Source organism: Stenotrophomonas mexicanensis, from assembly GCF_032911605.1.
Lineage (GTDB): Bacteria > Pseudomonadota > Gammaproteobacteria > Xanthomonadales > Xanthomonadaceae > Stenotrophomonas > Stenotrophomonas maltophilia_A.
Map to the genome: position 1 here is coordinate 1 of NZ_JAWJTG010000014.1, position 83,234 is coordinate 83,234.

Annotated in this window: 71 protein-coding genes and 2 tRNA genes; 50 read left to right on the forward strand and 23 right to left on the reverse strand. The window is 65.6% G+C overall.

The genetic code is table 11. The features are described from left to right. Positions 1 to 186 precede the first annotated feature (186 nt). Both R1L06_RS08065 and R1L06_RS08070 read right to left on the reverse strand, forming a co-directional pair. A complete protein-coding gene (locus tag R1L06_RS08065) occupies positions 187 to 732 on the reverse strand; it encodes a WG repeat-containing protein (protein WP_164080556.1) in 546 nt (181 codons plus the stop codon). After that, positions 729 to 2,435, reverse strand: coding sequence for an alkaline phosphatase (locus R1L06_RS08070; RefSeq protein ID WP_317217395.1), 1,707 nt, complete (start codon positions 2,433 to 2,435; stop codon positions 729 to 731). The genes R1L06_RS08065 and R1L06_RS08070 overlap by 4 nt, the downstream gene beginning before the upstream one ends. 154 nt (positions 2,436 to 2,589) lie before the next feature. Between R1L06_RS08070 and R1L06_RS08075 the strand changes: the two genes are divergently transcribed. Then, entirely contained in the window at positions 2,590 to 3,924 is a 1,335-nt protein-coding gene (locus tag R1L06_RS08075) for a dicarboxylate/amino acid:cation symporter (RefSeq protein ID WP_006381938.1), read from the forward strand. Positions 3,925 to 4,185: 261 nt separating this feature from the next. Here the strand turns inward: R1L06_RS08075 and R1L06_RS08080 are convergent, their stop codons facing one another. Both R1L06_RS08080 and R1L06_RS08085 read right to left on the reverse strand, forming a co-directional pair. Next, a complete protein-coding gene (locus R1L06_RS08080; protein ID WP_005414115.1) occupies positions 4,186 to 4,959 on the reverse strand; it encodes a C40 family peptidase in 774 nt (257 codons plus the stop codon). Between the two features lie 131 nt (positions 4,960 to 5,090). Next, complete coding sequence (locus R1L06_RS08085) at positions 5,091 to 5,669, reverse strand: C40 family peptidase (protein ID WP_065428014.1); 579 nt, start codon at positions 5,667 to 5,669, stop codon at positions 5,091 to 5,093. Between the two features lie 73 nt (positions 5,670 to 5,742). Between R1L06_RS08085 and R1L06_RS08090 the strand changes: the two genes are divergently transcribed. The 7 genes from R1L06_RS08090 to R1L06_RS08120 all read left to right on the forward strand — a co-directional run bounded on the left by R1L06_RS08090 (position 5,743) and on the right by R1L06_RS08120 (position 12,390). After that, a complete protein-coding gene (locus R1L06_RS08090; protein WP_049398704.1) occupies positions 5,743 to 6,225 on the forward strand; it encodes an FKBP-type peptidyl-prolyl cis-trans isomerase in 483 nt (160 codons plus the stop codon). A gap of 99 nt (positions 6,226 to 6,324) precedes the next feature. Beyond that, positions 6,325 to 7,569 (forward strand): DUF418 domain-containing protein, encoded by a 1,245-nt coding sequence (locus tag R1L06_RS08095; protein WP_317217397.1) that lies wholly within the window; start codon positions 6,325 to 6,327, stop codon positions 7,567 to 7,569. Positions 7,570 to 7,572: 3 nt separating this feature from the next. Further along, positions 7,573 to 8,823 carry an NAD(P)/FAD-dependent oxidoreductase gene (locus tag R1L06_RS08100; protein WP_317217398.1) on the forward strand — a complete coding sequence of 417 codons (1,251 nt, stop codon included), beginning with the start codon at positions 7,573 to 7,575 and terminating at the stop codon, positions 8,821 to 8,823. Next, entirely contained in the window at positions 8,820 to 10,178 is a 1,359-nt protein-coding gene (gorA, locus tag R1L06_RS08105) for a glutathione-disulfide reductase (RefSeq protein WP_317217399.1), read from the forward strand. The genes R1L06_RS08100 and gorA overlap by 4 nt, the downstream gene beginning before the upstream one ends. 188 nt (positions 10,179 to 10,366) lie before the next feature. Next, positions 10,367 to 11,287, forward strand: a complete 921-nt coding sequence (locus tag R1L06_RS08110) for a DMT family transporter (RefSeq protein WP_164080550.1) — start codon at positions 10,367 to 10,369, stop codon at positions 11,285 to 11,287. Beyond that, positions 11,194 to 11,622, forward strand: a complete 429-nt coding sequence (locus tag R1L06_RS08115; RefSeq protein WP_373695414.1) for an MGMT family protein — start codon at positions 11,194 to 11,196, stop codon at positions 11,620 to 11,622. Before R1L06_RS08110 ends, R1L06_RS08115 begins: the two co-directional genes overlap by 94 nt. Positions 11,623 to 11,715: 93 nt before the next feature. Then, positions 11,716 to 12,390 carry a rhomboid family intramembrane serine protease gene (locus tag R1L06_RS08120; RefSeq protein ID WP_005410509.1) on the forward strand — a complete coding sequence of 225 codons (675 nt, stop codon included), beginning with the start codon at positions 11,716 to 11,718 and terminating at the stop codon, positions 12,388 to 12,390. A gap of 99 nt (positions 12,391 to 12,489) precedes the next feature. Here R1L06_RS08120 and R1L06_RS08125 read toward each other — a convergent pair whose 3' ends face one another. The 8 genes from R1L06_RS08125 to R1L06_RS08160 form a co-directional block, all read right to left on the reverse strand. Beyond that, positions 12,490 to 14,073 (reverse strand): phytoene desaturase family protein, encoded by a 1,584-nt coding sequence (locus R1L06_RS08125; protein ID WP_317217400.1) that lies wholly within the window; start codon positions 14,071 to 14,073, stop codon positions 12,490 to 12,492. A 77-nt stretch (positions 14,074 to 14,150) separates the two neighbouring features. Beyond that, positions 14,151 to 14,645 carry a VOC family protein gene (locus R1L06_RS08130; RefSeq protein ID WP_317217401.1) on the reverse strand — a complete coding sequence of 165 codons (495 nt, stop codon included), beginning with the start codon at positions 14,643 to 14,645 and terminating at the stop codon, positions 14,151 to 14,153. Between the two features lie 126 nt (positions 14,646 to 14,771). Continuing rightward, positions 14,772 to 16,778 (reverse strand): M13 family metallopeptidase, encoded by a 2,007-nt coding sequence (locus R1L06_RS08135; RefSeq protein WP_317217403.1) that lies wholly within the window; start codon positions 16,776 to 16,778, stop codon positions 14,772 to 14,774. Positions 16,779 to 17,086: 308 nt separating this feature from the next. Beyond that, on the reverse strand, positions 17,087 to 19,189 hold the full coding sequence (locus R1L06_RS08140) for a M13 family metallopeptidase (RefSeq protein WP_317217404.1): 2,103 nt from the start codon (positions 19,187 to 19,189) through the stop codon (positions 17,087 to 17,089). A gap of 190 nt (positions 19,190 to 19,379) precedes the next feature. After that, positions 19,380 to 22,247 carry a TonB-dependent receptor plug domain-containing protein gene (locus R1L06_RS08145; protein ID WP_019338609.1) on the reverse strand — a complete coding sequence of 956 codons (2,868 nt, stop codon included), beginning with the start codon at positions 22,245 to 22,247 and terminating at the stop codon, positions 19,380 to 19,382. Between the two features lie 187 nt (positions 22,248 to 22,434). After that, the gene (locus tag R1L06_RS08150; RefSeq protein ID WP_317217406.1) at positions 22,435 to 24,462 is read right to left on the reverse strand and encodes an alpha/beta hydrolase family protein; all 2,028 of its coding nucleotides are present in this window, start codon (positions 24,460 to 24,462) and stop codon (positions 22,435 to 22,437) included. 150 nt (positions 24,463 to 24,612) lie between these two features. Continuing rightward, the gene (locus R1L06_RS08155) at positions 24,613 to 27,420 is read right to left on the reverse strand and encodes a TonB-dependent receptor domain-containing protein (protein ID WP_317217407.1); all 2,808 of its coding nucleotides are present in this window, start codon (positions 27,418 to 27,420) and stop codon (positions 24,613 to 24,615) included. Between the two features lie 342 nt (positions 27,421 to 27,762). Then, positions 27,763 to 30,552: a TonB-dependent receptor plug domain-containing protein gene (locus R1L06_RS08160; RefSeq protein ID WP_317217408.1), complete on the reverse strand. Its 2,790-nt coding sequence runs from the start codon at positions 30,550 to 30,552 to the stop codon at positions 27,763 to 27,765. Positions 30,553 to 30,766: 214 nt separating this feature from the next. On the opposite strand from R1L06_RS08160, the gene apbC reads away from it, so the two are divergent. Both apbC and dcd read left to right on the forward strand, forming a co-directional pair. Continuing rightward, positions 30,767 to 31,621: an iron-sulfur cluster carrier protein ApbC gene (apbC, locus tag R1L06_RS08165; protein WP_026347084.1), complete on the forward strand. Its 855-nt coding sequence runs from the start codon at positions 30,767 to 30,769 to the stop codon at positions 31,619 to 31,621. Between the two features lie 77 nt (positions 31,622 to 31,698). Further along, entirely contained in the window at positions 31,699 to 32,271 is a 573-nt protein-coding gene (gene dcd, locus R1L06_RS08170) for a dCTP deaminase (RefSeq protein WP_010483020.1), read from the forward strand. Between the two features lie 96 nt (positions 32,272 to 32,367). Here dcd and R1L06_RS08175 read toward each other — a convergent pair whose 3' ends face one another. The 3 genes from R1L06_RS08175 to R1L06_RS08185 are packed head-to-tail and all read right to left on the reverse strand — an operon-like array spanning position 32,368 to position 33,641. Beyond that, a complete protein-coding gene (locus R1L06_RS08175; RefSeq protein WP_005418011.1) occupies positions 32,368 to 32,535 on the reverse strand; it encodes a LiaI-LiaF-like domain-containing protein in 168 nt (55 codons plus the stop codon). 15 nt (positions 32,536 to 32,550) lie between these two features. Next, positions 32,551 to 32,973 carry an HIT domain-containing protein gene (locus tag R1L06_RS08180; protein ID WP_049423811.1) on the reverse strand — a complete coding sequence of 141 codons (423 nt, stop codon included), beginning with the start codon at positions 32,971 to 32,973 and terminating at the stop codon, positions 32,551 to 32,553. After that, positions 32,970 to 33,641, reverse strand: a complete 672-nt coding sequence (locus tag R1L06_RS08185) for a dienelactone hydrolase family protein (protein ID WP_154264097.1) — start codon at positions 33,639 to 33,641, stop codon at positions 32,970 to 32,972. The genes R1L06_RS08180 and R1L06_RS08185 overlap by 4 nt, the downstream gene beginning before the upstream one ends. A 203-nt stretch (positions 33,642 to 33,844) precedes the next feature. Between R1L06_RS08185 and rimO the strand changes: the two genes are divergently transcribed. Both rimO and R1L06_RS08195 read left to right on the forward strand, forming a co-directional pair. Continuing rightward, on the forward strand, positions 33,845 to 35,206 hold the full coding sequence (gene rimO / locus R1L06_RS08190; RefSeq protein ID WP_317217409.1) for a 30S ribosomal protein S12 methylthiotransferase RimO: 1,362 nt from the start codon (positions 33,845 to 33,847) through the stop codon (positions 35,204 to 35,206). Then, complete coding sequence (locus R1L06_RS08195) at positions 35,203 to 36,039, forward strand: DUF3025 domain-containing protein (RefSeq protein WP_317217410.1); 837 nt, start codon at positions 35,203 to 35,205, stop codon at positions 36,037 to 36,039. The genes rimO and R1L06_RS08195 overlap by 4 nt, the downstream gene beginning before the upstream one ends. Positions 36,040 to 36,197: 158 nt before the next feature. Here R1L06_RS08195 and greB read toward each other — a convergent pair whose 3' ends face one another. Together greB and R1L06_RS08205 are read right to left on the reverse strand one after the other, a co-directional pair. After that, positions 36,198 to 36,704 (reverse strand): transcription elongation factor GreB, encoded by a 507-nt coding sequence (greB, locus tag R1L06_RS08200; protein WP_317217411.1) that lies wholly within the window; start codon positions 36,702 to 36,704, stop codon positions 36,198 to 36,200. A gap of 78 nt (positions 36,705 to 36,782) precedes the next feature. Continuing rightward, positions 36,783 to 38,288: a helicase HerA-like domain-containing protein gene (locus tag R1L06_RS08205; protein ID WP_345784962.1), complete on the reverse strand. Its 1,506-nt coding sequence runs from the start codon at positions 38,286 to 38,288 to the stop codon at positions 36,783 to 36,785. Between the two features lie 122 nt (positions 38,289 to 38,410). Here R1L06_RS08205 and R1L06_RS08210 point away from each other — a divergent pair, with 122 nt between their 5' ends. Then, the gene (locus tag R1L06_RS08210; RefSeq protein WP_317217412.1) at positions 38,411 to 40,015 is read left to right on the forward strand and encodes a transglycosylase SLT domain-containing protein; all 1,605 of its coding nucleotides are present in this window, start codon (positions 38,411 to 38,413) and stop codon (positions 40,013 to 40,015) included. A gap of 24 nt (positions 40,016 to 40,039) precedes the next feature. Further along, positions 40,040 to 40,387 carry a ribonuclease E inhibitor RraB gene (locus tag R1L06_RS08215; RefSeq protein ID WP_032128242.1) on the forward strand — a complete coding sequence of 116 codons (348 nt, stop codon included), beginning with the start codon at positions 40,040 to 40,042 and terminating at the stop codon, positions 40,385 to 40,387. A gap of 112 nt (positions 40,388 to 40,499) precedes the next feature. Here R1L06_RS08215 and asd read toward each other — a convergent pair whose 3' ends face one another. Both asd and R1L06_RS08225 read right to left on the reverse strand, forming a co-directional pair. After that, positions 40,500 to 41,342, reverse strand: coding sequence for an archaetidylserine decarboxylase (gene asd, locus R1L06_RS08220; RefSeq protein ID WP_317217414.1), 843 nt, complete (start codon positions 41,340 to 41,342; stop codon positions 40,500 to 40,502). Then, positions 41,339 to 41,989, reverse strand: a complete 651-nt coding sequence (locus tag R1L06_RS08225) for an SCO family protein (protein WP_006381470.1) — start codon at positions 41,987 to 41,989, stop codon at positions 41,339 to 41,341. Before R1L06_RS08225 ends, asd begins: the two co-directional genes overlap by 4 nt. A gap of 122 nt (positions 41,990 to 42,111) precedes the next feature. Here R1L06_RS08225 and prmB point away from each other — a divergent pair, with 122 nt between their 5' ends. The 10 genes from prmB (at position 42,112) to R1L06_RS08275 (ending at position 53,165) form a co-directional block, all read left to right on the forward strand. Further along, positions 42,112 to 43,041 carry a 50S ribosomal protein L3 N(5)-glutamine methyltransferase gene (prmB, locus tag R1L06_RS08230; protein WP_032128243.1) on the forward strand — a complete coding sequence of 310 codons (930 nt, stop codon included), beginning with the start codon at positions 42,112 to 42,114 and terminating at the stop codon, positions 43,039 to 43,041. Beyond that, positions 43,038 to 44,141: a chorismate synthase gene (gene aroC, locus R1L06_RS08235; protein WP_317217417.1), complete on the forward strand. Its 1,104-nt coding sequence runs from the start codon at positions 43,038 to 43,040 to the stop codon at positions 44,139 to 44,141. The genes prmB and aroC overlap by 4 nt, the downstream gene beginning before the upstream one ends. Then, on the forward strand, positions 44,134 to 45,171 hold the full coding sequence (locus tag R1L06_RS08240; protein WP_317217418.1) for a 2-hydroxyacid dehydrogenase: 1,038 nt from the start codon (positions 44,134 to 44,136) through the stop codon (positions 45,169 to 45,171). The genes aroC and R1L06_RS08240 overlap by 8 nt, the downstream gene beginning before the upstream one ends. A gap of 93 nt (positions 45,172 to 45,264) precedes the next feature. Then, on the forward strand, positions 45,265 to 46,293 hold the full coding sequence (locus R1L06_RS08245; protein ID WP_317217419.1) for an aspartate-semialdehyde dehydrogenase: 1,029 nt from the start codon (positions 45,265 to 45,267) through the stop codon (positions 46,291 to 46,293). Between the two features lie 148 nt (positions 46,294 to 46,441). Then, entirely contained in the window at positions 46,442 to 48,496 is a 2,055-nt protein-coding gene (locus R1L06_RS08250) for a FimV/HubP family polar landmark protein (protein WP_317217421.1), read from the forward strand. Positions 48,497 to 48,522: 26 nt separating this feature from the next. Continuing rightward, positions 48,523 to 48,885: a VOC family protein gene (locus R1L06_RS08255; protein WP_032128247.1), complete on the forward strand. Its 363-nt coding sequence runs from the start codon at positions 48,523 to 48,525 to the stop codon at positions 48,883 to 48,885. A 32-nt stretch (positions 48,886 to 48,917) separates the two neighbouring features. Then, positions 48,918 to 49,688: a tRNA pseudouridine(38-40) synthase TruA gene (gene truA, locus R1L06_RS08260; protein WP_317217426.1), complete on the forward strand. Its 771-nt coding sequence runs from the start codon at positions 48,918 to 48,920 to the stop codon at positions 49,686 to 49,688. Beyond that, a complete protein-coding gene (locus R1L06_RS08265) occupies positions 49,685 to 50,341 on the forward strand; it encodes a phosphoribosylanthranilate isomerase (protein ID WP_019660598.1) in 657 nt (218 codons plus the stop codon). Before truA ends, R1L06_RS08265 begins: the two co-directional genes overlap by 4 nt. Positions 50,342 to 50,594: 253 nt before the next feature. Then, positions 50,595 to 51,260, forward strand: coding sequence for a hypothetical protein (locus R1L06_RS08270; RefSeq protein ID WP_317217428.1), 666 nt, complete (start codon positions 50,595 to 50,597; stop codon positions 51,258 to 51,260). A gap of 48 nt (positions 51,261 to 51,308) precedes the next feature. Then, on the forward strand, positions 51,309 to 53,165 hold the full coding sequence (locus tag R1L06_RS08275) for a C40 family peptidase (RefSeq protein WP_317217429.1): 1,857 nt from the start codon (positions 51,309 to 51,311) through the stop codon (positions 53,163 to 53,165). Between the two features lie 48 nt (positions 53,166 to 53,213). On the opposite strand, the gene R1L06_RS08280 is transcribed toward R1L06_RS08275, so the two are convergent. Then, positions 53,214 to 54,101 (reverse strand): LysR family transcriptional regulator, encoded by an 888-nt coding sequence (locus R1L06_RS08280; RefSeq protein ID WP_317217430.1) that lies wholly within the window; start codon positions 54,099 to 54,101, stop codon positions 53,214 to 53,216. Between the two features lie 97 nt (positions 54,102 to 54,198). On the opposite strand from R1L06_RS08280, the gene trpB reads away from it, so the two are divergent. From trpB to glmM, 5 genes are all read left to right on the forward strand, one after another. Continuing rightward, entirely contained in the window at positions 54,199 to 55,416 is a 1,218-nt protein-coding gene (trpB, locus tag R1L06_RS08285) for a tryptophan synthase subunit beta (RefSeq protein ID WP_014647880.1), read from the forward strand. Next, on the forward strand, positions 55,413 to 56,090 hold the full coding sequence (locus tag R1L06_RS08290) for a hypothetical protein (RefSeq protein ID WP_317217431.1): 678 nt from the start codon (positions 55,413 to 55,415) through the stop codon (positions 56,088 to 56,090). The genes trpB and R1L06_RS08290 overlap by 4 nt, the downstream gene beginning before the upstream one ends. Before the next feature lies 1 nt (position 56,091). Further along, a complete protein-coding gene (gene trpA / locus R1L06_RS08295; RefSeq protein ID WP_285303114.1) occupies positions 56,092 to 56,901 on the forward strand; it encodes a tryptophan synthase subunit alpha in 810 nt (269 codons plus the stop codon). Positions 56,902 to 57,120: 219 nt separating this feature from the next. After that, the gene (gene accD, locus R1L06_RS08300; RefSeq protein WP_005410473.1) at positions 57,121 to 57,996 is read left to right on the forward strand and encodes an acetyl-CoA carboxylase, carboxyltransferase subunit beta; all 876 of its coding nucleotides are present in this window, start codon (positions 57,121 to 57,123) and stop codon (positions 57,994 to 57,996) included. Then, entirely contained in the window at positions 57,996 to 59,357 is a 1,362-nt protein-coding gene (glmM, locus tag R1L06_RS08305; protein WP_317217432.1) for a phosphoglucosamine mutase, read from the forward strand. The genes accD and glmM overlap by 1 nt, the downstream gene beginning before the upstream one ends. Positions 59,358 to 59,438: 81 nt before the next feature. Here the strand turns inward: glmM and R1L06_RS08310 are convergent, their stop codons facing one another. The 3 genes from R1L06_RS08310 to R1L06_RS08320 are packed head-to-tail and all read right to left on the reverse strand — an operon-like array spanning position 59,439 to position 63,341. Beyond that, positions 59,439 to 60,296, reverse strand: coding sequence for a polysaccharide deacetylase family protein (locus R1L06_RS08310; RefSeq protein WP_317217433.1), 858 nt, complete (start codon positions 60,294 to 60,296; stop codon positions 59,439 to 59,441). Next, on the reverse strand, positions 60,289 to 61,434 hold the full coding sequence (locus tag R1L06_RS08315) for a glycosyltransferase family 4 protein (protein WP_317217434.1): 1,146 nt from the start codon (positions 61,432 to 61,434) through the stop codon (positions 60,289 to 60,291). Before R1L06_RS08315 ends, R1L06_RS08310 begins: the two co-directional genes overlap by 8 nt. A 20-nt stretch (positions 61,435 to 61,454) precedes the next feature. Continuing rightward, positions 61,455 to 63,341, reverse strand: coding sequence for a DUF3413 domain-containing protein (locus R1L06_RS08320; RefSeq protein ID WP_317217435.1), 1,887 nt, complete (start codon positions 63,339 to 63,341; stop codon positions 61,455 to 61,457). A 195-nt stretch (positions 63,342 to 63,536) separates the two neighbouring features. Here R1L06_RS08320 and R1L06_RS08325 point away from each other — a divergent pair, with 195 nt between their 5' ends. The 21 genes from R1L06_RS08325 (at position 63,537) to R1L06_RS08425 (ending at position 83,095) form a co-directional block, all read left to right on the forward strand. Beyond that, positions 63,537 to 64,472, forward strand: coding sequence for an isopenicillin N synthase family dioxygenase (locus R1L06_RS08325; protein ID WP_032128257.1), 936 nt, complete (start codon positions 63,537 to 63,539; stop codon positions 64,470 to 64,472). A 94-nt stretch (positions 64,473 to 64,566) separates the two neighbouring features. Beyond that, positions 64,567 to 64,968: a hypothetical protein gene (locus R1L06_RS08330; RefSeq protein ID WP_317217436.1), complete on the forward strand. Its 402-nt coding sequence runs from the start codon at positions 64,567 to 64,569 to the stop codon at positions 64,966 to 64,968. Between the two features lie 48 nt (positions 64,969 to 65,016). Further along, positions 65,017 to 65,802, forward strand: a complete 786-nt coding sequence (locus tag R1L06_RS08335; protein WP_317217440.1) for an IS3 family transposase — start codon at positions 65,017 to 65,019, stop codon at positions 65,800 to 65,802. Positions 65,803 to 66,485: 683 nt separating this feature from the next. After that, positions 66,486 to 67,241, forward strand: a complete 756-nt coding sequence (gene tpiA / locus R1L06_RS08340; protein ID WP_285302334.1) for a triose-phosphate isomerase — start codon at positions 66,486 to 66,488, stop codon at positions 67,239 to 67,241. A gap of 31 nt (positions 67,242 to 67,272) precedes the next feature. Further along, positions 67,273 to 67,710: a preprotein translocase subunit SecG gene (gene secG / locus R1L06_RS08345; protein ID WP_010486424.1), complete on the forward strand. Its 438-nt coding sequence runs from the start codon at positions 67,273 to 67,275 to the stop codon at positions 67,708 to 67,710. Positions 67,711 to 67,761: 51 nt separating this feature from the next. Next, positions 67,762 to 67,846 (forward strand) — tRNA-Leu (locus R1L06_RS08350). A 111-nt stretch (positions 67,847 to 67,957) separates the two neighbouring features. Next, on the forward strand, positions 67,958 to 68,314 hold the full coding sequence (locus R1L06_RS08355) for an NADH-quinone oxidoreductase subunit A (protein WP_008265012.1): 357 nt from the start codon (positions 67,958 to 67,960) through the stop codon (positions 68,312 to 68,314). Further along, on the forward strand, positions 68,305 to 68,859 hold the full coding sequence (locus R1L06_RS08360) for a NuoB/complex I 20 kDa subunit family protein (protein WP_005410463.1): 555 nt from the start codon (positions 68,305 to 68,307) through the stop codon (positions 68,857 to 68,859). Before R1L06_RS08355 ends, R1L06_RS08360 begins: the two co-directional genes overlap by 10 nt. A gap of 33 nt (positions 68,860 to 68,892) precedes the next feature. Next, entirely contained in the window at positions 68,893 to 69,642 is a 750-nt protein-coding gene (locus R1L06_RS08365; protein WP_125894344.1) for an NADH-quinone oxidoreductase subunit C, read from the forward strand. Next, positions 69,639 to 70,946, forward strand: coding sequence for an NADH-quinone oxidoreductase subunit D (locus tag R1L06_RS08370; protein WP_006381133.1), 1,308 nt, complete (start codon positions 69,639 to 69,641; stop codon positions 70,944 to 70,946). Before R1L06_RS08365 ends, R1L06_RS08370 begins: the two co-directional genes overlap by 4 nt. Positions 70,947 to 71,043: 97 nt before the next feature. Beyond that, positions 71,044 to 71,571, forward strand: a complete 528-nt coding sequence (gene nuoE / locus R1L06_RS08375; protein ID WP_006381132.1) for an NADH-quinone oxidoreductase subunit NuoE — start codon at positions 71,044 to 71,046, stop codon at positions 71,569 to 71,571. Positions 71,572 to 71,575: 4 nt separating this feature from the next. Then, positions 71,576 to 72,916, forward strand: coding sequence for an NADH-quinone oxidoreductase subunit NuoF (gene nuoF, locus R1L06_RS08380; protein WP_317217437.1), 1,341 nt, complete (start codon positions 71,576 to 71,578; stop codon positions 72,914 to 72,916). Further along, on the forward strand, positions 72,913 to 75,147 hold the full coding sequence (gene nuoG, locus R1L06_RS08385) for an NADH-quinone oxidoreductase subunit NuoG (protein WP_006381130.1): 2,235 nt from the start codon (positions 72,913 to 72,915) through the stop codon (positions 75,145 to 75,147). The genes nuoF and nuoG overlap by 4 nt, the downstream gene beginning before the upstream one ends. Beyond that, positions 75,144 to 76,238 carry an NADH-quinone oxidoreductase subunit NuoH gene (gene nuoH / locus R1L06_RS08390; protein WP_006381129.1) on the forward strand — a complete coding sequence of 365 codons (1,095 nt, stop codon included), beginning with the start codon at positions 75,144 to 75,146 and terminating at the stop codon, positions 76,236 to 76,238. Before nuoG ends, nuoH begins: the two co-directional genes overlap by 4 nt. A 3-nt stretch (positions 76,239 to 76,241) precedes the next feature. Beyond that, positions 76,242 to 76,730, forward strand: a complete 489-nt coding sequence (gene nuoI, locus R1L06_RS08395; protein ID WP_006381128.1) for an NADH-quinone oxidoreductase subunit NuoI — start codon at positions 76,242 to 76,244, stop codon at positions 76,728 to 76,730. Positions 76,731 to 76,739: 9 nt separating this feature from the next. Beyond that, positions 76,740 to 77,396: an NADH-quinone oxidoreductase subunit J gene (locus R1L06_RS08400; protein ID WP_032128645.1), complete on the forward strand. Its 657-nt coding sequence runs from the start codon at positions 76,740 to 76,742 to the stop codon at positions 77,394 to 77,396. Continuing rightward, a complete protein-coding gene (nuoK, locus tag R1L06_RS08405) occupies positions 77,393 to 77,698 on the forward strand; it encodes an NADH-quinone oxidoreductase subunit NuoK (protein ID WP_005417921.1) in 306 nt (101 codons plus the stop codon). Before R1L06_RS08400 ends, nuoK begins: the two co-directional genes overlap by 4 nt. Before the next feature lie 7 nt (positions 77,699 to 77,705). Beyond that, positions 77,706 to 79,883 carry an NADH-quinone oxidoreductase subunit L gene (gene nuoL, locus R1L06_RS08410; RefSeq protein ID WP_182266468.1) on the forward strand — a complete coding sequence of 726 codons (2,178 nt, stop codon included), beginning with the start codon at positions 77,706 to 77,708 and terminating at the stop codon, positions 79,881 to 79,883. A 23-nt stretch (positions 79,884 to 79,906) separates the two neighbouring features. After that, on the forward strand, positions 79,907 to 81,415 hold the full coding sequence (locus R1L06_RS08415; RefSeq protein WP_032128647.1) for an NADH-quinone oxidoreductase subunit M: 1,509 nt from the start codon (positions 79,907 to 79,909) through the stop codon (positions 81,413 to 81,415). A gap of 15 nt (positions 81,416 to 81,430) precedes the next feature. Next, the gene (gene nuoN, locus R1L06_RS08420) at positions 81,431 to 82,891 is read left to right on the forward strand and encodes an NADH-quinone oxidoreductase subunit NuoN (RefSeq protein WP_032128648.1); all 1,461 of its coding nucleotides are present in this window, start codon (positions 81,431 to 81,433) and stop codon (positions 82,889 to 82,891) included. Between the two features lie 127 nt (positions 82,892 to 83,018). Further along, positions 83,019 to 83,095, forward strand: a tRNA-Met gene (locus R1L06_RS08425). Positions 83,096 to 83,234: the final 139 nt, after the last annotated feature.

Here is an 83,234-nt window from a genome sequence, read left to right on the forward strand (position 1 = left end):
TGTCGAAGGCGGGGCACTGTGGGTTTGCGGGGTGTGAGCCGCATGGATGCGGCGATCAAGGCTACATGGACGTACTTGCGCCGTCCCCGCAAACCCACAGTGCCCCGCCATCCCACGGAATGCACGCTGTTGCTTCGGCCGTTGCCGTTGCGTCTGCAGGTGCAGGGCGCAGCCCTGCCGAAAACCCTACTTTACCCGACGACCCGAACGGTCGATGCGGAACCGCTCTCCGCCTTCCATCGGCGTGTGGCCATCGGCATCCGGCGTGCCGCGCCGGCAGCCATTGCAGACTTCGGCCACGCCATCCTGGAACGGCCAACCGAAATCGAAGGTGCCGGGCACCACCTGGCGGAACTTCAGATCGAAGTAGGCCACGCGGTTGCCGACGCGGGCGCGCAGCAGGCCTTCCTGCGGTGTTTCCGGACCGTTGTCCCAGGTCAGTACCGGCAGGCTGCGGCCCTTGCGGTTGACGTAGTGGAAGCCCTGGTCGGCGTACACCACGGCCAGGCCATGGTCGTCGTAATTCAGGTCCTTCAAGGTGTCGGCACTGATCTTCGGCCGGTGATCGACCACTTCGCAGTTGGGCAGCGGCCACAACCCGTGTTCGTCGGTCAGCAGCTTGCACGCCGGTGCCTGTGCCGCTGCATTGGCACTGACCAGCACGCCAAGCAGGACCAGCGACCGCGCGAAGCGGCCGCTGGCAGGAGCAGGGTAGGCCTGCCTCACGATCACTTGGCCTCGGCCTTGCGCTCGAATGCGGTCGGCGCCGGCAGCTGCACCGGCACGCCCCTGTCATCGCAGGTGCCGGCCTGGCACAGGCGTTCGCGCAGGGCCGGGGTGGCCTGCACGATCATGTGGTAGATCGCGTTCTGTTCCAGCGTGCCGCGGATCGCATTGCTGCCCGGGCCGCGTGCCCAGATACCGACGTCTTCGCCGCCGTGCGACTCGGACTTCATCGGCACCAGTGCTTCCTGCATGTAGTCCGGATGCTCGGTGTCGACCTCGCGCAGGTTCGGGCGGCCGTTGGCCGGTTCGAAGCTGCTCGGGTTGTGCGGGTAACGCTTCGGACCGGCCGGCTGCTGGTTGCTGCTGCCGGTATGGCCCGGGCCATTGGCGTAGCTCAGGGTGGTGTACGGCTGGCCGGTGCCGTCCAGCGCGTAGTCGAGCTTGCCGGCGCCATCTTCGCCGCCCTTGTCCTTCACCTTGCCCAGGATCGGGTTGCCGCGCGCCGGGTAGCCGACGAAGTTCAGGGTGTGCGAGTGGTCGGCGGTGACGATGATCAGGGTGTCGTCGGCCGAGGTCAGTTCGTTGGCCACGCGCACCGCGTCGGACAGCGCCACGGTCTCGGTCAGCGCCCGGTAGGCGTTGCCGCTGTGGTTGGCGTGGTCGATGCGCGCGCCTTCGATCATCAGCACGTAGCCTTCCTGGTGCTTGGCCAGATTCTTGATCGCGGCGGCAGTCAGTTCGGCCAGGCTCGGCTCACCGCCCGGATCCTGCGGACGCTCGTATTCGTAGCGCATGTGGTCCGGCTCGAACAGGCCAAGGATGGCCGGCGCATTCGCGGCGGCGGCCAGCTGCTTGCTGTTCCACACGTAGGCACCCTGCGGATGCGCCTGCTGCCATTCCTGCACCAGGCTGCGGCCGTCCAGGCGCTGGCCGACCTTGTCGTCGTACTCGGGATCGCGCTCTTCCACGGTGGTGAACTCACCACGACCACCGCCGAGGGCGACCAGCGGGCCACGGCCATAGCGCGAGGTCGACAGCAGCTGCTGGGCGATGTCCTTGCAGCCGGCGGCCTTCGCGGCTTCGGTCAGGTCGGTGTCGTTTTCCCAGTTGCGCTCGGGCGAGTGCGCGTAGGTGGCGGCCGGAGTGGCATGGGTCAGGCGTGCGGTGGACACCACACCGGTGGCCAGGCCGGCGCTGTCGGCCAGCTGCAGCCAGGTCAGCAGGCCCTTGGACAGGCTGTCGGCGCAGTCGGTGCGGCTGCCGGCGCTGACGCCGATCGCGCCCATGTGGGTCTTCACGCCGGTGGTGATGGCGGTCATGGTGCCGGCCGAATCCGGGGTCTGCGAATCGGTGTTGTAGGTCTTGCTGAAGGCCGTGGCCGGGAAGCGCTCCCAGGACAGCAGGTTCTCTTCACCTGAGCCGCCCTTCTGCTGGCCTTCGTAGATGCGCGAGGCGGCCACCGTGGTCAGGCTCATGCCGTCGCCGAGGAACAGGATGACGTTCTTGGCCTTGCCGGACATCGCGCCGTTGGCGGCGGCCTGGGCGGCGCCGCTGCGGTACCACCACTGCGGGGTCTCGCCGGCCGGATGGGCAACGGGGTCGACGGCGACCTTCAGGCCGGCCGGGGCGGACGCGGGGGCGGTGCTGGCGCAGGCGCCCAGCAGCAGGGTGGTGGCGCAGGCGGCCAACAGGGAGACGGAACGGCGCATGGACGCTGGGATCTCACAAACTGTAACGGGACGTTCATTATGCCCGCCCTCGCAAGGCACGCCGATGACACACTGATTTGCCGGCCGGGCGGTCGTTCTGCGGGCCGCCTTGGGCTATCGTGCCAGCATCCCTTCCTTCCCCTCTGGATTGCCTATGAAGCTGGTCTCTGCCTGGCTGCGGATTCCATTCTGGCAGCGCGTGGTCGGTGGCTTCGTGCTCGGCGCGCTGGCCGGCTGGGCGCTCGGCCCGGCCGCGGAAACGTGGTTCGGCCCGCTCGGCGAGCTGTACGTCACCCTGATCAAGATGATCGCCGTGCCGCTGGTGTTCTTCGCGGTCATCAACGCAATCTCGTCGCTGCACGGCCAGAAGTCGGTCGCCGCGCTCAGTGGCCGCACCTTCCTGTGGTTCGTGATCACCGCCGCGTTGGCGGTGTGCGTCGGCCTGGGCGTGGGTACCGTGCTGCAGCCCGGCGCCGGTGGCCTGCAGCTGTCGATGGCCAGCAACTACGTGCCGCGCGAAGTGCCCAGCGTGGTGCAGGTGCTGCTGGACGTGGTGCCGGCCAATGTCTTCTACGCGCTGTCCGGCATCGGCACCAAGGTCAATGCGGCCGGTGAGACCGTGCTGGCTGCCGGTCGCGGCTCGATCCTGCCGGTGATCTTCTTCGCCGGCCTGGTGGGCTTTGCCATCGTCAAGCTGGGCGAGAAGGTGACCGAGGCGCGCAAGCTGGTCGGGCAGATGAGCGACATCATGATCCAGGTGACCCGCTTCGTGCTGGAAGTCACCCCGATCGGTACCTTCGGCCTGATCGCCGGCCTGGTCGGCAGCTACGGCTTCGAGAAGCTGCTGCCGCTGGGGCATTTCGTGCTGGCGCTGTACGTGGCCTGCGCCCTGCACATCGTGGTGGTCTACAGCGCACTGCTGCTGGCGCACGGCCTGAACCCGTTGAAGTTCTTCCGTGGCGCGGCGCCGGGCATGCAGGTCGCCTTCGTCAGCTCGTCCAGCTTCGCAGCGATGCCGGTGGCGCTGCGCTCGATCACCCACAACCTGGGCGTGAACAAGGACTACGGTTCGTTCGCGGTGCCGCTGGGTGCCAGCATCAAGATGGATGGCTGCGGCGCGATCTACCCGGCGCTGTGCGCGGTGTTCATCGCGCAGTACAGCGGTGTGCCGCTGACCCCGGAGCAGTACGTGGTGGTGCTGATTGCCTCGGTGCTGGGCAGCTTCGGTACCGCCGGCGTGCCGGGTACCGCGGTGATCATGGCCACGGTGGTGCTGAGCGCAGCCAACCTGCCGCTGGAGACCATCGGCTACCTGTATGCCATCGACCGCATCCTGGACATGATGCGTACGATGACGAATGTGACGGGCCAGATGCTGGTGCCGGTGATCGTGGCCAAGGAAACCGGCCTGCTTGACCAGGCGGTGTATGACAACCCGTCCAGCAATGTGGGTGTGGATGATCCCGACCCGACACCGCCACGCGCCTGAGGTTGCGTGGAGATGAAAGGCCCGCCCTGAACGGCGGGCTTTTTGTTTTGGAGCTGACTGGCGCGGTGCCGATCAGGGTAGGTCCCCGGTAGATCCACGCCATGCGTGGATGGCCGCAGTGCCGACCAACGGTCGGCACCCACTGGGGCAGGTGGCGCAGTGCCGGCCAAGGTCGGCACCCAGTGGGGGCGCAAACAAAAAAGCCGCTGCAGGGCAGCGGCTTTCTCGTGTGAGGCGGCGCGGTAGCGCCAACCGGTCAGATCAGAGATCGACCCGGCGGGCCTGCATGAACTTGTTGCCCCAGTAGCCGCTGAGCAGGGTGTCCACGCGGACGTCCTTGCCGGAGCTCGGTGCGTGCAGGAAGCGGCCATCGCCAACATAGATGCCGACGTGGTCGACGCGGCCCTTGCGGCCGAAGAACACCAAGTCACCGGCAGCCAGTGCGGTGCGGTCGTTGATCAGTTCGGCGTTGTCGTCGTGTGCCATCTCGCGCGACACGCGCGGCAGCTCGATGCCCAGGGCCGAGCGGAACACGTAACCGACCAGGCCGCTGCAGTCGAAACCGCTGTCCGGGTTGCTGCCACCCCAACGGTACGGGGTGCCCAGCAGGGTCATCGCGCGGCGCAGCAGCGATTGCACCTTGCCGTTGTCGGCGGCGGTGCCGACAACGCTGCCATTGGCGGCGCTGCTGGTGTCGTAGTTGGCGAGCAGGCGGCTGAGATCACCGGCTACCACGGCCGAGCGGTCCATCAGCGGAATGGTGTCGTTGGCAGCCAGATGCGGCAGCAGGGCGGCCAGCGTGGCGCTGGCGGCGGCATCGACGCGGCTGCGCTGCGGAGCGGCAGCCTCGGCCTTGGCGGCCGGTCGGGCGGTGCTCTCGGCCACCGGGGCCGGGGTCACATCGGAACGGTTCGGAGCAGTCTGCGACCAGGCCGGAAGGCTGGTCAGACACAGTGCCAGGCCAAGCAACAGCGGGCGGGCACTACGTGAAGATACGGAAGTCTGGCCTTCGCTTTTCAGGTCGTCAGTCGTCACGCGTCGGTCACAGGAAAAAAACGATGGGGCATCATGCCCTGTAAAAGCGGCAATAAGTTAAAAATTCCGTTAGTAAATCGTTAGTTGCATGGTGATGTGCGTCACAATTTTGAACATATCGCCTGTTCATCTTAGCGAAGGACGCGTTTCGCCCCGGTGTAGTGGTCCTTCCAGTACGGACCGCTGAGCGAGTCCAGCCGGACCGTGCCACCGGTGCTCGGCGCGTGCACGAAGCGCCCTTCACCCACATAAATGCCGACATGGGTGACGCTGCCGCGGCTGCCGAAGAACACCAGGTCGCCGGTGGCCAGGCGCTGCGGGTCGATCTTCGGGCCCTGTACCGCCGCCAGGTCGCGCGAGGTGCGCGGCAGTTTCAGGTCCAGCATCTCGCGGTAGACGTAGGCCACCAGGCCGCTGCAGTCGAAGCCGGAGTCGGGGGTATTGCCGCCATAGCGATAGGGGGTGCCGACCAGGCTGATGGCGCGCATCAGCACCGAGTTTGCCGCCTCGGGATTGTCCGGCACGGTCTTCGGCCAGTTCGCGGTCGGCGGGGGCGGCGCGGGTCGGGTGGCCTTGCCGCCGCCGCAGGCGGTCATCAGCACGGGCAGGGCCAGCAGCAGGGCCGGGGCGAGGAGCCGGCGCAGGCCGGACGAAACTGGCGTGATGTGCATGATCTCCGGATAATGCGCCACCTTAGGATTGGCCGTCATGATGGCGGCGTCCCCGCCGGGCGACAACCCGCCCCAACCCGCCTGCCTCCGGCAGATCCAGACAGAGTTGCGCATGAAGATCGAAAAAGACCGCGTTGTCCGCTTCCACTACACCGTTTCCGAAGTCGGCCAGGAGCCGATCGAATCGTCCAAGGACCGCGGCGAGCCGCTGGCGATCCTGATCGGCCACGGCAACATCATCCCGGGCCTGGAAAACGCCATGATGGACAAGGAAGCCGGCGCGACCTTCAGCGTCGACGTCAACGCTGCCGATGCCTACGGCGAGCGCCGTGAGGGCCTGTCCCAGCGCGTGCCGAAGAAGCACTTCGGCAACACCAAGCTGGCTCCGGGCCAGCAGGTCGTGCTGCAGACCAACTTCGGCCCGCGTGCGGTGACCGTGCAGAAGGTCGGCATGAGCGTCGTCGACGTCGACCTGAACCATCCGATGGCCGGCAAGGACCTGCACTTCGACGTGGAGATCGTCGATGTACGCGAAGCCGGCAAGGAAGAAATCGACCACGGCCACGTCCACGGCGACGGCGGTCACCAGCACTGATCGCAGCGCGATCGTGATGGCAGCAACGGCCCGCTTCGGCGGGCCGTTGCGTTTGTGGAACACGGCGCGGCCATCCATGGCGCGCAGGCCGGCGGCATAATGGCGGACCTGCCCGACGGACGCCCTGTGAACGCCGCTTCTCCTTCCCTGCAGCCGGTGGCTTCCGGCGAACGCATCGCCGTGCTTGACGTGCTGCGCGGTGCTGCGCTGCTGGGCATCCTGCTGATGAACATCGAGGCCTTCAGCGGGCCGCTGGATCTGGCGTTCACCGGCATCGACGTGCATTGGCAGGGCATCGACTACTGGGCCGATGCCTTTGTCTACGTGTTCGTGCAGGGCAAGTTCTTCACCCTGTTCTCGTTGCTGTTCGGTGCCGGCTTCGCGGTGATGGCGCAGCGCGCTGAGGCCGCCGGGCGCGACTTCACCCCGTTCTACCTGCGCCGCAGCGCTGGCTTGCTGCTGATCGGTCTGTGCCATGCACTGCTGGTCTGGTCCGGCGACATTCTGGTGATGTATGCACTGATCTCGTTGCCGCTGCTGGCGTGCCGCGAGGCGCCACGCAGCTGGCTGCCGTGGATGGGGCTGATGGTCTACCTCGGCGGTGTGGCGATGATGCTGCTGGTCGGCGCGATGGTGTCGATGGCTTCGGCCGAAGATGTGCAGGGCATGCTTGCTGAGGCGCAGCGGAGCATTGAGCTGCAGCGGCAGGTGTACGGGCAGGGCAGCTGGGCGCAGGCCAATGTGCAGCGCCTGAATGAGTTCGGTACGTCGATGGGGGCGCTGCTGATCACCGGCCCGGAAGTGCTGGGCATGTTCCTGATCGGCAGCTGGTTCGCCGGCAGTGGCGCGCTGGCGGCGCCGGAGCGCTTCCCGCGGCTGTACGCGTCGCTGCGCTGGATCGCGTTGCCGCTGGGCCTGCTGGTCACGTTGATCGGCGTCGCCTGGAAACCCTACCTGGCACCGGGCGCCTACAACCTTCCAGTGACGGCGGCGATGGGCCTGGTGACCATAGGCGGCCTGCCGATGTGCCTGGGCTATCTGGCGTGGATCGTGCACTGGCGCACGCGGCTGGCCTGGCTGGCGCCGGTGGGGCGCATGGCGCTGACACATTACCTGGCGCAGTCGCTGGTCTGCACGCTGCTTTTCTATCACTACGGACTGGGATGGTTCGAGGTGATGCCGCGCAGCGTGCAGCTGCTGTTCGCACTACTGCTGTTCGCTGTGCAGGTGGGCATTTCGCACGCGTGGTTGCGCCGCTTCCGTTTCGGGCCGATGGAATGGCTGTGGCGTGCGATGACCTACCGGCAGTGGCCGCCGATGCGGCGCGGGGCCGGGCAGGGCTGATCGATGCAGGGCGCGCGCGAGGATGTGATCGTGGTCGGCGCCGGTGCCATTGGACTGGCCGTCGCGCTCGCGCTGCGCGCACAGGGCCGGCAGGTACGCGTGATCGACCGTGGGCGTGTCGGCGGCGCGACCTCGCATGGCAACTGCGGCACCATCACCCCCAGCCACGCGCCGCCGCTGCCAGCGCCTGGCGTACCGTTGCGCGCGCTGCGCTGGATGCTCGATCCGCGTGCGCCGTTGTACGTGCGTACGCGACTGGACCCTGCATTGTGGCGCTGGCTGCTGCAGTTCAGCGCACGCTGCAATGCCCGCGACTGGCTGCAGGCCACGCGCGCCCGCGCTGCGCTGCTGAATGATTCCCGGCTGCGCCTGGCACAGTGGGTGCAGGTGCATGCGCTGGACTGCGAATTCGATATCCGCGGTCTGGACTACGTGTTTGGCGATGCCCGCAATTTCGATCACCACGCCGCTGAGTGTGAGGCACTGAACGCGCAGGGCATCGCCACGGCGCGCATCGATGGCGCCGACTATGCGCGCGACAATCCAGCTTTCCATGATCGCATTGCCGGCGCGATCCACTTCCCCGGCGATGCGCAGCTGCGTCCGGACCGCTACACCGCCGAACTGGCGCGCGTGCTGCGCGCACAGGGCGTGGTGATTGAAGAGCACTCGGACGTGCAGGATTTCAGCGCCGACGCGCAGGGTGTGTGCGTGCACGTCGGCGAACGCACGCTGCACGCACGCGAGCTGGTGCTGGCCACCGGGCCGTGGTCGCCGCACTGGGCACAGCAACTGGATCTGCGCGTGCCGATCCAGCCCGGCAAGGGCTATTCGCTGACCTGGTCGCGACCGGTGCAGGTGCCGCAGCGCCCGGTGGTGCTGAAGGACCATTCCGTGTTCGTGATTGCTTGGCGCGAAGCGTTGCGACTGGGCGGCACCATGGAATTCGCCGGTGCCGAACCGCAGCTGCGCACGGCCCGCCTGCAGGCCCTGCAGCAGGCCGCCGACCACTACCTGCGCGCGCCACGCGGTGCGCAGCTGCAGGAGCAGTGGTGCGGGTGGCGCCCCATGAGCGTGGACGACGTGCCGTTGATCGGCCGCGCGCCTGCGCATCCTCACGTCTGGCTTGCAGCGGGGCATGGCATGCTCGGCATCAGCATGAGCGCCGGCACCGGCCAGCTGATCGCCGATCTCGTCTGCGGCCGCACGCCAGCGATCGATCCTGCCCCTTACCGACCCGAGCGATTCCGATGAGCACTGCATCCTTTGATTACGACCTGATCGTCCTTGGCGGCGGCTCCGCCGGCCTGGCCGGTGCGATCCGCGCCGCGCAGCACGGCAAGCGCGTGGCCATGCTGGAGCCCGGTGAGCTGGGCGGGACCTGCGTCAATGTTGGCTGCGTGCCGAAGAAGGCGATGTGGCTGGCGGCCGACCTGCACGAGCGCATCGGTCTGGCCAGCGCGATGGGCTTCGATGTCGAGGCGCGCCCGGCGCTGTCGTGGAAGGAACTGGTGATCCACCGCCAGGCCTATATCAGCAACATCCACACCAGCTACCACAAACGCCTGGATGAGACCGGCGTGGTGCGCATTCCGGCGCGCGGCCATCTGCTCGATGCGCATACCGTGGCCTGCAGTGATGGCGTGCGTTACAGCGCGGAGCACATCCTGATCGCCACCGGCGCGCACCCGCTGCGTCCAGATATCCCCGGCGCGGAACTGGGCCTGGTCTCCGATGATTTCTTCGACCTGCGTGCGGCGCCGGCCGAGGTGGCGATCATCGGCGGTGGCTACATCGCGGTGGAGCTGGCCGGCCTGCTGCAGGCACTGGGCAGCAAGGTGAGCCTGCTGGTGCGTGGCCAACGGCTGCTGGATCGCTTCGACTACGAGCTGACTGATCAGCTGGCCGAGAACCTGAAGCAGCAGGGCGTGCGCATCCATTTCGGCTATCGCCTGCGCGAACTGCAGCGCGATGGTGAACGCGTACGTGCGTTCGGCCATGACGGCCCGCTCGACAGCGTGTTCGACGCGGTGTTCTTCGCCACCGGCCGCCGCGGCAACAGTCGTGATCTGGGCCTGGAAGCGCTCGGCATCGGCATTGGCGAACATCAGCAGGTGCAGGTGGACGAATGGCAGACCACCAGCGTGCCGAGCGTGCACGCGGTGGGTGACATCGCCGGCAAAGTCGGCCTGACTCCGGTGGCGGTGGCGGCGTCGCGGCGCCTGATGGATCGCCTGTTCGGTGGCCGCCCGCAGTCGAAGATGGATTACGAGAATGTGGCCAGCGTGGTGTTCTCGCACCCGCCGCTGGGTGCGGTGGGCATGAGCGAGGAAGAAGCGCGCGCGCGTTTCGACCAGGTGAGCGTTTACCACAGCCGTTTCCGACCGATGCTGCAGGCGCTGGCCAACGGTACACAGCGCAGCCTGTTCAAGATGGTCTGCGCCGGCCCGGAAGAACGCGTGGTGGGTATCCACCTGCTGGGCGAAGCGGCCGACGAGATCCTGCAGGGTTTCGCGGTGGCGGTGAAGATGGGCGCGACCAAGGCCCAGTTCGATGACACCGTGGCGATCCACCCGACCTCGGCTGAGGAAGTGGTGCTGATGCGCTGACCTGCGGTTGCTGCAGAGCCGAGCCCATGCTCGGCCGTCGCTCTTTGTAGAGTCGAGCCATGCTCGACTGCGGTGGAAAGACAGTCGAGCATGGCTCGACTCTACAAGGCGGGCACCGGACGCCCCCGTGCGACAATGGGCGCCCCCACGCTTTCCCGGGCCGCTCCGAGCGGCCCGCCGTCGTCCTGATGTCCAATCCCGCTTCCCGTATCGCCACCGCCTCCCCACGCATTGCGCTGGGGGGTATCGGCCTGGCCGCGATCGGCGCCATCGCTGCTTCCGGCAAGGCGATCATTGTCAAGCTCGGCCTGCGTCACGGCGTGGATGCCACCACGCTGCTTGCCCTGCGCATGCTGATGGCGCTGCCGCTGTTCGTACTGATGGCGCTGTGGGCCGCGCGTCGGGCCGAACCACTGTCCTGGGCCGACCGTGCCCGCGTGCTGTGGCTGGGTTTCACCGGCTACTACCTGTCCAGCCTGCTCGACTTCCAGGGCCTGCAGTACATCAGCGTGACGCTGGAACGGCTGATCCTGTACTTGAACCCGACCCTGGTGCTGCTGATCAACGTGCTGCTGGCGCGCCAGCGGCCGGGCCGATGGCAGATCGGCGCGCTGGTGCTGAGTTATCTGGGCGTGCTGCTGGCGTTCGGCCATGACCTGCAGCGCGAGGGTGGGCAGATCATCGTTGGCAGCCTGCTGGTGCTGGGCAGTGCGCTCAGCTATGCGCTGTACCTGTTCGGCAGCGGGCAGGTGGTCGCGCGTATCGGAGCGGTGCGGCTGACCGCTTACGCCAGCTGCGTGGCCAGCGTGCTGGTGCTGCTGCATTTCGCGGTGACCCATCCGCTGCCGCTGTTGTGGCAGGCGCCTGCGGCGGTGCAGTGGTTGTCGCTGGTCAATGCCACCGTGTGCACGGTGCTGCCAGTGCTGGCGATCATGCTGGCGGTGCAGCGCGTGGGTTCGTCGCTGGCCGCGCAGGTCGGTATGCTGGGCCCTGTTTCCACCATCGTGATGAGCCTATGGCTGCTCGACGAACCGATGGGGCCGGCGCAGATCGCCGGCACCGTGCTGGTGCTGATCGGCGTTCTGCTGGTAACCCGCCTGCGGCGCTGACGCCTGAGCAGGCGCGCGCGCGCATCCTGGCGGTGATCCGCGCGATCCCGGCGGGGCAGGTGATGGGCTATGGGCAGGTGGCGCTGCGCGCGGGCCTGCCCGGGCGTGCGCGCCTGACCGCGCGCATCCTCGGCCAGAACGATGACCCGGACCTGCCCTGGCACCGCGTGCTGCGCTCGGATGGGCGCATCGCCATGGAAGAAGGGTCGGCCGGCTGGCGCGAGCAGTCGCAGCGGCTGCGTGCCGAGGGCGTGGTGGTCGAGAATGGCCGGGTGCGGATGCCAGCGACCGATCCGGCGGCAGCGCTGGATGCGGCCGTGTGGGGCCCGGGCTGAGCACCGCTGGCGACTGAACAGGCTACTCCTGCCGGTCGCCAACAAGACACGGTGCTGCGGCTATGATGGAGGCCGTTCCATGCCGGTGCTCCCATGTTCCCGCGACTGCCAACCGTCACCAAGGCCCTGCTGATCGCCAACGCGATCCTGTTCCTGCTGCAGCAGCCGTTCCTGCTCGGCATGCAGACCTTCGAGCCGTTCATGCTGCAGCCGTTGCAGCAGGGCTTCGATGCGTTCTCGCCGGGCGGCAATTTCCAGCCGTGGCAGCTGCTGACCTATGGCTTCCTGCATGGCAGCTTCGGCCATCTGTTCTTCAACATGCTGGCGGTCTTCATGTTCGGCGCGCCGCTGGAGCAGACCTGGGGCGAGAAGCGCTTCCTGCTCTATTACCTGGTGTGCGTGGCCGGTGCAGGTGTCTGCCAGCTGCTGGTGGGTACGCTGCTGGAAAACCCGGCCACGGTGCTGGGTGCTTCCGGTGGCGTGTTCGGCCTGCTGCTGGCCTACGGCATGCTGTTCCCCAACCAGCGGGTGATGCTGCTGTTCCCGCCGATCCCGATGAAGGCACGGACCTTCGTGATCCTGTTCGGTGTGGGCGAGCTGGTGCTGGGCATGACCGGCTGGCAGCCCGGCGTGGCCCACTTCGCGCACCTCGGTGGCATGCTGTTCGGCTGGTTGCTGATCCGCTACTGGCGCGGGCAGCCGCCGTTCAACAAGCGCCGCCCGCCTGGCCCGCCGAAGCGCCCCAACCATCTGCGCAGCGTCAAATGATCCGAAGGATCATTTGACGCTGTAGGTGCCAACCTAGGTTGGCACGCTTTGAATGGGATCATTTGACGCGGTAGGTGCCGACCGTTGGTCGGCACACCTCTACCCATCCTGCAGCACCACCTGCGCGGCATTGTGCCCGGGCGCACCGGTGACGCCACCACCGGGATGGGTGCCCGCACCGCACAGGTACAGGCCGGGCAGGGCACCGCGATAGCCGGCTTGGCCGACCATCGGCCGTGCCGAGAACAACTGGTTGGCACTGAGCGCACCGTGGAAAATGTCGCCACCGACCAGGCCGAAGGTGCGTTCCAGATCCAGCGGCGACAGCACCTGCCGACCGAGCACGCTGCCGGCAAAGCCGGGCGCATACCGTTCGACGGTGGCAATCATCAGGTCCGCCACAGTCTCGCGGTGATCATCCCAGTTGCGCCCGTCGGGCAGTACCGGCGCCACGTGCTGGCAGAACAGGCTGGCCACATGCTGCCCGCGCGGCGCCAGTGAATCATCCAGCGTGCTCGGAATCAGCATCTCTACGATCGGTTCGCGCGACCAGCCTTCGCGGCGCGCATCCAGCCAGGCGCGGTCCATGTAGTCCAGGCTGGGGGCCATGATGATGCCGGCGCTGAGGTGATCGCCGGGGCCGGGCAGGGCACGGAAGTCCGGTAACCGCGACAGCGCCACGTTCATCCGGAAGGTGCCGGAACCGCAGCGCCAGTTCGTCATGCGTTCGCGTGTGGCAGCGGGTACCTGCGTCGGCTCCAGCAGCTGTTCGTACAGCAGCTTCGGATTGACGTTGGCCACCACCGCGCGTGCACGCAGGGTTTCGCCGTTGACCAGTTCCACCCCCACGGCGCGGCCTTGTTCGGTCAGTACCTGTTGCACACCGGCATCCACGCGCAGTTCGGCCCCGGCCTCGCGCGCCGCACTGGCGATGGCCTGGCTGATCGCGCCCATGCCGCCGATCGCGTGGCCCCACGCACCTTTTACGCCATTGCACTGGCCGAATACGTGGTGCAGCAGTACGTAGGCACTGCCCGCTGTATACGGGCTTGCGTAGTTGCCGACGATGCCATCGAAGCCGAACAGCGCCTTGATCGGCGCGCTCTCGAACCAGCGGTCCAGGTATTCCGTCGCCGACAGCGTGAACAGGTCCAGAAGCTCCTGCCGCAGCGGCGCATCCAGTGCCGCCAGTTCGCGGCCGAGCTTCCCCATCTGCCACAGTGCGGGCAGCGCACGCCAACCGCCTGCTACGCCCAGGTCGGGCGGCGCGCGCAGGGCCCATGCGCGCAGTACGTCGGCGAAGATTTCCAGGCGTGCCTCGTACGCGGGCAAGCGCTGCGCATCCCGCTCGGAGAACTTGGCCACCTCGGCCTGAGTGCGGCCAGGTGCCGACAACAGATAGCGGTCGTCGGGCAATGGCAGGAAGTTGTTGGCCGGACGCGCGACGATGCGCAGCCCATGCGCATGCAGCTGCAGGTCGTCGATCACCTTCGGCTGCAGCAGCGAGACCGTGTACGAGGCGACTGAATTGCGGAAGCCGGGATGGAATTCCTCGGTGACTGCAGCGCCGCCAAGAACGCCGCGACGTTCCAGCACCAGCACCTTCTTTCCGGCACGTGCCAGATAGGCCGCGCAGACCAGGCCGTTGTGGCCACCGCCAACGATGATCGCATCCCAGGTCATCTGCACCTCGGGAAAAGGGGACGGAGGGGATTAAGTCGCAATTCGCATGGGGTCACCGGCAATGGGGAAAAAACGACTTAAACCCCTCCGTCCCCTTTTTTGATCGCTGCTTCGATGGTGGCGATGTCGATCTTCTTCATCGGCATCATCGCGTTGAAGGCGCGCTTGGCCAATGCCTTGTCCTTGCTGGTCACCGCTTCGATCAGCATGCGTGGGCTGATCTGCCAGGAGATGCCCCAGCGGTCCTTGCACCAGCCGCATTGGCTCTCCTGGCCACCGTTGCCGACGATCGCATTCCACAGGCGGTCGGTCTCGGCCTGGTCCTCGGTCTGGATCTGGAAGGAAAACGCTTCGCTGTGCTTGAACGCGGTGCCACCGTTGAGGCCGACGCAGGGGATGCCGCAGACCGTGAATTCAACGGTCAGTACGTTGCCTTCCTTGCCGTCCGGATAGTCACCGGGGGCGTGATGCACGGCGGTCACCGCGCTGTCGGGCAGGATGCTGGCGTAGAAGGTGGCGGCCTCGAGTGCGCCGTTGTCATACCAGACACAGATCGTGTTCTTGTGTGCCATGTCGGGGCTCCACGTTGGACGAAGCCGCAGCGATAGCATGCGCGGTGTTAATCCGGGATCGTGCTGCACCTGCAAAAAAGGAGGGCGCCCGAAGGCGCCCTCTGCGTTACCCGTGTGGCAGCTGGATCAGCGCCAGACCTTGATCTGCTCGGCTTCACTGCGCTGCATCGGCTGGCCGGCCTTGCAGCTGAAGGTGGCGCCGAAGGCCGGCAGGTTGGCCAGCGTGCCGTTGCTGCGCCACAGGCCCGGTGCACGGATGTCGGCGGTCAGGCGACGTACGGCCTCGTTCGGCGCCAGCTGCTGCGCCCACAGCGCAGACCAAGCGCGGAAGAAGCCCTGCTGCTGGGCCTGCTTGGCCTTCGGCTCCTGCGCGACATACGCCGCCCAGGCCAGTTCCAGACCGGCGATGTCGGCCAGGTTCTCTTCCTGGGTGAGCGTGCCGTTGACCTTGGCACCCTTCACGCCCGGGAAGTCGTAGGCGCTGTACTGCGCGGCTACGCGGTTACCGAGCAGGGCCCAGGCGGTCTTGTCGGCCGGGGTCCACCAGCTGCGCAGCTCGCCCTTGGCGTCGACCAGCGCGCCCTTGGCATCGATCGCGCGGGTCAGCTCATGGCCGACCAGGCCACCGAAGCTGCCGAACTTGTCGGCAGCGTCGGCCTTGGCGTTGAACACCGGGCCCTGCAGGATCGCGGCGGTGACGATCAGGCGGTTCTGGGCCAGATCGTAGGCCAGCGAAGGCTGCTGCGGCAGCACGTCCCAGCGACGGTCGGCGTTGCCCTTGCCGATGCGCTTCATTTCCTCGCGATGGCGCCAGGTCGAAGCAATCAGCATGTTGCCACCGAACGAACCGCGGCCCATCGGCTGCACGCTGTAGTCGAGGTCGCGCAGCGGGGTGCCGATCTCGATCTTCAGCGCAGCCAGCTTGGCCTGCGCTTCGGCCTTGGCTTCGGTGCTCATCCAGCTGCTGTTCTTGACCGCTTCGATCTGCACTTCGCGCACCTTGTCGACGATCCACGCCGCCTGGCGACGATCTTCGGCGGACAGGTAACGGGCGGCGTATTCGCGACCGACCATCGGGCCAGCGGCTACGTTGATCGCCTCCAGCACGTCTTCCCAGCGCTGCGGCGGCAGGGTTTCGCCACGCAGCACGCGGCCGCGGAATTCGAACTCGGCATCGCGGTAGGCCTTGGACAGGTACGGTGCCATCGAGTCGCCCACGCGCCAGCGCAGGTAGGCCTTCCACTGGTCCGGCTTGAGCTTGGTGACCATGCCGTCGAGCTGCTTGAACAGGCTCGGGTCGGCCAGCGAGACCAAGTCGTCATCCACGCCCTGTGCTTTCAGGAAGGCATCCAGCTGCAGGTTGCGGTAGCGGCTGTTGAGCTCCTTGGTGGAGATCGGCGCGTAGTTGTTGAACGGGTTGTTGATGCCGGCCAGCGACTGCGCATTGCGTGCCAGCTCGGTTTCCAGCGCGATCACCGCCTGCGACTCGGCATCCAGCTTGGCCGCCGGGGTGCCGGTCAGTGCCAGGATCTGCTTGACGTAGTTGCGGTAGCGGCCCATCAGCGCCACGGTGTCGGCGTCGGTACGGGTATAGAACGCCGGATCCGGCAGGCCCATGCCGCCCTGCATGAAGTAGCCGATGTGACGGTCCAGTGCTTTCAGATCGACGTCGGGGCCGAAGTTGAATGCCACCGGGATGCCGACCTGGTGCAGTGCGGCGATCGAGGCCGGCACATCCTTGGCCTTCTTGATGGCGTTGATGCGGGTCAGCAGCGGGGCGATCGGGTTGGAGCCGTCTGCTTCCACGGCCGCTTCGTCCAGGCCACTGGCCCAGAAGTCACCCAGCAGCTTCTGCACGTTGCCCTGCGGCGCCTTCATCGCTGCGTCGAGCAGTTCACGCTGCTGCTGGCGGCTGCGGTCGACCAGCTGGCCCAGCGCGGTGGTGGCGCCGGTCTGCGGCACCGGGTTGGCCTTCAGCCAGCCTGCATTGGTGGCGTCGTAGAAGTCGCTGCACTGGGCACTGACAGCCGGGGCACGCGCGGCCTTTTTCTTGGCGGCGAACGCATCGTGGGTCGGGACCAGAGTCGCCAGGCTGATGCCCAGGGCGATGGCAAGCGGACGGAAATTGGGCATGTGGAACGAATCCGTGATGGATTGAGGGCGCGCGCACTATAGCAAGCCGCGCATGGGCGCGGCATGCACGCATCACGGCGCATCCGCCGGGCATGGCCCGGCGCTACCGGGTGTGTGGCATCGACACCGCATGCACGCATCACGGTGGCTCCGCCGTGCCGTGCGTCGACCAAGGTCGGCATCTACCAACGGCGTGGGCCTGCACAGGCGCAGCAGATCCACGCCATGCGTGGATGACGGGCGCCGCAAAAAACAAAGGCCCGGGAATTCCCGGGCCTCTGCAGGTCTACCTTGGCATCAGCCAGGGCTTACCAGATCACCACCTGTTGCTCGCCGGCGCGGGCCATCGGCGAACCGGCCTTGCACTGGAAGGCCGCGGCAAAGGTCGGCAGGTTCGACGGCGCACCCATGGCGCGGAACTGCGCCGGCGCGTGCGGGTCGGTGGCCAGGCGGACCTTGGCGTTTTCCGGGGTGTACTTGGTGCGCCACACGGTGGCCCAGTTGAAGAAGAAGCGCTGGTCGCGGGTGAAGCCATCGACCTTTGCATCTTCCTTGCCGGCGGAGGCCTTCTGCAGGGCGTCGTAGGCGGTAGCCAGGCCGCCTAGGTCGGCGATGTTCTCGCCCAGGGTCAGGTGACCGTTCACGGACTGGCCGTCGACCTTGTACTGGTCGAACTGCTTGACCAGCTTGCCGGTCAGGCCTTCGAAGTTCTTCTTGTCAGCGGCGGTCCACCAGTCTTCCATGTTGCCGGTCGGCCCGAAGCGTGCACCCTGGTCGTCGTAACCGTGGGTCATTTCGTGGCCGATCACCGCACCGATGCCGCCATAGTTCAGTGCGTCGTCGGCCTTCGGATCGAAGAACGGCGGCTGCAGGATGGCGGCCGGGAACACGATCTCGTTCTGCAGCGGGTTGTAGTAGGCGTTGACCGTCTGCGGGGTCATGCCCCACTCGGTCTTGTCCACCGGCTTGCCGATCTTGGACAGGTTGAACTTGTAATTGAACTCACTGGCCGCGCGCACATTGCCCAGGTAGCTGTCGCGCTGGGTCTGCAGGCCCGCCCAGTCACGCCACTTGTCCGGGTAACCGATCTTCGGAGTGAAGGTTTCCCACTTGGCGATGGCCTTGGCCTTGGTTTCATCGCTCATCCAGCTCAGGCCCTGGATGCGTTCCTTCAGCGAGGCGGCCAGGTTCTTCACCAGCTCTTCCATCTTCGCCTTGGCTTCCGGCGAGAAGGCAACCTTCACGTACAGCTGGCCGAAGGCTTCACCGGCGTCGTTCTCGATGGTGCCCAGCACGCGCTTCCAGCGCGGCTTCTGTTCCTTCTGGCCGTTGAGGGTCTTGCCGTAGAACTCGTAGTTCTCCTGCACGAAGGCATCGGCCAGGTAGGGCGAGGCGCTGTCCACGGTGTGGAAGCGCAGGTAGGCGCGCCACACCGACGGATCGGTATCGCCCAGCGCCTTGCTCACTTCCTCATGGAAGGCCGGCATGGCCAGCGAGAACTTCTCCGGCGCGGCTACGCCCTGCGACTTGAAGAACTCGGTCCAGCTGAAGTTCGGGGTCAGCTTGTCAGCGTCGGCCAGGGTGACCGGGTTGTAGTACAGCTCGACGTTGCGCGACAGCTCCACGCGCGACTTGGAGGCCTTGGCCAGGCGGGTCTCGAACTTGACCACGTCCTCGGCCTGCTTGACAGCGTCGGCAGCGGCGACGCCGGACAGCTCCAGCACCTTGGCGACGTGCGCCTGGTAGGCCTTCAGCTTGTCGGCGTTCTTGGCATCGGTGTAGTAGGTGCTGTCCGGCAGGCCCAGGCCGCCCTGGCTGGCGTAGGCCAGGTTGACGGCCGAGTTCTTGAAGTCGGCTTCGGCGCCGAAGCCGAACAGGACATTGTCACCCTTGGCCGCGCTGCTGCGCAGGTAGTCGGCGATGGCCGCCTTGTCCTGCAGGCCGTCGATCGCGGTGAGGTCGGCCTTCAGCGGCTCGATGCCCTGGGCATTGATCTTGGCTTCGTCCATGCCGGTGGCCCACAGGTCGCCGACGATCTTCTCGATATGGTTTGGGTTCTTGACCTGCGCGACCTGTTCAGCCAGCTGGTGCTGCACGGCCACCGAACGCTCGTCGAGGATGGTGAACGCGCCCCAGCTGGTGCGGTCGCCCGGAATTTCATTGGCGGCCAGCCACTTGCTGTTGACGTAGTCGCCGAAGGCGCCACAGGCGTCCTTGCTGGCATCCAGATCGCTGGGCTGGAAGGCGTTGTAGGCCGGCAGCTTGCTCTCGTCCAGCGTGTAGTTGGTGGCTTCGGCCGCGGCCGGCGTGGAGGCGGTGGCATCCTTGGCCGGGGTTTCGTTCTTGCCGCAGCCGACCAGCGCGGCCGAAACGGCCAGGGTCAGCAGCACGATCTTGGGAGTACGGGTCACTTTGATGGCCTCCAGGCCGAGTGAGTCAGGGAAGGGCCGCGGGGACGGCCGTGGGCCGAACAATACGCCGCCGGCCTGCCCTGCAAGGGTGTCGAAGGTCATGGCCGGGCGCAAGGGGGCCGCTTCGTGGCCCGGAAAAGACAGACCCGGCAAAAGCCGGGTCTGTCGGGGAACTGCGATCAGCCGTGGATCAGAACTTGTACTTCAGACGCACGAACGGGGTGCGGCCGTACAGGTCGTACTGGGTCGCGAATGCCGCAATGTTGCCGTAGCGGGCATCGCTGACGCCGGTGGAGATCAGCGGCGGAGTCTTGTTGAAGATGTTGCTGACACCCACCAGGATTTCCCAGTCGGCCTGCGAGTAGCTGACCGATGCGGTGTGGTAAGTACGCGAATCGACCACGATGTCACGGTAGGAGTTCGGACGGCCCTGGTAGATGAAGACCGGATCCAGGTCGATGTCCTTGGTCTTGTGGATGTAGGTGGTCAGCCAGTTGAAGGTCCAGTCTCCACGGGTCAGGCTGAGTGCCAAGTTGCCCACAACCTTCGGACGCCCGATGTCACCGAGAAGCTCATTGGACGAAAGGCCACTTTCTTCAGCGCTGGAGAAGACCTGCTGGGTATCCTCGATGGTGTAAGTGACCTGGGTTTCGGCAGAGAACTTGCCGAACGAGAAGTCGTGGTCGAAGTTCGCAGTCAGATCGTAGCCGCGGGTGCGCTGCTTGTTGATGTTGACGTACTGGTTGTACACATCAGTGATGTTCCAAGCCTCATCGCCGGTGCCGGGGTTGCGGACCAGCAGGCCGCAGAAGGCGTTCGGATACACCGCAGCACCATAGCAACCCTTGACGATGTCCGCCGTGGTGATCTGGCCGATCTCGTTCTTCACCTGATAATCGAAGTAATCGATTGCCACACTCAGATTGGCAAAAGTGGGGGTGAACACGATACCTGCGGTCTTGGCACGGGAGGTCTCCGGAATCAGCTGGCCTGCACCGCCGCCCGAATATACAGTTGCACTGCTGCCGGCACCTGCGTAGTCGGCAGGAATGCCTGCCGCGGCACAGTTGCGCTGGTAGTTGGTGTTGGAGCTCTCACCCCAGCGGATGCAGGGGTCGATGCCGGTCTGTCCCAGGAAACCGGTCTGGTTGCCCAGATACAGCTCATACAGGCCCGGAGCACGGTAGGAGGTGCCGATCGAGCCGCGCAGGCGCAGCGACGGAATGACCTGCCAGTTGAGGCCCACCTTCCAGACCTCGTCGGTGCCATCCACCGAGTCGTACTGGAATGCGCGGCCGGACGCGTTCAGGCTCAGCGACTCAATCGCGGGCAGGCCCTTCAGCAGCGGAACATCGAATTCAACAAATGCTTCCTTGACCCTGTCGTCGCCCTTCGTGACATTGGCCGAGCTCGAGCCCCAAAGGTCCTGTGCCTTTGACAGTTCACCCGGCTGGTCATCGATCGAGTAGTAGCGGTACTCCAAGCCCGCAGCTACGCCCACAGCACCTGCCGGCAGCTCGAACAGGTCGCCGCTGACGACGGCATTGATCGTGGCCTGCTTGTAGATCGTCTTACCCCAATCCCACTGTCCCAGCAGATTGCTGAGTTCATCGACTTTGGCCCCGCTCAGATAGCCCGGATCGAGGTAGTTCAGTGTCGGCGCGTTGTCAGTGTAGTCAACGTCGCCGGTCTTGGAGGCCTGGATGCCGAAGTTGCCGTACTTGCCCTTGGAGTGGCTGAAGTTGGCATTGACTTCCCATGCCCAAGTGTCAGTGCCCTTGAACAGACCATCGAGCTTGGTCGCGCCGTAGAAGTAGTCGACCGTGACGTCCTGCTGCGACTTGAACGGCATGATCGGACGGATGACGCCGGTGAAGCCCGAACCTGCCGGTGCCTGGATCCGCGGGAAGAACTGGCGCCAGCGGAAGGATTCGGTCTCGCGTCGGTTGAACAGCCACTGGGTCTTCCAGTTGACGGAGTCGAAGGCGAAATCGGTGGCTACGAAGACGCTTTTGCGCTCCTGCTGGTTGATGATCTGCTCTTCACCAAAGCGTGCGAAGTTCAGCGGCTCATCATAGTAGGCCTGGCCGCCGCCTGCGTAGGTACGGGTGGTACGCGGGCGATAGCCGGGGAGTGGGCCGATGGTGTTGCCTTCCGGTGAAGGGACATAGCGGATGGCACCTACGTCGACAACGTTATGCAGCAGGTTGTTGCAGTTTGCCAGGTTGGTGCCGGCAGTGATTGAGCGGTCCTGACGGTCGATGCGGTTGCCATCGGCATCCTTGACCAGATCATTGCTGCAGTTCAGGTAGTCACGGTCGTTGCGGTTCAGTTCGTAGTGCTTGTACCACTCTGCCGCAGCCACGATGCTGCCTTTCTCGAAGTTCCAGCCGTTGGCCAGTGAGGCAGCGAACACTTCACCGCCGCCTTCGGTCGGCACGCGGCCGGTAACGGTCAGCTCCGGGCGCTCGATGTTCTTCTTGGTGATCAGGTTGACCACACCGGCCACGGCGTCGGAACCATAGATCGAGGACGAACCGTCCTTCACGATCTCGGCACGCTGCAGGATGGCGGTGGGAATGACGTTCAGGTCGAAGGCGCCGACGGCGCCACGGGTACCGGCTGGGCCGGGGCGCTGGCCATCGAGCAGCACCAGGGTGCGGTTGGCGCCCAGGCCACGCAGCGAAACCGTCTGCACGCCAGTACCGCCGTCCACGACGAAGCCGCCGAACTGGTGGGTGATCTGGGTTTCGGCCGAACCGATGGCCGACTTCTGCAGGAACTCGGCCACGTTGACCTGGCCCTGCTTCGCGTTGGTTTCGGCATTGATCGTGAACACCGGCGAGGTGGTCTCATAGTCCGCACGACGGATCAGAGAGCCGGTGACAGTAATCTTGTCAAGATCCGTCGCGCGCTGGGAAGACGAGGAAGTGCTTGACGCCTTTGCTTCCTGCTGGGTGGATTCCTGGGCCAGAGCCGGTGCGACCTGCAGGCAGGCCAGCACAGCAAGAGTCAACGGGACGCGGCTTGGCTTGGTTTGGCGGTTGGCGGTGCGCATTTCGTTTTGATCCCCACTTGTTATGCTTCGGTTAATGGAGTGTATGTGTCGCGTAAAGTAAATGCAACATGAATGATAAAGATCCTTAACTTGTTGTTAGTAAGGGAAAATTCAGGGATTTGCGCATGAAAAAGCCCCTGCCGCGCGGGCAGGGGCTTGGAGGGAGGCGCTTGATGCTGGGGAGAGATCAGAGGCCGCCGGGGCCGCAATCCTTGCTCAGGTAGTCGGCCATGAGCGTCAATGTCGTCCGGAAGTGCACGGGGTACCACGGCATGCTGTGCGGCATGTCGGGGATCAGCTCGAACCGGGCTGGGACCTTGCCCTGTACGCCGTTGTAGAAGTTCCTCGCATGGAAGGACGGCGTGCGTACGTCACGGTCGCCGACGAAGGTCAGCAGAGGAATCGTGGCCTTCGCGGTGTTCTGCATCGGGTCCATGCCCTTCACCGTGCGCCCCTGCAGAATGCGCTGCAGGCGGTTCTGGCTCCAGGAGGTGCCCAGCCGGCCAAGATCGGTGACCGGGGCACCCGCGATGGCGCACTGGTAGGGCGATGGGCTCCGGACCGTTGCGGCGGCAGCCGCGAAGCCGCCGTAGGAATAGCCGAAGATCGCGATACGGTCCTTGGCGGCGATGCCCTGTGAGACGAGCCAAGCGGCGCCGTCATCCTTGTCGTCCTGCATCTTCTGCCCCCACTCGGCGTCACCTGCCAGCCAGAGCTTGCGGCCAAGGCCGGCGCTGCCGCGGTACTGGGGGCGCAACACGGCGTAGCCGCGCGAAGTGAAGAACGGTACCCAGCCGGATGCATCCCAGCCGGTGTAGTCGCGCGCCCACGGCCCGCCGTGCGGATGAACGAGTGCCGGCAGCGGGCCGTCGCCCTGCTTCCAGCCCGGCGGGAGATCCAGAATCGCTGGAATCTGCAGCCCATCGCGTGCGGTGTAGGTCACCCAGCGTTGTTCGCCAATCTGTTTGCTGTCCACCCAGGGGCGCTCATTGCCGAGTGGCACGACATCCTTGCGATCGGCCAGGATGAAGTAGCTCTTCGGGTTGCGGTTGCTTTCCGTGGTGAACAGGACGCGCGAAAGGTCGTCGTTGTAGCCGGTGATGTAGATGCTCAGGCCGGGATAGGCTTTCTGCAGGCCCTCCTGCAGGGCCTTCATCTGCGGATCCACGTACACGGCCTGTCGCTGCGGACCGTCGATATAAAAGCCGAGGACCTGGTTGAAGTTGCTCTTGCGCGTACCCAGGATCAGTGAACTGATCGAGAAGGACGGATGGGCGGCCAGAGGCTCCTTGTCGAACTCCTTTTTGGCAGGATCGTACAGTCGCGCCTGCACCAGATCGGAGAACTGGTCGGTCAGCACGTACAGCTTGCCGCTGTCATCGTCTATGCCGACGACTTCCACCGTATAGCGTTCGCTCAGTCGGGTGGTCAGGGGGGCGTGCACTTCGAACTGGCCGGCGCTGTTCTTGATCAGAATGCGTTGTTCGAAATCGTCGGAGCCGGCGGATTCGACCTGGGTCTGGGTAAGGACTTCACCTGTGCGGGGATGGAACAGGCCGGGTGACGTGCGGGAGCTGCCCTTGAACAGCAGTTCGGTCTGGCCCGTGCGCAGGTTGAAGCGGTAGTAGTTGGCCTGCAGCGTGGCCTCATTGAGCTGGCTGATGATGACCCTGTCTGCATCCAGCGGCAGCCCATGGACGAGCGAGGCGGTACCCGCAAGTTCGAGGCAGCGAAGGGTCTCGGGGCTGACCCCGAGCGTGCGGGTGTTGTTGGCGAAAGCCTCGTCGAACTTGGTCTGGGTTGCGTCGGTGAGGTAGGCCTTGGTCAGGAAGGTCTTGGTGGCTCCCGTACTGTTGCCTTCACCGCAGCCGCCGAGTTTGCCTGTCCATTCCTGGCGCCCGATGACGAGGTTGCGTCCCGCCTTCAGTGCGCTTGCCGCGATGAACTTCATCCGGTCACCGGATGGCGTGATGGCGACCGGGCCGGCGCCGAGGTTATCCAGGTTCCAGTTGGCCAGGGCGGTATCGCTGTTGTCGCTGCCGGGCGCGGCGACGATCGCGACCAGCTGCTTGCCGTCGGTGCTCATGGTGACCGACTGGATGGTGGGGATCTTGGCGAAATCCTCGGCTGGCAGAGGGCTTGCGAGGGCAGGGGCAATGCACAGCGCCGCCAGTGCGGCGGCGCCAAGGCGGGCGGGGGACAAGCGCAGTTCCATGGTCGGCAGGGTCCTTGTGGCGGGCACATCAATATGACCTGAAGATGAACGAAGACGTGAATCCAGTCAACTTGGCGTGAATGCCCGGGCGCGCGTCACGCAAAAAAAGACCCCGCCGGGGCGGGGTCTTTGGTGCGGCAAGGGCCTGGATCAGTGATCGCCAAACTCGTACTTGGCCTGCACATAGATGGCACGCCCGTAGGCGTTGTACAGGTAATTGTTGTACGGCTGGCCGCTGGTGCCGGCGAAGCTGAAGCGCTGGTTGTCCGGCATCTTGTTGAACACGTTGTTGACCATCAGCGACAGGGTCAGGTTGTCCAACGCACGGTAGTTCACGCTCAGGTTGTAAGTGGTGTAGGAGCCCCACTTGCCTGCCTTGTAGCCGGAGCTGTGGACGTAGTCGTAGCCATTGCCCACGTACGCCATGTAGTTCGGCGTCCTGCCAATGTAGTTGGCGTACAGGGTGGTGGTCCACTTGTCCTTGGCCCAGCCGACCGAACCATCGGCGCGCACCTTGGCGTACGAGTCGTACACCCACATCGCGTACGGGTCACGCAGCAGGTCCAGGAACTCATCGCCCGGCTGCGGCTGCAGTTCGCGCTTGAGCATGTCGGTGTAGTTGCCCGAGAACTGAAGCGAACCGAAGCGGCCCATGTCGTGCACGTACTTGAAGCTGGCGGTCAGCGCTTCCAGGTTCTGGCGGGCGACGTTCATCTTCGGGGTATAGATCTCGTCCAGCACGCCGGACGCATCGCGGGTGATCCAGTCGTTGACGTTCTGGCAGCTGGCCGAGGTGTTGTTGGCCTGGCCGCCACGGCAGTAGTACTCAGCCAGCAGCAGCTGGTCGGAGCTGAGCGTATCGACCTCGTTCTTGATCTTCCAGTTGTAGTAGTCCACCGACAGCGACAGGTTGTTGATCGGTGCCCACACAACACCTGCATTCCAGACGTCGGCGGTGATCGGTTCCAGGTCCGGATTGCCGGCGCGGGTGCCGAACACCGAGACGCTGTCATACGGGCAACCGGTGGTGTTGGCCGGGTCGTAGCCCAACTGGCCGCAGCGGTAGTAGTCGGTGGAGCCGTTGGCGTAGTAGCCGCTACGGCCCTGGAATGCGTCGGACAGGGTCGGAGCGCGGAACGCCGTACCGTACTTGCCGCGGAACAGCAGGCTTTCGATCGGACGGAACTCGATGCCGATGCTGTAGGTGGACTTGTCGACGGTGTTGCTGCCGATCTTGAAGGCGTCGTAGCGACCGGAACCGGTCACCGTCAGCATGTCATGCAGGGGCAGGCGCAGTTCGCCGGTCACCGCATAGTTGCTGCGGTGGCCAGCACCGGAGACCGCCGTGGTGCCCCAGACGCTGCCATCCATCAGGCCCGGATCGGGGCTGTAGTCCCAGCCTTCGCTTCCACCTTCAACGACCACGGCCAGGCCGGCGTCGCCGCCGGGCAGCTTGAACAGTGATCCATTGGTGACCTGTGCACGGGCCAGGTTCTGCCAGGTGCGGCTCTGGCTGTAGCTGTAGCCGGTGAAGGTCTGGAAGTCACCGGCCGGCAGCGGCGCGTAGAACGCTTCCCAGTTCGGGCTGTAGATGTCGTAGCCGGTGCTGGTGGTTCCCAGCACCGGGCCGAGCACGCGCTGTTCGAAGTAATCGTTGATCGGGTCATTCCAGCGCACGAAGTTGCGCTCGGTCAGCTTGTACTCGCCGCGGGTGAAGCTGAGGCTGTAGTCCCAGTTGCCGGCCGTGCCGCGGCCGCCCAGCGTCACCTGATAGGCCTTGTTGCGGTCGGTGTTCATGATGTCGCGGTAGCCGGCGCCGCCGATGTCTTCCGGGGCGAACACGCGCTGCAGGTTCATGTACTGGCCGCTGGCCTGGTCGTAGAAGCGGCCCCAACCGGAAGAGGTGCCCCACCAGGTGTAGCCGGAACCCGTCGCGTACTTGACCTCTTCCAGGCTGTACAGCGCATCGCCGAACAGCTGGAAATTGTCATTCACGTCGAAGGTGGCAGAGCTGTAGATCTGCGCGCTTTCCTTGCCGTTCTTGATGGTCTTGTAGCCGGTGCCATAGGTCGAGCCACATGCCTGGCCGGTGGGCCGGGTGCCGAGCACCGTGGTGCCATCGAACTGCCCGGCCACATTGGCGCACAGGTTCGGATCCATCATGGCGTAGGCGTTGTTGGCCGCCGGCAGTAGCACCAGGAAATCGTTGGAGACGTACTGCGGGCTGTAGCCGTCGGGGTTGTTGACCTTGGTCAGATCGCGTTGGTAGCCCCAGATCGGGCTGGTCTTTTCGTACTGCACATTGACCAGCGCGTGGAAGCGGTCATCGACACCATTGAAGCCGCGGGCGCCGCTGAAGCGGAAGCTGTTGCCGCCGCCTTCGCTGTAGGCGCCGCCACGGACGTTGAGGACGCCACCATCCATGCGTTCCTTGAGGATGATGTTGACCACGCCAGCGATCGCATCGGAGCCATACAGTGAGGACTGGCCGCCCGGCAGGATCTCGATGCGCTCGACGATGTCGATCGGAATGCCGCTGATGTTGTTGAACGTATCGCCGCCGTTGTACAGCGCCGGATACGAAAGCATCGGGCGGCCGTTGATGAGGTACTTGGTGTAGCCCGGGCTGAGGCCGAACATGCCGGCGGCTTCGGCGCCCTGGGTGAACGAGGCCGAGGTCTGGCCACCCTGCAGGCCGCCAGTGGACAGCGAGGACTGCTGCAGGACATCGGCAACGCTGGTGAAGCCGCGGGTCTGGATGTCCTCGGCGGTCACGGTCAGGACCGGCGTGTGGTTCTCGATCTCGGTCTGCGGAATCAGCGAACCGGTGACCGTCACGCGGTCAAGCTGGGTCGGTGCATTGCCGCTTTGCGCCAGGGCCGTGCCGGAGGCGAGCAGTGTGCCGAGCAGGGCGAGCGTCAGTGGGTGACGCGAGAGTGTGGAACGATGGCGAGACATGGAAAATCCCCGTAGTGAGCGATGTCTTGGCTACCGGCTTCCGTGTCGGCTTAACGATCTGTTCAGTTGCATTCCATTCAGCCGGACCGTAACACGCACTTAACGCAGGGAACACACGATCGTCATTTCGTCAATCGGGCTTTTGCCTGAAAAATGGCGGTATATCAATGACTAACGCCAATTGTTTTGGAGTGTTTCAAAAGATGGCGATATGGAGGGCATTCTTTCGTAGTGCATTTGCTGCTTCTGCATCAATGCTTTACCGAAGGCTTCCTGGAACCAAAAAAAAGGCCCCGCCGAAGCGGGGCCTGGTCCAGACACGAAGTCCGGAAAACGACGGGATCAGAAGTTGTACTTGACCTGGGCCGAGATCTGGCGGCCGTAGACGCTGTAGAAGCCGTCATTGAACGGGGTCGATTCGTTGCCCGGGTAGTTGTAGCGCTGGCCTTCCGGCAGCTTGTTGAACACGTTGTTGACCATCAGCGACAGGACCAGATCTTCCTGTGCCTGGTAGTTCATGCTCAGGTTGTACGTGGTGTACGAACCCCACTTGCCGGCCTTGGCGCCGGAGGAGTGGACGTAGCCGTAGCTGCGGCCGGTGTAGGCCAGGTAGTTCGGGGTGCTGCCGACGTAATTGGCGTACACGGTGGTGGTGAACTTGGCGATGTTCCAGGCCACCGACAGATCGCCGCGGACCTTGGCGAAGTTGTCGTAGTACCACATGTTGTACGGATCGCTCAGCAGATCCAGCTTGGCGGCACCCGGCATCGGCTGCACTTCACGCTTCAGCATGTTGGTGTAGTTGCCGGAGAACATCAGCGAGCCGAAGCGGCCGATATCCTGCTGGTACTTGGCCGCCACGGTCACCGCTTCCAGGTTCTGGCTGGCAACGTTGAGCTTCGGCGTGTACACGCGGGTCAGGTTGCCACCGGCATCGCGGGACACCCAGTTGGTCACGTCACCGCAGCTGGCCGAGGTGTTGTTCGGCAGGCCGTTGTGGCACTGGTACTCGGCCAGCAGCAGCTGGTCGCTGCTGAGGGTCTTGACCTCGTTCTTGATCTTCCAGTTGTAGTAGTCGGCCGACAGCGAGAAGTTGCTGACCGGAGCCCACACCACGCCTGCGCTCCAGACGTCGGCGGTGATCGGCTTCAGGTCCGGGTTGCCGGACTTTTCGCTGTACACCGAAGTGTTCTTGTAGAACGAGCAGGCCTCGTCACGCAGGCCGTAACCCATCTGGCTGCAGCGGTAGTAGTCGTTCTGGCCGGACGAGTACGAACCGCTCATGCCCTGGAAGGCATCGGACAGGGTCGGTGCGCGGAAAGCGGTACCGTACTTGCCGCGCAGCAGCAGGCTCTCGATCGGACGGAATTCCAGACCGATGCTGTAGGTGGCCTTGTCGACGGTCTTGTCGGCGATCTTGAAGGCGTCATAGCGGCCCGACGCGCTGACGGTCAGCTTGTCGTGCAGCGGCATGCGCAGCTCGCTGGTGACCGCATAGTTGCTGCGGTGGCCGGCACCGGCGACAGCGGTGGTGCCCCACACATTGCCATCAACGAACGCCTGGTCCGGCGAGTAGTCCCAACCTTCGCTGCCACCTTCCAGCACGACGGCCAGGCCGGCGTCACCGCCCGGCAGGCTGAACAGCGAGCCGTTGGTCACCTGCACGCGGCCCAGGTTCTGCCAGGTCTTGCTGCGATGGGTACCGTAGCCGGTGAAGCTGGCGAACTGGTCCGGAGTGATCGGCGAGTAGAAGGCCGCGTAGTCCGGGTTGTAGATGCCGAAGCCGCCAGCCGAGGTGCCCAGGCGCGGGCCCAGCACGGTCTGGCCGAAGAAATCTTCGATCTTGTCCTTCCAGCGCACGAAGCGGTTCTGGTCCAGGCGGTACTCACCACGGGTGAAGCTGGCGCTGTAGTCCCAGTCGCCGACCATGCCCTTGCCGCCCAGGGTGACCTGGTAGGCACGGCTTTCGTCGGAGTTCATGATGTTGTTGTAGTGGCCCGGGCCGATTTCTTCCGGCGCGAAGGCGCGCTGCAGGTTCACGACCTTGCCCAGGCCCTGGTCGTAGAAGCCGCCCATGACCGACTTGGTGCCCCACCACAGGGCGCTGGAGCCGGAGGTGAACTCGGTCTTTTCCTTGCTGTACAGCACATCGGCGAACAGCTGGAAGTTGTCGTTCACGTCGAAGGTCATCGACGAGTAGAACTGGCCGCTGTTCTTGCCGTTCTTCAGGGTCTTGTAGCCGGCGCTGTACACCGAACCGCAGGACTCGCCCGACGGGCGCTGGCCGACCACGGTGGTGCCGTCATACAGCCCAGCAACGTTCGCGCAACGGCTCGGGTCCATCATCAGCAGCTTGTTGTCAGCGTTGGTGATGACGGCGAAGTCGTTCGACGGAACCTGGGCGGTGTAGCCGACCGGGTTGTTCTGGCGGGTGATGTCGCGCTGGTAGCCCCAGATCGGGCTGCCGTTCTCGATCTGCACGTTGAACAGTGCATGGAAGCGGTCATCGAAGGCATTGATGCCCTTGGCAGCGCTGAAGCGGATGTTGCTGCCACCGCCTTCAGTGTAGGTGCCGCCACGGAGGGTCATGGTGCCGCCGTCCATGCGCTCCTTCAGGATGATGTTGACCACACCGGCGATCGCGTCCGAGCCGTACAGCGAGGACTGGCCGCCCGGCAGCACTTCGATGCGCTCGACGATGTCGATCGGAATGCCGCTGATGTTGTTGAAGGTCTCGCTGCCGTTGTACAGCGCCGGATACGAGAGCATCGGGCGGCCGTTGATCAGGTACTTGGTGTAGCCCGGGTTCAGGCCGAACATGCCGGCAGCTTCGGCGCCCTGGGTGAACGAACCCGAGGTCTGGCCACCCTGCAGGCCGCCGGTGGTCAGCGACGACTGCTGCAGCACTTCAGCAACACTGCTGAAGCCGCGGGTCTGGATGTCTTGGGCGGTGATGGACATCACCGGGGTCTGGGTTTCAACCTGGGTCTGCGGGATCAGCGAACCGGTGACGGTGATCTTGTCCAGGTTGGTCGCCTTGTCCTGGGCCATTGCCGGGGCGGCGGCCATCAGAGCGGAAATCAGGGCGACGGCGAGCGTGTTGCGACGTGCGGTGTTGCTTACGTAGTTCATGTAGTTCCATTGGAGAGCAAAAACAAAAACGGCACTGCGCATGCGCCATCGCGCGGGCTGGAAATGCCAGCTCCGCAGCCCAAAACAGTGCGGGTCGAACGTAACATGAACTTAACAATCTGTGTACGAATCTGTAGCAATCCTGAATTTCAGTCAGGTTACGTCCAGCTTGTATGATGCTCGGTTATTCCCCCTGACCCCGTTGGTGCTCGTTGTGAACAGTTCTCCCCGCCGTCCCCATGCAAGCCAGGTCCAGAAGGGACTTACGCCGCATGCCCGCATCCGCAACGTGATCGCGGTTGGTTCGGGCAAGGGCGGCGTCGGCAAGTCGACCACTGCGGTCAATCTGGCCGTGGCCCTGCAGCAGCTCGGCGCACGCGTGGGCGTGCTTGATGCGGACATCTACGGGCCGAGCGTGCCGGCCATGCTGGGCCTGTCCGGTCGCCCGGAAAGCCCCGACAACAAGAGCATCGAGCCGCTGCGTGCGTTCGGCGTGGACACCATGTCGATCGGCTACCTGATCGAAGAAGACACGCCGATGATCTGGCGTGGACCGATGGCCACCTCGGCGATGACCCAGCTGTTCAATGACACCCTGTGGGATGACCTGGACTACCTGCTGATCGACCTGCCACCGGGCACCGGTGACATCCAGCTGACCCTGACCCAGAAGATCCCGCTGGCCGGCGCGGTGATCGTCACCACCCCGCAGGACATCGCCACGCTGGATGCGAAGAAGGCGCTGAAGATGTTCGAGAAGGTCGAGGTGCCGGTGCTCGGCATCGTCGAGAACATGGCGGTGCATACCTGCAGCAGCTGCGGGCATGTCGAGCACCTGTTCGGCGAGGGCGGCGGCGAGCGCATGGCCGCGCAGTACGGCGTGCCGTTGCTGGGTTCGTTGCCGCTGCAGATCGGCATCCGCGAGCAGGGCGATTCCGGTACCCCGATCACCGTGGCCCAGCCGGATTCGGTCCCGGCCCAGGCCTACCGCCATGCCGCCCAGCGCCTGATCGAGGAGGTTGGCAAGCGTCCGCGTGCCTCGATCCCGATCCTGTCGTCGCTGCTGTAAGTGCCAGGGCAGGGGCCGCCGGCGACGCCCGGCCCCCTGCTAGAATCCTCGCGCCCCCTCGTACCCCAGGACAAAGCATGAGCATCAAGAGTGACCGTTGGATCCGCCGCATGTCCGAGCAGCACGGCATGATCGAGCCGTTCGAGGCCGGGCAGGTCAAGCAGGCCAACGGCGAGCGCATCGTCAGCTATGGCACCTCCAGCTACGGCTACGACGTGCGCTGCTCGCGCGAGTTCAAGGTGTTCACCAACATCAACTCGACCATCGTCGATCCCAAGCACTTCGATCCGGGCAGCTTCGTGGATATCGTCGGCGATGAATGCATCATCCCGCCCAACAGCTTCGCGTTGGCGCGCACCGTGGAGTACTTCCGCATCCCGCGCGACACCCTGGTGGTGTGCCTGGGCAAGAGCACCTACGCGCGCTGCGGCATCATCGTCAACGTGACCCCGCTGGAGCCGGAGTGGGAAGGCCACGTCACCCTGGAATTCAGCAACACCACGCCGCTGCCGGCACGCATCTACGCCAATGAAGGCGTGGCGCAGATGCTGTTCTTCCAGGCGGCCGCCGATGACATCTGCGAGACGTCGTACCGCGATCGTGGTGGCAAGTACCAGGGCCAGACCGGCGTGACCCTGCCGCGGACCTGAGCGGCGCGCCATCGCATGACGAAAACGCCGGGCATGCCCGGCGTTTTCATGGGTGCGGCCACACGCTGCGCTCGCCGGGCATGGCCCGGCGCCAGCTTATTTCCCGCGACCGAACAGCATCGCGATGCCCACGCCCACCAGTGCCACCGGCCACCAGGTCAACAGCAGCTTGGACAGGTTCAGGTGCGTCCAGCCGAGGTTGCTGGCGAGCATGAACAGGCCGATCAGGATCAGCAGGACGGCGGCAACGAGGTTGAATCGCATCGGGTCGGCAAACGCTCAGGACTGGGCTGGATATCCTAGCCGTTCCTTCCAGTAGGCGACATGCTGGTCCAGCGCACCCGGCTCGTAGCGGTGCGCGGGGCCACTGCCCCAGACCGGGCCCGGCCACGCGGGGTCGCCGTCATGGCGGCCGATCACATGGAAGTGCAGCTGGCGCACGATGTTGCCCAGCGCCCCGATGTTGATCTTTTCCACCCCGTCGGAGCCCTTCAGGGCCTTGCAGGCGCGGTTGAGCTCGGTGCGCAGCTTGTCCTGCTGCTCGCCGTCCAGCTCGATCCACTCGGTCACCCCGGCCAGGCGCGGTACCAGCACCAGCCAGGGGAATCGTTCGTCGTTCATCAGCCGCACTTGCGACAACGGTCCTTCCGCCACCAGCACGCTATCGGTGGCCAGGCGTGAATCGAGTTCGAATTCGCTCATCCAAGATGCTCCGAGAAGAAGTCCAGGGTGCGTTGCAGCGCCAGGGTGGCGCTGTCTGGATCATACGCATGTCCGACCTCCCGGTTGAAGGCGTGGTCGGCCGGATAGACGAAGGTGGCCATCTGCGGCAGCTTCTCGCGATGGGCCTGCACGGCCTCCGGCGGGATGCTCTTGTCCTGGGCACCGAAGTGGAAGATCACCGGGGCCTTGGGTGTCTCATCCAGGAACTGGACGTTGCGCGCACCGTAGTAGCTGACCGATGGCAGGCCCAGACGCAGGGCCGACAGCATCGCCACCGTGCCGCCCCAGCAGTAGCCCACCGTGCCGACCTTGCCGTAGGGGGCCAGCCGGGTCGCTGCGGCACGGACCACCTCCAGCGCCTTCTCCATGCCCAGTGCGGTCACCCGTTCTAGGCCCTGCTTCACGCCGTCGGCGTCATAGGGCAGGGCGTCCGGATCGGCTTCTGTGCCGTCAATCAGGTCGAAAAAGGACGGCGCCAGCACCGCATAGCCTTCGGCCGCGAAGCGCTCGGCCACGCCGCGGATGTGCGGGTTGGCGCCGAAGATTTCCTGCACCACCACCAGCCCGCCACGCGGGGTGCCCTCCGGCAGGGCGTGCCAGGCCCGTACCGGGCCGTGATGCGTATCCAGGGTGATCCACTCGGCCATCGTTTCCATCTCGTTGCGGGGAACAGAACCGCATTGTCGGCGCTGCGTGGGTTAGCGCGGTGTCAGCGGCTGTGCGTGATCGGGCGGCTGGCCATTCAGAGCGCGGCCGCCAACCCCGGTATACTGGCGCCCTTTCAGGCCCCGGCCCCCAGGAACCCCTGCCACGACGGCAGGGGCCCAGGCCCCCAGAGTCCCGCGATTCCATGTCCCAGCTGAACCCCAAAGTCGGCTTCGTCAGCCTTGGCTGCCCGAAGGCCCTTGTCGATTCCGAACGCATCCTTACCCAGCTCCGCTCGGAAGGCTACGACATCGTGCCGTCCTACGATTCGGCCGACGTGGTGGTGGTCAACACCTGCGGCTTCATCGATTCGGCGGTGACCGAGTCGCTGGACGCGATCGGCGAGGCGATGAACCAGAACGGCAAGGTCATCGTCACCGGCTGCCTGGGCAAGCGACCGGAGCAGATCCGCGAGGCGTACCCCAACGTGCTGGCGGTGTCCGGCCCGCAGGACTACCAGAGCGTGATGGAAGCGGTGCACGAAGCGCTGCCGCCCAAGCACGATCCGTTCGTGGACCTGGTGCCCGACTACGGCATCAAGCTGACCCCGCGTCACTATGCCTACCTGAAGATTTCCGAGGGCTGCAACCACAAGTGCAGCTTCTGCATCATTCCGTCGATGCGCGGCAAGCTGGTCTCTCGCCCGGTGGATGAAGTGCTGCGTGAAGCCGAGCGCCTGGTGCGTGGTGGCGTGCGCGAGCTGCTGGTGGTTTCGCAGGACACCTCGGCCTACGGCGTGGACGTGAAGTACGCCGAGAAGATGTGGCGCGACAAGGCCTACCAGACCCGTCTGAAGGCGCTGTGCGAAGGCCTGTCCGAGCTGGATGCGTGGGTGCGCATGCACTACGTCTACCCGTACCCGCACGTGGACGAGGTGGTGCCGCTGATGGCCGAAAACCGCATCCTGCCGTACCTGGACATCCCGTTCCAGCATGCCAGCCCGCGCATCCTGCGCCTGATGAAGCGCCCCGGCGCGGTCGAGAAGACCCTGGAGCGCGTGCAGAACTGGCGCCGTATCGCGCCGGACATCACCGTGCGTTCCACCTTCATCGTCGGCTTCCCCGGCGAGACCGAGGCCGAGTTCGAAGAGCTGCTGTCGTTCCTCGACGAAGCGCAGCTGGACCGCGTCGGCGCGTTCGCCTATTCGCCGGTCGAGGGTGCCACCGCCAACGACCTGCCCGATGCGGTTCCGGAGGAAGTGAAGCAGGAGCGCCTGGCCCGCTTCATGGAAAAGCAGGCGCAGATTTCCGCTGCGCGCCTGGAGGCCAAGATCGGCACCGTGCAGCAGTGCCTGGTCGACGCCATCGAAGGCGATATCGCGGTGGCCCGTTCCAAGGCCGATGCCCCGGAGATCGATGGCCTGGTGCACATCCAGAATGCCGACCAGGTGCCGTTGCGCGTGGGTGAGTTCGTCGACGTGGACATCACCGAGAGCGACGAGCACGACCTGTACGGTGACGCGCTGCCGGCCGCCGCCCGCCCGGCATTCGATCTCAAGATGCTGTGACCGCGGCGACGGCCGCCGCCGGTGACGGCAGCGGCGCCCGCCGCTTCGTACCGCCGCCGCGTGCGGCGGTCGATCCACAGGTATTCGGGCACCCGGTGTTTGCCGGATTGCGCGACGTTCGTGATCTGTTGGAAGGCCCGGAGTGGCCGTCCATTGCAGCGCTCGAGGCACGCCTCGCGCTACCGGGCAAGCAGCTGGTCGAGCAGGATGCCAGGCTGCTGGCCGACGGCCTGCACTACGAAGCCCGCATCGCACAGGGCCGCATCGCCACCCGCGCCGACAACTGGCATGACCTGTTCAACGCACTGGTGTGGGCCCACTACCCGCAGCTCAAGCAGGCGCTCAATGCGCAGCAGTGCCGGCATATCGAGGCGATGCCGCCGGGTCAGCGCAACCGCGCGCAGGCGGCACTGACCCAGTTCGACGAAACCGGCGTGATCGTGCGTGTGCGCGATCACACGCTGCTGGCTGCCTGGGATGTGCACGACTGGTGTGCGCTGTTCGAATCGAGACACTGGCTGAGCGGCGACATCGTCATCGCTGCGGTATTCGGGCACGCGCTGATGGAGCAGGCGCTGCTGCCGGGCCGCCGGCTGGTGGGCAAGTGCGTGGTGGTGCACGGCAAAGCCGATGACACCTGCGTTGACGCAGTGACCGCGGCCATCGCCGAAGGCAGGGCAGTGACCGATCCCCTGCAGTTGCGTCCGCTGCCGTTGGCCGGTATTCCTGGCTGGCACGAAGGGCAGGATGACGCCTTTTACGAAAATACCGATTACTTCCGCCCGTTGCGTGCCGGCCGCCAATACCCGCTGCCGTTGCACGGGGCTATGTAGAGTCGACTGTCAATCGACTGCTCTTCGTTCCGAGGCCGTGAACGCCTGACAGATGGCTTTGGCGAGTCATCAACCGCGATTGAGGATCGCGGTGCGTTTGCCGTCCGGCTGCGGAGGTTTGTGCCGCGCTTCGCGCGGTAGTCGACTGACAGTCGACTCTACAACGGCTCGTATTCCACCCCGATTACCGCAAAGGTGAACTGGCCGCCGGGCAGCTCCACCGAGAATTCATCATCCAGCCGCTTCTTCAGCAGTGCACGCGCCAGCGGCGAATCGATGCTGATCCAGCCCAGGCCTGCGTCGGTCTCATCCGGGCCGACGATGCGATAGCGGCTGGTGTCGCCACTGTCCACGTTCTCCAGTTCCACCCACGCACCGAAGAACACCGCCTGCGGATCGGTCGGCGTGGTGTCGACCACGCGCAGCGATTCCAGCCGCTTGGTCAGGTAGCGCACGCGGTGGTCGATTTCACCCAGCTGCTTCTTGCGGTAGGTGTACTCGGCGTTCTCGGAGCGGTCGCCTTCCGCGGCAGCGGCGGCCAGCGCTTTCACCACCTCCGGGCGGCGCACACGCCACAGCTCATCCAGTTCGGCCTTCAACCGGGCGTGGCCGGAGGCGGTGATCAGGGCGGTACTCTTTTCTGCAGGGGGACGCCAACGCGACATGTGGTGCGACTTCTTTTCAGGGGAGCGATGGGGCCGGATCCTTTCCGCAGGAAAGGCGTCCGACCCCGGGAGGACAGATCAGCGCTTGCCGCCGAAGATGCCGCCCAGCAGGCCGCGCACGATCTGGTTGCCCAGCTTGGTGCCGACGGTGCGCGTGGTCTGCTTGGCCATGGTCTCGATCATGCCCTGGCGGCGCTTGGTGCCGAAGATCGCATCCTTGATCGCCTGGCCGAAACCGCCTTCCTGCGCCTCGTCCTGCTCGCGGCTGCGGGCCGCCGGCGCCTGCGCCTGCTCGACGGTCTTCTGCGTACGCTGGGCCAGCAGCTCGGCAGCCGATTCGCGGTTGATCGCGGTGTCGTAGCGGCTGCCGACCGGGCTGCCGGCACGCACCTGGGCGCGCTCGGCCTCGGTGATCGGCCCCATTCGGCAGCGCGGCGGTGCGATCATCGTCTGCTGCACCGGCATCGGCACGCCCTTGTCCTGCAGCGTGGAGACCAGTGCTTCGCCGGTGCCGAGCTGACTGAGCACCTTGGCCACGTCCAGCTTCGGATTCGGCACGAAGGTCTCGGCAGTGGTCTTCACCGCCTTCTGGTCGCGCGGGGTGAACGCACGCAGTGCGTGCTGCACGCGGTTGCCGAGCTGGCCGAGGATGTTGCCCGGTACGTCGTCGGGGAACTGCGAGCAGAAATACACGCCCACGCCCTTGGAGCGGATCAGGCGCACCACCTGCTCGATGCGCTGCACCAGCGAGGCCGGTGCGTCGTCGAACAGCAGGTGGGCCTCGTCGAAGATGAAGACCAGCTTCGGCTTGTCCAGGTCGCCCACCTCCGGCAGCTGCTCGAACAGCTCCGACAGCAGCCACAGCAGGAAGGTGGAATACAACTTGGGCTTGAGCACCAGCTGGTCGGCGGCGAGGATGCCGATCACGCCGCGGCCGTCGTGATTGACCCGCATGATGTCGGCCAGTTCCAAGGCCGGTTCGCCGAAGAAGTTCTCGCCGCCATCCTGTGCCAGGCGCAACACCGAGCGCTGGATCGCAGCGATGGACTGCGCGCTGACCAGACCGTACTCGGTGGAGATGTCCTTGCGTTCCTCGGCAACCAGGCCGAGCAGGGCGCGCAGGTCATCCATGTCCAGCAGCAGCAGGCCGCGATCGTCGGCCAGCTTGAATACGATATCGAGCACCCCGGCCTGGGTGTCGTTCAACTCGAGGATGCGTGCCAGCAGGGTCGGGCCCATTTCGCTGACCGTAGTGCGCACCGGGTGCCCGAGCTTGCCGTACAGGTCCCAGAAAATGGTCGGGCTGGCGGCCGGCGCGTAGTCGGCCACGCCGATCTCGGCGGCGCGCTTGAGCAGGTTCTCGGCACCGGTGCCGGGCACGGCCAGGCCGGACACATCGCCCTTCACATCGGCCAGGAACACCGGCACGCCCAGCCGCGAGAAGCCCTCGGCCAGGGTCATCAAGGTCACGGTCTTGCCGGTACCGGTGGCGCCGGCCACCAGGCCGTGGCGGTTGCCGAGTTTCGGCAGCAGGGTGACGGCAACATCGTCGGTGATGCCTTTGCCGAGCAGAATCGGATCCATGGTCCAGCCCTTGTGGTGAATAGCCCAATGTTAACCGCCGGCGGTGACGGGCCGAAGGTCGGCTTGCCCGGACCTTGGCGGCGCCGCTACTCTGCCTGCCTGTTTCGCACACAGTGCCATCAATGCCCGTTTCTGTCCTGATTTCCCGCGGTTGGCCGCTGCTGGCCCTGGCCGGCCTGGTTTCCCTGGCGCCCGACGCCCATGCGCAGCGGGTTTCGGCCCGGGACAAGGTGAAGGTGGATGCGCTGCAGCAGCGCATGACCGCCGCCGAGAAGCGCTACAGCGATGCGCTGCTGCTGGTCGCCAATGCCGACCCCAAGGGCAGCAACGAGGCGGACGCCGCGCTGGAGGACATGGAAGATGTCCTCAACGACTGCGTGAAGCAGAAGGGCTGCCAGATGGGCACCCTGCTGGCCAGCTACAAGCGTCTGCTCAAGCATGATGCTGATGCCGCTGCCAGCGATGACGTGGCCGATGAGGGGGGTGACCGCCTGGAAGCCGACCCCGACCATATCGGCCCGCTTACCGCCGACGTGCCGGAGGCCGCGCGCGCTGCAGCGCTGCTCAACGACAAGCGACATGCCTTCGACACCATGGTCGAGTACAACCCCGCCGTGCAGGCCGGCATCCGCCGCTGGTTGACCGACATGCGCCCGGCGCTGCTGACCAGCTACGAGAACTACCAGAACCTGCGCGCGGTGATGTGGCCGGAGTGGGAAAAGCGTGGTCTGCCGGAGGCGCTGCTGTTCGGCATCATGGCCAAGGAGTCCAACGGCCGTGTGCATGCCTCCTCGCGTGCCGGCGCCGCCGGGCTGATGCAGTTCATGCCGGCCACCGGCCGCCGCTTCGGCCTGGGCCCGGATGGCACCGGTTTCGACACCCGCTTCGATGCACGCAGTGCTGCAGAAGCCAGTGCCACCTACCTCAACGAGCGCATGCGCGAGCTCAACAACAACGTTGAACTTTCGCTGGCCGGCTACAACGGCGGCGAAGGCCGCGCAGCGCGCGTCTACAAGCAGTACCCGGGGCAGAGCTTCTGGGTGGACAGCGTCTACAACCAGTTCCCCGGCGAGACCAAGGACTATGTGCCGATGGTGATCGCCGCGGCGTGGATTTTCCTGCACCCGCAGCAGTACGGCGTGGAGTTCCCGAAGATCAGCGCGCAACCGGCCACCATTCGCCTGGCGCGATCCACCACGATCTATGAACTGACCATCTGCCTGGGCAGCCATGGCACCCGCGATGGTTACATGCGCGCGCTGCGCAATCTCAACCCACGCTATGAGGCTGATGGCTGGATTCCGGCCGGCACGCTGATCAACGCCACTACCCGCATTGCCGGCCTGTACCAGCGCAACTGCGTCAGCGGTCCGCGTGCCGATCTCGCCCGCACCCTGATCACCGCCGATCTGAACGCGGCGATCAAGCGCCCGACCGCCGCCAGCTACACCGGCAGCGTGGCCGTGGGCGGCGTGGTGCCGGTGGCCGACGCCGCGGCCTCCACCAGCGTGCCGACCACACCGGTCGCTCCGGTAGCCACGCCGCGCCCGGCGGCACGGCCGAAGCCGGTGCGCAACCACAAGGTGGGCCGGGGTGAGACCCTGGGCGCCATTGCCGCGAAGTTCCAGTGCGACGTGCCGACCCTGGCCCGCGCCAACGGCCTGAAGGCCCCGGCCTACAGCCTGCGCCACGGCCAGACGCTGAAGCTGCAGGGCTGCGACAAGTAATCCCCCACGACCTCTGGAACCCACATGGATCTCGAAGACACCCGCAACCTGTTCGCCAACCTCCGCGAAAACACCGACTGGGACATCAACGGCCCGTTGCTGTGGGGGTACTTCTTCGTGCACTCCACTGCTGAGCCGTTGCAGGCACTGGCAGAGCACCTGCAGGCGCAGGGCTATACCTTCGTGGAACTGTTCGAGCAGGAGCCGGAAGAGGGCGACGCGCCGTTCCACGTGCTGCACGTGGAGCGTGTGGAGATCCACGACGAAGCCTCGCTGGACCGCCGCAACCAGGAATTCGCTGCCCTGGCCGCGGAAAAGGGCGTGGAAGACTACGACGGCATGGACGTCGGCCCGGCCCCGGCCCTGCAGTAACGCGCGTACCGGCAGTGCCGGCCGCTGGCCGGCATTCCGTTGTGGAAAAAGGGGACGGAGGGGATTAAGTCGTTTATGCATAAACGACTTAATCCCCTCCGTCCCCTTTTTGTCAGCGTAGCTTCGCCAGCGCCTGGCCCAGCTGCACCGGGCTTTCGGCGCCCAGCTGCGGGGCGAACTCGGCCACGCCCGGCGGCAGCAGCACGATCACGGTCGAGCCGTAGTTGAAGCGCGCCATCTCGGCGAAGCGCTCCAGCTGGATGCCCTGGCCGCGGTAGTCCTTGCGGGTGATGCGGTCACCGTAGGCCGGAATTTCTTCGCCGCTCCACACGGTTTCCACGCCGGACACCAGCAGCGCACCGACCATCACGCTGACCATCGGGCCGAAGCTGGTGTCGAAATGGCAGGCCAGGCGTTCGTTGCGCGCGAACAGGCGCGGCACGCCGTTGACGGCGGCCGGGCCGACGCTGAACAGACGGCCAGGCACGTGCACGGTTTCGCGCAGGGTGCCGGTCCACGGCATGTGCACGCGGTGGTAGTCGCGCGGCGACAGGTACACGGTGGCGTACAGGCCGTCGTTGTACGGCTTGGCGTCCTCGTCACTGCCCAGCAGTTCGGCGGCGGTGAACGACTGGCCCTTGGCCTGGAAGATGCGGCCGGCCTCGATCCTGCCGAGCTGGCTGATGCGGCCATCGGCCGGCATCACCAGGGTGCGCGGATCGGCATCGGCCGCGCGCGCGCCCGGCTTCAGCGCACGGGTGAAGAACTGGTTGAAGGTGGCATAGCTGCGCGGGTCCGGGTTGGCCGCTTCGTCCAGATTGACGTTGAACTTGCGGGTGACCGTGTCGATCAGCCAGCGCGAGACGCGCGGATCGTCCGAGTACGCCAGCGAACGCGCCATCGAGGACAGCAGGCGGTGGGGCAGGGCGTACGTCAGGGCGGTGGTGAGGCTCATGGGGCGGTTTTCTCGGTCAGCTTCTGCAGGTCGCGGGCAATGGCCGGCGCGTTGAACGGGGGGCGCACCAGGCCGGCAAGGCGGCCCTGCGGGTCGAGCACGGCCAAGCTGGCCGAATGCTCGACGGTGTAATCCTCGGGGTTCTCGTCGAAGTGCTTGCCCGGCACCTTCTGGAACACGAAGCCCAGCGAGGTGGCGAAGCGCTCCAGCGAGGGCACATCTGCGGTGGCGGCCAGGGTGTCCTTGTGGAAGCCGTGCACGTACTCGCCGAGGCGGGTGGCGCTGTCACGGTCCGGGTCGACCGAGATGAACAGCACGCGCGGGCGCAGGCTGTCGGGCAGGGCCTCCCACTGGTTCTGCGCGCCGGCCAGCTCGGCCAGGGTGGTCGGGCAGACGTCCGGGCAGAAGGTGAAGCCCAGGAACACCAGGGTCCAGTGACCCTTCAGTTCGCCCGGGATCAGGCGGGTGCCGTCGGACTGGGCCAGATTGAAGTCGGGCAGTTCGCGCGGCTGCGGGTACAGCGTGATCGCTTCGGTGGCCGGGGCATTGGCCGGCGGCTTCGGCGCGAACACCTGCTGGGCGGCCAGCAGGCCGAGACCCGCCGCCAGGGCGATCAGCAGAATGATGCCGGCGTTGCGATTGAACATGGGAGCCCCCGCGCGAAGTGGGCTCCATCATACCGGCTGCGGCCCGATCGTTTCTGCCGCAACGGATGCCGCCGCGGGCGCCAGCCCCTATAATCGAGGGCCACTTTGCCCGCAGTACCGCCATGACCGCTGAAACGGCCGCCGAACTCCACACGATCATCGATCTGATCCGCTACGGCACCAGCCGTTTCAACGAAGCCGGGCTGACCTTCGGTCACAGCTACGACAATGCGCTGGACGAGGCCACCCAGCTGGTGCTGCACAGCCTGCACCTGCCGCACGACCTCGGCCCGGCGTACGGCCAGGCGCGTCTGCTGCAGGAAGAGAAGGTGCGTGTGCTGGAACTGTTCCAGCGTCGCATCGACGAACGCATCCCGGCCGCCTACCTGACCGGTGAGGCCTGGTTCGCCGGTCTGAGCTTCAAGAGCGACAAGCGCGCCCTGGTGCCGCGCTCGCCGATCGCTGAACTGATCGAGTGCGGCTTCGAGCCGTGGTTGGCCGGCCGCGATGTCAGCCGTGCGCTGGACTTGTGCACCGGTTCGGGCTGCATCGCCATCGCCATGGGCCACTATTACCCGAACTGGGAAGTGGACGGTGTTGACCTGAGCGACGACGCGCTGTCGCTGGCCGAGGAAAACAAGGAACGCCTGCAGGCGCACAACGTGACCCTGCTCAAGTCGGACCTGTTCAACGGCCTGACCGGTCGCCACTACGACCTGATCGTCACCAACCCCCCGTACGTCACCAACGACGAGACCGATGCCCTGCCGCAGGAATACTCCTACGAGCCGGAGATGGGCCTGCGTGCCGGCGACGACGGCCTGGACCTGGTGCTGAAGATCCTGCGCGATGCCCCGCTGCACCTGAGCGAGGACGGTCTGCTGATCTGTGAAGTGGGCGAGTCCGAGCAGCACCTGATCAAGCTGCTGCCGGAAGTCGACTTCGCCTGGATCGAATTCAAGGTCGGCCAGATGGGCATCTTCGCGGTCGAATGCCGCGAGCTGATCGCCCACAGCGCGCGCATCACCGAGCTGGCGGCGCAGCGCCCGTGAGCTCCAATTCGTTCGGCAAGCTGTTCACCGTCACCACGTTCGGCGAGTCGCACGGGCCGGCCATCGGCTGCGTGATCGATGGCTGCCCTCCGGGGCTGGCGCTGGACGCGGCCGAATTCGCTCACGACCTGCAGCGTCGCGCTACCGGCAAGAGCCGGCACACCTCAGCGCGCCGCGAGGCGGACGAGGTCGAGATCCTGTCCGGCGTGTACGAGGGCCTGACCACCGGCACGCCGATCGCCCTGCTGATCCGCAACACCGACCAGCGCAGCAAGGACTACGCCAACATCGGCCAGCAGTTCCGGCCGGGCCATGCCGACTACAGCTACTGGCACAAGTACGGCATCCGCGACCCGCGCGGTGGCGGCCGTTCTTCCGCGCGCGAGACCACCATGCGCGTGGCCGCCGGCGTAGTCGCCAAGAAATGGCTGGCCGAGCGCTTCGGCGTGACCGTGCGCGGCTACCTGTCGCAGCTGGGCGACATCACCCCGGCCGGTTTCAACTGGTCGGCGGTGGAAGACAATCCCTTCTTCTGGCCGCACGCCGCACAGGTGCCGGAACTGGAGGCGTACATGGATGCGCTGCGCAAGTCCGGTGATTCGGTCGGTGCGCGCGTGGACGTGGTGGCCGACAACGTGCCGCCAGGCTGGGGCGAGCCGATCTACGGCAAGCTCGATGGCGAACTGGCCGCCGCGCTGATGAGCATCAACGCGGTGAAGGGCGTTGAGATCGGCGACGGTTTCGCCAGCGCCGCACAGAAGGGCACCGGACACCGCGACCTGCTGACCCCGCAGGGCTTCGCCAGCAACCATGCCGGCGGCATCCTCGGTGGCATTTCCACCGGCCAGCCGGTGGTCGCCTCGATCGCGTTGAAGCCGACCTCCAGCCTGCGCCTGCCGGGCCCGTCACTGGACACGGCCGGCAACGTGGTCGAGGTGGTCACCACCGGTCGCCACGATCCCTGCGTCGGCATACGCGCCACTCCGATCGCCGAGGCGATGGTGGCGATGGTGCTGATGGACCAGGCGCTGCGTCATCGCGCGCAGTGCGGCGATGTCGGCACGATCACCCCGCGTATTCCCGGGCAGATCGATGGCTGACACGCGGCCGACCGTGTGGGTGAGCCAGCCGCTGATCGACGCGGCCATCGCGCCGCTGCGCGATCGCGTGCAGCTGCGCAGCACCGACACCGTCACCGCTTGGTCGCCTGAGCAGATCGCCGAACAACTGGCCAGCGCCGACGGCGCCATCATCACCCTCAATGAGCGCATCGGTGCGGCCCAGGTGGCCGGCGCCGCGCAGCTGCAGGTGATCGCCAATGTCGGGGTGGGCTACAACAACTTGGACATCGACGCGCTCAGCGCGGCCGGCATCCTCGCCAGCAATACCCCGGACGTCCTGACTGAAACCACCGCCGATCTCGGTTTCGCTCTGTTGATGGCCACCGCGCGCCGCATCACTGAATCCGAGCGCTGGCTGCGCGAAGGCCAGTGGCAGCAGTGGTCGTTCCAGACCATGCTCGGTGCCGACATCCACGGCAGCACGCTGGGTATCCTCGGCATGGGCCGCATCGGCCAGGGCATCGCCCGCCGCGGCGCGCATGGTTTCGGCATGAAGGTGCTGTACCACAACCGTTCGCAGCTTCCGGCCGCGATCGAAGCGGAGGTGGGGGCCCGTTACGTTGACCTGGACACGCTGCTGGCGCAGGCCGATCACCTGCTGCTGGTGCTGCCGTATACCCCGGCCTCGCATCACCTGATCGATGCCGCCGCACTGGCGAAGATGAAGCCGTCGGCGACGCTGGTGAACATCGCCCGCGGTGGCCTGGTCGATGAGATCGCGCTGGCCGATGCGCTGGCCAACGGCCGCCTTGCTGCAGCGGGTCTGGATGTGTACGAAGGCGAGCCAAAGGTACGCCCCGAACTGCTGGCGCTGCGCAACGTCGTGCTCACTCCGCACATCGGCAGTGCCTCGCTGGCCACGCGCACGGCGATGGTACAGCTGGCCGTGGATAATCTGGTTGCCGGGCTCGGCCTGGACGGCGGCCCGTCGCGCATGCCGAGCGCGATCAACGCTGACGCGGCGATGGCCGCGCGCGTGACTCTGGGCAAAAAAACCGGGAAACGATAGGGAACCTCCGCGCGCCCCGCTTGAGGAGGTTCCCCGAACCCAGCTGTCGTGCGTGTTTTTTTCCCCATCCCCGTTTTCGTGAGAGTTTCCCCCATGAGCAATGCACAGCGCAGTTTCCACGTCGCCGTCGTCGGTGCCACCGGTGCGGTCGGCGAGACCATGTTGTCGATCCTGGCCGAGCGTGATTTCCCGGTCGGCACCCTGAGCGTTCTCGCTTCCGAGCGTTCGGCCGGCGGCGAGATCGAGTTCAACGGCCAGAAGGTCAAGGTCCAGGACCTGGCCACCTTCGATCCGAGCGGCGTCGAGATCGCCCTGTTCTCGGCCGGCGGCAGCGTGTCGAAGGAATACGCACCGAAGTTCGCCGCAGCGGGTGCGGTGGTGATCGACAACTCCTCGGCCTTCCGTTACGACGATGACGTGCCGCTGGTGGTGTCCGAGGTCAACCCGGAGCAGGTCGCCAACCGTCCGCGCGGCATCATCGCCAACCCGAACTGCTCGACCATGCAGATGCTGGTGGCGTTGGCGCCGCTGCACCGCAAGTACGGCATCGAGCGTATCAACGTCTCCACCTACCAGTCGGTGTCCGGCGGCGGCCGTTCGGCTACCGAGGAACTGGGCAAGCAGACCGGCCAGCTGCTGAGCTTCCAGGAAATCGATCCGCAGCGCTTCCCGGTGCAGATCGCCTTCAACCTGATCCCGCACATCGATGACTTCCAGGACAACGGCTTCACCAAGGAAGAGATGAAGCTGATCTGGGAAACCCGCAAGATCCTCGGCGACGACGGCATCCTGGTGAACCCGACTGCAGTGCGTGTGCCGGTGTTCTACGGCCACTCCGAGTCGGTCGCGATCGAGACCCGTGATAAGGTCACCGTGGCCGAAGCACGCGCGCTGCTGGAGCAGTCGCCGGGCATCGAAGTGGTCGATCGTCACGAAGCCGGTGGTTACCCGACCCCGGTCACGCATGCGTCGGGCACCGACGCGGTGTACGTCGGCCGCATCCGTGAGGACCTGTCGCACCCGCGCGGCCTGAACCTGTGGATCGTGTCGGACAACGTGCGCAAGGGCGCGGCGTTGAATGCCGTGCAGCTGGCCGAGCTGGTCGCCGCCGAGCAGCGCTGATCACAGCGGTTGCCTCACCGGTAGTGCCGGCCGCTGGCCGGTATTGCCGTGATTGGGGCGTGCGTGTGTGCCGGCCAGCGGCCGGCACTACCGAAGGTCTCCCATCGGTGGGTGCGGACCCCGGTCCGCACGCTTTATAGTGTCGCCCATGAATAAACGGGCCAAGGGCGCAAAGCGCCCGCTCACCTATCTGTCCGCCGCACTGCTCGCCCTGGCCAGCAGTTCGGCGCTTGCCCTGGGGTTGGGCGACATCCGGGTCCTGTCCAAGCCGGGCCAGCCCCTGCTGGCCGAAATCCCGGTGGTCTCGGCGGACCCGTCCGAACTGGAAAACCTGCGCGTGGCGCTGGCCTCACCGGTCACCTTCGAACGTGTCGGCCTGCAGCGGCCAACCGGACTGGTCAGTGAACTGCAGTTCGAACTGACCCGCGACACGCAGGGCAGGGCGGTGGTGCGCGTCACCTCGCAGGCGCCGGTGGAGACGCCGTCGCTCAGCTTCCTGATCGAAGCCGACTGGGGCCAGGGCCGCCTGGTGCGTGAGTACTCGGCACTGGTCGATGCGCCGCCCAGTGCGTTGGCCGTGGCCGAGCCGGAAATCGTCGCGCCGGCCGGTACGCTCTCCAATACCATCGTGCGCGAACCTGCACCGGCTTCGGTGCCAGCAGCAGAGACGCCCACGACGCCGCCACCAGCGGTGGCGCCAGCACCGGCACGCCCGCGTGCGGCCTCCGCGCCAGTTGCTGCACCGGCGGCCGATGGCAGCATCACCGTGCAGCGCGGGCAGACCCTGTCGCAGATCGCCAGTGCGGTGGCACGTGGCAACCAGGTCAGTCGCGACCGCGCGATGATCGCCCTGCTGCGTGCCAATCCCGAAGCCTTCATCCGCGGCAACGTCAACCTGCTCAAGCAGGGTGCGGTGCTGCGCATGCCCGGCAGTGATGCGCTTGCTGCGGTCGACGCTGCCGAAGCGGCGACGCTCGTGCGCGAGCATGCCGCGCAATGGCGGCAGGCGCGTACCGTGCCGCAACCGGTGGGCATGGCCGCACCGGTTGCCAAGGCGGCAGCCACGAATGCTTCTTCCCCGGCTGCGGCCAATGGGGCACGACTTGAGATCGCTCCGGCGCTGGCGTCCGACGCCGCGCACGTGGGCACAACCACCGGCACCGCTGCCGGCAGCGAGGGTGACATGCTGGGCAACGAACAACTGCGCCAGGCGCGTGAGGACATCGCCACCCGCGATGCCGAGATCGGCGAGCTGAAGCAGCGCGTGGCCGACCTGGAAAAGCTCAAGGAACAGCAGCAGTCGCTGATCGCGATGAAGGACAACGACCTGGCCGCCGCGCAGCAGCGCCTGGCGCAGGCACCGGATGCCCGCGATGCGGCAACGCCGTGGTACTGGCTGGGGCTGCCGGTGCTGCTGCTGGCGGCGGGCGCCGCCTGGCTGCTGCGTCGTCGCAAGCCGTCGCCGCTGCCGCCGCTGCGTGAGGAAGACGATGCCGCCGGCCTGGCCGCAGCGGTGCCGGCGGGTGCGGCGCTGGATACGCTGGCCGAGCAGTCCTCGTGGTCATCGGCTGTTGCCGGCAACGGCCGCCAGGAACCGGCGATGCCCGACTGGGCGACCGAAACCGAAGTGCACGACGTAGTGGTCGCCGAACCCGTCGTCGAGCACGCGGTACGGGCCGACTGGCAGGCCGACACGCTGCGCGACGAGGACGCGGTGGCCTTGCCCGAAGCGGTGACCGATCTGCCGCGCTGGGACGATTCCGCAACCACCGCCGACGAGGTTGTCGTCGCCGTGCCGCTGCAGGACGAACGCGTTGTACCGCAGGCGCCGGCCGACGTGGCGGTGCCGGATTACGCACTGCATGCCGAACAGCAGCCGCAGTTCCGCGGCGTGTTCGATCTGCCGGCCGACGCGCATGACAACGAGGCGCCGGCGGATGCCGCTCATCCCGAAGCCATCGACGGCATCGACCATGGCAGCATCGAGGCCTCTCATTCCGACGACATCGCGTCGAGCGCGGCCGCGCCTGCCGGCGACGCCGGCTGGTCGCCACGTGCCGGCCAGGAGCGCCTGGAACTGGCCATTGCCTACCTCGATCTGGGCGACGCGCAGACGGCGCGCACGCTGTTGCTGGAAGTCGCCGAAGGCGGTGACCTGCACAGCCAGGCCCAGGCCCGCGAACTGCTGGCGCGCCTGCCGTGACCGAATCTGCCGACAAGGACCTTGCCATGAGCCGCGAACGCCGCATCGACTACGTTGAATTCGCGTCCAGCGACCCGGCTGCCAGCCGTGCCTTCTTCGAGAAGGTGTTCGGCTGGTCGTTCGTCGACTACGGCAGCGACTACACGGCGTTCGACGATGGCCGCCTGCAGGGCGGCTTCTTCCGTGGCCAGCCGCAGCGGGCCAGCGACAGCGGTGCACCGCTGCTGGTGCTGTATGCCGACGCACTGGCACCGGTCGAGGCCGCCGTGCGCGACGCCGGCGGCGAGATCGTTCGCGCGGTGTTTTCTTTTCCCGGTGGCAGCCGCTTCCAGTTCGTCGAGCCCGGTGGCAACGAACTGGCCGTCTGGTCCGAACGCGATCCGGCCTGAGCGCCGCCCCATCCGCAACATCGAGGTAGCACATGCGTTATGCGCTTGGCGTCGAGTACGACGGCAGCGATTTCAGGGGCTGGCAGAACCTGGGCGAGGGTGGTCCCAGCGTGCAGGCCAGCCTCGAGCAGGCCCTGTCATCGGTGGCTGATGCGCCGCTGCAGGTGATCTGCGCCGGCCGCACCGATGCCGGCGTGCATGGCCAGTGCCAGGTCGTGCATTTCGATACCGACGTGGTGCGCGATCCGCGCGCCTGGATGCTCGGCACCACCACCCGCCTGCCGCGCTCGATCGCGGTGCGCTGGTGCGTGCCGGTGGCCGATGATTTCCACGCCCGCTTCTCCGCGCGTGCGCGCCGCTATCGCTATCGGCTGCTCAACCGCGAGGTACGGCCGGCGCTGGACCGGCAGACCCTGAGCTGGGAGCGCCGTGCGCTGGACGAGACCCTGATGCATGCCGCCGGCCAGACATTGCTTGGTGAGAATGACTTCAGCGCGTTCCGTTCGGTGCAGTGCCAGGCGCTGCATGCGCGGCGTGAACTGCAGTCGCTGCAGGTCAGCCGTCATGGCGAAGTGATCGAAGTCGCAGTACGTGGCAATGCATTTCTTCATCACATGGTCCGCAATATCGTCGGATCGTTGATCCTGGTGGGCAGCGGCGAAAAACCGGTGGAATGGATCGCCGAACTGCTGGCCGGGCGCGACCGCACCGTAGCTGGTCCCACCGCACCGCCGCAGGGCCTGGTGTTCCTTGGGCCCCTGTACCCCGACAACTGGCATCTGCCCGCCGAGGTCACGCTATGAGCCGTTCCTACTACCGTACGCGCATCAAGTTCTGTGGAATGACCCGTGCCGGCGACGTCCGCCTGGCCGGTGAGCTGGGCGTGGACGCAGTGGGTTTCATCTTTGCCCGCGAGAGCAGCCGCCGGGTGGCACCGGCCGAGGCCCGCGCGATGCGCCAGGCGATCGCGCCGATGGTCGACGTGGTGGCGCTGTTCCGCAACAACAGCAAGGAGGAAGTGCGCGAGGTGCTGCGTACGGTACGTCCGACCCTGCTGCAGTTCCATGGTGAGGAAGACGAAAGCTTCTGCCGCAGCTTCAACATGCCGTACCTGAAGGCGATCGCCATGGGCGGCCGTGAAGAGGTCAACGCCCGCACCCTGCAGCTGCGCTACCCCAGCGCTGCCGGCTTCCTGTTCGACAGCCACGCCCCGGGTGGCGGTGGCGGCACCGGCGTGGCGTTCGACTGGGGCCGCGTTCCGACCGGGTTGCACCGGCCGTTCCTGCTGGCCGGTGGCCTGAACCCTGAGAACGTCTACGATGCCGTGCTGGCGACGTTGCCGTGGGGCGTGGACGTGTCCAGCGGTATCGAGCTGGAGCCGGGCATCAAGGACGGCTACAAGATGCGCACCTTCGTCGAAGAAGTGCGTCGCGCGGATTGCACCGTTCTGGAGTGATCCGCGTCACCTGAGGGATCACCCGGAGTGTCATCGTCGACGGTGCGGGCCGCCGTGCCGTGAAGGCGGGCGAATCCTGAATGCGATGAGTATCACGCTTTCGGTTGATTCAGGTTCCAGCGCCAAAAAGTCGACACCCCCCGAACATCTGATCGGACACAATGCGCCCAGCCTGTCTTGGCTGGGCGCGATGCCGTGTGCGTGTCGCTGGCCGCACCCCTGAGATACGCCCTACCTTTCGAACGAGGACGCAATGGATATGCCCCATCTCTCTTCCCGCCGTATCCGCCTGGCCCGCCTGACGCTCGTGCCCGGCCTGCTGCTTGCCTTGGGCGCGTGTGCGGCCGGTGACTCATCCGCCCCGACCGCATCGGCACCGGCCGCTGCCGCACCGGCAGATGCACCTGCCACAGCACCGGCTGCCGACGGCCTGGCGGCGCTGATCCAGGCCAGTGGCGTGAAATGCAGCAACGCCAGTACGGGCAGCGGCTGCACGGCCGGCGATGTGGACAGCGGTGATTTCTACGATGTCGAACTGTCGCCGGACTGTGGCGACCAGGGTTTCTTCGCGGGCGTAGCCGATGCCAAGGGCGTGGAGACGTTGAGTGCGGTGCCATCCACCGGCAGCAAGGCCAGCGTGACCGCGAAGCTGTCGAAGGGGCAGCTGGTCTGCGTGCAGGGCATCGGGCGTACCGGACAGAATCCGCTGTTCTATTACGTCGTTGCGGTTCCCGCTGCGACGGTCGGCAAGTGCAAGGGCAACACGTTGTGTGACACCTATGGCGACAGGCCGATCACTGGCCTGGCGACCACGGGGGGCGAGGCCTGCCATGCGGCGGCGCCGGGACGTTACGCCGGGAACTGCGCACAGGGCTGGGTCAGTGCGGACGTGCTCGACGTGTTTTCCAACGGAATGTAATCACCGCCAGGGGAGCGGTCCAATCAACCACTGGCAAAGGAACAGCTCATGTCGGATCCAAAAATCACCCGGCTGGTCAGCAGCGTAGGTACCACGCGCACGCTGGAAATGGACGATGGCAGTGTCGTCGAACGATCAGGCGGCAGCGTCTCGTGGCGCAACAACAATCCTGGCAATCTCAAGTTTGAATTCGCCGGCAGCGCGGACAAGACGGTGACCAATCCGCGTACCCGCGAGCAGGCGCTGGAATCGGCGCAGGGGCGCTACAAGGGCGTGGTCGATCTTGACCAATGGGGCAACGCGGTTTTCGAAAGCTATGAAGCCGGCCGGGTGGCGAAGATCCAGCTGCTCGAACGCCGGTTCGGCGACAAGACCGTGGAGGAAATGCTACCGAGCTACTCCACCAAGGATTACAGCGGCACCACCCACCACAAGGAGCAGGCGGCCACCATCTATGCCGAAGGCGATCGCCAGGGTGTCGACCTGCGCTCGAAGACCGTCGGCCAGATGAGCGTGCGCGAGCGTGAAGTGCTGGCCGACGGCATCCGCCGTTTCGAGGGCTGGCAGCCGGGTGAGGTTGCCACGCAGCAGCCTCCTACGCGCACACCGGCGGCTGCGCCCGTGCAGACCCAGACCCAACCGCAGGTACAGACGCCTTCGGCGGCGGCGCCCGCTGCGGGCCAGGCCGCGGCTGCAGTCGGCAGTGCCGCGCTCTACAACGAGGCCTACCAGCATTTCATGGCCTCAGGCCGCCAGTACGAATACGGGCGCCCGGACCATCCGCGCCCGGGTCGCGACAGCAGCCGGCTGGAGCGTGACCTCGATGGTGACGGACGCTTCGGCGTGGATTGCTCGGCGTTCGTATGGCGCGGCCTGAAGAACGCGGGTTACGACGTGCGGGGCGAGAACGCTGCGGGGTTCACTACGTCGACGCTGTTCAATGGTGCGAACACCACGGCTTACGCACGCGAGCATTTCGATGTGACCTCGGCTGCCGAAGCACGCAAACCGAACGGATCGCTGAAGCAGGGCGACATCCTGATGTTCTCCTCGTCGCAGGGCCAGCATGTCGGCATTTTCAAAGGCTACGACGCGCAGGGAAACATCCAGTTCATCGGTTCACAGGGAAGCACCGGGCCGGCCGAAGTCACCATCCGGCCGGGCGGGTACTGGGATGGCGGAAGCACCCGCATCGTTGGTGCGCTGACACCGAAGCCGGAATTCCAGGTGCGCGCGCCGCTGCACGGCAATGGCGAACCTGCGCCGTCCCGGCCTGCCGCTACCGCGCAGTCGGCTGCATCGCACGCGGCGGCCAGCGAGGTGATGAAGCAGGGGCAGCGTGGCGCCGACGTGCAGGCGTTGCAGCAGACTCTCAACCAGCTCGGTGTGCGTGATGCGCAGGGCCATCGGTTGTCAGAGGATGGTCGTTTTGGTGATCACACCCGCGAAGCGGTGATCGCGCTGCAGAAACAGCAGGGGCTGGTGGCCGATGGAATTGTCGGTCGCCAGACCGCTGCCGCGCTGGCGGCGGGCCGTGCGCAGGGCCATGAACCTGCAGCGGCTGTACCGAAGGGGCCGTCGCTGAACGATGCATCGCATCCGGACCACGCACTGCACAACGCCGTCCGCAGCAAGCTTCCCAGCGTGTTTTCCGAAGAGGCTGCCGCCAATATCACCCTGCATGCAAAGCAGAACGGAATCGACGCGGCCGACAAGCTGCAGAGCATCACGGTGCAGGATGGCAAGGCGTTCGTGATGGGCACGACGCCGGGCTTCCGCACCGCGGTGGACCTGGCCCAGGCGCCGCCGTCGCTGGAGCAGACCAGTGCCAAGCTGCTGGCAGATCCTTCGCACCAGCAGCAGGTGCATGAGGAGCAGCAGCGGGTCGCGATGGGCGGTCGCTGAGGCCTGTGTTGCCGGCTCCGGGCGGTGAACGCCGCCCGGGGCCTCGTCTCATTGCAGCTGTGCTGCTGCCCAGTCGGCCAGGGCGTCCACCCGTGCATCGGCCGGGCCATCCGGCCGCGCCAGCACCCAGAAGCCGCCGGTGGCGGTAAACCCCCACGGTGCGACCAGCCGGCCTGCTGCCAGATCTTCGGCCACCAGTGGCTCCGGTGCGATCGCCGGACCCAGCCCGGCCACGGCTGCTTCCAGCAGGTAGTACAGATGTTCGAAAGCGGTGCCCAGCTGCAGCTTCGCGGTGTCCAGATCGTGCGCCTGCGCCCACGCCGGCCACGCCTGCGGCCGTGAGCTGGTGTGCAGCAGCGTTTCCTGCAGCAGCGCCGAGGGCGGTACCTGCCGCAGGCGGTGCGCGGCCGGATGCGAGGGTGCCACCACCACGCCGACCCGTTCCGGCGCCAGCTCACGCACCTGCCAGCCCCGTGGCCACGGCCCCTGCGCCAGCAGCAGCACGGCATCCAGCGCCGCCTGTGCTTCGGTGAAACTGCCATCCAGCGCCGACCACTGCAGGCGCACGCCGGGCAGGGCGGCCTGCAGCACGGGCAGGCGCGGGATCATCCAGCGCGCCAGTACGCTGCCGCTGCAGCCCAGCACCAGTGCTGGGGCCGCCGTCGGCCGGCGCAGCTCGCGCACGCAGTCTTCGATGCCGCTGAACGCCTCGCTGCACGCGGCCTGCAGTCGCGTGCCCGCAGCGGTCAGGCGCAGGCCGCGGCCGGCACGCTGGAACAATGCCAGGCCGAGATGATCCTCCAGCAGCTTCAGTTGCCGGCTGACCGCGCCGTGGGTGACATGCAGGTCCTGCGCGGCGCGCCCAACCCCGCCCAGACGGGCGGTGGCCTCGAACGCACGCAGCGCATTGAGGGGAGGCAGCAGGGAACGACTCATGTGAGATTTCCTGACGATATGCGCCAGATAATATCCATTTTCCGGTCACAACCCGTGCGCTAGAGTATCCACCTGTCTAGAACCAGCGGTCGCTTCCATGTCTGCCTCCCCCATTGCCGACTACCACGCCTTCCCGGATGCCCAGGGCCACTTCGGCCGCTACGGCGGCAGCTTCGTTGCCGAAACCCTGGTCGGCCCGCTGCAGGAACTGGCCCAGGCCTATGACCAGGCCCGCCAGGACCCGGCATTCCAGGCCGCTTACGACCGCGACCTGGCCCATTACGTGGGCCGGCCGAGCCCGATCTATCACGCCCAGCGCCTGAGCGATCATGTCGGCGGTGCGCAGATCCTGCTCAAGCGCGAGGACCTGAACCACACCGGTGCGCACAAGATCAACAACACCATCGGCCAGGCGCTGCTGGCGGCGCGGATGGGCAAGAAGCGCATCATCGCCGAGACCGGTGCCGGGCAGCATGGCGTGGCCAGTGCCACCGTTGCCGCGCGCTTGGGCCTGGAATGCGTGGTGTACATGGGCGCCACCGACATCGAGCGGCAGAAGATCAACGTCTACCGAATGAAGCTGCTCGGTGCGACGGTGGTGCCGGTCACCTCCGGCTCGGCCACCCTGAAGGACGCGCTCAACGAAGCGATGCGCGATTGGGTGACCAACGTGCAGGACACCTTCTACATCATCGGCACCGTGGCTGGTCCGGATCCGTACCCGCGCATGGTGCGCGATTTCAACGCCATCGTCGGCCGCGAAGCACGCGAGCAGATGCTGGCCGAGTACGGCCGCCTGCCGGATGCGATCACCGCCTGCGTCGGCGGCGGCAGCAATGCCATCGGCCTGTTCCATGCCTTCCTCAATGATCGCCAGGTCGAGATCGTCGGCGCCGAAGCTGCCGGTGATGGCATCAGCACCGGGCGCCACGCTGCATCGATCGCGGCGGGTCGGCCGGGCGTGCTGCACGGCAACCGCACCTATGTGCTGTGCGACGACGACGGCCAGATCATCGAGACCCACTCGGTATCAGCCGGCCTGGACTATCCGGGTGTCGGGCCGGAGCACGCGTTCCTGGCCGATACCGGCCGCGCACGCTACCTCGGCATCACCGATGAGGAAGCGCTGCAGGCCTTCCACCTGCTGGCGCACACCGAAGGCATCCTGCCGGCGCTGGAATCCAGCCATGCGCTGGCACAGGCGATCAAGCTGGCGCGTGAGCGACCGCGTGACCAGATCGTCCTCTGCAATCTGTCCGGCCGTGGCGACAAGGACGTGCATACCATCGCCGCGCGCGAAGGGCTGGTGCTGTGAGCGCGCTGCTGCGGAACAGTGGCGTGCTGCTGCTGGCACTGGGCTTGGCTGCGTGCCAGCCGCCGGAGCCGCCGGTGCTGGCACCGGCCGCCAAGGCCACCACGCAGCCTGTGCAGCAGGCCGCCAACGATGATCTTGACCCGATGGCGCGTACGCCGATCGACGATCCGCCGTCTGTGGAAGATAAGGACAGCGATGACGCGCCCGCGGTGGCCTCGGTGGCGCTGGACCATGCCGGCGAGGTGCTGATCGGCCAGCATATGACCGATCTGAAGGCACTCGGGCCGTGGACCGCGCAAGGGGCGGTCGAAGCCATCGGCGGCAGTTGCGAGTACTACGACGGCAAGGGGCTGCCGCCGGGCGTGTCGATGATGACCGACGACGATCGCGTGGTCCGTTTCGATCTCGGCCTGGATCCGGAGAGCGGGGCGCCGACCCAGCAGCCCGGGCCGTTCGGCCTGCGTGTCGGCATGACCCGCGCCCAGGCCATGGCCCAGTTCCCGAAGCCGCCGGTATCCAGCCCGCATGCCTACGACGGTGACCAGGGCGAGTACCTCACCTGGCAGGACCCGGGCTCTGCCCTTGGCATCCGCGTGGAACTGTTTGAAGGGAGGGTCATCCAGATGTACTGGGGGACCAGCGATGCGATTGAACTGATTGAAGGATGTGCCTGAGATGCCTGTATCCCGACTCGATGCCTGTTTCCAGCGACTGCGCGAGCAGCAGCGCAAGGCGCTGATTCCCTTCATCACCGCCGGTGATCCCTCGCTGGAGGCCACCGTGCCGGTCATGCACGCGCTGGTCGATGCCGGTGCCGATGTGATCGAACTGGGCGTGCCGTTCTCCGACCCGATGGCCGACGGCCCGACCATCCAGCGCAGCTCCGAGCGCGCGCTGGCGCGTGGTGCTGGCAGCCGCTACGTGCTGCAGGCCGTTGCGCAGTTCCGCGAGCGTGACGCTCAGACGCCGGTGGTGCTGATGGGCTACCTGAATCCGGTGGAGATCCATGGCTACGCGGCCTTCGCAACGGCAGCCGTGGAGGCGGGTGTGGACGGCGTTCTGCTGGTCGACCTGCCGCCGGAAGAAGCCGGCGAAGCGCAGCAGGCCTTCGATGCAGCGGGCCTGGCACTGGTCCTGCTGGCGTCGCCAACTACCAGCGAGGCGCGCGCCGACAAGCTGCTGGCGCTGGCCCGTGGCTACCTCTACTACGTCAGCTTTGCCGGTGTCACCGGCGCGTCCGAGCGCCTGGACAGCGATGCCGCCAGTGCCCGCCTGCAGGCCCTGCGCGCGCGCGCTTCGGTGCCGGTGGTGGCCGGCTTCGGCATCAAGGATGCCGACAGTGCTGCGGCGATGGCCCGCCAGGCCGACGGCGTGGTGGTCGGCAGCGCGCTGGTGGCGGCGCTGGCCGAAGCGGGCTCGGCTGAAGAGGCCGCGCAGCGCGCTCGAACCTTCCTGGCTCCGCTGCGGCAGGCGCTGGACCAGTAACGGTAGCGCCGGGCCATGCCCGGCGGTGCGGGGCGCAAGGGTATCCGCCGGGCATGGCCCGGCGCTACCCGCACGGCGTTGCCGCGCTAAACGTACGTCCCAGCATGGTTTTTTCCGGCGGCCCCGTGTCCGGCAAGGGGGTGCACGGGCGGGGAAAGCGGAGCTAGACTGTCCGCCTTTGCGGCCCTTGGGCCGCCCTGAACGGAAGTGTCCTCCCGCATGAGTTGGCTCAGCAAGTTGATGCCGTCCGGCATCCGCACCGACAACACCCCCAGCAAGAAGCGCAGTGTCCCCGAGGGCCTGTGGGAAAAGTGCAGCAACTGCGGCAGCGCGTTGTACCGTCCGGAACTGGAAGAGAACCTGGAGGTCTGCCCGAAGTGCGGCCACCACATGGCGATCCGCGCACGTGCGCGCCTGGCCGCCCTGTTCGACGCCGACAGCACCACCGAGATCGGTGCGCGCCTGGGCCCGACCGACCTGCTCAAGTTCAAGGACCAGAAGAAGTACAGCGAGCGCATCAAGATCGCGCAGAAGAACACCGGCGAGTACGACGCGCTGATCGCCATGCGCGGGCTGCTCAAGGGCCGTGCGCTGGTGGCCTCGTCGTTCGATTTCGCCTTCATGGGTGGCTCGATGGGCTCGGTGGTGGGTGAGCGTTTCGCGCTGGCCGCCGAAACCGCGGTCGAGATCGGTGCTCCGTACGTGTGCTTCTCGCAGAGTGGCGGTGCGCGCATGCAGGAAGGCCTGTTCTCGCTGATGCAGATGGCCAAGACCTCGGCCGCGCTGGGCAAGCTGCGTGAAGCGGGCCTGCCGTACATCTCGGTGCTGACCCACCCGACCACCGGTGGTGTGTCGGCCTCGTTTGCGATGCTGGGCGACATCAACATCGCCGAACCGCAGGCGCTGATCGGCTTTGCCGGCCCGCGCGTGATCGAGCAGACCGTGCGCGAGAAGCTGCCGGAAGGCTTCCAGCGCTCGGAGTTCCTGCTGGAGCACGGTGCCATCGACCAGATCTGCGACCGCCGCGAAATGCGCGACCGCCTGTCCGATCTGCTGGCAATGCTGGGCCGTCAGCCGGCGCCGGAGGTGGCTTGATGGGAGGCCGCAAGTACTTCGGTACTGATGGCATCCGTGGGCGGGTCGGCCAGGGCGTGATCTCGGCCGACTTCGTGCTGCGCCTGGGCAATGCCCTGGGCCGTGTCCTGGTCGCCCAGCGCGGCCAGGACGGGCGCCGGCCGATCGTGGTGATCGGCAAGGACACCCGCATTTCCGGTTACATGTTCGAAGCGGCACTGGAAGCCGGCCTGGTCGCCGCCGGCGCCGACGTACAGCTGCTGGGGCCGATGCCGACCCCGGCGGTGGCGTTCCTGACCCGCACGCTGGGCGTGGACGCCGGCATCGTCATCAGCGCCTCGCACAACCCGCATTACGACAACGGCATCAAGTTCTTCTCGGCCCAGGGCGAGAAGCTCGACGATGCCACCGAACTTGCCCTGGAAGCGGCGCTGGACGTTCCGTTCACCACCGCCGAATCGGAGAAGCTGGGCAAGGCATCGCGTGCGCGTGAAGCGGTCGGCCGCTACATCGAGTTCTGCAAGGCCAGCGTGCCGCGCGCGTTCGACCTGCGTGACGTGCGCCTGGTGCTGGATTGCGCACACGGCGCCACCTACCAGATCGCACCGCTGCTGTTCCGCGAACTGGGGGCCGAGGTGATCGGCATCGGTGCCGAGCCCAACGGCGTCAACATCAACGCCGGCGTGGGTTCCACCCATATCGACAACCTGGCGGCCAAAGTCCGCGAGACCCGTGCAGATCTCGGCATCGCGTTCGATGGTGATGGCGACCGTGTGCTGATGGCCGACGATCAGGGCAACCCGGTCGACGGTGACGACCTGCTGTACATCCTGGCCCGCGCCTGGAAGGACGAAGGCCGCCTGCGCGGCCCGGTGGTCGGCACGCTGATGAGCAACTACGGCGTGGAGAAAGCTTTCGCCGATCTGCAGATCCCGTTCGTGCGCAGCAACGTTGGTGACCGCTACGTGCACCAGGCATTGGTCGAAGGCGGCGGTGTACTCGGTGGTGAAGCGTCGGGCCATCTGCTGTGCCTGGACCGGGCCACCACCGGTGATGGCATCGTCAGCGCTCTGCAGGTGCTGGTCGCGCTGCGCAACAGTGGGCAGACCCTGCGCCAGGCACTGAAGGGCCTGGTGCGGGTGCCGCAGAAGACCGTCAACGTGCGTCTGGGCAATGTCTCGGCCAAGGCCACGGTGCAGTCTGAAAGCGTGCAGTCCGCGCTGGCTGTGGCGCAGCAGGCCGTAGCCGGCCGTGGCCGCGCGTTCCTGCGGCCGTCCGGTACCGAGCCGGTGGTTCGGGTCACCGTGGAAGCCGATGACGCCACGCTGATGCAGCAGACGCTGGACCGCTTGTCCGCTGCGGTGCGTGAAGCCGCCAGCTGAGGCGACTGCACATCCGTACAAAGAAAACGCCCCGGAATTCCGGGGCGTTTTCTTTTGCGGCGGCCAGGGGGGATGGCGTGTTCAGGGCCCCGGCACCATCTTCTTCTGGCGTGCCTTGAACCCATTGAACAGCGGCGCGATCAGCGGGTTGTAACTCAGGCGGATGCGCTTGCGCAGCCAGTTGGCCGGGCGGTTGCGGATCGCGAAACGATAGATGCGTTCCGGGTCGCCACCGATCACGTTGCGGCCGAACGGGTGGGTGGTGTGCAGGTAGCGGAAGCCCTGCTCGCGCGCCACTTCGATGTGATCCTGGTCGAAATCACCGTACGGCCAGCACAAGGTATCGGACACGTCGCCAAGCTTGTCCTGCAGGACTTCGCGCGAGATCGCCAGATCCCGGCTCAGGCCCGCACGGCGCTGCGCACGGTCCAGATCGTCACGGCGCAACCAGCGGGTGTGGGTATGGGTGTGGCAATGCACTTCGAAGGTGCCGGCGGCGATGGCTGCACGTGCTTCGCTCCAGCGCATCATCACATCGTCACTGCGGTCCTGCTCGTAGATCGCTGCTTCGCAGCCGCGATGGTCCGGCGTCGACGGCAGCGTCGCTCCGGCAATGCCGGCATGCGGACGTTCCGGGCCTTCGCTCATCCAGCCGGTGACCACGAACACCACGGCATGCATGCCGTACTTCTGCAGGATCGGATGGGCATACACCCAGTTGTCCAGGTAGCCATCGTCGAAGGTGATGACGATCGACTTGCGCGGCACCGGCTTGCCGGCCAGGAAGCCGGCGTACTGCTCCAGCGTCAGTGAGGTCCAGCCATTGCCTGCCAGCCACGCGATCTGGCTTTCGAAGTTTTCCGGCGACACGGTGATCATGCCCGGCGAGGGGCTGACATGGTGGTGCATCAGCACCGGAACGGTTCGCGCATCAGCCATGTCCCAGCTCCTTCAGCCACTGGTGGTAGTAGTGTTCGGTGGCTTCACCGTGGCCGTCCGGCGTGAAGCGGTGCGCGCCGTGCATCCAGTCCCAGCCAGCGCGGCCCATCTGCCGCCGCCGTTCCGGGTCGTCCACCAGCAGGCGCAAGGCACCTGTCATGGCGGCATTGTCTCCCAAACGGGTGAGGATCGCATTGCTGCCATCGACCACCATCTCCGGCACGCCACCCACCCGCGTGGCTACGATCGGTACGCCCACATAAGCCGCTTCCAGGAACACGGTGCCGGCCGCTTCCTTGTGCGAGGCCAGCGCGAAGATGTCGAAGCCGGCCATCAGCCGGCAGGCTCCATCGCGGTAGCCGAGCAGGTGCACCTGGCGCTGCAGGCCGTGCTCGGCGCACATCGCCTGCAGTCGTTCCGTCACGGCCTGGCCATCACCGACGATCACCAGGTGCAGGTCCGGGTTGGCCTTGCACAGCGGGATCATCGCCTGCAGCAGGTCGGCATGGCCCTTGGGCTCGCGCAGTACCGCCACGCAGCCGACCACGATGTCCTGTTCGCCGAAACCGAGCTCGGCACGCACCTGCGCGCGCGCGTCCTGCAGGCACTGCCAGGGATCGGCCTTGCGGATCTCGCTCCAGCGCGGCGGAACCGCGATCGGCGGCACGATGCCGATACGCTCGGCCGGAATGCCACGGTCGGCCAGCAGCTGCTTGACGAAACTGCTGACGGTCAACACCCGGTGCGGAAGCCCGGTATAGGTCAGCAGCGAATTGACCGGGCTCATCAGGTGGCGTGAGCGCACCACCAGCGGCGTGCCGCCCAGGCGTGCACCGGCGGCGGCGATCAGCGCATCGCGGCGGCTGGTGGTGTTGACCACGTCGTAGCGTTCGCGGCGCACCAGTCGCGATACCGACCACACGCCGCGCAGCAGGCGCGCCAGGCCTCCCATGCGCAGCGTATGCACGGTGAAACCGTCGTCGCGTGCCAGTGTGGCCAGGCGCGCTTCGGGCTGGCACAGCAACGACACTTCATGGCCACGCGCGCGCATCACCTGCATGTGCCGGAAGATGTAGATCTCCTGCCCGCCCATTCCCTTGGCGGCTTCGGTATGCAGGATACGCAGCGGACGGTTCATGCAGGATCGGTCCTTGAAGTTCAGCGGTTGCGGAAGCGGGTCAGCGCTTCCCATGCGGAGCGGATGGCGGCGGCGTCCGGCACCTGCTGCGGCAGCGGACGGTAGTGCCGGTCGAGCGCGGTGGCGTTGCCGAACTTGTCGAACACGTAGATGGCATCGCCATGGCGTACCGCGCGCTGCGACCAGCTCTCCACCACCAGCGCGCGTTCGCTGGTGGTGGGCGCGGCCAGCAGGTCCTGGCCAGTACTGAAGTCGCTCAGGGCGTTCTCGCAGCCCAGTGCGTGGCGCATCAACGTCGGCACCCAGTCCTCATGCGAACTGGTGCGCATCTCATGGCCGCTGGGCTGGCCTGGCCAGTGCAGCACGAACGGCACCTGCAGCTGGTAGTCGGAGAAGTTGCCGTTGTGACCCCAGTAGTTCAGCTTGAGGTCGTTGAACTCTTCGGCATGGTCACCGGTGACCAGCACGATGGTGTTCTCGGCCAGGCCTTGTGCGCGAAGGTCGTCCAGCAGCGAGCCGACCAGGCTGTCGGCGTAGTGCACGGCGGTGCGGTAGCGGTTGAGCTCCGGCGTCGGGTCGTGGTCCGGGCCGAAGGACAGGAAGTCGATCTCCTTGGCCATCGGCGTGGCCACCGGCGGGTAGCTGGCGGGCAGGTGGTAGCCGGCGTGGGTGGAGTCGAGGAACACGAAGCCGAACCACGGGTGCTGCGCGGCCTGGCTGGTGCGGATGTCGTTCTGCAGCGCGGTGACGATGGCTGCGTCACGCTTGTCGGGTGTCAGGGCGGAGGGGCCCTGGTGCAGCTGGTCGCGTACGTCGGCGAAGGCGGTGCGGTCGAACTCCGGGCTGTACAGCGGCGCGCTGCCGTACAGGTGCAGGTCGTAGCCCTGCTGGCCCAGCACCTGGAACAGCTGCGAGCCGCGCTGTTCATCCAGCATGCTTTGCCAGTAGCCGCCGGGCAGGCCGTAGAGCAGGCCGAACAGGCCGTAGCGGGTGGCGTTGCCGGTGCTGAAATGCTGGTCGTACACGCGCGAAGCCTGTGCCAGTGCCGTCGTATTGGGCATCAGCTGCGGCGTCATGGCGTCCTGGCGCAGCGACTCCAGCACCACCATCAGCACATTCGGCCGATGTGGGTTCTGGCAGCGCAGGGGCTGCAGCGGATACAGCAGCTGCGCATGGCGCGGGTCAGGCAGGCCAGCCTGCTGTTCGCTGACAACGCCCAGTTTGCGCATGAAGCTCTTGGCGGTGATCGGCTGCGCCCAGGGCAGGTAGTTCCACTGCGCGATGACGTCGCGGTCGCCGCGGGCATCGTAGTAGGCGGTGGCGACCTGGCCCCCCCCCATCAGCAGAGCGACCACCGCCCAGGCCTGCAGGACCCGGCGGCGGCGGGGCAGGGCGGGCAACAGCTTCCAGCATGCCCAAGCCAGCAGGCCTTCGGCGGCGAAGATGGCGGCGACCAGCAGTCCGGCCTGCAGCCAGGTTTTCCAGGACAACGCGACCTGGTCCTGCAGCGCGCCGCCGAACACCATGTTCACCACCATGGCATTGAGGTGGAACCGATACAGAGTGAAAACCTTCGCATCAACCAGCAGCAGGCACAGCCACAGGCCCTGCAGCAGCACGGCGCTGATGCTCAGCGTGCGCGCGCTGCGCGGCCACAGGCCCAGCAGCAGCGGCAGCAGGCCTGCGAGGGCACCGAAGGCGAGCAGATGCCCCGGCAGAGCGACGGACAGGTAAACCAGGCCGATTGCGCCACCGGGGTTGTCGGCCAGCGGTACGTTGCCGAGCGTGATCGCCATCGCCAGCAGCGCGTTGCCGGCCACGAACAGCGACCACCAGGCCAATCGGCGCCAGTGACGTGCCGGGCCGGAGGGCAGGGAGGTATTGGCAGAAGGAGCAGCAGGGCGCATGAAGGACGGAGGCGGCAGGTGGAGCAGGGGCGGGAGTCCCGGTTGTGACGGAATCGTTAATCCGCGCGGGGGTTGCGCATTGTATCGGTTTGTTTCTTCGTATCGAGTGGCGTCCCCCGGGCGATCTGTCACAATGTTCAGGTGGGCCATGAATGCGCTGGCCCTTCCAGACCCAACGACAAGCCAGGAACCGCTGTGAGCCAGATCCCCACCCTCGACATCACCCGTTTCGACAGCGACCGCGAGGCCTTCGTGGCCGAGCTGGGCGCGGCCTACCGCCAATGGGGATTCGCGGGCATCCGCAACCACGGCATCCCGCAGGCCGACATCGACGCGGCCTACGATGCCTTCAAGGCCTTCTTCGCCCTGCCGGAGGAGGTCAAGCGCAAGTACCACGTGGCCGGCAGCGGCGGAGCCCGCGGCTACACTCCGTTCGGCGTGGAGACCGCCAAGGGCTCCAAGCATTTCGACCTGAAGGAGTTCTGGCACATCGGTCGCGAGATCGCCGACGACTCCAAGTACCGCGACGTGATGGCGCCGAACCTGTGGCCGACCGAGGTCGAGGGCTTCCGCGAGCGCGGTTACGGCCTGTACCAGGCGCTGGACAACCTGGGTTCGCGCGTACTGTCGGCGCTGGCCCTGCACATCGGCCTGCCGGAAGACTTCTTCGCCGACAAGACCAACTTCGGTAACTCGATCCTGCGCCCGATCCACTACCCGCCGATCACCACCGACGACATCCCGAACGTGCGCGCCGGCGCGCATGGCGACATCAACTTCATCACCCTGCTGGTCGGCGCCAGCGCCGCGGGCCTGGAAGTGCAGTCGCACGAGGGCGAGTGGGTGCCGTTCACCTCGGACGCGGACACCATCGTGGTCAACATCGGCGACATGCTGCAGCGCCTGACCAACCACGTGTACCCGTCGACCATCCACCGCGTGGTCAACCCCCCGGGTGAGCTGGCGCGCCAGCCGCGCTACTCGGTGCCGTTCTTCCTGCACCCGAACCCGGACTATCTGATCGACGTGCTGCCGTCCTGCATCACCCCGGAGAACCCGAGCCGGTACCCGGAGGCGATCACCGCCCATGGCTTCCTCGAGGAACGCCTGCGCGAGATCAAGCTGAAGTAATGAGAAGTGAGGCCGCCGAAAGGCGGCCTTTTTCTTTGCAGTGACCCGTCCTGAATTGGGTTGACACCTTTTCCCTCTGGAAAAGGAATGTTCAATGAAATCAACAATCAGGCGCAGTCAGCGGGATTACTCGCTGGCCTTCAAGTTGTCCGTGGTCGATCAGGTCGAGCGTGGAGAACTGACCTATAAGAAGGCTCAGGAGCGATACGGTATCCAAGGCAGCAGCACGGTTCTGAAGTGGCTTCGCCGCCATGGTCGGCAGGATTGGTCAGGTGGTGCATCATCTGCCCCCATGACGACTTCTCCCAAAAGTGGACCGGCCACGCCGCTGACGCCGGAACAACAGATCAAGGCCCTGCAGGTCCAGTTGCGGGAGGCCAACGAGAAAGCACAGCTTTTCGAAGCCATCGTGGATGTCCTCAAAGAGGATTACGGGGTGCGCGTCGTAAAAAAGCCTTCAGGCAAGTCCTCACGCAAGGGCGCCTCAAAGGCGTAAGCGTGGCAAGGGCTTGCCGCCATTTCGGCATCAGTCGACAGGCGTTCTATCAAGCGGGGGGGGCGGCATCAACGAAGACGCGCCAGCGAGACCAAAGCACTGGCGCTGGTGAGCGATTGCCGCGTGCGGCAGCCACGAATCGGGACGCGCAAGTTGCACTATTTGATCGAACCGAAGCTGCAGGCGGCGGGAATCACCATGGGACGTGACCGGTTGTTTGACGTACTTCGGGAAGCGCGCCTGCTGGTACCGAAACGTCGGGCTTATCACAAGACTACCGACAGCCATCATCGCTTTCGCAGGCATCCGAATCTGCTCAAACCTGGCCAAGGATGCGTAATACCAACCGGTAGCGAGCAGGTGTGGGTGGCGGACATCACCTATCTGCCGACGCAGGGGAAGTTCGTGTATCTGAGCCTGGTCACCGATGCCTGGTCGCGCAAGATCGTGGGCTGGAGCGTGCATGAAACGCTACAGACAGAGCAGGTAGCTCAGGCGCTGGAGATGGCGCTGAAAGGGAGAAAGACACCGCAGAAGCTGATCCATCACTCTGATCGTGGAATCCAGTACTGCTCGGATTACTACCAGAAGATCCATGCGCGGCACGGCCTGACCTGCTCGATGACCGACGGCTACGACTGCTATCAGAACGCTCTGGCAGAGCGAGTCAACGGGATCCTCAAGTGCGAGTTCCTGCTTCATCGCCCACGGGACCTGGGGCAAGCCCGCCAGATGGTGGCTGAGGCCGTAGACATCTACAACGCTGAGCGCCCCCACCTGTCCCTTAAAATGCAGACGCCCGATGCGATGCATCGGGCGTCTTTGGCCGCCTGACGGCGGCCGGACCATCCACCCATCGGTGTCAACCTATGGCAGGACGAGTCACAGGGCTGCGCCCTGCACCCGCAGAGGCCAAAGCCAAAGCCAAAGCCAAAGCGGCTCTGGGATGTTCCGTGGGGAGGCGGGGAGGTGTCGGATGGCGGGGACGCCGTGAACCCGTCCTGGGGGCTTGGCCGCGGCATCCATGCCGCGGACACCCCGCCATCCGACACCTCCCCGCCTTCGACAGTTTCCCGGTGACGGTGGGTAAATCGCGATTTCCGGTAGGTGTGACCTTGGTCGACACAGTAGATCCACGCCATGCGTGGATGAGATCTGTCAGATCGAAGTGGGGCAGGACACGTTGTATGCCGCTTTTGCTCTTGCTCTTCTTTTTTCTTTCCGTGGCGGGCGGAGCCGCCGGAATGTGTCAAAGGCCGGGCGGGTGGGGCTGCGCAGGGGCGTGAGCCGCATGGATGCGGCGATCGAGCTTACATGGACGTACTTGCAGCGCCCCCTGCGCAGTCCCACCCGGCCGGCCAAACCCCAGATCTAGCCGGGCTCTCCGCGACCAACCCAACCCCCGCCACGAGGGGCTGCGCCGTTGGCTGAAAATCCATGTAACCGCTTACACGGAAACGAATTTTTGCCGTAACGGGTATCATGACCGGCTGACTTCACACAGGAGCCACCCGCTCATGCGCCGCAAGATCGTCGCCGGAAACTGGAAGCTGCATGGCAGCCGTCAATTCGCCAATGAACTGCTGGGGCAGGTCGCCGCCGGGCTGCCGCTGGAGGGGGTGGACGTGGTGATCCTGCCGCCGCTGCCCTACCTCGGGGAGCTGGTCGAGGACTTTGGTGATACAGGCCTGGCCTTTGGCGCGCAGGACGTGAGCAGCAACGAGAAGGGCGCCTACACCGGCGAGGTCTGCGCGGCCATGCTGGTCGAGGTCGGCGCCCGCTATGGCCTGGTCGGCCATTCCGAGCGCCGCCAGTACCACCACGAAAGCAGCGAGCTGGTCGCGCGCAAGTTCGCCGCCGCCCAGCACGCCGGCCTGGTGCCGGTGCTGTGCGTGGGCGAGACCCTGGAGCAGCGCGAGGCCGGGCAGACCGAAGTAGTCATCGCCAGCCAGCTGGCGCCGGTGCTGGAGCTGGTCGGCGCGGCCGGTTTCGCCAAGGCCGTGGTCGCCTACGAGCCGGTCTGGGCCATCGGTACCGGCCGTACCGCCACCAAGGAGCAGGCGCAGCAGGTGCACGCGTTCATCCGTGGCGAAGTCGCGCGTATCGATGCTAGAATCGCTGATTCACTGCCCATTGTTTACGGCGGTAGCGTGAAGCCCGACAATGCCGGGGAACTGTTCGCGCAGCCGGATGTCGATGGTGGGCTGGTCGGCGGCGCCTCCTTGGTGGCCGCGGACTTCCTGGCCATCGCACGGGCGGCGGCCGCGAACTAATCCTAGAAGTTTTGTCCGAGGGCGGTTTCCAATGCTGATGTTGATCCTCAATGTCGTCTACGTGCTGGTCGCTGTGGCCATGATCGCGCTGATCCTGATGCAGCGTGGCTCGGGTGCGGCGGCGGGTTCGGGCTTTGGTGCCGGTGCCTCGGGTACGGTGTTCGGTGCGCGCGGCGCCTCGAACTTCCTGTCCAAGTCGACCAAGTGGCTGGCTGTCGTGTTCTTCGGCATCAGCCTCTTCATGGCCTGGTATGCCGGTCATGGCAGCCGCCCGGCGGCCGACCAGGATCTGGGCCTGATGTCCGCACCGGCGGCAGTCGCTCCGGCGGCTCCGGCGGGTGAACTGCCGGCCGTTCCGAAGGCCGATGCGGTCCCGGCCGCCCCGGTTCCGGCCGCGAATGTGCCGGCTCAGGCGGAATCTTCGGTTTCTGGTGAAGAAAAGCCTTCGGAAGGCTCCCAGAAAGACTGAAGCCGGTTACAATACGCGGCGCATCGGGAAGATAGTCTGATGTGATCGTTTGCCCAGGTGGCGGAATTGGTAGACGCACTACCTTGAGGTGGTAGCGACGCAAGTCGTAGGGGTTCGAGTCCCCTCTTGGGCACCATTTGTAAGTAAAGCGGGTTCGTCTGGCGCGCAAGGCGCCAGGCAGATTCCCGTCCACTCCCCCATGCCAAAGCGCCTGCAGGCGCGGCGGCAGAGGCAAGAGAGAATCGCTGTGCTGGCCGAATATTTGCCGTCTCTGCTGTTTCTGATCGTTGCCACCGGTATCGGCATTACGCTGATGCTGGTTGGTCGATTCCTCGGTCCCCGCCGCCCCGATCTGGAAAAGCTGTCGCCGTACGAGTGCGGCTTCGAGGCCTTCGAAGACGCGCGCATGAAGTTCGACGTGCGCTACTACCTGATCGCGATCCAGTTCATCGTCTTCGACCTGGAAATCATCTTCATCGTGCCGTGGACCCAGGTCTTCATGGAGCTGGGTGCCCGTTCGCTCATCACCATGGGCCTGTTCGTCGGCATGCTGTTCCTCGGTTTCATTTACGTCTGGAAGAAGGGAGCGCTGGAATGGGAGTGATTCAGACTCTCGATGGCCTCATGAACAACCCCACGCCGGAAGGCCGGGTTGATGACATCCTGCGGCCGGAAGGCGACAACCCGCTGCTGGAAAAGGGCTTCGTCACCACCAGCGTCGATGCACTGCTGAACTGGGCGCGCACCGGCTCGATGTGGCCGATGACCTTCGGTCTGGCCTGCTGCGCGGTCGAGATGATGCATGCCGGCGCCGCGCGCCTGGACCTTGACCGCTACGGCGTGGTGTTCCGCCCGTCGCCGCGTCAGTCCGACGTGATGATCGTGGCCGGTACCCTGGTCAACAAGATGGCCCCGGCGCTGCGCAAGGTCTACGACCAGATGCCGGACCCGAAGTGGGTCATCTCGATGGGTAGCTGCGCCAATGGTGGCGGCTATTACCACTACTCCTATTCTGTGGTGCGCGGCTGTGATCGCGTGGTGCCGGTGGACGTCTACGTCCCGGGCTGCCCGCCGACCGCCGAGGCGCTGGTGTACGGGATCCTGCAGCTGCAGAAGAAGATCTGGCGTACACAGACCATCGCCCGCTGACCCCTTCACCTGACAAGAGCGCGCCAAGCCCCCATGGCAGAGCAAGCATCCTTCATCGACCGACTCTCCGCACGTTTCGCAGGTGCGAAGGTCATCGTGGTCGAACCCCGCGGCGAAGTGACGCTGGAAGTGCCTGCCGCCGAGTGGCACGCCACCGCCCTGGCGCTGCGTGACGAGTTTGGTTTCGAGCAGGCCGTGGATCTCTGCGGCGTCGACTACCTCGGTTATGGCTCCGACGAATGGGACACCGCCGACGTGTCCTCGCAGGGCTTCAGCCGTGGCGTCGAAGGCAAGGCCCAGGGCCGTTTCGCGTGGGGCGAGTTCCCCAGCGAGGAAAACGGTGCCGACGGTGCCCGCCCGCAGCACATGCCGACCCAGCGTTTCGCCGTGGTCGCCCAGCTGCGTTCGTACCAGCACAACCTGATGATGCACCTGCGCTGCTTCGCCCCTGACGAAGCGCTGCCGGTGGTGTCCTCGCTGACCGGCATCTGGCCGGGCCTGAACTGGTTCGAGCGCGAAGCGTTCGACCTGTACGGCGTGATCTTCGAAGGCCACCCGGACCTGCGCCGGATCCTGACCGACTACGGTTTCGTCGGCCATCCGTTCCGCAAGGACTTCCCGCTGATCGGCAATGTCGAAGTCCGCTACGACGAAGAAAAGAAGCGCGTGATCTACGAACCGGTCACCTCGGTGGAGCCGCGTGTCGGCGTGCCGCGCGTGATCCGCGACGACGCCCGTCTGCAGACCGCAGAAGGTGAGCGCGCGCAGGAGGCAGTGAAGTGAGCCACGTACACCAGGCCGGCGAAGCCTTCGCCAGCAACGCCGCCGAAAGCCGGCAGGAAATCCGCAACTACACCATGAACTTCGGCCCGCAGCATCCGGCCGCGCACGGTGTGCTGCGCCTGATCCTGGAAATGGACGGCGAAACCATCATGCGCGCCGACCCGCACGTGGGTCTGCTGCACCGTGGTACCGAAAAGCTGGCCGAGTCCAAGCCGTTCAACCAGTCGATCGGCTACATGGATCGCCTGGATTACGTGTCGATGATGTGCAACGAGCACGCCTACGTGCGCGCGATCGAGACCCTGATGGGCATCGAAGCGCCGGAGCGTGCGCAGTACATCCGCACCATGTACGACGAAATCACCCGCATCCTCAACCACCTGATGTGGCTGGGTTCCAACGCGCTCGACCTGGGTGCGATGGCGGTGATGCTGTACGCCTTCCGCGAGCGCGAAGAGCTGATGGACTGCTACGAAGCGGTCTCCGGCGCGCGCATGCACGCGGCGTACTACCGTCCGGGCGGTGTCTACCGCGATCTGCCGGACCACATGCCGAAGTACAAGGAATCGCGCTGGCACAAGGGCAAGGCGCTGAAGCAGCTCAATGCTTCGCGTGAAGGCTCGCTGCTGGACTTCCTGGAGAACTTCACCAACGAATTCCCGGGTCGCGTCGACGAATACGAGACCCTGCTGACCGACAACCGTATCTGGAAGCAGCGTACCGTCGGCATCGGCGTGGTCACTCCGGAACTGGCCCACCAGTGGGGCATGACCGGCGTGATGCTGCGCGGCTCGGGCATCGCCTGGGACCTGCGCAAGAAGCGTCCGTATGCCAAGTACGATGCCGTCGATTTCGACATCCCGCTGGGCAAGGAAGGCGACTGCTACGACCGCTACCTGGTCCGCGTTGCCGAAATGCGCGAGTCCAACCGCATCATCAAGCAGTGCGTGGCTTGGCTGAAGGCCAACCCCGGCCCGGTCATGGTCAAGAACTTCAAGGTCGCTCCGCCCAAGCGCGAGGACATGAAGGACGACATGGAAGCGCTGATCCACCACTTCAAGCTGTTCAGCGAAGGCTATTGCGTGCCGGCCGGTGAAACCTACGCTGCAGTGGAAGCGCCCAAGGGCGAGTTCGGCTGCTACCTGGTTTCCGACGGCGCCAACAAGCCGTTCCGCGTGCACCTGCGCGCACCGGGCTTCGCCCACCTGTCCTCGATCGATTCGATCGTGCGCGGCCACATGCTGGCCGACGTGGTGGCGATGATCGGTACCTACGACTTGGTGTTCGGCGAGGTTGACCGGTAATGCCGTCCGCCACGCCAACGCCCGCTGCAGGCAGCCGGCGCAAGCCGGCGCCGCAGTTTCTGGAATTTCACGTTATGCATTTCGCTGAGGTCGGCCGATGAAGGCGACAGGTAATTTCGAGGCGGCGCGCGACGTCGACCCGATGGTGGTGCTGAGCGACAAGACCCGCGCTCACATCGATCACTGGCTGTCCAAGTTCCCGCCGGACCGCAAGCGCTCTGCCGTGCTGCAGGGCCTGCATGCGGCCCAGGAGCAGAACGAGGGCTGGCTGACCGACGAACTGATCGCCGGCGTGGCCAAGTACCTCGACCTGCCGCCGGTGTGGGCCTACGAGGTCGCCAGCTTCTACTCGATGTTCGAGACCGAGAAGGTGGGCCGCAACAACGTGGCCATCTGCACCAACATCAGCTGCTGGCTCAATGGCGCCGAGGACATCGTCCGCCATTGCGAGAAGAAGCTGGGCATCAAGCACGGTGAATCGACCCCGGACGGCCGCGTCTACCTCAAGCGCGAGGAAGAGTGCCTGGCCGGTTGTGGCGGCGCGCCGATGATGGTCATCAACGGTCACTACCATGAGCGTCTGACCCTGGAAAAGGTCGACGAGCTGCTGGACGGGCTGGAGTAAGGGCATGGCACATCACCACGAATCCAAGGGTCCGGTCGGCCCCGCGCCGCTGCCGCACCAGGTGGTCTACACCACCCTGCATTACGACACCCCGTGGTCGTACGAAAGCTACCTGAAGACCGGTGGCTACGCCGCCCTGCGCAAGATCCTCGAAGAGAAGATCCCGCCGGAGCAGGTCATCGAGATGGTCAAGGCCTCGGGCCTGCGTGGCCGCGGTGGCGCAGGCTTCCCGACCGGCCTGAAGTGGTCCTTCATGCCCAAGGGCAACATGCAGAAGTACATCCTCTGCAACTCGGACGAATCCGAGCCGGGCACCTGCAAGGATCGCGACATCCTGCGCTACAACCCGCATTCGGTGGTGGAAGGCATGGCGATCGCCTGCTACGCCACCGGTTCGACAGTGGGTTACAACTACCTGCGCGGTGAGTTCCACCACGAGCCGTTCGAGCACTTCGAGCAGGCCCTGGCCGACGCCTATGCAAATGGCTGGCTGGGCAAGAACGTGATGGGCTCGGGCGTGGACATCGACATCTACGGTGCGCTGGGCGCCGGCGCGTACATCTGCGGCGAAGAAACCGCGCTGATGGAATCGCTGGAAGGCAAGAAGGGCCAGCCGCGCTACAAGCCGCCGTTCCCGGCCAACTTCGGCCTGTACGGCAAGCCGTCGACGATCAACAACACCGAAACCTACGGTTCGGTGCCGGCGATCATCCGCAACGGTCCGGAGTGGTTCAAGGGCCTGAGCCTGACCGCCAACGGCGGTCCGAAGTGCTTCTCGGTGTCCGGCTGCGTGCAGAACGGCGGCAACTTCGAAGTGCCGCTGGGCACCAAGTTCCACGACCTGCTGGAAATGGCCGGTGGCCTGCGTCCGGGCAGTACCCTCAAGGGCGCGATCCCGGGCGGCGTGTCGATGCCGGTACTGACCGCGGCCGAGCTGCAGGATCTGCCGATGGACTACGACACCATCCGTGCGCTGGGCTCCGGCCTGGGTTCGGGTGCGATCGTGGTGCTCGACGACAGCGTCTGCTGCGTCAAGTTCGCCTGCCGCATCAGCCAGTTCTTCCACAAGGAATCGTGCGGCCAGTGCACCCCCTGCCGTGAAGGCACCGGCTGGATGCACCGCGTGCTGGAGCGCATCGTCGCCGGCAAGGCTACGATGGAAGACCTGCACCAGCTGAAGGCGGTGGCCGGCCAGATCGAAGGCCACACCATCTGTGCGTTCGGTGAAGCGGCTGCATGGCCCATCCAGGGCTTCCTGCGCCAGTTCTGGGACGAATTCGAGTACTACATCGTCAACGGTCATTCGATGGTTGACGGCAAGAAGGTGGAGGCAGCCGCCGCATGAGCGCGCAACCCGTAAACCCGAACGTGCCACCGGATCACGTGACCATCGAAATCGATGGCAAGTCGCTGGTCGTGCCCAAGGGTTCGATGATCATCCAGGCGGCCGACAAGGCCGGCATTTCGATTCCGCGCTTCTGCTACCACGAGAAGCTGCCGATCGCCGCCAACTGCCGCATGTGCCTGGTGGACGTGGAAAAGTCGCCGAAGCCGGCGCCGGCCTGCGCCACCCCGGTGATGGATGGCATGAAGGTCGCCACCCGCAGCGAGAAGGCACTGAAGTTCCAGCGCTCGGTGATGGAGTTCCTGCTCATCAACCACCCGCTGGACTGCCCGATCTGCGATCAGGGCGGCGAGTGCGAGCTGCAGGACGTGTCGCTGGGCTATGGCCGTTCGGTCAGCCGCTTCAACGAGCGCAAGCGCGTGGTGCCGGACGAGGACATGGGCCCGCTGGTCGCCACCGAGATGACCCGCTGCATCCAGTGCACCCGCTGCGTCCGCTTCACCGCCGACGTTGCCGGTACCTACGAGCTGGGTGGCATGTACCGCGGTGAGAACCTGCAGATCGGTACCTTCGACGGCAAGCCGCTGACCACCGAGCTGTCCGGCAACGTCGTCGACGTCTGCCCGGTTGGCGCGCTGACCAACAAGGTGTTCCAGTTCCGCGCCCGCCCGTGGGAACTGACCGCGCGCGAATCGCTGGGCTACCACGACGCGATGGGTTCGAACCTGTTCCTGCACGTGCGTCGCGGCGAAGTGCTGCGCACCGTGCCGCGCGACAACGAAGCCGTGAACGAGTGCTGGCTGTCCGACCGTGACCGCTACTCGCACCAGGGTCTGTACAGCGAAGACCGTGCGGTCAAGCCGCTGCGCAAGGTCAATGGCGAGTGGAAGGAAGTGAGCTGGGCCGAAGGCCTGGCCGCGGCCGCCGAGATCCTCAAGGCCAACCAGGGCGACAACCTGGGCGTGCTGGTGCACCCGTCCACCTCGAACGAGGAAGGCGCGCTGCTGGCCCGCCTGGCCAAGGGCCTGGGCTCGAGCAACATCGACCACCGCATCAACAACCGCGATTTCTCCGACGCCGCAACCGCCGAAGTGTTCGGCCTGCCGCTGGCCGAGATCGAAGGCGCCGACCGCATCGTCGTTCTGGGCAGCAACATCCGCCACGAACTGCCGCTGCTGCACGCCCGCCTGCGCAAGGCGCAGACCACCAACGGCGCGAAGATCCACGTCGTCAACCCGGTGGACTTCGACTTCGCCTTCAGCATCGCCGGCAAGCAGATCGTCGCGCCGTCGAAGTTCGTCGACGCGCTGGCCAACGCCGAGCTGCGTTCGGCGGTGCAGGGCGGCAACAACACCGTGCTGATCGTCGGTGGCATTGCCGAAAACCATCCGCAGGCTGCCGCGATCCGCGCCGCCGCGCGTGACTTCGCCGCTGCGACCGGTGCCAAGCTGTGCCGCATCCCGCAGGGTGCCAACGCCGTTGGCCTGACCCGCGCAGGCGTGCTGCCGGCCGGCAAGGACGTCGCCGCAATGCTGGCGCAGCCGCGCCAGGCCTACGTGGTGTACGGCCTGGAGCCGGGTCTGGACTTCGCCGACGCCCCCGCCGCGCGCAAGGCGCTGGTCGGCGCCAAGGTGGTGGCCTTCAGCCAGTTCGCCTGCGTCTCCACCCGCGACGTTGCCGACGTGATCCTGCCGATCGGTGCGCTGCCGGAAATCGACGCCACCCTGACCAACCTCGATGGTCGCGAGCAGTCGGCGCGTGCCGGCGGCAAGCTGCCGGGCGAGGCCCGTGAGGGCTGGCGCGTGCTGCGCGCCCTGGGCGGTGAGCTGGCGGTAGCCGGTTTCGACTTCACCGACCTGGCCGGCCTGCGCGCCAGCCTGGCCCCGGTGTCGGTCGCCGTTGCCGCCTCGGCACAGCCGGTGGTTGCCGGCGAAGGCCTGGAAGTGGCTTCGACCGCCGCGATCTACCGCACCGATGCGGTGGTCCGTCGCGCCCCGGCGCTGCAGTCGCATCCGCTCAACAACGCCCCGCGCATCGTGCTGAACGCTGAAGATGCCGCTCGCCTGCAGCTGCAGGAAGGGCAGATGGCCAAGGTCGGCACCGATGCCGGCAAGGCCACCCTGCCGGTGGTGATCGACGCCCGCGTCGCTGCGGGTTCGGTCTGGATTGAATCGGGCCACGGCGCGACCGCGCCGCTGGGTGCCGCTCGCGTAACGGTGGTGGCTGCATGAACGAATTGCTGTTGAACGCGGTCGATCCGCTGCACCAGTGGCTGCTTGGCCTTGGTGACATCGGCGCGCTGATCTGGATCATCCTGAAGATCCTGGTGATCACCGTTCCGGTGATCATCTCGGTGGCCTTCTACGTGGTCTGGGAACGCAAGCTGATCGGCTGGATGCACGTCCGCCACGGCCCGATGTACGTGGGCATGGGCATCTTCCAGGCCTTCGCCGACGTCTTCAAGCTGCTGTTCAAGGAAGTGGTCCAGCCGAGCAGCGCCAACAAGGCGATCTACCTGCTCGCCCCGCTGATCACCCTGGCCCCGGCCTTCGCGGCCTGGTCGGTGGTCCCCTTCGATTCGCAGATCGTGCTGTCCAACGCCAACGCCGGCCTGCTGTACCTGCTGGCGATGACCTCGCTGGGCATCTACGGCATCATCCTGGCCGGTTGGGCATCCAACTCGAAGTATGCGTTCCTGGGTGCGATGCGCGCCTCGGCGCAGATGATCAGCTACGAAATCGCCATGGGCTTCGCCCTGGTCGGCGTGATGATCGCGTCGGGCAGCCTGAACCTGAGCAACATCGTGATGGCGCAGGCCGGCAATTCCGGTTTCTTCGACTGGTTCCTGCTGCCGCTGTTCCCGCTGTTCGTCATCTACTGGGTGTCGGGCGTTGCCGAAACCAACCGCGCGCCGTTCGACGTGGTGGAAGGTGAATCGGAAATCGTCGCTGGCCACATGGTTGAGTACTCGGGCGGTGCGTTCGCACTGTTCTTCCTGGCCGAATACGCCAACATGATCCTGATCAGCTTCCTGATCTCGATCTTCTTCCTCGGCGGCTGGCTGAGCCCCATCCAGGGCTGGGTCAACTTCGGCGACGTCTCGCCGCTGGTCGACTGGATCTGGAAGGGCGGTGCACCGTGGCTGTTCGTCAAGGTGTTCTTCTTCGCCAGTGCCTACATCTGGTTCCGTGCCAGCTTCCCGCGCTTCCGCTATGACCAGATCATGCGCCTGGGCTGGAAGGTCTTCATCCCGCTGGCCATTCTGTGGATCGCGGTTACCGCCGTCATGGTGTTCTTCGGCGTGATTCAAAAGGGCGTCTAAGTGATGAACAGGATTACCCATTACTTCAAGAGCCTGCTGCTGCTCGAACTGCTGGGCGGCCTTTGGCTGACGCTGAAGTACAGCTTCAAGCCCAAGTACACGATGATGTACCCGATGGAGAAGTTCCCGCAGTCGCCGCGCTTCCGTGGCCTGCACGCCCTGCGCCGTTACCCCAACGGTGAAGAGCGCTGCATCGCCTGCAAGCTGTGCGAAGCGGTGTGCCCTGCATTGGCCATCACCATCGACTCGGCCAAGCGCGAAGACGGCACCCGCCGTACCACGCGCTATGACATCGATCTGTTCAAGTGCATCTTCTGCGGCTTCTGCGAAGAAAGCTGCCCGGTGGACTCGATCGTCGAAACCCACATCCTCGAGTATCACTTCGAGAATCGTGGCGAAAACATCGTTACCAAGCCGCAGCTGCTGGCCCTGGGCGACCGTCTCGAGTCCGAGATCGCCGAGCGTCGTGCCGCCGATGCCGCTTACCGCTGAGGTCGAGAGATGGATTGGGTAAATATCGCTTTCTGGGTGTTCGCCATCGCGGCAACGGTTTCGGCCGGTGCGGTGATCAGCGTGCGCAACCCGGTTCACGCCGTGCTCTGCCTGGTGCTGACCTTCTTCTCCATTGCCTGCGTGTGGCTGCTGGTCGGCGCCGAGTTCCTCGGCGTGGCGCTGGTGCTGGTCTACGTCGGCGCGGTGATGGTGCTGTTCCTGTTCGTGGTGATGATGCTCGACATCGACCCCACCAAGCTGCGTGAGGGCTGGGTCCGCTACCTGCCAGTCGGTCTCATTGTTGCCGTGGCGATGCTGGTGCAGATGCTGATCCTGATCGGCGTGAAGGGCAGGGCGGTCAACCCGTTCCCGGCCGACAACGCCGCTGCGGTCGCTGCCGACAGCTCCAACGTCACCTGGCTGGCGCGTACGCTGTTCACCGAGTACCTGCTGCCGTTCGAGTTCGCCGCCGTCATCCTGACCGTGGCCGTGGTTGCCGCCGTGATGCTGACCTTGCGCCGCCGTACCGGCGTGAAGAGCCAGAACCCGGGCGAGCAGACCATGGTCAAGGCCGGCCAGCGCCTGCGCATGGTCAAGATGGGCGCCGAAGCGCCGGTCGTGCACAGCAACAGCAAGCCGGCCGCCGGCGAGGAGACCCAGCCGTGATTACCCTTGGCCACATCCTTGCGCTGGGCGCGGTGCTGTTCGCCATCAGCCTGGCCGGCATCTTCCTCAACCGGAAGAACGTCATCGTCCTGCTGATGTCGATCGAACTGATGCTGCTGTCGGTGAACATCAACTTCGTCGGCTTCTCGCGTCAGCTGGGCGATCCGTCCGGCCAGCTGTTCGTGTTCTTCATCCTGACCGTCGCCGCCGCGGAAGCCGCCATCGGCCTGGCGATCCTGGTGACCCTGTTCCGTACCCGCCGCACGATCAATGTCGGCGAAGTCGATTCGTTGAAGGGCTGATCCACAGATGGAAATCACTCTCTCCAAGAGTCTGTTGATCGCAGTGGTGCTTGCACCGCTGTTCGGCAGCATCATCGCCGGCCTGTTCGGTCGCCAGGTCAAGCGCTTCGGCGCGCAGACCATCACCATCCTCGGCGTCGCGGTTGCCTGCGGCCTGTCGATGTACACGCTCTACCAGTTGCTGTGGGGCGGCGCGCAGCCGTTCAACCAGAACATCTACACGTTCTTCGAAGTCGGCCAGTACTCGGCCCACGTCGGTTTCATGGTCGACAAGCTGACCGCGATGATGATGGTGGTGGTGACCTTCGTGTCGCTGCTGGTCCACATCTACACGATCGGCTACATGCAGGACGATCCGGGCTACCAGCGGTTCTTCAGCTACATCTCGCTGTTCACCTTCTCGATGCTCACCCTGGTGATGAGCAACAACTTCCTGCAGCTGTTCTTCGGCTGGGAAGCGGTGGGCCTGGTGTCGTACCTGCTGATCGGCTTCTGGTTCAAGCGCCCGACTGCGATCTTCGCCAACATGAAGGCGTTCCTGGTCAATCGCGTTGGTGACTTCGGCTTCCTGCTAGGTATCGCCGGCGTGCTGTGGGTGTTCGGCACACTGGACTACTCGCAGGTGTTCTCGCAGGCCGGCATGCTGGCTGACCCGCGCGCCCAGCTGCAGATCTGGGACGGCACCATGTTCGGCATGCAGCTGCTGAACGAGCCGGTGATCTGGTCGATCGCCACCGTCATCTGCATCTGCCTGTTCATCGGTGCCATGGGCAAGTCGGCCCAGGTCCCGCTGCACGTGTGGCTGCCGGACTCGATGGAAGGCCCGACCCCGATCTCGGCACTGATCCACGCCGCGACGATGGTGACCGCCGGTATCTTCATGGTCACCCGCATGTCGCCGCTGTTCGAGCTGTCGCAGACCGCGCTGAACTTCATCCTGTTCATCGGTGCCACCACCGCGTTCTTCACCGGCCTGATCGGCATCGTGCAGAACGACATCAAGCGCGTCGTCGCGTACTCCACGCTGTCCCAGCTGGGCTACATGACGGTTGCACTGGGCGTGTCGGCGTACTCGGCCGCCGTGTTCCACCTGATGACCCACGCCTTCTTCAAGGCGCTGCTGTTCCTGGGTGCCGGCTCGGTCATCATCGCGATGCACCACGAGCAGGACATGCGCAAGATGGGCGGCCTGCGCAAGTACATGCCGATCACCTTCGTCACCATGTGGATCGGTACCCTGGCCCTGGTCGGTACGCCGTTCTTCTCCGGCTTCTACTCGAAGGACACCATCATCGAGGCGGCCGAGATCCACGCCCACATGCAGAACAGCTGGGTGGCCACCTATGGCTACTGGGCAGTGCTGGGTGGCGTGCTGGTGACCAGCTTCTACAGCTTCCGCCTGCTGTTCCTGACCTTCCACGGCAAGGAGCGCTTCCGCGACGCGCATGATGATCACGGCCACGCCCATGACGATCACCACGCCGCAGATGCGCACCCTGCTGATGCCCATCATGGGGACGCGCACCATGACGACCACGGCCATGGCCACGGTCCGCATGAGCCGCACGAAACCCCGTGGGTGGTGACCCTGCCGCTGATCTTGCTGGCCATCCCGTCGATCGCCATCGGTTTCTTCAGCATCGGTCCGATGCTGCACGGCACCGACTGGGCCGGCCACCATGCACACGACGCAATCAAGGGCCAGGTCAACACGTTCTTCACTGGCATCGTCGATTTCTACGATCCGGCCAAGAACACCGTTGCCTTCCTGGGCGAAGAGTTCCACGGGCCGGTGGCGTTCGCGCTGCACGGCATGATGCTGCCGCCGTTCTGGCTGACCCTGGCGGGCTTCCTGCTGGCTGCGCTGTTCTACCTGTGGAAGCCGGACCTGTCGGGCAAGGCGCGCAAGACCTTCGCTCCGCTGGTGTCGGTGCTGGAAAACAAGTACGGCTTCGACAAGCTGTGGATCGATGGCTTTGCCGGTGGCAGCGTCAAGCTGGGCAAGGTCGCACGCTGGATCGACAGCAACATCGTCGACGGCGTGGTCAATCTTTCGGCACGTGTTGTGGACGTCGCAGCCGGCGTGCTGCGTCGTACCCAATCCGGTTTCCTCTATCACTACGCCTTCGCGATGATCATCGGCCTGATTGCCCTTCTGGGCGTGCTGATGCATTACCTGCGTTGATGACCTGTACGGAATAAGAAGACGTGTCGAACTGGCCTCTACTCAGTGTCCTCATCTGGCTGCCGATCATCGGTGGTGCCCTGATCCTTGCGATCCGTGATGCGCAGACCGCCCGCTGGGCGTCGCTGGGCGTAGCGGTACTGACGTTCGTGGCGAGCCTCTCGCTGCTGAGCGGCTACAACGCGGGCATCGATGGTCTGCAGTTCGTCGAGACCCATGCCTGGATCCCGGCGTACAAGATCGGCTACAACCTGGGCGTGGACGGCATCGCCGTGGCGCTGATCCTGCTGACTACCCTGGTCAGCGTGCTTGCCCTGATCGGCGCCTGGAGCGCCATCGACAAGCGCGTTAACCAGTACGTGGCCGCCTTCCTGATCCTGGAAGGCGTCACGGTCGGTATCTTCTCGGCCACGGACGCGATGCTGTTCTACGTGTTCTTCGAGGCGATGCTGATCCCGATGTTCCTGATCATCGGTGTCTGGGGTGGCCCGCGTCGCATCTACGCCGCGCTGAAGTTCTTCCTGTACACCTTCCTCGGCTCGGTGCTGATGCTGGTGGCGCTGATCTACCTGTACATGAAGGGCGGCAGCTTCCAGCTGGCGGACCTGTACGCGCTGCCGCTGTCGGCCAAGGAACAGACCTGGATCTTCTTCGCCTTCCTGATCGCCTTCGCGGTCAAGGTGCCGATGTTCCCGGTCCACACCTGGCTGCCGGATGCCCACGTGGAAGCGCCGACCGCCGGTTCGGTGATCCTGGCCGCCATCGCCCTGAAGATCGGTGGCTACGGCTTCCTGCGCTTCAACCTGCCGATCGTCCCGGACGCGTCGCAGGAATGGGCGTGGCTGGTGATCGCGCTGTCGCTGATCGCGGTGATCTACGTCGGCCTCGTCGCCCTGGTGCAGGACGACATGAAGAAGCTGATCGCCTATTCGTCGATCGCGCACATGGGCTTCGTCACCCTGGGCACCTTCATCGCGTTGTGGCTGGTGCGTGAAGCCGGCAACGCCGATGCCGCACGCCTGGGCCTGCAGGGCGCCATGGTGCAGATGATCTCGCACGGCTTCGTGTCCGGTGCGATGTTCTCCAGCGTTGGCGTGCTGTACGACCGCATGCACAGCCGCCGCATCGCCGATTACGGCGGCGTGGTCAACGTGATGCCCTGGTTTGCGACCTTCGCCATGCTGTTCTTCATGGCCAATGCAGGCCTGCCGGGCACCAGCGGTTTCGTCGGCGAGTTCATGGTCATCCTCGCGGCCTTCCAGCGTAATCCGTGGATCGCGCTGGGCGCGGCCACCACCCTGATCATCGGCGCCGCCTACACCCTGTGGCTGTACAAGCGCATCTTCTTCGGTGAAGTGGCCAACAGCCATGTTGCCGAACTGAAGGACATCAACGGCCGCGAATGGCTGGTGCTGGGCGTGTTCGCCATCGGCGTGCTGGCCCTGGGCATCTACCCCAAGCCGCTGACCGACCTGATGGAGCCCTCGATCGCGAAGCTGGCGATGCAGATCGCATCCAGCAAGCTGCTGTAATTCCAGGATTTGATGATGACCACCTCGCCGCTGCTGCCATTGACCGCCGCTGACCTGCCACCGCTCGCTCCCGAGCTGGTGCTGATCGGCAGCGCCTTCGCCCTGATGATCCTCGACCTGTTCGTCAGCAACCGGAACAAGATCGTCACCCACCTGTTCTCGCTCGCTGCGCTGGCCGTGGTGCTGTTCATGCTGGCCACCGGCGTGGGCGGGCAGGGGGAGGTCTTCCATGGCATGTTCGTGCGTGATACCGCCGCGGACGTGATGAAGACCGGGATCGTGCTGCTCAGCGGCCTGACCCTGGTCTACGGCTGGCGCTACCTGCGCGACCGCAACCTGTTCCAGGGCGAGATCCCGGTGCTGATCCTGTTCGGCACCGCCGGCATGATGATCCTGGTCTCGGCGGGCAGCCTGCTGATGGTCTACCTGGGCCTGGAACTGCTGGCGCTGTGCTCCTACGCGCTGGTTGCCAGCAACCGTGAGAACGGCCTGGCCTCGGAAGCGGCGATGAAGTACATCGTGCTGGGGTCGCTGGCTTCTGGCCTGCTGCTGTACGGCATGTCGCTGATCTACGGCGCCACCGGCAGCCTCCATCTGGACGTCATCCGCGAGGCCATCCCGCACTCGGAAGAGCGCGTGCTGCTGATCACCGGTGCGGTGTTCATGATCGCCGGCGTCGCCTTCAAGCTGGGTGCCGCGCCGTTCCACATGTGGCTGCCGGACGTGTACCAGGGTGCCCCGGCACCGATCGCACTGTTCATCAGCTCGGCGCCGAAGCTGGCCGCCTTCGGCATGGCCTACCGCCTGCTGGAAATGGGCGTGGGCCCGCTGTCGACCGAACTGCAGCTGCTGATCGCCGGCCTGGCCGCAGTCTCGCTGGTCATCGGCAACCTGATGGCCATCGCGCAGAGCAACCTCAAGCGCATGCTGGCGTTTTCCACCGTCTCGCACATCGGCTTCCTGCTGATGGGCATTGCCGGTGGCGGCTCGCAGGGCTATGCCGCCGCACTGTTCTACGCACTGGCCTACGCCATCATGTCGACCGCCGCCTTCGGCGCGATCATCGCGCTGTCGCGTGCCGGCTTCGAAGCCGAGAACATCGAAGACTTCAAGGGCCTCAATGCCCGCAACCCGTGGATGGCCGGCCTGGTGCTGTGCATCATGGCGTCGCTGGCCGGCATCCCGCCGTTCCTGGGCTTCTGGACCAAGCTGGCGGTGCTGGGCGCGGCCGTCAACGGTGGCCTGCTGTGGCTGGCCATTCTCGGCGTGCTGTGTGCCGTGGTCGGCTGCTTCTACTACCTGCGCGTCATCAAGGTCATGTACTTCGATGAGCCGGTGGGCGAGGCCATGCCGCGCAGCAACGACCGCGTGCTGGGCCTGGTCCTGGGCGTGAACGCGCTGGCGCTGCTGGCGCTGGGCCTGGCCTGGAACCCGATCATGGTCTGGTGCCAGCAGGCATTTGCGCATCTTGCATAAAAGTTGACACAAAGCTGCGCGATTCGTGTAATATGCGCAGCCTGAGTTGTCACTGCAGCGGTTCAGCCAGAACATCGTTGCGGTAGTCCTCCTCGAAAGAGCAGGGCAGCAGTTCAAACACTTCCGGTGCGGGGTGGAGCAGTCTGGCAGCTCGTCGGGCTCATAACCCGAAGGTCGCAGGTTCAAATCCTGCCCCCGCTACCAACACATCGAATCGGCGCCAACCAGTTCGATGAATGAGGAAAAGCTTGCAGGTTTTGAAGTTATCCCTCATAATTCCGCTTCTGATGCGGGGTGGAGCAGTCTGGCAGCTCGTCGGGCTCATAACCCGAAGGTCGCAGGT

Coding starts and splice junctions, on each gene's coding strand:
- R1L06_RS08070 (WP_317217395.1), bottom strand. CDS start 2,435: ATGCGCCGTTCCGTCTCCCTGTTGGCCGCCTGCGCCACCACCCTGCTG.
- R1L06_RS08075 (WP_006381938.1), top strand. CDS start 2,590: ATGAAGCTGGTCTCTGCCTGGCTGCGGATTCCATTCTGGCAGCGCGTG.
- R1L06_RS08085 (WP_065428014.1), bottom strand. CDS start 5,669: ATGACGGCCAATCCTAAGGTGGCGCATTATCCGGAGATCATGCACATC.
- R1L06_RS08090 (WP_049398704.1), top strand. CDS start 5,743: ATGAAGATCGAAAAAGACCGCGTTGTCCGCTTCCACTACACCGTTTCC.
- R1L06_RS08095 (WP_317217397.1), top strand. CDS start 6,325: ATGGCGGACCTGCCCGACGGACGCCCTGTGAACGCCGCTTCTCCTTCC.
- R1L06_RS08100 (WP_317217398.1), top strand. CDS start 7,573: ATGCAGGGCGCGCGCGAGGATGTGATCGTGGTCGGCGCCGGTGCCATT.
- gorA (WP_317217399.1), top strand. CDS start 8,820: ATGAGCACTGCATCCTTTGATTACGACCTGATCGTCCTTGGCGGCGGC.
- R1L06_RS08110 (WP_164080550.1), top strand. CDS start 10,367: ATGTCCAATCCCGCTTCCCGTATCGCCACCGCCTCCCCACGCATTGCG.
- R1L06_RS08115 (WP_373695414.1), top strand. CDS start 11,194: ATGGCTGCTCGACGAACCGATGGGGCCGGCGCAGATCGCCGGCACCGT.
- R1L06_RS08120 (WP_005410509.1), top strand. CDS start 11,716: ATGTTCCCGCGACTGCCAACCGTCACCAAGGCCCTGCTGATCGCCAAC.
- R1L06_RS08125 (WP_317217400.1), bottom strand. CDS start 14,073: ATGACCTGGGATGCGATCATCGTTGGCGGTGGCCACAACGGCCTGGTC.
- R1L06_RS08130 (WP_317217401.1), bottom strand. CDS start 14,645: ATGGCACACAAGAACACGATCTGTGTCTGGTATGACAACGGCGCACTC.
- R1L06_RS08135 (WP_317217403.1), bottom strand. CDS start 16,778: ATGCCCAATTTCCGTCCGCTTGCCATCGCCCTGGGCATCAGCCTGGCG.
- R1L06_RS08145 (WP_019338609.1), bottom strand. CDS start 22,247: ATGCGCACCGCCAACCGCCAAACCAAGCCAAGCCGCGTCCCGTTGACT.
- R1L06_RS08150 (WP_317217406.1), bottom strand. CDS start 24,462: ATGGAACTGCGCTTGTCCCCCGCCCGCCTTGGCGCCGCCGCACTGGCG.
- R1L06_RS08155 (WP_317217407.1), bottom strand. CDS start 27,420: ATGTCTCGCCATCGTTCCACACTCTCGCGTCACCCACTGACGCTCGCC.
- R1L06_RS08160 (WP_317217408.1), bottom strand. CDS start 30,552: ATGAACTACGTAAGCAACACCGCACGTCGCAACACGCTCGCCGTCGCC.
- dcd (WP_010483020.1), top strand. CDS start 31,699: ATGAGCATCAAGAGTGACCGTTGGATCCGCCGCATGTCCGAGCAGCAC.
- R1L06_RS08175 (WP_005418011.1), bottom strand. CDS start 32,535: ATGCGATTCAACCTCGTTGCCGCCGTCCTGCTGATCCTGATCGGCCTG.
- R1L06_RS08180 (WP_049423811.1), bottom strand. CDS start 32,973: ATGAGCGAATTCGAACTCGATTCACGCCTGGCCACCGATAGCGTGCTG.
- R1L06_RS08185 (WP_154264097.1), bottom strand. CDS start 33,641: ATGGCCGAGTGGATCACCCTGGATACGCATCACGGCCCGGTACGGGCC.
- rimO (WP_317217409.1), top strand. CDS start 33,845: ATGTCCCAGCTGAACCCCAAAGTCGGCTTCGTCAGCCTTGGCTGCCCG.
- greB (WP_317217411.1), bottom strand. CDS start 36,704: ATGTCGCGTTGGCGTCCCCCTGCAGAAAAGAGTACCGCCCTGATCACC.
- R1L06_RS08205 (WP_345784962.1), bottom strand. CDS start 38,288: ATGGATCCGATTCTGCTCGGCAAAGGCATCACCGACGATGTTGCCGTC.
- R1L06_RS08210 (WP_317217412.1), top strand. CDS start 38,411: ATGCCCGTTTCTGTCCTGATTTCCCGCGGTTGGCCGCTGCTGGCCCTG.
- R1L06_RS08215 (WP_032128242.1), top strand. CDS start 40,040: ATGGATCTCGAAGACACCCGCAACCTGTTCGCCAACCTCCGCGAAAAC.
- asd (WP_317217414.1), bottom strand. CDS start 41,342: ATGAGCCTCACCACCGCCCTGACGTACGCCCTGCCCCACCGCCTGCTG.
- R1L06_RS08225 (WP_006381470.1), bottom strand. CDS start 41,989: ATGTTCAATCGCAACGCCGGCATCATTCTGCTGATCGCCCTGGCGGCG.
- prmB (WP_032128243.1), top strand. CDS start 42,112: ATGACCGCTGAAACGGCCGCCGAACTCCACACGATCATCGATCTGATC.
- R1L06_RS08240 (WP_317217418.1), top strand. CDS start 44,134: ATGGCTGACACGCGGCCGACCGTGTGGGTGAGCCAGCCGCTGATCGAC.
- R1L06_RS08245 (WP_317217419.1), top strand. CDS start 45,265: ATGAGCAATGCACAGCGCAGTTTCCACGTCGCCGTCGTCGGTGCCACC.
- R1L06_RS08250 (WP_317217421.1), top strand. CDS start 46,442: ATGAATAAACGGGCCAAGGGCGCAAAGCGCCCGCTCACCTATCTGTCC.
- R1L06_RS08255 (WP_032128247.1), top strand. CDS start 48,523: ATGAGCCGCGAACGCCGCATCGACTACGTTGAATTCGCGTCCAGCGAC.
- truA (WP_317217426.1), top strand. CDS start 48,918: ATGCGTTATGCGCTTGGCGTCGAGTACGACGGCAGCGATTTCAGGGGC.
- R1L06_RS08265 (WP_019660598.1), top strand. CDS start 49,685: ATGAGCCGTTCCTACTACCGTACGCGCATCAAGTTCTGTGGAATGACC.
- R1L06_RS08270 (WP_317217428.1), top strand. CDS start 50,595: ATGGATATGCCCCATCTCTCTTCCCGCCGTATCCGCCTGGCCCGCCTG.
- R1L06_RS08275 (WP_317217429.1), top strand. CDS start 51,309: ATGTCGGATCCAAAAATCACCCGGCTGGTCAGCAGCGTAGGTACCACG.
- R1L06_RS08280 (WP_317217430.1), bottom strand. CDS start 54,101: ATGAGTCGTTCCCTGCTGCCTCCCCTCAATGCGCTGCGTGCGTTCGAG.
- trpB (WP_014647880.1), top strand. CDS start 54,199: ATGTCTGCCTCCCCCATTGCCGACTACCACGCCTTCCCGGATGCCCAG.
- trpA (WP_285303114.1), top strand. CDS start 56,092: ATGCCTGTATCCCGACTCGATGCCTGTTTCCAGCGACTGCGCGAGCAG.
- accD (WP_005410473.1), top strand. CDS start 57,121: ATGAGTTGGCTCAGCAAGTTGATGCCGTCCGGCATCCGCACCGACAAC.
- glmM (WP_317217432.1), top strand. CDS start 57,996: ATGGGAGGCCGCAAGTACTTCGGTACTGATGGCATCCGTGGGCGGGTC.
- R1L06_RS08310 (WP_317217433.1), bottom strand. CDS start 60,296: ATGGCTGATGCGCGAACCGTTCCGGTGCTGATGCACCACCATGTCAGC.
- R1L06_RS08315 (WP_317217434.1), bottom strand. CDS start 61,434: ATGAACCGTCCGCTGCGTATCCTGCATACCGAAGCCGCCAAGGGAATG.
- R1L06_RS08320 (WP_317217435.1), bottom strand. CDS start 63,341: ATGCGCCCTGCTGCTCCTTCTGCCAATACCTCCCTGCCCTCCGGCCCG.
- R1L06_RS08330 (WP_317217436.1), top strand. CDS start 64,567: ATGAAATCAACAATCAGGCGCAGTCAGCGGGATTACTCGCTGGCCTTC.
- tpiA (WP_285302334.1), top strand. CDS start 66,486: ATGCGCCGCAAGATCGTCGCCGGAAACTGGAAGCTGCATGGCAGCCGT.
- secG (WP_010486424.1), top strand. CDS start 67,273: ATGCTGATGTTGATCCTCAATGTCGTCTACGTGCTGGTCGCTGTGGCC.
- R1L06_RS08360 (WP_005410463.1), top strand. CDS start 68,305: ATGGGAGTGATTCAGACTCTCGATGGCCTCATGAACAACCCCACGCCG.
- R1L06_RS08365 (WP_125894344.1), top strand. CDS start 68,893: ATGGCAGAGCAAGCATCCTTCATCGACCGACTCTCCGCACGTTTCGCA.
- nuoE (WP_006381132.1), top strand. CDS start 71,044: ATGAAGGCGACAGGTAATTTCGAGGCGGCGCGCGACGTCGACCCGATG.
- nuoF (WP_317217437.1), top strand. CDS start 71,576: ATGGCACATCACCACGAATCCAAGGGTCCGGTCGGCCCCGCGCCGCTG.
- nuoG (WP_006381130.1), top strand. CDS start 72,913: ATGAGCGCGCAACCCGTAAACCCGAACGTGCCACCGGATCACGTGACC.
- nuoH (WP_006381129.1), top strand. CDS start 75,144: ATGAACGAATTGCTGTTGAACGCGGTCGATCCGCTGCACCAGTGGCTG.
- nuoI (WP_006381128.1), top strand. CDS start 76,242: ATGAACAGGATTACCCATTACTTCAAGAGCCTGCTGCTGCTCGAACTG.
- R1L06_RS08400 (WP_032128645.1), top strand. CDS start 76,740: ATGGATTGGGTAAATATCGCTTTCTGGGTGTTCGCCATCGCGGCAACG.
- nuoL (WP_182266468.1), top strand. CDS start 77,706: ATGGAAATCACTCTCTCCAAGAGTCTGTTGATCGCAGTGGTGCTTGCA.
- nuoN (WP_032128648.1), top strand. CDS start 81,431: ATGACCACCTCGCCGCTGCTGCCATTGACCGCCGCTGACCTGCCACCG.